Raw genomic sequence first — 114,173 nt, 5'->3', positions numbered from 1 at the left:
CTCTATTCCACACTGACGGCAACCTGCGTGCTGGTCGGCGCGGTGCTGATCATCGGCCTGGCGCAAGGGGCGGAGGGCGACATCGGTTCGTTCCTCGTCAGTCGCAAATTCCGCATGAAGAATTTCAGCCTGCTGCAAAGCTTCGTCACCGCATCGATCGGGCTTGGCTCGGCTATGGGTTCGCTGTTCATGAGCTTCACGCTGCGGCGGACCGAAAGCTACGATTCATTCCTCATGCTGGCGGCGGTGACCACGGTCATCGGCGCCGTGCTGATCTACCTCGCCGCCCGCGCTCCGACAGTGAGCGACGGCCCCATAGAGCCTGAACAAGGAGTGTTCGAATGACCCGTCCCGTCGTCGTCATCACCGGAGCCAGCGCCGGCATTGGCAAGTCCGCCGCGCGGATGCTGGTTGCCAAGGGCTGGCAAGTCATCGGCACCGGCCGCGATCCATCGCGCAGCGCGGCGGCAATTGCCGAGATCGAGGCAGCCGCGCAGGACGGCGGCAGCTTCACCATGCTGCGCGGCGATTTTGACTCCATGACGGACGTCATGCGCGTGGCGGACGAGGTAAAGGCGCTCACGCCCCGGCTAGACGTGCTGGTCAACAATGCTGGCGGCGTACGCGACCGCATCATCGAGGCGGCGGACGGCACCGAGGCGACCTTCGCTGCGAACCATCTCGCCCCGTTCCTGCTGACGCGCGAGCTGCTGCAGCTGCTGAAAGCAACTGCGGAGAGCCAGCCCGCCGGATCGGTGCGGGTCATTGCGGTCGGATCAAGCGCCCACCGCCGGCCAGACGGCCTCGACTGGGACGACCTGCAGAGCTTCGGTTCGGACACCAACATGGCCTATTGCCGCGCTAAGCTGGCCAACAACCTGTTCACCCGCGAACTTGCGCGGCGCTTGGCCGGCGACGGCATTGTCGCGCAGGCCATGCATCCCGGCGTCGTCGCGAGCAATTTCGCCAGCCACGGTGATGAGAGCATGCAAAAGCACATGGCCGCCGCGCCCACTGTCTCGCCCGACGAACCAGCCGAAACCATCGTCTGGCTGGCCACCGATCCCGAAGGCGGGCGCGAACCGGGGCGCTATTTCTACCAGAAGTCCGAGGAGACCCCCGCCCCCGCCGCGCTTGACGATGCCGCCGCCGCGCGGCTGTGGCAAGAAAGTGAAGCGATCCTCGCCAAGATCGGTATTTAGGCGCTCAGCCCACGCAGTTCGGCCACGATACGGAATTCATCCGCATTGTTGGCCGGAACGCCAAAGCCGGCGGCGGTATCGTTGATCGCGTCCCAGTGCGCCGCGACCGTTTCGGCATCCATCGGCGCGTCCTGCGCATAGCCATCGCACACGCCGACGAAAGTCTGGCCCAGCCGTCCGCCGAGCATCGAATAGATACCGTGGTTCGTCGTGCAGGCCTTGCTGGCAAGGTAGGACACCAGCCCGGTCGTGTAGCCCGGATCGAAATAGGGCCACATGGATCGCGACCACGGATTATTGCCCATCTTGGCGGCATCCATTTCCATCGTCATGCGGCTCATCGCATTGGGCATGACGGCATTGCACAGGATGCCGTGCGGCGCTCCGGCCAGTGCAAGGTTGAGCGTCAGCCCCATGACCCCGCCCTTCGCCGCGCCATAGGCCGCGAGCGCCGCATTGCCGAGCGTGCCGCCGGAACTGGTGGTGAAGACCAGACGGCCATAGCCCTGCGCCTTCATATGCGGCCAGGCAGCTTGTGCCACGTTCCATGATCCGCCGACATGGACCGCCAACAGAGCGTTGAGATCGTTCAGCGTCAGGTCTTCGAAATCGCCATAACGCATGGTCCCGGCGTTCGCGATCACGCCATCGATGCGGCCGAAAGAGTCGAGCGCACATTGAATGATCGCCTTGCCGCCCGCTTCGCTGGCCACGCTGTCATAATTGGCGACAGCGATGCCGCCAGCCGCGCGGATTTCATCGACAACTGCATCGGCATAACTTTTCTGTTCGTTGCCTTCAGACCCGTCGGTTGCCCCGCCAAGGTCATTGACCACGACCATGCCGCCGCGTCGCGCGATGTCGATGGCATAGGTCCGGCCAAGGCCCCCGCCCGCGCCGGTCACGACGACGACCTGACCTTCGTAGCTGATCGTCATGCGGCGGGCTCGGCATCCCAGACCAGGGGCAGGAATTCGACGCCGAAGGTGCGCCCGGTGTGATAGCGATAGTCCTCACCCTCGCGGATGCGGATGTTGCGGAACCGTTCGAGGAACAGTTCAACCACGATCCGCAGTTCGCGCTTGGCGAGGTGAATGCCAAGGCAATTGTGCGTGCCGGTGCCAAAGGCGATGTGCCGGGCCTTGCGGTCGATATCGACTACGTGCGGATCGGCGAACACCTCCGGATCGCGGTCGGCGAGCATCAGCGGCAAGTGGATCTCGTCCCCCGCCTTCATCTCCACCCCGTGGAACACGTGATCGCGCGCAAGGTTGCGGTGCGTAACGACCACCGAATAGGCGCGGGCGAATTCCTCGACCGCCGGGCCGATCAACTCGGGATCGGCGCGCAGCCGGTCCTGCAGGTCTGGATCCATCGCAAGATGCCGCAATATCCAGCCGAGGGTCGAATAGACCGTGTCCAGCCCTCCGACATAGAGCACGTAGAACATGCCCATCGATTCCAGATAGGTAAGCTCGCGGCCATCGACCTCACCGTGAACCATGGCATCGAGCAGCGGATTGCCGGCGGTCTCCAACTGCTTTTCGCGGTGTGCCTTGAGATAGGCATAGACAGACCGCGCCGCCTTCACCCGGTCCATCATGTCGGGCGCGCGCATGATGCCATCCTCCCATTCGATGAACTGGTCCAGCATCGAACGCGGCATGTCTAGCAGATCAAGGAAGACGTAAGACGGATAGGGAATCGCGAAGTCGGAGACGAATTCGCAGCCACCCTGCGCCGCGAAATGGTCGATCAGTTCGCTCGCCGATTTGCGCACTGCCACTTCCAGTTCGCGCAGCGCCTTGGGGGTGAAATGCGGATTGAGGATGCGGCGATAGCCGTGGTGCGCCGGCGGATCGATCTCGATAGGATTGAGGCGCACGTTTTCGCCCACAAGGTCAGCGATCATGCCGTGGCGTTCCGCGGTGAAGTTTTCGTAATCGATCATGACTTCGCTGATCAGGTCATGGCGGGTAACCACCCAGCCAGAGCGGCCATAGGCGACATTGGTGCACCAGCGGACTGGCGGTCCATCATGGAGGCGGCAGATGGCCGCCCAGGGATCATTGCCTTCAGAGGTGAACGCGTCAAAATCGGCGTTCCAGACAAGGCCCGGACGGACATGCGGCGGAATTGCAAGCTCAGCGGCTGTTGCCATGGTTCTCTCCCGGTTCAGTCCGTCGGCTCCCATACGGCTGAACTCTTGTTCGACAGGTCTGTGGCAAATTAAACATTCCGTCAAGCCGATCCGCTGCGACGGGATTGACGGGCGACGCTTCAGCGCGAAAGGGCAATCGGACGTACCTCTGGAGCCAAGCCATGATCGCCCCTGACCGCCCCCGCCGTTCCGCCCTCTACATGCCAGCTTCAAACGCACGCGCGATTGAAAAGGCACGGTCCTTGCCCGCCGACGTCATCATCCTTGACCTGGAAGATGCCGTTGCGCCCGAAGCCAAGGCGGAGGCCCGCGCGGCGGCGGTTGCGGCAGTCAAGGCGGGCGGCTTCGGCGCCCGCGAAGTGGCGATCCGGGCCAATGGACTCGACACCGAATGGGGCGCGGAAGACCTTGCCGCTATCGCCGCGAGCGGGGCCGATGCCGTGCTGGTGCCCAAGGTATCGTCACCGGCGGACATTGAAGCCTGCGAAAGTGCGCTGCGATCCGCCCCTGCCTCGATGCAGCTGTGGGCGATGATCGAAACATGCGCGGTGGTTGGCCAGCTTGATGCCGTCGCCGCCACCGCGCGATCGACGCGGCTGTCGCTGTGGATCATGGGGGTCAACGATCTCGCCAAGGAAATGCGCGCCAAGCTGACGGCGGAGCGGACGCCGTTCCTGCCCGCCCTCACCCTCGCGGTCTGCGCGGCGCGGGCGCATGGCATCGCGGTGCTTGACGGCGTGTGCAACGAGTTCCGCGACCTCGATGTGTTCCGCCGCGAAGCCGAACAGGGCCTGCTCTACGGCTTCGACGGCAAGAGCCTGATCCACCCCGACCAGATCGCCCCGTGCAACGAAGTGTTCTCACCCAGCGAAGCGGAACTGGCGCAGGCTGGCGCGATCATCGCCGCCTTTGCCCTCCCGGAAAATGCCGGCAAGGGCGCGATCCGGGTCGATGGCAAGATGGCCGAGCTACTTCACCTTGATCAGGCGAAGCGGCTCGTGGCCATAGCGGAACGTATCGCCGCGCTCAGCTGAAGCGGGCGAGCACGTGCGCCATGTCTGCCGTGGTGCGGATGCCCGGGGCGGCGGCGCAGACGGCGGGGATGGCATTGACGGCGCGGTGGGCGGTGAAGCCGGGCGTGACGCTCGGATAAGTCGCCTCGTCCACCGGGAATGTGATGTTCACTTCCATCGGTGTGCCGCCTTCGACCAGCACCTTCCAGCCGCTTTCGCGCAGGTTCCAATCGTGGTGCTCAATGTCGGTGGTGCAGTACCAGTTGGCGCGGAAGCGCAGGCGCGGCTTGCCGTCCTTGACGCCCTCGATGGTGATGCGCTGGGCACCGACGGTGCCAGCCTCAATCGTGCCGGCAGCGATCTGAACTGTGCTGTTCGCGCCTGAAAGCTCGCCAAAGGCGCGCCATTCGTCGATCTCCAACCCGATAGCCTTGGCCACCTGAGCAAGGCTGGCGGCGAAATCGTGCTTCACGTAATCGACCTTCCGCTGGTCGAACTGGCCGACCGAAACGCCGTAGCCCATGACGTTGAAAATCAAGTCGGGCGAATTGCGGCTGGTCATGTCGGCATATTCGTCAATCGTCACGCAATCGAGCTGGCGCGACATCGAGACGATCGGCAGCAGCATGGCCTCGGTAATGAAACCCGGACTGGAACCAGTCGAATAGATCGAGCTGTTGCCGGCGGCGCAGGCCTCCTCGATCCGCTCGCGGGTTTCGGGGGCCATGCTTGCTGGGTCGTGGAAATCACCGCGCGTGGTGACGACGTTCTTGCCCGAAGCGAGCAGCTGGCACAGCTCGGCAATGTCCGTGCCCTGCCGCATATAGAGCACGCAGTCCGCCGGGGTGGCGACCATGTCTGCCGCCGATTGGCTCGCGATCACGCCGGTATCCGGGCAAGTGCCCTCATAGCCAACATCGCGTTCTACCAGCCTTGCGGCATCGAGCCCGGCCTTGTCGGGATTGCTGACCCACAGGCCGGCCAGTTCCATGTCGGGATGTTCGACCACGGCCCGCATGGCGCGGGTGCCGACATTGCCGGTAGCCCACTGGATTACCCGGTATTTGCCTTCGCCGGCCATGTTAATTCTCCCGTTATGACATTGGACGCGGGCGGAAAGGTTCCGCCCGCGTCAGTTACTTCAACTTGTCAGAACTTGACGCCAACCTCGACGCCGTAGCTCGCCGGCTTTGACCAGTTCGCGCCGATGCCGAAGTTCGAATACTGCACCTGCGTCAGGTAGCGCTTGTTCGTGACGTTCTCACCATAGACCGCGAAAGTCAGGTGATCGCTGGGATCGGTCCACGCCGCCCGCAATGCCAAGGTGGCATAACCTTCCTGCGGGAACTGGATGCCCGACGGTCCAAAGAAGAACTTCGACGAATAATAGAGGTTCCCGCTAAGATCGAGCTTCCCGTCAGCCACCTGCGTCGAATAGCGCGCACCCACGGTAGCCGTGAATTCCGGCGTGCGCTGCATGGTGACGTTCTTCAACGTCGTCGGGATGACGAGGAAAGTGATCCCGTTGTTCAGCACCGCCGCATCAAGGCAGTTCGCGCCGCTGCCCGCCGGGAAGGCGCTGCAAGGGGTGTAGACCGGTGCATTGTTGAACTGCTTGTAGCGGGCATGGGTATAGGCCGCGCCGGCATTGAGCGTGAAGCTGTCGCTGACGCGGAAGCTGACCTGGCCATCAAGTCCGTAGATCTCGGAATTGGCGGCGTTGAGGATATTGGCCCGCCCGGCAAGGTAGGCCGAAACCTGCAGATTCTTGTAGTCGTAATAGTACGCCGAAAGGTCGACCGTGACACCGCGATCGGAATACTTGTAGCCCAGTTCGAAGGCGTTGATCTTTTCGGGAGCGACATCGTTGCACTTGTAGGCAGGGGCGTTCTGGCACGAACCGCCAGCATCGATGATCGCCGATTTGTAGCCCTGCGTGAACGAAGCATAGATGCTCGAAGTGCTGTTCGGCTTGTAGCGGAGCACCACGCGCGGGGTGAAGTGATTGCTCGAAATGTCACCCAGCGGCTGCTTGAAGGTCGGATCGAAGGGCGGCAGGTTGAAGGTGTTGAAATAGGCGCCGGTCACGCTGTCATGCGAGAAGCGACCGCCGGCGGTGAGGAACAGCTGCGGGCTGATCTCGTAGGTCATGTCAACAAAAGCAGCGAGCGTCTTGGTATTGGTGCCCGATCCGCCGATGCGGACGCGGGTAGGCTGGGCATTGTCCGAAAGGACCTGCCAGGTGTCCTTGTTGCCGAAAGCGAAGACACCGGCGGTCCACTGCAGGGCAGTGCCCGGCTTGGAAGTGAACAGCACTTCCTGACTCCAGGTCTTGTTTTCGATCGGCAGGCCGATTTCGAAGATCCCGGTGCCGTTGTAGCTGAGCGTCAGGCTCATATCCGACTTTTCGGTGCGGTACTGGGTGTAGCTGGCCATGTCGGCAAAACCGAGGTCAGCCTTGAGAGTCGCCTGAAAGATGTCGGTGTTGCTGCGGATATGCTGCTTATGGCGCGAAGCGATCTTGTCAGGATCGAAGGTAACGTCCGCCGGCGCGGCAAACCACGGCGCGCCGCTGCCGAACACAGGATCACGGTAAGTCGCGGTCAGTGCCGGGGTCGGATCGTCGGTTTCGGCGTGCTGATAACGCAGCAACAGCGAGGCACTGTCCGAGAAATTGATTTTCAGGCCGGTGCGGACCGACCAGTTCTCGTAATGCCCCTGACGGACTCCGTTGACCACGTTGGTCAGCCAGCCATCGCCGCGACTGTACATGCCCTCAACATCGAAGGCGACGCTCTCGGTCAGGCCGGTGGTGAAATAGGCCTGGCTCTTGAACTCGTCGAAGCGGCCATAGGATGCCTTGATCTGGCCGCCGGTTTCGGTGCTCGGATCAGCCGTGCGGACAAGGATCGCGCCGCCCGTGGTGTTGTGGCCAAACAGGGTCCCTTGAGGTCCCTTGAGCACTTCGACGCCTTGCACCTTCATCAGCTGGAAATTGGCAGCGAGCGGATTGGGCGAATAGAAATTGTCGACATAGATGCCGACATTGGCACCGCCGCCTGAAGTAGCGACCGGCGTGCCGACACCGCGGATCGTCGGCTGGAACCAGCCGCCCGCATTGTCGAAACGCAGTGCCGGGGTCAGCTTGCTGATGTCGGCAAGGTTCTGGACGTTTGCCGTCTCAAGCTGCGAAGCGTTGATCGCGGTGATGGTGATAGGCACGTCGACCGACTTTTCCGAGCGGCGCTGTGCGGTGACGACGATTTCGCCGTCGTCGGGACCGTCAATCTCATCGGCTGCTTGCGCGAATGCCGGTGCTGCTGCCGCAGCAATGCTGAGCGAGATAACCGAAGCAACCAGTTTGAATCGAAACGCCTTCATAGGTAGCCCTCCTCCATCTGCGATCCTTGTGTCGCAGTTCGGGAAGAGGACTAGGCAGCGCCGAGATTGGTTCAAGCCTTTTGCAGGCAAATCACTTCGCCCGCGCGATCATGGCCCCATGTAGTTGATCGTGCCCACCTTCGGGTCAGGTGAATCGGCCTGCCAGCGCACCGAGCCATAGGGCCGTTCCAGCCAGCGCCGCACCCGCGTGCCATGGCCTGAGCGGTTGAACGCGTCAGCCTCGGCCTGGGTGTCGCTGTCCGCCGTTGTATAGCGATCGCGCATGCGCAGATAGTCGCCCCAGGTCGGGCAATGATAACGTTCGAGCCAGATGTTCGGTGCGCCAATATCGCGCGAAATGGTCCAGTTGAACCCGCCGTTGCGCATCCGCACCTTCTGTACGCGCCGCATGACATCGTAGAAATTGCGCGCCAGTTCCGGATCGACATCGTACTCGATCTCCACGCAAAGCGGTCCCGATCGCATCGACAGGTCAAGCGATACCGCCACCTCGTTATCCAATCCGATGGTGTCCTGCCCCTCCCCGTCGCTGTGCGGCAGCGGCGAGATGAAACCGACGATGATCGTCAGCATCACGGCGAACCCCGACACGGCAAAGACCAGCGGCAACCCGTAATGCGCAACAGCTCCGCCCCACACCGCCGAACCGATAGCAATGCCGCCGGTAAGCGCCGACGAGAACAGCGACAGCGCCCGCGCCGTCACCCAGCGCGGCGCGGTCAGCTGCACGCCGACGTTGAGCATCGAGTAGGACATGATCGAAAAGCCGCCGGTGAAGAACATCGCCAACAGCACCACTGGTTCCGACTTGGTGAAGGCGATGACAACCATGAACGCGCCGGTGCCCAGCGCCATCAGGCGCACCGCGCGTTCGGTGCCGAGCGCCTTGCGCACCCGCGCAATCTGGAGCGCACCGAACACAGCGCCGACTCCGGCCGCGCCGAGCATCAGGCCATAAGTGCCGGCATTGCCCTGCAACTGGTTCTTGGCAATCAGCGGCGCCAGCGCGCTGAGCGGTGCGCTGGCGAAACCGAACAGGAAGGCTCGCGCCAAGACAGAGCGGATCTGCGGCGCGTGGAGCGCGTAGCGCGCGCCGGTGACGATTGCGCGGTCGAGCCGCTCGGGCGGCAGGCGAGATGGCACGTGCCGCCGCGTCCAGAACAGGAAGGCGATCCACAGCGGGACATAGGCCGCAGCATTGATCGCAAATGCCGCCTGCGCCCCCCAGGCCAGCACGATCAGACCGCCCAGCGCCGGACCGAAACTGCGCGCAAGGTTATAGCTGATCGTGCCGAGCGCGATGGCGGCCGGCAGATGCTCATTGGAAACCTGCTCGCCGATCGAGGCCTGCCACGACGGCGAATAGAGCGAAACGCCCGCGCCGATCAGCACGCAGAACGCCAGCAGCAGCCACGGAGTCGTCAGCCCGGCAAAGGCCAGCGCCGAAAGCGCCGCTCCGGACACGGCCGCAAAGGCCAGCCCGGTGAGCGCGATCTTGCGGCGGTCGAACATGTCGGCCAGCGCGCCGGCAGGCACGGCGACCAGCATCAGCGGCAGCATCAGTGCGGTCTGCACCAGCGCGACCATGCTGGGGTCGTTGCTCAGCTTGGTCATTTCCCATGCCGCGCCGACGCCGAGGATAAGCTGGCCGAAATTGGAAAACAGGCTGGAGGTCCAGATGCGCCGGAAGGTCTTTTCGCGCAGCGGCGCAAAGGTGCCACCCTGCGATGCGCCCCCATTCGCCGGGCCACTGGCCTGTCCGATGTCTGACACCTGCAATCACCCCTTTCCGGCACTTTCGGGCCGTGTGCATTTAGGCTGCCCGAGCCCTTGCCGCATGACAAGGCCATTGCCCGCAATCGCCGCCACGATGCAAGGCCCCTCTCCCCCGCCCTTTGCATTGCCAAATGGCGGCAGGGCGCACAAATGCGAGCCGAGACCTTCAAGCATCCGGAGCCCGACATGGCCGAAGCCTATATCATTGATGCCGTCCGCACCCCCCGCTCGATCGGCAAGATGGGCAAGGGCGCGCTTTCCGCCATGCACCCGGAACACCTTTCCGCAACCGTGCTCGCTGCGCTCAAAGAGCGTAACAACCTCAACACGGCTGACGTCGATGACGTCATCTGGGGCGTTTCGGCCGGCATCGGCCTGCAGGCCGGTGACATCGGCCGCAACGCTGCGCTCGACGCCGGATACGATGTCCGTGCCGGCGGCGTCACACTCAATCGCTTCTGCGGTTCGTCGATCACCTCGACCAACTTCGCCGCCGCCATGATCATGGCCGGCGCGCATGACCTTGTCGTCGCCGGCGGCATGGAAATGATGAGCTACGTCAACATGTACGGCATGAAGATGCGTGAAGCGGGGCTCAGCGGCGGCGGCATGGGCGCGGGCAATCCCCGCCTGCAGGCCAAGCACCCGCAATCGAACCAGGGCGTCTGCGCCGATGCCATCGCCGCGATGGAAGGCATCACCCGCGAAGAGCTCGAACAGTTTGGCTACGAAAGCCAGCAGCGCGCCGCCAAGGCATTGGCAGAGGGCCGCTTCGACAAGTCGACCATCGTGGTGAAGGACGATGAAGGCAACGTTATCCTCGATCACGAGGAATACCCCCGCCCCGAAACCACGCTTGAAGGCCTCGCCCAACTGAAGCCGGCGTTCGAGATGTTCCTCGACATGCCGTCGGTTAAGGACGGCAAGACCTTCCGCCAGCTGATCAACCAGGTCTATCCTGACATCGACATCAAGCCGATCCACCACGTTGGAATCTCGTCCGGCGTCGTCGATGGCGCGTCGGCGATCCTGCTCGCTTCGAAGGAATATGCCGAGGCAAATGGCCTCAAACCGCGCGCGCGCATCGTCGCCATGGCAGAGACCGGCGATTGCCCGACGCTGATGCTCAATGCACCAGTGCCGGCAGCCAAGAAGGTCCTCGCCAAGGCCGGCCTGACCAAGGACGATATCGATGTCTGGGAAGTCAACGAGGCCTTCGCCGTCGTCGTCGAAAAACTGATCCGCGACCTCGACCTTGATCGCGCCAAGGTCAACCCGAACGGCGGATCGATTGCGCTTGGCCATCCGATTGGCGGCACGGGCACGATCCTGATCGGCACTGCGCTCGACGAACTGGAGCGCACGGGTGGACGTTATGGCCTGATCACCATGTGCGCAGCGGGCGGCATGGCTCCGGCGATCATCATCGAACGGCTGGACTAACGGCCACACCGCGGGGACTCGCCATGCGTCCCCGCGCTGCTATGGTGCAGTCTGGGCTTCATGCTTGGGAGGATGACGCCATCGACGGACAAGGCAACCCGCGGCGAGAGATTGGCCGGCTGATCATTTTGATCGGCCGCATGTTGCGCCAGGATTTCGATCGCAGCGTAAGCGATTTCGGCGTCACGCGCTCGCAATGGGCGCTGATCGCGGTTGTCTCGCGCTTTCCTGGGACCACCCAGCGCAAGATCGCCGAGCTGCTCGAAATGTCCGAAGCATCAGCTGGCCGCCTGATCGACCGGCTTTGCGCCGATGGCTACCTGCGCCGGACCGAGGCCGACAACGACCGCCGCGCCCGCGCTGTCCACCTGACTGACAAGGCCACGCCGATGCTCGAAAAGCTCGGCGAATATGCCCGACAGAACGAAATCCGCGTGTTCCGCAATTTCTCCGACGAAGAACTCGCGGAATTTGACCGCCTGCTGGAAAAGCTGCGCCAGAATCTGGCGCACTGACCTCTCACTCGGAACCGGCGCATAGGAAAGGGCGGCACCTTGCAGCACCGCCCTCACATCTTCAGCAATGTATGCTGGCTTAGCGGCTCTTGAGCAGCTCGGCCTTGGTCAGCGTGGTGACAACCTTGCCATTGTCCTGCGACAGCGTGTCGGTCGGGACGGTGATCAGCTTGCCTTCAAGTATGACCTGCACGGCACCGGCCTGCGTCACGCGATAGATCGCGGCAATGCGGTTGCCCTTGGCGCTGTAAAGCGATTTGCCGGCGGTGATCGACTGGGTAGCTTCTTCAGCGTGAACGGCAACCGGCAGGACCGAAAAGCTGGCAAGCGTTGCTGCGAGGGCGAGCGGAAGGAACTTGTTCATGAAAAAGGGGACTCCGGGGAGGCTAGAGCAGAATCGCCAAACCTATTAACTAACCTTGGTTAGTAAGTTCTCGCGCGCGCGCAATCGCAAAAACTGCAAGAGCAGTTGCATAAACCACAATCGGCTGGAGAACTGGCGCTGATCAGCTATCGGCGCAGCGATCAGGCCATAAGGTTCGCGCTCAAATTCAGCGTTGATCGTCGCAGCGATGGGGCGCCGGTTGCGCCTTGCTGGTTGTGCGAGCAGGAACGCTGCAAGCGGGGAACCCGCAGGGACAAGAGTGGATAGGGTTAATCAGGCAATGACCAAGGTAATGGACGGGATCCGGGTTCTGGAAGTGGCGCAGTACACTTTCGTGCCTGCGGCAGGCGCAATCCTCGCGGATTGGGGCGCCGACGTCATCAAGATCGAGCATCCTGTCCGCGGCGATACGCAGCGCGGCTTCCTCAACATGGGCGGTGTCACGCTCGATCCGCAGCGCCACACGCTGTTCGAACATCCCAACCGTGGCAAGCGCTCGGTCGGCATCGATATCACCACACCCGAAGGCCGTGAGGTCCTGCTCGAACTTGCCAAGCAGTCGGACGTGTTCCTGACCAACTACTTGCCCCACCAGCGCAAGAAGTTCGGCTTCGACGTCGACGATATCAAGGCGGTGAACCCGAACATCATCTATGCACGCGGCAGTGCCTTCGGCGCCAAGGGCCCGGAGGCCGGCGTGGGCGGATTTGACGGCACGGCGTTCTGGTCGCGCAGCGGAATTGCCATGGCCATGACGCCTGATGAATTGCCCGGCCCGCTCGGCCAGGGCATCCCGGCATTCGGCGATTCGATCGGCGGCATGTTCATTGCCGGCGGCATTTCTGCAGCCCTGCTCCACCGCGAGCGCACCGGCGAAAGCCCGGTAATGGACGTCTCTTTGCTCAGCACTGCCATCTGGGCATCGGGCGCGATGATTGCGCAGGTTGCCGAAACCGGCGTCAGCTCGCGCAACCAGATGCCCGGCACCGGCGGCGCATCGCGCAATCCGTTCCAGGGCAATTACACGACGTCGGACGGCGGCACGATCAACATGTGCACGCTCTCCCCCACCGCGCACATCCGCAGCCTGTTCGAGCATGTCGGCCTGCCCGAACTGGCCGACGACCCGCGTTTTGCCGATGCCGTGTCCCTGTTCGAGAATGCCGGGGCTTGCTCGGACTACTTGGTCAAGGCCTTCGCTGGCCAGACTTTCGATTACTGGCGCCAGCATCTCAAATCCTACACCGGCCAGTGGGCACCGATCCAGACCTTCCAGGATCTGCTCTCGGACGAACAGGCACTCGCAAACGACATGATAATCGAGGTTGCGGCAGCCGACGGCAGCGACAAGCCGCTCAAGCTGGTGCGCGGTCCGGTGCAGTTCAACGGCGAAGCCACCGTCACCACCCGCTCACCCATCGCTTCCGAGCATACCGAGATTGTCCTCATGGAAATGGGCATCGATTGGGACAAGATCGAGGAATACAAGGCCAAGGGCGCGATTGCATAACCCGCTTCAACTTGGCGAAATGCGCTATTGCATAACGCTGCCACGAAGACTTCACCCACGGTAAAGTGATCGCCTTGCGCTTGGCCGCGCTCGCGGCGTAAGAGCCGGATGTACGTGCCGCATGGCGCACAGGATCGAGGATGTAAGGCATGAAACCCGGTACCCGTCTGAAAAGCGCTGCCTGCGACACCGAAGTGATGGTAATCCGCTGCGGCGAAGGCACGATCGAATGCGGCGGTACGCCGATGGGCGAAGCCAAGCCGGCAGACCCTGCGGAACTGAGCGCCGACCATGCGAACGGCACCCTGATGGGCAAGCGTTACGTTGATGAGGGCGGCAAGTTCGAACTGCTTTGCGTCAAGCCCGGCAAGGGTTCGCTTTCGGTCGACGGCACCCCGCTTGTCACCAAGGACGCGAAGCCGCTTCCGGCCTCGGACTGACAAGCCCGCAATCCCATGAACATTTCGCTGCTCCTCGAAATGGCCGCAGAGGCCGCGCCGGACCGCATAGCGCTCGTCTGCGACGGCAAGCGCTGGACCTATGGCGACTTGCTCGCCGCCGCGCGCGGGGCATTCGAACTGATCCAGGAATCGGGCGCGGAATATGTCGCGCTGCTTGATGAATCGAGCGAAGCCTCTGTCATCGCCCTGTTCGGTGCGGCGCTGGCCGGGGTGCCCTATTGCCCGCTCAATTACCGGCTGGCCGATGCCGATCTGGCCGCGCTGCTCGACCGCATCAGCCCTGCCCTCGTCGTCGGCGATGAAGAGCGTGTGACGCGCCTTCAGGCCGGATTCGAGCGTGACTGGGGCCACACAATCTACAGCCGTGAGGAGTTCAGCCTCAAGGCGCAAGAAACTGTGCCGGCCGACGATTCCCGCGAATACGACATGGGTGAAGGCGTGGCCGTGCAGCTGTTCACCAGCGGCACGACGGCAGCCCCCAAGGCCGCGATCCTGCGCCATTCAAACCTGCTGGGCTATATCCTGGGCACGGTGGAATTCGCCGCTGCGGACGAAAGCGATGCAGCGCTGGTTGTCGTGCCGCCATACCATATCGCCGGCATTTCCGCGCTGATGAGCTCGATCTACGCCAATCGCACGATCGTCATGCTCCCGGCATTTTCGCCCGAGGGCTGGCTGGCACTGGTCGAGAGCGAGAAGGTGACCAACGCCTTCGTCGTGCCGACCATGCTCGGTCGCATCATCGAGGCGTTTGAAAAGGCGCCCGAAACCGACGTCTCGTCGCTCCGCGCGATAGCCTATGGCGGCGGCAAGATGCCGGTCGAGGTGATCACCAAGGCGCTCGAACGCTTCCCCTCGGCGGGTTTCACCAATGCCTACGGCCTGACCGAAACCAGCTCGACCATTGCCCTCCTCGGCCCCGACGAACACCGCGCTGCCATCGCTTCCGACGATCCGAAGATCCGCGCGCGCCTGTCCTCGCTCGGGCAGCCGCTGCCCACGGTCGAGATCGAGATCCGCGACGAGGAGGGCCGCGTTCTCGGGCCGAACGAGCCCGGCGAAATCTATGTGCGCGGCGATCAGGTGTCGGGCGAATACAAGGGCAAGAGCGCGCTGGTCGAAGGCGGCTGGTTCCCCACCCGCGACGCTGGTTACATTGACGAGGACGGTTACCTGTTCCTCTCGGGCCGCGCCGATGATGTGATTGTGCGCGGCGGCGAGAACATGAGCCCCGGCGAGATCGAGGATGTCCTGCTGACTCACCCCGCCATCGCCGATGCCTGCGCCTGCGCGGTGCCGTCGGTGGAATGGGGTGAAGCCGTCGGCATCGCGCTGGTGCTGCGTCAAGGTGCCGAACAACCGGACGAAGCCGAACTCAAGGAACTGGTCCGCGCCCGACTGCGGTCAAGCCGCGTGCCCGAAAAGATCATTTTCGTGGCCGAGTTGCCCTACAACGAAATGGGCAAGCTGCTGCGCCGCGAAATCCGGGCAATCCTTGCCAGCTGATCCGTCCCAAGCCGGATCGCCCCCCTCCCCGGCCATTCCGCTTTCCCGCTGGGCCAGTCGCCAGCTTGCCGAACTGGCCGAGATCACTGGTTCGGCGGCGATAGCGCAGCTCGATGGCGCGACTCTGCTTGGCGAACGGGCGTCGAACGGCGGTTATTTCGTCCCTGGCCTGCGTTCGGCAGGGCTCGGCGGCAGCCGCCTGATGCCAACGCGCGACGGCGGCTGGTTTGCACTGACCTTGTTGCGGGACGAAGATCGCGCGTTGGTGCCGGCCATGCTCGGGATCGATTGTGCCGGGCCGATATGTGACGAGCACCTCGCCGCCGAAGTGTTGCGCTGGGACTGCGATGACTTGCTGGCCCGCGCGCGCGACCTGGGCCTGCCAGCTGCCTCAGCAGACGAAGCCCCCGCCAGCCCGCCGCATGTCCGCACCGCCATTGGCCCGACCCGCGAGCCGCCCAAAGGACGCGCGCCGCTGGTGGTCGATCTTTCCGCAATCTGGGCGGGCCCACTCGCTGGCCATCTGCTCTGGCTTGCTGGCGCCACAGTTGTGAAAGTCGAAAACCCCTCCCGCCCGGACCTGATCCGCCGCGACGATCCGGCGACGTTCGACCTGATCAATCAGGGCAAGGCCAGCGCGCTCGCAGACCTGACAGACGCCGCGCAGCGCGATGCAGTGATCGCACTGATCCGGCGGGCGGACATGGTCATCGAATCCTCACGGCTGCGCGCACTGGCGCACCTCGGTATCGATGCCGACCAGATCGTGCGCGAGACGCCGGGCCTGGTCTGGCTCAGCGTCACCGGCCACGGCGCGCGCGGCGATGCGGCGCATTGGGCCGGGGTTGGCAACGATTGCTCGGTCGCCGCTGGACTTAGCCGGGCGATGGTCGAAGCTGGCGGGGACATGGGCTATGTGGGCGACGCGCTCACCGATCCGTTGACCGGGATCATGGCGGCAAAACTGGGCTGGCAGTCGTGGCTGAACGGCGAAGCCTGCCGCACGGTGCTGTCGATGAGCGCCATCGGAGCCATGGCTTTGGCGGAAGAGCGGGCTATTGACCGTGCAGCAATCGACCGCGAATTGCTGGCATGGAGCAATGGACGCGGCCAACCCTTTCCCGCCGTTTCACGTCGCAGCATGCGCGAGCCGGTTCGGCCGCTCGGCAGCGATACCAGCCAGTGGTTGCGATGCTGATCCGGAACGCCGAAGTCTGGCTGGCGGGCCTTGCCGACCTGCGCACTGAAGGCGGCATCATCACGGCCATTGGCACCCTCTCGCCGCAACCCGGCGAAGTGGTGATCGACGCAGGCGGAGCAGCCGTGCTGCCGGGACTGCACGATCATCATATCCACCTCGCGGCAACGGCTGTACGGCGGCAATCCATCGTCTGCGGCCCGCCAGAAGTGCGAGATGCCAGTGACCTCGCCAAGAGACTTGGGGCAGCACCCGGCACCGGTTGGCTGCGCGGCATCCTTTATCACGAGAGCGTGGCGGGCCTGCCAAACGCGCGCGATCTCGACACGATCTGCTCGCATCGACCTCTGCGCATCCAGCACCGGTCAGGGCGGATGTGGCTGTTCAATTCTGCCGGACTCGCGCTCGTTCTGGCAAAAGCCGCGCCACCGCCCGGACTCGAGATGGAACACGGCAAACCGACAGGCCGCCTGTTCGACGAAGACACATGGCTGCGGAGCGTGTTGGGCGCAGCACCGCCGGCTTTTGACGCCGTTTCGCGCGAACTTGCCGCGTTCGGCGTGATCGGGGTGACTGACATGTCGCCGTCGAACGGCCCGGAAATGGCGGCACATTTTGCTGAGGAAGAGGCGACGGGGCGCTTGTTGCAAACCATGCGTCTCGCCGGCACGTTGGCTCTCGGCTCGGGCCCGGCCAAGCTGCACCTGCACGAAAACGCGCTGCCTGATTTCGACGAAACTGTGACCTTCGTTCGCGCCGCCCATGCTTCAGGCCGTCCAGTCGCCTCACATTGCACGACCGAGACCGAACTGGTCTTCACTCTCGCCGCCATTGCCGAAGCAGGCGCGCTACCGGGCGACCGCATCGAACACGCCGGCATCGCGCGCGACAGCCACATTGCCCAGATGGCCGAACTGGGCGTCGCCGTCTGCGGCCAACCGCATTTCATAGCCGAACGGGGCGACCAGTACCTGACCGATGTCGAACCAGACCTCGTCCCTCTGCTCTACCGGCAGGCGTCCTTCCTCAAGGCCGGTATTCCATTGGTGGCAGGCAGCGACGCGCCGTTCGGGTCGCTCGATCCGTGGCTGGCAATGCAATCAGCCATGACGCGGCGCACAGCGGAAGGGCATTGCATCGGGGCTAACGAAGCGCTGACGGCAGAAGAAGCCGTGGCGCTATATCTCGCCGATCCCGATGATCGGTCCCGCCAGAGGACGTTGGAAATCGGCGCCCCGGCTGACCTCTGCCTGCTGCACCAGCCTTGGCAGGAGGCTCGCAAGTCCCTGAAATCAGACCTTGTTCGCGCCACCTTCATCGGCGGCAAGCTCGTCCACCAAGCCCCAGGCGAGGGCTTCGCGGGCGTTCAGGCGCCGGCCTGACAGGATCAACTCGGCCGTCCTGTGCCGGCCAATCCGGCGGGTCAGGGAAACGCAGCCGCCAGCCCCGGGAAGCAGCCCCATCGCCAGTTCGGGCAGTTGAAACCATGCCCGCGGTCCGGCGATGATCCGACCAGCAAAGGCCGCCAATTCAAGCCCCGCCCCGACGCAGGCTCCCTGAACACGGACCTCCATCCGGTCGCCGCAACGCGCCGCCCAGTGGGCCGGCAGCGTTTGTTGGCGGATGGCATGCGCCTCTGCCGGATCGCGCGTTGTGCCGAATTCGGCCAAGTCTGCTCCCAGCGAAAACGAGCGCCCCGCCCCCGTGAGGACGATGCGCCGGATGGAAGTGTCGATCACAGCAAGTTGCAGCATCTCGCTGAGCCCATCGCGCATGGACACGTCGATGGCATTGCCTGCCTCAGGACGGTCGAGTTGCAGATGAAGCGTATCGTCAACGCGCTCGGCGCACACCTTGCCGGGCGCGGAGGCCTCCACTGGCGCTCGATTTTCGAGCCAGGATTGAAACTCGTCGCCCGCTTGAAGCACCCCGTAAGTGAGCGACTCCCTCTCCAGCCCATCGGCCAGCGACAACTTCGGCAGCTCACGTAACAGCCCGACGATCACCTGCGCTGCGTTCGGATTGGCCTGTACATGTGCGGCGATCCGATCCGCCGCCAGGCGATCGGCAACCACTACGTCGGCCCAATCGAGTGCCCCGGAACGCGATTCGCCGATAGCCACAATCGGGCATGCCGGAAGCCGCTCGCCCGAGTCGAACCCCGAGTCGAAGCAGTTTTCGACAATCAGACAGGTGCTGTCGGGCAAGAAAATACCTCTGGCGTGTAGCTATGGCGTAATGAAACCCGGATAGGCCTTAACCCCGTTATCCTAGCAGATTTCCATGGGTTTTCGCCCCGGCGATGCGGTCATCGCCATGGCGCGAGATTATAACGGGTGTTCAAAAAAACGAAGCATCCTCATTTTTCGTTGACAGCAGCCCTCCAAGATTCAATCATACGATTAAATAAACATGGGAGAGCAGAAGATGGCATCGACTTCGAACGCGTCCAATAAAGCCAAGATCGCCAAGCGCGTGATCGAGGTGCTCGATTATTTCGATGACGAAAACCGCGAGGCCACCGTGATGGACATCGTCCGCCGGTATAACCGCCCGCAGTCGAGCACGTCGGAATTGCTGTCGAGCCTCGTTGACCTCGGCCTGCTCTACAAGGACCCCTATTCGCGCTCCTACAGCCTCAGCCCCCGCGCTGCGCTGCTGGGCACCAACGGACAGTCGGGCATGGCCCGCGATGGCCGCATCGTCCGCCTGATCGACCGTCTTTCGGCCCAGACCGGCCTGGCGGTCGCGCTTTACGGCATGGTCGGGCTCAACGCGCAGATCGTGTCGTGGCGTTCGGGCACCCGTCAGGGCAACAGCAAGCAGCGCGCGATCCATGGCGGCGTGCAGGAATCGCTGCTGGAATCGGCGATCGGCTGGCTCATGCTCTCGACAATCCCCCAACCCCGCCGCGACGGCGCAGTGCGCCGCCTGATTGCCGAGGCAAGCGATGACCGCAAGGTTCCCTTCGCCGAGATGGCCGGCCGCATCCAGCGCTGCATCGATACGGGCGCGGGCGTTGGCGCTGCGGGCTTCGGCACTTCGGCAGACACCGTGGCCGTGCTCCTGCCCGACCAGCCTGGTGAACACCCGATGGCGATCGGCCTGGTCTTCGCACCTGACAGCCAGATCAACCCCGAAGCGCTGGTGACCTGCATCCGCGAAGCCATTTCCAGCTGCCTGCTGGGCGAAGAATCGGCCCCGGCTGTTCTCGAAGCGGTCGCCAACGCCGCCTGATCGCGGCGCTCAGGCTCTCTAATCTGCCAGTGGAAGGCGCGCGCCCGGCTTGCTGAAGTCGATGCGCTCGCCGATCCGCTGGCAGTTTTCATGGCGGCCCAGCTGGCTGGCAAAGCAGCTCCCCGGCAAGGCGCGGAACGGTGTGTCCGGCTCCCAAGGCATTTGCCGGCCATGCGCCGCCAGACTGGCCCATTGCAGCATACGCGCCTCGTGCCGCGCTTCATCCGAAAGGCTCGCGATCCACGGCCTGAGGCCGATCAGCGGCAGGCCTTTCGCAGGATGGGGCTCCAGCATCTGGTCATCCTGCAAGTGCCAGCGCAGCCGTTCCTGCCCATTACGCCGCAAAACCGCTGTCACGCGCCCGTCCGCAGGATCGGAAACCAGCATCTCATAAGGCGTCGGAGCCGCATCGCCGGCGTGCCGCAAGGCCAGTTCGGCAAGATCGAACAGGTGCGTGCAGTTGGCCTTTTTGTCGATATCGCGCGCGGATGGAGCGAGCGGCCGCCCGGCGAAATCGGCCTCCACCTTGGCCACAGCGCCCGGACACAGGTCCCACGGATGCCGTGCCATTTCCGCCTCGACCCGCGTGACGCTTTCGCCATCGTGATGAAGCGTCACGACCATGCGGTGAATGTCGTCCTCCAGCGCCGCCGTCACCGCGAACTGCGCTGGCGTGATCAGGAAACGGCGGCGGAATCCGGGCAGGTTGGCTTCGGGCATGGCCCCTGCCCTACCATTCATTTGCCCACACCTGCCATCGCGCCCGCGATTTGGCCGCAGGCCTGTTGCCAGCCCCGCCGCCATGCCATTTAGCTTCGCCAACGAAATCGACTTCATGAGGAACCTGAAAATGACCGACGTCCTGGGCTATGCCGGCAAGCGCGTAATCGTCACCGGCTGCTTCTCCGGCATGGGCGAGGCGACCGCCAAGCTCCTGATCGAACTCGGTGCCGAGGTTCACGGCTTTGACTACAAGCCCTGCGACCTGCCGCTGGCCAGCTTCACCCAGGTCGATCTGCGCGATCCCGCTTCGATTGAAGCGGGCGTCGCCGGCCTCGGCGGCGGGCGCATCGATGCGCTGTTCAGCTGCGCCGGCCTCCCTAACGGTTCGTTCGATCCGATGGACGTTATGAAGGTCAACTTCATCGGCCTGCGCCACCTGACCGAGCAGGTCCTGCCGTTGATGGGCGAAGGCAGCGCCATCGCCAACATCGCCTCGACCGGTGGTCTGGGCTGGAGCCGCAACATCCCGACCAACATGGAATTTGTCACCACCAAGGGCTGGCAGGCCGCCGTCGACTGGTGCACGGCCCATGCGGAGGACGCGGTGAAGGAAGGGTACGCCTTCTCGAAGGAGAACGTCATCGTCTGGACCCAGTTCATGGGCGCCCACCTGATCAAGAAGGGCATCCGCATCAACTGCACCCTGCCCTCGCCCACCCAGACGCCGATGATGGCGGATTTCCACAAGAATTCGGGCAAGGACGTGGTCGACGCCGCCGCCGAACCGCTCGGCCGTTACTCGACGCCGTATGAACAGGCTGCACCGCTGGTCTGGCTCAACAGCCCGTTTGCCACGATCGTCAACGGGGTTGTCCTGCCTGTCGACGGCGGGTTCATGGGCGGAATTCCCACCGGCCAGATCGACCTGTCGAAGATGATGCGCCGCGCCGCATCTTGAGATCGAGCACCCGGCGCGGGAATGCCCCCTGCCGGGTGCCAATAACTAAGCAAGCTTAGGAATTCTGCGGGTTCCATCGCCCCCGCGAACTTGACTGACAAGCACCTTCCAATAGACTGAACATGTGATCAGTCGGATGCGTGCTTGCTTGCCCACCGGGTTGCTGCATCTTCCCCTGACTACGATTTTGCCTCTGTGATTCCTGCGTGAGCAAAGATTCTAGAGGCGCAAATGCCACGGACAACCGTTCGGGCACACCATTGGGAGGGGTTTGAAATGCGTACCAGTCATGGCCTGAAATCTATCTTGCTCGCTGCAACGGCGCTCAGCTTCGCCGGCCCTGCGTTCGCGCAGGACGCCGATAAAGCCGAAGAGGCATCGGGCAACGATATCGTCGTTGTCGCGCAGCGCGTTGAAGAACGCCTTCAGGACGTTCCCGTCTCGGTGACCGTGCTCAATGAAAAGCTGCTGTCGAACAACAACATCACCTCGGCCAAGGACATTGCGACCTTCACCCCCAGCCTGGTGACCAACAACCGCTACGGCAACGACAACACCACCTGGACCATCCGCGGCTTCACGCAGGAACAGCGCACCACTTCGACTGTCGGCACCTACTTCGGCGATGTCGTTGCACCGCGCGGTTCGGGCGCAACGCAGGGCGGCGACGGGGCCGGCCCGGGCTATCTGTTCGACCTTTCGAGCGTTCAGGTGCTGAACGGCCCGCAGGGAACGCTTTTCGGTCGCAATTCCACCGGCGGCGCCGTGCTGCTGGTGCCAAAGCGCCCGACCTCTGAATTCGAAGGCTATGTCGAAGGCTCTATCGGCGATTACGACCTGCGCCGCGTCCAGGCCGTGGTCAACATTCCGGTCATGGATTCGCTGCGCATCCGCCTGGGTGTCGATCGCAACAAGCGTGACGGTTACCTGATCAATGCCGGCAAAATCGGCTTTGGTCCCTTTGGTGATGCTGGCGGCAGTGTCGATTATACCGCGCTTCGTTTTTCGGCAGTGGCTGACCTTTCGCCGGACGTCGAAAACTACACGATCGTCAACTATTCCAAGAGCAAGAGCACGGGCAACCCGCCGAAGATCCTCGACTGCTACAACCTCGTCGCTTGCCAGCAGAAGGTTTACGGCGACACGACAGGCTTCTGGACCGTGTTCAACACTCTTCCCGACGCTGGTTCGAAGACCGAAACGTGGCAGATCATCAACCAGACCAAGTGGCAGGTGAATGACAACCTGACACTGAAGAACATCTTCTCCTACGGCGAATACGTTGGCGATCTGAACATCGATCTGTTCGGCCAATATGCCCTTGTGCCGAGCACGCTGGCCTATGGTTCGGAAACCAATGCATCGCAGGTGAAGCCGTTCAACGTCACGCACAAGCTGCCCAACGAGCACACCAACTCGCAGAGCTCGCTGGTTGAGGAAATCCAGCTTCAGGGCCAGACGACCGATGGCGCGCTGACCTATCAGGCCGGCCTTTACCTTGAATCGAACAACCCGCTCGGCCTGTCGGGCATCCAGTCGACGACGTTCACGCCCTGCGTGGACATCAACACGATCAACTGCACCGGCTTCAGCGGCGGCGGCGCCAACTCGCTTGGACGCCTGTCGTATTCGACGACAATGAACTACTTCGATGGCCGTGCTGTCTATGCCCAGGCAAGCTACAACGCGTCCGAAAAGCTCAAGTTCACCGGCGGGTTCCGCTATACCTGGGATACGATGCGTTCGCAGTTCCAGGTCATCGACCTGCGCCTTGCCAACACGGTAAATGCATCCGCCGTGCGCACGTTCAACGCAAACGGATCGGTTGCAACGCCGGGTCCGATGATCATCAACGGCACGACCTATACAACCCCGCAAACCAACGTTGATTTCGCGGCCTGCACGAACTTCGTGACGTTTGGCTATCAGGGATCGGCAACCAACCCCTTCCAGCCCATCGCCAACCGTTTTGGCATGTGCAAACAGGACATCACTGCCAAGAGCTCGAAGCCGACCTGGCTGCTCGGCGTTGATTTCAAGCCGATGGAAGACGTGCTGGTCTATGCCAAGTGGTCGCGCGGCTATCGCCAGGCAGGCGTTGCCTCGTTTGCTGCCGACCAGCTGCAGAAGTACAATGCCGAAAAGGTCGATACGTACGAAGCCGGCCTGAAGGCCAGCTGGCGCGGCATGATCCCGGGTTTCTTCAACATCTCGGGCTTCTACAACAACTTCCGCGATCAACAGGTCCAGCTTGGTGTGCAGTGCATCCCGACTTCGCTCTGCTCGCAGACGACGATCATCCAGAACGTCGGCAAGTCGAAGTTGACCGGCTTTGAGGCGGAACTGGGGATCAAGCCCTTCACCGGCCTGCAACTGGGCGTAGCCTGGGCACACCTGCGTACCAGGATCATCGAAGTGAATGGTACGAAGGATCCCAAGGTCGCGATCTCGTCAATCAGCTCGCAGATTTCGGGGCTTGGCCTGCCGTTCAACGACATCCGTCCGCCACTGCCGGGCCAGGAACTGCCGAACTCGATCCCTGACAAGATCGTGGCGAACGGCAGCTACACCTTCCCGCTGCCGGAATCGGTCGGCAAGCTGACGGTTTCGGCAACCTGGGTCTGGCAATCGAGCTACAAGGCCGTGGCTGACAGCACCGCAGGATGCGTGTCCACGCAGACTGCAACGTCTACGCCGCTGACCTATTACAACAGCACAACGCCGGGCACCTTCGGCGCTTGCAGCTACACGCCTCTGCCATCGGCTGCGGATCTCAATCCGGCCACGCTGAGCTTCACCAGCGGTGTCTCGACCGTTGGCGGGGGCCGCATTCCCAAGCAGAACTATGGCAACATCAATGTGACCTGGGAAAACATCGGCGGCCTGCCGGTCGACCTCAGCGCCTATGTCACCAACGTCACGAACGAGAAGATCATCCTGCACCTCAACACGCAGGAAACTTCGGGCCTGCGTTCGGGCTTCATCGGCGAGCCACGCATGTACGGCTTCCGCGCCAAGGTGAAGTTCTGATCCGACGATAGCCGGTTTGGCGAATTGGAGGGCGGGCTGCGAGAGCGGCCCGCCCTTTTCTTTGGTTGCGGTTGCTTGACGACGTTGACCTACGATTGCCTTCGGCTCGGCAAGCTGCGGATAAGCGGATGCAAAGTATTCACCGCAAACCCGCCAAGCCTGAGTCTGTAGAAGGCCGCGCCCCCTCGCTGACCAAGCTGGATCAAACGTCAGCCAGCCTGTTGGCGGCAGTCGCGCACGGCCAGCACGAACAGGCGGGTCAGTGGCTCGACCACGTTGGTATTGCGCGGGCCGAATGCGCGTTCAATCATGGCCGGGGTAATCGTATCCGTGGCCACTGTTACCGCGCGTTCAAGTCCCGTCATCAGGACCGAGGCCATGTTGCCGGCCTCGGGACTGGGCTGCCCGCCGGGAAGCGCCATCTGCTTGCGGAGCAGGGCAATGGTCGGCTGTGCGGTACGGACGCGGGCCATCATCATGCGCTCGTCGTACTGATCGGCCATGTTGTTGCGCAGGTGGAGCACCCGGCTGTGCTTGGTCCAGAAATCAAAATAGGCCTGGACGAAGGACCGGCAGCGTTCCTCAAGGTCCGCGTTGGGCCAGTATTCGCCAAGCTCGCGGAAATAGCCGTCCGTCGCATCCTCCATCACCGGACGCAGGACAGCGAGGAGCAGTTCAGTGAGGTCAGTGAAGTAGAGGTAAAGCGACGTCATGCCGAGGTTCGCCTTGCGCGCCACGGCGCTGAGCGAGACCGGCACTTCGCTTCCTTCAGCAATCACTTCGGCAGCGGCAATCATGATGCGTTCGCGGGTCGCCTGCCCCTTGCGGCCAAGCTTTTGCCCGTTGAGGTTATGGCTGACGTCACCAACGCCGAGAGCGTCGGCCAGATAGCCGAAATCCCCGGCCGCTGCCTCAATCGACTTCAGTGCTGCCCCCATGCGTCACGTTTCCCGTCCAGATCAGCCAAAGCTGCCGATGGCGACCAGCTTGGGCTCGAGATATTCCTCGATCCCTTCAACGCCCCATTCGCGGCCGACGCCGCTAGCCTTCACGCCGCCGAAAGGCAAGTCGCCGGCAATGCACATGCCATTGTTGATCGAGAAGGTGCCAGTGTGAATACGGCGGGCAATCTTCAGGCCGCGCTCGACGTCGCCGGTGCAAACGCCGCCCGAAAGGCCATAGGCGCTGTCATTGGCGATGCGGATCGCGTCCTCGTCATCGTCGAAAGGAATGACCACGACGACCGGGCCGAAGATTTCTTCCTGAGCGATGCGCATGTCATTGGTGACATCGACGAAGCAGGTCGGCTCGATCAGGTAGCCGGGTCCCATGTCAGGTCGTGCCTTGCCGCCGGCGAGCAGCGTGGCTTCGGACTTGCCGACCTCAATCAGGCCGAGCACGCGCTCATACTGCTTGCGGTTGACCACAGGGCCCATGGTGTGAGCGGGATTTTCCTGCTCGCCCCAGTTGCCGTCAAAGTTGTCGTAGGTTGCCTTGAGGATCGCCTTGGCTTCTTCATAACGGCTGCGGTGGACCAGCAGGCGCGACTGCACGGCGCAGCCCTGCCCGGCGTGGTTGACCAGCATGCCCATGGCGACATCGCGTTCGAACAAGGGATCGTCTTCCAGCACGATACGCGCAGACTTGCCGCCAAGTTCAAGGAACACGCGTTTAAGGCTCTCGGCGCCCTGCTGCATGATCCGCTTGCCCACGGCAGTCGATCCGGTGAAGCTGATCAGATCAACGCGCTTGTCGGTTACCAGCATTTCGCCAGCGAGTGCTGGATCAGCGCCGAAGACAACGTTCATCACGCCCTTGGGAATGCCGGCTTCATTCGCCAGCTCGCCAAAGATTGCGCCCATGCTTGGCGTATCGGGTGCCGGCTTGAGGATCACGGTGCAGCCAGCGAGCAGGGCCGCGACGACCTTGCCGACATTGACATAAAGCGGCGCGTTCCACGGAGTGATCGCGCCGACAACGCCGATCGGTTCGTGATAGGACTTGCGGATGTTCTTGATGCCCCAGGTCTCACGCGTGCCGTAATCGCGCTCCCATTCGACGCGCGGGAACACATCGAGATAATCCTGCCAGCCGGCCAGCGCCATGGCGACCTGTTCGCGGTTCACCGATCCCCGCGCGCAACCACCTTCGTTGATCGCGATGTCGGCCAGGCGGTCGAAGTTCGCCTTGAACAGGTCGAGGTACTTCGTGCAAATTTCGAGGCGCTTCTGGCGGTTGGAATCATGCGACCAGTCGGTGGAATCGAATGCGCGTCGCGCTGCAACAATGGCGGCGTCGACGTCTTCAGCTGAAGCGTCAGCCGCCGTGTTGATCGGCGCGTCAGTCCACGGGCTGATGACATCAAAGGTCTTGCCGCCGGCGGCATCGCGCAGTTCGCCATCGATAAACAGGCGGGCGGGGGTGAGAGTCGTCATGAAATTGAGTCCTGTCTGTCGGAATGTCAGTTGCGCGGGCGGCCGGAGGTCCAGACCATCGGCATGTGAAGATCGGGCGGAAGATCCACGATCGTGCGGAATTGATCGGCAACCGAATTGTAATGCGAAATGCCGCGATCGCGCAGGTTGATGCCAACCTTGGCATTCTCCATCGCAAAGCGCATCGAAACGTCGGGGTCCCAGCTCGACCCGGTCTTCGTCTCGTCCATCATCTGCCCGCAGCGGGCGATGGTGACGCGGACGCCCTCTGCCTCAAGCTCGCGGATCCACATTTCGGAGATCAGTTCGAGCGCTGCCTTGGTCCCGGCATAAAGCCACAGCATCGGCATTTTGAGGGGCGCGGATTCGCTGGTCACGTTGATCACATGGCCACCGCCGCGCAGCAGCGGCATGGCGAAATGGGTTACATAGAGAGGCCCGGAAAGGTTGGTTTCAACCTGCGCCTGAATCTGGTCCGGGCGCACCTCGGCAACCGTAAACGGTTCATAGATGGCGGCGTTGTTGATCAGCACGTCGATCTTGTCGACGTGACGAGCGATCTCGGCAAAGGCGGCTTCGACCGATGCGGCATCGCGGACGTTGCATTCGATGGACAGGTGCCCCTCACCCAGTTCCGCAGCCACGGCATCAACCTTGGACTTGGTGCGGCCGAGCAGGATGATGCGATCCCCGTCCTTGGCAAAGCGGCGCGCGATGGCGCGGCCCAGGCCGTCTCCTGCACCAGTAATGGCGATAGTCTTGCCCACGTTCGGTTCGATCCTCTCAGCTATGGCAGTGGCTTCGCAATAAGCCCGATTGCAGACAAGGGCCTTGCGTATCGCGCGCGCGATTGTTCTGCCGTCAGAGAATCAAATCACATAAATTCAGCAACTTGGACTTATCGTCATGCCTTACGAGACAAGTTTGAACGCATTACCTGCATTGCTGTAATCAGTCCGTCTCGCTCAGGCTGCGACAAGCCCTCTTGCGCGGCATCAATCGTATCGAGTGCCAAGGGGCGCAACTGGACAAGCAGGCCCTGCGCCTTGTCAGTCAGGTGCAATCGCCAGGCCCGACGGTCAGCCGGGTCAGGCCGGCGCTCGACCAGCGCGGCGTCTTGCAAACGGTCAACCATTCGGCCGAGCGTGATCGGTTCGACTTCAAGCAGTTCGGCGAGTCCGCCCTGGTTGATGCCCTCGTTGACGGACAAGATCGAGATGACCTGCCACTGCGGCCGCGTCATGCCCAGCAACCGCGCCTTTTCATCGAAAGTGCGGCGCATCAACCGGGAGACCTGCGCCATCAGCATAGCTATGTTCTCGTCTTTGCCGAGATTTTCGGTTTTGCCGGGGTTTTCGTCCATGACTGGTCAATAATAGCAATGCTCATTATATTCCAGAACAATTCCGATCCGCTGTCAGAGGCAGGAACCCTGAGATGACCGAATCTGCCACAAAAAGTCCGCCACCCTTCGAGGTTTACCGCGCACGTGATGCCGGCGATTTTGAGGAGTCCGGCATGATGCACAGCGACGGCACGATCTCGCAGGAGGTCGGCGAGGCAAGCATGGCGTTGGTCGCCGAGGGCATGCTCGAGGGCAGCAAACTGCGCGTGCTCTATCGCCGTCCGGGCGGCTTCAGCCTGTCCTACGCCTGGTTCAAGAGCGGCTTTCCCTTGCCGTTGCACAGCCATTCGACGCCGTGCCTCTATTATGTCGTCGCCGGATCGCTGCGCATAGGGACGCAGGAATTGGGGCCGGGCGATGGCTTCTACATCGATCCGAACACGCCCTACATATACACACCGGGACCCGACGGCGTGGAAGTGCTGGAATTCCGTGACACCGACCGGTTTGACATAAAGATCCGTAGCCGCAACGTGAAGTGGTGGCACAAGGCGCTGGAAAAGCTGAAGACATCGAAGCTGTCGTGGCCAGGGCAGACAAAGGCACCATCGGGGCTAGAACTGCCCTAGGCGTCAAGCATCGTCAGGATCGAGGGCACCAGCTTCGGCAGGCTCTCGAACAGCCCGCCGCGACCGGCCATGCTGGCGTCGAGCCGCTCCAGCCATTCGCGGTCACCCCACGGCGGCTCGCTGAGGACCCCACCCGGGATCAGCGCCGCCACGGCTTCGCTGGTTTCACGCGGATGGTGGAGGTCAGACGCGCCGCCGCGCAGAACTGTGACCGGCAGGTTCAGAGCCACCAATTCGGCGCGGGTGACGCAGGGGATGGGAGCATCTGTCGGAAAATAGGCATCGGCCCAGCGGCGCATTGTCGCGACGAAAGCATCGCGGTCCTGAGCGAGGATACGGTCACGGTTTGCCGGCCAGCGGGTCAGCGGTTCTTGCCAGCCGGGAAGTTTCAGCACGGCCTCCATGCCATGTGTCGCCGCCGCCAAGGCAGCATCGGCGCAATAGAAGATCGGCAGCGTGGCAATGCCGATTGCGCCTCCGGAGAGCCACTGCACGTGAAGACCGCTCACGGCATCGGGATGATGGATAGCCGCAACAATCGCCTCGCGCGCGCCGCCTGACGCCGCGACGATCAGCGCCGGAGCCAGACCAGTTGCCCGCAGCAATCCGGCAAGCGCATCGGCGTTCTGGCGCGTTTCGCTTGTCCCGGTGAACAGCACCTCGCTCTCACCGCAGTTCGGGCGGTCATAGATGAGGACACGGCAATCGTTGTCCGCCAGCGTTTGCGCCAGTTCGCGCACTCCGGGGGTTTCCCGAGAAAAGCGCCCGCCCGGTGTGATAGCTACGGAGCGTGCACCATCGCCGATGATTTCATAGGCCAGCGAGGCGCCGTTAATATCCAGCCTTGGCATTCGTCGCGCGCCTTTTCGTGTCAGACCTTCGAAGCCAGCCTTTCGGTCGCCAGCTTGCGGAGTTCGGCGATCTTGATCTTGGAACTGCCCGTGGTTTCCAGCTCGTCCTCGGCAAAGAACAGTACGCGGCGCGGCACCTTGTAGCTGGCCAGCTTGGTCTTGGCATAGGTCTGCACGTCGCGCTCGCTCACATTTGCGCCGTCATGGGCGACGATGCAGGTGACAACCAGTTCGCCAAGCAGGTCATCCGGCACGCCGACGGTCTTTGCGACTTTCACGCCCGGGCAATCGCGCAAGTGGTCGTCGATCTCGATCGGGGAAACGTTGGCGCCGCCGGTCTTGATGATGTCGTTGAGACGGCCTTCCCACCACAGGCGGCCATCCCGGTCGATATAGCCGCCGTCACCGCAGCGCAGGAAGCCATCGTCATCGAGCGAGTCCGCAAGCGGCACACCGATATAGCCGAGCATGAGCGTCGGCCCCTTGACGGCTATCTCACCACGCTCGCCCAGAGGCATGACCGCGCTGGTCATCGGGTCGACGATCTTGATCGTTGCGCCTGCCGTCGGCACGCCGTGACTGCCCAAGGTGACTTCCTCGGGTGTGTTGGCCGGATAGGTCGAAATCAGCGTGAAGGTCTCTGTATTGCCGTAAGCGTGGAAGGGCTCCTTCCACACGCTCTTGACGCTGGGATGCTGCGCCAATGGCGTGTCGCGATCGATATAGGACAGGCTGGAGAGGTCGACGCTGGCGTAGTTCGGCGCCTCGATCAATTGCTGCCACTGGTGCGGCCAGGCAAGGACCATGGTCCCCTTCTCCGCCTCCATCAGCGCAAGGGCCTCGCTGGAATCGAACCAGCGTTGCAGCAGCAACGAGCCACCTGCGGACAGCGTGCCGCCCAGCGCCATGGCAAAATTGCCCGACCAGAAAAACCCGTTGGCCGACCATGTGCGCGGCGGTGTCGTCAGGTCATACCACTGCGCCCAGCGCCAGAGCTGCAGGCAAACGCCGCGGTGGGCCGAGAGGATACCCTTGACCTTGCCGGTAGAGCCTGACGAGAAGAACAGGACGCCCGGATCACTGGCGACGACCGCGTCGGCGCGGGCGTGGACGACCGAAGGATCGACCGACTTTCCGGTGCCGAGGAAGCTGGACCAACCCTCGATCCCGCCCAGCCCCGTATCGCTGTCGATCACCGCCGCATGGGTGAGGAAGGGCAGCTTTTCCGAGGCAAGGTCGCCCGGGGTCGCGCTCGCGATCGACGGTTCGATGTCGATCAGCATCTGCGCGAAGTCCTTCTTCAGGACATGGCGTTCGAGCAGAAGGACCGAACACCCGCTTTCCTTCAGCACCACTTCCAGTTCGGCAGTGGTGAAGAAGGTGGAGATGGTGGTGGCAACCCCGCCCGCAAGCGCGGTGCCGAAAGCAGAGGAAAGGAACTCCAGCCGGTTTGTGGCAAGGATGCCCACCCGCGTGCCGCGCCCTACCCCGCAGGCGACGAGCGAACGCGCGACTTCCATCGAGCGTTCGAGCAGGTCGTCATAGGTCCAGCGTTGCGCCTTGCCATCCAGATGGATGACCGCCGCTTCGCTGGGGCCAAACCGGCGGGCAATCTCGCGAACATAGCCGCCAAGGGTCAGCGAGCCGATGCCTTCCTCTTCGCCCAGAGGGATACCCTGGGATATTGAAAGCCCGGCTTCCAGATCGATGATTGCCCGCGGTGTCGCCACTTTGTCTGCCTCTCCGTTCAGCGGTTCACGTCAACCACGACGCGGCCGCGGACCTTGCCGTCGATCAGGTCGGCGGCGGCCTGGATGGCTTCGGCAAGGCCGATGGTCTGGCTACCGATCAGGGCCAGCAGGTCCTTGTCGAGATCGCGGGCGAGACGTTCCCATGCCGCCATGCGCGGGCCGATCGGGCAATTGACCGAGTCCACGCCGAGCAGCGCCACGCCGCGCAGGATGAACGGCATGACGGTGGTCGCCAGGTCTGATCCCTGCGCCAGTCCGCAAGCCGCAACCGCGCCGCGATACTTGGTCGCGGCGATGGCATTGGCCAGCGTATGGCTGCCGACTGAATCGACCACGCCGGCCCAGCGTTCGCGCTGGAACGGCTTGCCGGGGGCCGAGAGGTCTGCGCGATCGATAATCGAGGTCGCACCCAGCTTGGTCAGGTATTCAGCTTCTGAAGCCTTGCCCGACGATGCGACAACGGTGAAGCCAGCCTTGGCCAGCAGCGCCACGGCCACCGAGCCAACGCCGCCGGTCGCGCCGGTGATGAGGACTTCGCCCTGATCCGGCTTGACGCCGTGGTTGATCAGCGCGTCGACGCAGAGTGCAGCGGTGTAGCCAGCGGTCCCGACTGCCATCGCCTGTTCACCGGTGAACCCGGCAGGTAGCTTGATCAGCCAGTCACCCTTGAGGCGGGCCTTCTGCGACAGGCCGCCCCAGTGGCCTTCGCCAACGCCCCAGCCATTCAGGACAACAACGTCGCCGGCGGCAAAGCCCGGGTTGCTGCTTTCGCTGACGGTGCCGACAAGGTCGATGCCGGGGACCATCGGGAACTTGCGCACGACGGGGCCCCTGCCGGTGATCGCCAGGCCATCCTTGTAGTTCAGCGTCGAGTGCGACACATCGATGGTGACATCGCCTTCGGGCAGTGCCGCTTCATCGACCTGCTGCACGGAAACGGTCTGGCCTTCATCATTCTTGTCGATCACGATCGCGGAAAACATGGGAAGTGTCCTTGTGGTTCGCAGGCGCGGCGTCGCACCCGTTTGAAATGGATTGCCCGACTTCCAAGCTGCAATGCTAGGCCCGGCGCAATGCGGCGCAAGGCACTATCGCGGCGGCGATACGGGCTTTGCGACGAGACGCTCGGCAATGGCGGGAAAGCGGGCGTGCTGCATCGATCCGTACATCGACAGGCGCATGCACTCACGGGCGAAGCGGCGGGCGAGTTCGCCGCGTTCCGCACCGTCCTGCGCATGGGCTCCGGCCCAGACCGGCCACATGAACGATCCCGACAGGACGATAACCGAAAGCACCTCTGCATCGACCCCCGGCTGAGCAAGGTCCGTCGCGGCAAACCGGCCGATCGAGCCGACATATTCGCGCCAGAAGGGATCGGCGGCGGGGTCCGGAGAGGCGAGCACCTGCAACAGCCAGACGCGGCATAGCTCCGGGTTCGACATGGCAAAATTGGCCAGTCGGTCGGTCAGATCGGCAGGATCAACATCCTCGATCTGGCGTTCGCCTATGGTCGCAGGATCACCGAACACGGCGCGAAACAGCTTGTCGGAAACCCACTCCACCGTCGCGGCGATAAGGTTCTCACGCGTTTCGAAATGCTGGTAGGCTGTGCCCCGGTTGACCCCGGCGGCCTGGGCGACTTCGGACAGGCTGACCCCTTCAGGCCCAGCACGGGCGAGCAGCGCCGATGCGGCTTCAAGGATGGCCTCGCGCGTTGCCACCGGGTCACGCGGCCTTCGCGTCATCTTCACCACCTGCCCCGACATGCTTGGTCCCCATCGCTGATCAACAGCACTGTTGACTAATCACTGCCCCAAGCCGCGCGCTGATGCAAATCAAAGGAAGGAGGCTGTCCAAAGGAAAGCGGCCGGAGGTTTCCCCCCGGCCGCGATCTGTCTTAAACCTTGGTAGCGATCAGAACTTCTTGCTGAAGCCCATCTTGATCACGCGGCCGAGGGTGTAGTTCTGGTAAGTGATGATGTTGGCAGCGCTGCGCGGAGTGCGCTGCGGCTTGGCATCCATCAGGTTATCGATGCCAAGGCGAAGCGACGTGCCCGAGAGAATGCCGGCATCATCCCACTGGTAGCCGAAGTTGACGTTGATCGTGCTGAACGGCTGGATCGACTGACCGATCAGGCCCGACACGTTCGGCGAGGCATCACGGAACTTGCCCGAATAGTTCCAGGTGATCTTCGACGAGAAGCCGTTGATCTTGTATCCCGCAAAGGCACTGAAGGTCAGTTCAGGACCGCCATTGCCCTTTTCGTTCGTGGCAACACCGAAGTTGGCGACCGACTTGGTCGTCTTGGTGCCGACGATGCCGGTCGAAAGACGGCCATCACCGAAAGTCGCGTCATAATAGACGTGGAAGTCGAAGCCCTCGAGGGTTGCCGTGCCGATATTCGACGTACGACGATCAACGTAGAGCGCAATAGCCGTGTTTGGCTGCTGGGCTGCGAGCGAAGCACCGTTAGTCAGTTCCGACAGGAACGCAGCGTACTGTGCTGCAGTCGGTGCGTAGTTATAGAGCTCCGGATTGGTCAGGTAGGTATTCAGGTTCTGCGGATTGACCGCTCCAAGGATGTTCTTGAAGTCGATCGAGTAGAACTCGCCGCCCATGCGAAGACCATCGCTCGGGGTGATTTCAAGGCCGACAGCCCAGCTTTCCGAGGTCTGCGGCTTGATACCGGCCTTCACGCCTTCCGCAATCATCGCGCAGGTGCCCTGCCCGGTATCCTTCTTCGGGGTGTACGGATCGTAAGGACGCGACGACGAACCCACGCCCACGGCGTAGATGCCGCAAGCAAAACGGCCCACGGCGATACCCAGCCCGTCAACCGCAGTCGGCGCGTTGAACGAGGTGTTCCAGTGGCCGAAGACCTTCAGCCAGTCGGTCGGGCGCAGGGTTGCACCTAGGCTGGGGTTCGTGGTCGAACCGAAGTCGCTGTAGTGATCGTAGCGAACCGAACCGGCGAGATCGAGGAAGCTGGTGACAGGAAGGTTCACTTCGCCGAACAGCGACCATGAATCACGGCTGCTGCTCATCCAGGGCAAGCCACTGATCGAGCCGACGCGGCCAGCGGTCAGACGGCTTTGTGCCGCATTGCGCTGGTATTCCGCACCAACGGCGACCTTGGCATCGCCACCCGGCAGGGCGAACAGTGGACCGTCAGCAATCGTGCGGGCAACGAACAGTTCCTGCTTGGTTTCCTGAGCGTTCTCGTAATCGATCAGGTCCTTGATCACAGTGGCGCTGGCAGCGGCTGCGTTGAACGGATTGAGCTGGCCCGAGTTGATGTAGCTCTGGGCCAGAACCGTGTTGATACCCGGGAAGTACTGGGTGTTGGTCGAACGACCATAATGCGCGGTCGTGCGGACCTGCCAGTCCTGGCCAAGCTTGACGGTCAGTTCCGGCGTAACGCCCCAGGTTTCAAAACCAACGGTGTTCGGCGTGTTCACGTATGCCGCATTCGGTGCCAGCGAGAAGCCAGTGCCTTCGGCCACGGCGAACGTCTGGCCAACCGGAGTCGCTGCGGCGGCTGGGAACGCTGCCAGAAGCTGCGCGCCGGTCGTGATGCCGCTGCCGGCAGAGGTAACGCCGCGTGGGAAGATTCCGAGTTCAAGATCGCGCTTGGTGTAGTAGGCGGTCATGCGCAGCGAAACGGTGTCGCTGAACTCATTCACGAGCGAACCAAAGGCATTGTAGCGCTTCATACCGGCCAGATAGGTCGCCTGGCCGACGTTGTCGCAGGCGGTGCCTACGGCAAAGGTGCCCGCGCCCGGAGCGGCAGGGTTGTTGGTGAAACCGGCGCCGAAATTGTACCAGCGGGTCTGCGTGCCGACCGGGCTGTTGCACTGGGTGCCGGTGAAGCGGGGGACCATCGAGGCGCTGTAGATTTCACCAGTTGCCCAGGTCGTCTCGTTGTTAAGGACGAGATCACGTTCCGAGTAGCCACCCGAGATATAGGCATTGCCCGTCGACCAGCTCTTGCCGACCGTCAGCTGCGCGTCCCACTGGTCAAAGTTCTTGAGCGTGGTGCCGAAGCCGTAGTTGGCGTCGACCTTGATGCCGTCAAACTTGCGCATGGTGCGGAAGTTGATCACGCCGGCAACGGCGTCTGCGCCGTAGAGCGATGAACCGCCGTCGGTGGTGACTTCCACGCCAGCAATCACGGCTGCCGGAATGATGTCAACGTCAACCGATGACTGGTTCACACCGACCGGGGTGAAACGGAAGCCGTCCATGAGGACCAGCGTGGTGCCGCCCGAGCTTGCATTTGCACCCGGCAAGTTGCGCAGGTTCGGCTTGGTGATCGAAATGCCGGCGCCCACGCCGCGCGGATCGCCTTCGAAGCGGCCGTTGAAGGTGTTCGAGATCTGGGGCACGAGCGAAAGCAGTTCGTTCGTCGAGTTGGCAGCCTTGTCCACGATCGCAGTCGTATCGACGCTGATCGACTGGGTGCCGGTTGCCGCAACGCCGCGGATCAGTGTGCCGGTGACGATGATGGGATCTTCGCCCGCCTTTTCGTTGTCGGCATCCTGCGCGAAAGCAGGTGCGGAAAGCGACAGCAGGCTGACACTCGCAAACGCGAGTCCTCGAATAGACATCATGAATTCCCTCCCAATGGTTCGAACCGGCGACTGCTCCAAAGGCAGTTTTGACGCCTGTCCGGTGTCATTCTCTATTCGGAACGAAACGGTCTGACCAGTGGTCACCCATCGCAGGGGCGTTTGTTCACTCATGCACTAAGTGGGAAACGGCGCAATTCCGACACTTGTTGCCCGTATGCAACATTAGTCCGGACGCACTGCAATAGTTCAGTGGCGGAAAGTCATGTCCGGCGGCTCCCAGCAAAACGGCCGGAGGATCGCTCCCCCGGCCGCCTGATGCTTTACTGAGCCAAGATCAGCGCGAACCGAACGCCAGGCGCAGGTTGATGCCGAATTCGCGCGGCTCGGTCACGCCGATGCCGTAGTAGTTGCTGGTCGAAAGCGGGCCCGACGACGTCACCGGACCGCCCAGCGGGATGCCGCCGCGCAGAGTCGTCACCGCCGGGCCGTTGTTGCGGTTCAGCACGCGGAAGGTGTTGGTGATGTTCTTGCCATAGAGCGAGACTTCCCACTGACCGTCCGGCGCGCGAACGCCGGCATACATGTTGAGCAAGCCGTAGGACTTCACATCATCGAAGGCGTTGACCGGATCGTTGACCGAGTTGCCCTTCCAGGTGAACAGGCCGCGCAGGTAACCGTTCATGCTGTCGCTCAGCGGCACATTGTATTCACCCTGAACCGTGCCACTCCAGCTTGGCGCAAGGTTCGAATTGAAGGCAACCGTGCACTGATCGATGTTGTTGGCACCCACATCGGCTTCAAGCTGGGCCAGCGTCGGCGGGGCGCTGACGATATCGGGCGCGCCGTCGTTGTTCAGGTCAAGGCAGGGAATGGTCCCATCCTTGATCCGGCCCTTCGAGTAGGCAAGGATCGTGCTGAGCGAGATGTTGTCATTCGGACGGAACGCCAGTTCAGCTTCGAAGCCCTTCACATCCACCGGAACACCCGAGACGTAGTTGAACGGGGTTACCGTGCCGGCGGCCGAATTGGTGCGGTCGATGGCATAAACGCCCGAGGACGAGCGATAGGGGTAGTTCTGGAACTTTTGGTAATAGCCGGTCAGGTTGAACGTTACCCGGCGATCAAGCAGCGAAGTCTTGATGCCCGCTTCATACGATTCCGAGGTTTCCGGACCCGTTGCGAGGAAGCCCGCCTGCCGCGCCGAAACACCGCCGGTCGGACCGCCGATGGCGACGGTGCTCGGACGCCAGGACGTGCCGGTGCTGGCATAGACCATCACGTCGTCAGTGACGTTGTACTTCACCGCAGCCTGATACACCGTCTTCTTTTCGGTGAAGTTGCGGTTGAACAGCGGGTTGACCACACCGCTGACGGCAAGACCCGAATTGTCCTTGTAAGTGATCGAGCGGATGCCGCCCGACAGTTCGAGCCGATCACCAAGGTGCGCGGTGAGGTTGGCGAAGTAGGACTGCTCGCTGTTTTCGCCAAAGCGGGCGATCGGGGTCAGCACAACATTGACGAGGCGCGCAGGCGTGGAGAACGGCGGCGCAATGGCGATGCCGGTGACGCTCTTGAACAGCGTGTCGCTGTCACCCTTGGCCCACAACGCGCCAACCAAGTAGTCGAAGATGCCGCCGATGCGTTCCACGTTCTGGAGGCGGACTTCGTGGCTCGAATTGTGCGAGACGGTATCGGTCGGCTGGCCGAAATCGACCCCGCCCGAGCTATCCACCGCGAAGACCGAGCCGGTATCCGACGGTGCGAACGACGCCAGGTGCTGGCGCGAATAGCCGCCGACATAGGTCAGCGACTGGCCCGCAAGATTGAGCTTGGCCTGCCAGTCATAGGTCTGGAACAGCTGGTTGTTCGTCTGCGGGGTGCCGATCGCGCTCTGACGGTCCTTGGCGAAAATCGTCACCGGGCTGGCAGCGGACGAGGTGACCACCTGGTTGACCGATTCCTGCTGACCGAACTGGATCGTGTCGCGCTTCACCACCTGATAGGCGAAGTCGAGCATCAGCATGTCATCAAGCGGATTGGCACGGATGCTGGCGCGCAGGCCCTTGGTCTTGTCGCTTGGCATCTGGGTGTTGACGATGTCGCGCACGTCATTGCCGCGGCCTTCTGCGACGACGCCCGCAATGCGCACGCCCAGCTTGTCGGCGATGACCGGAATGTTCAGCGCGGCCTTGGTGTTGAAGCCGTGAAGATCATTGACGGTGATATCCGCATTGCCGCCAACTTCCGAAAGGTTCGGGCGGCGCGTGTAGACGGTGATTGAACCCGACGGTGCAGAGCGGCCCTTCAACGTGCCCTGCGGCCCGCGCAGGACTTCGATCTGGCCGACGTCGAACAGGGCGTTGAACAGCAGGCCGGCGGCAACGGGGACGTCGTTCTGGTAGAACTGGATCGTGCCGTTGTTGCCCGATACGTTCACGTCATAGTTCACGCCGCGTACCGTGGCGGTCACACCGATGCCGTTGGCGTTGGCGCCCATCGACAGGCCGGGAACGACCGAGGTGACGTCTTCGAACTTGCGCAGGTTCAGCTTGGCAATATCTTCCGAAGTCACGGCCTGGACGACCACGGGGACGTCCTGCGCGCTTTCGTCCTTGCGGCGAGCCTGAACGACGATTTCGTTGGCCGATACCGTTTCGTCCTCGGCCGGCGCTTCCTGCGCGAAAGCGGGCACGGAAAGGGACAGCAAGCTGACCCCGATAAACGAGGCAGCGCGAATTGCGGATTTCATGTCAGGCTTCTCCCAAAGCGTTGGAAGCCCGTAGTTAGGGGGTTCGGAGAGACCGTAAAAGACGCACACTATCGCCCTCGCGATTGCCCACCTAGCCCGACCGAAGGGATAAGAAATAGGTCCATAATTTCATGCATTTAGATGACCGACCGCACTAACCTTAGTTAGCGACTTTGCCGCGTTTTCAGGCAGGTGTGGCATAAAAATGACACCTGTTCAGTTTTGATTTGCCATGTTTCGCACAAGGCAAGGGAAAAGATTGTGCCGCTGTGCACAAACTCCCAATTCACCCACCGCGTGAAACCGGAATCAAGGCACCGGTAATCGCCCTCGCCTGATCGGAAGCAAGGAACAGGATCACATCGGCAATCGCTGCCGGCTGGACCCATGTCGAGGTATCGGCGTCGGGCATGTCGGCGCGGTTGGTTGGCGTATCGATGATACTCGGCAGGATGGCGTTGACGGTGATCCCCTGCCCCGTCACTTCCTCGGCCAAAGCTTCGGTCAGGCGGTGCACGCCGGACTTGGACGCGGCATAAGCGCCCATGCCCATGCCGGCCTTGATTGCCGCGCCAGCGCCGATATTGACCACGCGGCCCGAACCGGATTTGGCGAGATGAGCCAGCGCGAGCTTGGTGATCGTCGCATTGCTGATCAGGTTCATCGACTGCATCCGCGCCCAGGCGTCAATCGAGCCGCCTTCAAGCGTTTCCCAAGTGAAGCCGCCGGCCACGTTGACGAGCACATCGATGCCGCCGTGGGCAGCCACGACCTTGTCGATTGCGGCAGAAGTCGTAGCGGCGTCCGTCAGGTCGACGCCGCCGATGTCCAATGCTCCGGCGACCGGGCTATGCGGCGACGGCGCAAAATCGATGCGTGCCACCTTGTCACCCGCCGCCGCAAAAGCTGCTGCGACTGCCTGACCCAGAACCCCGAAACCACCGGTGACAATAACCGAACGCGCCATATTCAATCTCCCTCAGGCAGAGAGCGCGGCGACCTCTGCCAGCACGCGCTTCGCATGCTCCTTCCGGCAGATCAGCAGGTCGGGCATGTACACGTCCGACTGATTATAGACGAGCGGACTGCCGTCAATGCGCGAGCAATGCAGCCCGTGCGCCATCGCGACGGCGGCAGGCGCGCAGGAATCCCATTCGTACTGACCGCCCGAGTGCAGATAGATGTCCGCATCCCCCAGCACGATCGACATGGCCTTTGCCCCAGCAGACCCCATCGGCACGAGTTCCGCGCCAAGCTTCTCGGCGACTTCCGTGGCTTCGCGGGCAGGACGGGTGCGGCTGACGACCATGCGCAGTCTTTCCGGTGCGGGCGGGACGACCACGGGCGCGTCAGTGCGCAGCACTTTGCCCATGCCGGGCAGGCCGACCGCGCCGATGGAGGCCACGCCGTCGATGGCAAGGCCAACATGGACCGCCCAGTCAGTGCGTGCCTCGCCATATTCGCGGGTGCCATCGACCGGGTCGATGATCCAGACGCGCGAATGGGCGAGCCGTTCGAAGTTGTCCTTTTCCTCCTCGGACAGCAGCCCGTCATCGGGCCGCTGTTCACGGATCGCGTGGACAAGGAACTGGTTGGCGGTCTGGTCGCCCGCCTTGCCCAGTGCCTTGGGCGAGAACATTCCCGCCGCGCGCACTTCGATCAGCAGGCGTCCAGCCACTTCGGCCAGATGGACGGCAAGTTCGGCGTCGGTCATGCTCATCGCCCCTGCCCTTACTTCAACGGCATCAGCTGGCGGATGATGTGCGCGGCAGCTTCCTGCGGCGTCATTTCCACCGTGTTGACGCGGATTTCCGGGTTGACCGGCGCTTCATAGGGGCTGTCGATCCCGGTGAAGTTCTTGAGGTCACCGGCGCGGGCCTTCTTGTACAGGCCCTTGACGTCACGCGCTTCAGCCACGTCCAGCGGGGTGTCGACGAAAATCTCGATGAACTCGCCTTCAGGAAGCAGGCTACGCACCATTTCGCGTTCCGCGCGGAACGGCGAGATGAAGGCAGTGAGCACAATCAGTCCGGCATCAACCATCAACTTCGCCACTTCGCCAACGCGGCGGATATTTTCGATCCGGTCCGCTTCGGTAAAGCCCAGGTCCTTATTCAGCCCGTGGCGCACGTTGTCGCCATCGAGCAGGAAGGTATGGCGGTTCATCAGGTTGAGCGACTTCTCGACCTCGTTGGCGATGGTCGACTTGCCCGAGCCCGACAGGCCGGTGAACCACAGTACCTTGGGCGTCTGGTTCTTCAGCCGCGCATGTTCATTGCGGTCGATATCGGTCGCCTGCCAATGTACGTTCTGCGCGCGGCGCAGGCTGAACTGCAGCATGCCGGCGGCAACCGTGGCATTGGTGATCTTGTCAATCAGGATGAAGCCGCCCAGCGTCCGGTTATCGGCGTAAGGCTCGAACACGACCTGCTTGTCGGTCGAGATCTGGGCGACGCCAATGGCGTTGAGCTCCAGCGTCTTTACCGCGACGTGCTCCATCGTGTTGACGTTCACGGCATATTTCGGCTGCTGAACCGTGGCCGAGACCATCTGCGTACCCAGCTTGAGCCAATAGGCGCGGCCGACATGCAGGGGCTCGTCATTGAGCCAGACAATGGTGCTTTCGAACTGGTCGGCAGACTGCGGCGGCGTATCGGCGACCGAGATCACGTCTCCGCGCGAGCAGTCGATCTCATCAGCGAAGCAAACAGTCACCGACTGGCCGGCAACCGCCTCGTCCAGATCGCCATCAAGCGTGACGACGCGGGTGACGGTGCTGGTCTTGCCCGAAGGCAGGACGCGGATGGCGTCGCCCGGCTTGACCGAACCGGTAGCGATCAGGCCCGAGAAACCCCGGAAATCGAGGTTCGGACGGTTGACCCACTGCACCGGCATGCGGAACGGCTTGGCCTGGTCTTCCGAAGACAGGACTTCAACCGTCTCGAGATGCTCGATCAGGTTCGGACCCTTGTACCATGGCGTGTTTTCCGATGGGCCGATGATGTTGTCGCCCTTGAAGCCGGAAATCGGCATCGCGGTGAAGCTCTCGATGCCAATCGACTTGGCGAATTCGGCATAGTCCTTGACGATGCCATCGAACACGGCCTGATCATAATCGACCAGATCCATCTTGTTCACCGCCAGCACCAGGTTCTTGATGCCGATCAGGTGGCACAGGTACGAGTGACGGCGCGTCTGGACGAGCACGCCCTTGCGCGCATCGATCAGGATCACGGCCAGATCGGCGGTCGAAGCGCCGGTGATCATGTTACGGGTGTACTGCTCGTGCCCCGGGCAGTCGGCGACGATGAACTTGCGCTTTTCGGTGTTGAAGAAGCGGTAAGCGACGTCAATCGTGATGCCCTGCTCGCGTTCGGCGGCGAGGCCGTCGACCAGCAGCGCAAAGTCGATGTCCTGCCCCTGCGTGCCAACTTTCTTGGAATCGGCGGTCAGCGCATCGAGCTGGTCTTCGAAGATCATTTTCGAATCGTAGAGCAGGCGGCCGATCAGCGTCGACTTGCCGTCATCCACCGACCCGCAGGTGATGAAGCGCAGCATGGTCTTGTGCTGGTGCTGGTCGAGATAGGCGTCGATATCCTCGGCAATCAGGGCCTCGGTGACGTAAACCGGATCGTTGGTGGTATCGGTCATCAGAAGTACCCCTGCTGCTTCTTGACTTCCATGCCGGCGCCGCCAGCATCCTTGTCGATGGCGCGGCCCTGCCGCTCGGAGGTTGTGGTGAGGAGCGTTTCCTGAATCACGTCAGGCAGCGTCTTGGCCGTGCTCTCGACCGCGCCGGTCAGCGGGTAGCAACCGAGCGTGCGGAAGCGGACCGACTTCATCATCGGCACTTCGCCTTCACGCAGCGGGAAGCGGTCATCATCGACCATCACCAGCATGCCGTCGCGTTCCACCACCGGCCGTTCATCGGCGAAGTAGAGCGGCACGATGGGAATGTCGTTGAGGTGGATGTACTGCCACACGTCAAGCTCGGTCCAGTTCGAGATCGGGAAGACGCGGATCGATTCGCCCTTGTTCTTGCGGGCGTTGTAGAGGTTCCACAGTTCCGGGCGCTGGTTCTTCGGGTCCCAGCCGTGGCTGGCCGTGCGGAACGAGAAGATGCGCTCCTTGGCGCGGCTCTTTTCCTCGTCGCGGCGGGCACCGCCGAACGCGGCATCGAAGCCCCACTTGTCGAGCCCCTGCTTGAGCCCTTCCGTCTTCCACATATCGGTGTGCAGCGCGCCGTGATCGAACGGATTGATCCCGCGCTCGGCTGCCTCGGGGTTGTGATAGACGAGCAGTTCCATGCCCGAAATTTCGGCCATCTTGTCGCGCAGCTTGTACATTTCCTGGAACTTCCAGGTCGTGTCGACGTGGAGCAGCGGGAACGGCGGCGGCGAGGGATAGAACGCCTTGCGCGCGAGGTGCAGCATCACGGCGCTGTCCTTGCCCACGGAATAGAGCATCACCGGCTTTTCAGCCTCGGCAACGACTTCGCGGATGATGTGGATCGCTTCGGCCTCAAGCCGCTGCAGATGAGTCAGGGACTGGCGTGACAGGTCGCTCACAGGGTGCCTCTCCATAGCTTCGTTGCAAGGCCAATGGCGGTTATGTCTTGACCATAATACTCCCATATGGGAGCAAAGGTGATGGCTATCACTCCGACCGACGAAAGCAACCTGCTGTTGCCCCTGTTCGAGGGGATATTCGAGCAGCCGTTGTGGGAGACGTTCCTGCGCCGCCTTGCCCAGCGAACGGGGGCGCAACGCGTGCGGCTGACGGTGATCAATTCTGCCGCACCCGAACAGATGCCGCTGCGCCGGCGCGTGCTGGCGGACCGCCTCGCCCAGCGCGACGATCCCGGCGAGCCCGATCCGATCGATGCGCGCATTTACGCCTCGCTGCGCCCAAACCGGGTCTATGCCATTGATGAACTGCGCGAATTCGATAGCCAAGCGGATCATGTCGGCGATGCCCGGCTCATCCGCGTGGCGGGGCGCGGTGACCTCAATGCGTGGATCGTCCTGCTGCACGAGCGTGAGGCTTTTACTGCCGCCGATGCAGCCCTGCTCACCGCCCTCGCCCCGGCCGTCGCCACCGCGCTGTCGATTTTCGCCAAACTCGGCGGCATGCGGCTGCGACTTGAGGCGGCCGAAGGCACGCTGGCGCTGCTGGGGATCGAGCAGGAAATCCTTGATCGATCAGGCAAGGTTCTGGGCGAGGAAGCGCGAGCGGGCAATTTCATCCCCAGCCAGTCACCGACACTTGCCGATGCGTGCCTTGTACTGGCCGATGCAGACGCTGGCGAGCGCCGCCTGGTTTCCGTCGATGACCGGAACTTGCTGCTGCGGCCAGCGGGCAAGAGCCGGGCTGACCTGCCACACCCCGCCGCCGCCGTAGCAATGTCGCGGGCCCAGCGGCGCGAACCTGCGAAAATCGGCGCGCAGGTGCTGGCCCAGCAATATGGACTTTCGCCGAGAGAAGCCGCGCTGGCCGAGGCGATCAGCCGGGGCGTACCCTTGATCGAGGCGGGCCAGGCATTGCGCCTGACGGCGGAGACGACGAGGAACTATTCGAAGCGAATCTACGCCTCGACCGGCACCAGCGGGCAAGCCGACCTGGTTCGGCTGGTTCTGGAAGGACTTCCGCCCTTAGCCTAGCGCCTTCTCCGCTTCGGCAATCTCGGCCTTTAGCCACATCGTTTCGGACAGGTTCTGCCCGCCCCCGCGCGCCAGCAGCAACTGGCAGGCATGCTTCTTGACGACCAAGGCAGTCGGCTCGGCACCGTCCACGCCAAGCGCAACGTCTACCAAGTGCAGCGCCTCAAGCGGCTTGTCGGCATCTAGTAAAGCCTTGGCGCGTTCCGCCACCTTGTCCGCCCCGCCGGCAAGCTCGGCAATATCCGCGTAAACCGACGAAACCGGCGATCCGAACAGCGCGGTGGTGCCGTCCTCGTACTTGACCCAGTTGCCGTTTTCTTCCCAGACGGCGCGAACGGTCCACTTGGTCTGGCCGTGGAACTCGCCGATCTTCATTTCGGCTGGCAGGTGGATTTGCTGCATGGCCTGATAGACTGTGCCGCCGGCGTTCATCACCTTGATGGTCTCGGTCTCGATCCACTGCACGGCATCGTGCATCGCCTGAATGTCGGCACGGATCAGGTCTGCCCCGAAGATCGGTTCGCCATGCCCGGTGATAAGCAGTTCCGCCCCCAGATCGCGCACGATCTCGCAGGACTTGAGATAGGGACCGACAAGGCGAGGCTTGTCACCGCGTACGGTCGTCAGGTTGGGCATCGAACGCCAGACCGGGCCGAACAGGTTGCCGGTGAATACGATCTTTTCGTCCGGCAGCCAGACGATCACCGCGCACAGCGTTTCGCCGCCGGGAACCTTGATCACTTCGAAACGCTTGCCGCCGAGACTGAACGACAGCTGGCCTGCAACTTCCACGTCGGGCACGATACGCGGCGGCACCGGCGGCGGACCGTCACGCCGCGTCATCGAGGCCCACAGCTTGCCCGAGCGGCGGCCAAGGAACATCTTGAGGTCGTCGAAATACTGGTCAGTCTCGGTGAAGCCCTTGCCGGCGATCACCTCGGTATCCGCTTCCTTGAGCTCGGGCACGCCGCCGAAGTGATCGGCGTGCGCCTGAGTCAGGACGATAGCATTGAGCGGCCCCTGCCGGTGCGGGGCGAACAGGGCCCTGGTCTTCGCGCCATTGTTCAGAAAGCCGGTGTTGACCAGCACATCACCTTCGCTTGTAGTGACGAGGTAAGCGTTGGAAATGTCCTTCACCATGAAGATCGAAGGCGTGATTTCCACGGCTTCGGTCTGGCCCTCGCCGGCGGTAACCAGCGCGCCCAGAGGTGTCTGATTGTCGCTCATGCCTCGAACTCGATCATGACCTTGGCCGATTGCGGCGAGGCGGCGACTTTCAGCCCGTCTAGCACGTCATCGAACGGCAGGCGGTGGCTGATGAGCGAGGCCAGCTTGTCCTTGAGCCGAGGCATGGCAGCCAGCACTTCGGGCATTTCGGTGGGATAGCCGACCGCCGTGGTGATCGTCATTTCGCTGGTCAACATGCGCCCGGCGGGGAATTCGATCGGCTTCATGTAGGCGGCGGTGATGACCATGCGGCAGTGGAACTTGGCCATCATGATCACATCGGTCAGAATCGAGGGCGCGCCCGCCGCATCGATCCAGGCATCGGTGCCAACCCCGATGCGGCCATAGCTTGGCACTTCGCCGTGCAGCTTGACCAGCTCCGCGCGCACATCGCAGTTCGCCGGATCCAGCGCTGCCCGCGCGCCGAGCGCCAGCGCGCGTTCGCGGCGTTCAGGCGCCAGATCGAGCGCGACAACGTCAGTCACGCCGCGATCGACCAGCCACAGCACCATGCCGAGCCCGATCGGGCCGCAGCCGAACACAACGACCTTGTCGCCAGCCTTCACCTCGGCGCGGTTGACGCCGTGCATGGCGACCGCCAGCGGCTCGCACAGCGCGGCGATATCGTAAGGCACGCCTTCGGGGATCGGCAGCAGCTTTTCCATCGCCTCGGCATCCTTGAGCAGCAGCTCGGGCGTAAAGGCACCTTCCATGCCGCCAGAGCCGACAAACATGCCGTTGATCACCACGCGGTCGCCCAGCTTGTGGCCGGTCACTTCGCTGCCTACCTCGATGACTTCGGCGGAGGCCTCGTGTCCCAACGCTGTCTTGGTGCCGGGCATCGGGATGCCGCCCATCTTGATGTAGGACAGGTCGCTGCCGCAGATGCCGCAGGCCTTCATCCTGACGACCACGTCTTTGGGTCCGGGTGCGCCGCGCTCGACCTCGTCAAGGCGCACGTCGTTCACATCGTGGATGGTCAGCAGTTTCATCGTCATTCTCCCGTCCGCGCGCGATCAGCCGCGGATCATGTAGCCGCCGTCGACCTTGATGGTCTCGCCGGTAATGAAGGCGCTGGCGTCCGAGCAGAGGAACGCGCCGATGCCTTCGAAATCTTCAGGATAACCCACGCGCTTCATCGGCGTGATCGGGCCATACTGGCCGGTGAGGTATTGCACCGCCGGACCATCGGAGGGGCCCATCATCGGCGTGATGATCAGGCCCGGCGCAACCACGTTGGCGCGCACGTTGTACTGTCCCATTTCGGCGGCGAGGCAGCGGATAACCGCCGCGACTGCGCTCTTCGAACCGGCATATTCCATCTTGCCCGGCAGGCCCTGGAACAGCGACAGCGAACCACAGGCGACGAGGCTGCCACCCGGCTCACCCGCCTCGGCGCGTTCCTTCATCAGGCGCGCGCCTTCGCGCAAGGTGAAGAAAGCACCATGAAGCGCGGTGTTCTGGAATTCGAACCAGTGCTCGGTCGGCATGTCGAACACCGAATTGTAGCGCGGGCTGGCGCCCGAGTTGGCGAAAACGCAGTCCAGCCGGCCGAAATCCTTCATCAGTTGCTCATAGCCGGCCACGATGGCCGCCTCGCTCGAAACGTCGACAATATAGGTTTCCACCCGGCCTGCCCCGGCAGCAATCAGCTCTGCCTTGGCTGCAGCGTTCTTCTCAGCATTGCGCGCCCAGATGGCGATATCGCCGCCCTGCTTCGCAACGCCCATGGCAAAGCCAAGGCCGATGCCGCCGTTGCCGCCGGTTACCAGGGTCACCTTGCCAGTGCAGTCGAACAGGCCTTTGGCCATGGGTATATCCTCTCCGGTTTCGCGCTGCCGGACGGGCCGGCGCAGTCGTGTTTGTTGTGGGCGCGAGTTTCCGCTCCGCCGTGCTTGCAGGCAACGCCGCACAGTGTAGATATCGGGCCGCATGATGCAATTAGAGACACAATCATGACCGCACCGGGTCAAGCCGCCCCAGCGTCAGGTCAGCCCCGCGAGATCATCGACGCGGAGCTGACGGGCCGCGCGCTGGAGGCGCGGATCGTGCGTTATGACATTCCGGCACCGACCGGCGGCACGCTGCATGACGCGCATCGGTACCGCATCAACATGTGCCTCACCCCGCGCCCCCTGCAGGCTCGCGCCGGATACCCCGAACGCTGGGGCAAGCACCGGCTTGACCGGCTGGGAGATATCTTCCTGATTCCGCCGGGCGAAACGCTGCAGGTGCGGGGTGAAAGCGGCAAGCAATCCTCGCTGCTTTGCGCGATTGACCGCAGCGCGATCGACGCCGTGGTGGGCCGAAGCCTTGACTGGACCGACACCCTGCTTGGCGCGACGCTCGACATCACCAATGCCCGCATTCGCAACCTGCTGTTCCGCCTGACCGAGGAGGTCAGCCATCCCGGCTTCGCCAGTGATTCCATGGTCGAAGCGCTGACCGGTGAACTGGCGGTGGAGATCGCACGCTTCTGCCTTGAAGCTGAGGAAGCGACCCTGATCGGTGGCCTTGCATCGTGGCGGTTGCGGCTGATTGACGAGCGGATCACCGACAATACCGTGGCTCCCTCGCTCGTCGAACTGGCGCAGATCTGCAACCTGTCGGTCCGCCAGTTGACGCGCGGATTTCGCACCAGCCGCGCCTGCTCCATCGGCGATTATGTCGAGCGCAGACGCATGGAAACGGCGAAGCGCATGCTCGCATCAGGGGAAAGCGTGAAGGCCATCGCCTTTGCCATGGGCTACGCCAGCCCCTCAAGCTTCACATTCGCCTTCCGCCGCGCAGTGGGCACCAGCCCCAGCCAGTTCCGCCAGCGGCAATTGCGCGCGCTTGACGGGTAATGGCCTGATTTCGATTGTTTGACCGAATATAACGCAGCAGCGCCATTGCCCCTGCCCGCGCCAACCTTCCTTATTGCGCAACGAGACGCCCCGGCGGCGCTGCGACTTTTGGGAGAGTACAATGGCCGACCTGCTTCATGCAGACGCCCTGATCGACGAGGCCCGCGCGGCCACCGGCATTCAGGACTTTGACAGCGACACCTACCGCGAAGGCCTCGATGTCCTGATCGCGGACGTCAACGCCCATGCAGACAATTACAGCGAGGGCGGGTTTGCGCGGGTGCGCAACGATATCGGCCATTACCTGCGCGGCCGCCTGAAGGTTTCGGACTACCTGCGCCAGAACCCCGAACTGCTCGACCGGCCGATCGAACGCCCGGTCTTCGTCATGGGCGTACCGCGCACCGGCACTACGCTGATGAGCAACCTGCTCGCTGCCGATCCCGCGCGCCGTTCTCCGCTGACCTGGGAAATTGACGATCCGGTACCGCCGGTTTCGTCGCCCGCCATGCTGACACAGGACCCGCGGGCGGTTGGAAGGCTCGCGGCGGAAAAGGCGGCGCTGGCAGCCAATCCGGACATGGGCAAATACTATCGCGGATCAGCGGTTTATCCCAACGAATGCGTGTTCTTCATGGCGCACGACTTCAAGACGCTGATGATCGAATCCAAGGGCGTGCTGCCGGCCTACAAGGAGTTCATCTTCTCCTGCGACATGACCAGCGCGTATGAATACCACAAGAAGTTCCTGCAGGTCCTCCAGCACCACGCTGGCGGTGTGTGGAACGTGAAGAAGCCGAGCCACGCGCTGTGGCTGGAAACGATCTTCAAGGTCTATCCCGATGCCCGCGTGATCTGGACGCACCGCGATCCGTTCACCGCAACGGGATCGCTGATGAGCGTCATCTCGCTCAGCCACATGGGGCATCTCGGCAAGATCGACGCCGAATGGCTGGGCAAGGACTATCCCTGGCAGGCCGCCGAACACGCGGGCCGGATCATGGATTTCCGCGACAAGTTCGGCGAGGACAAGATCATTGACGTCCACTACGCCGACATGGTCTCGGACCCGGTGGGCACGACGAAAAAGGTCTATGCCGCGCTGGGCGATGAATGGACCAGCGCTGCCGAGGCCGGCGTACAGCAGTGGGTCAACGACAACCCGCAGGACAAGTTCGGCCGCCACGAATACAAGCTGGCGCAATACGGCGTCACCAAGGAGAGCCTCGAACCGCTCTTCGAACGTTACCTCTCACGCTATGACGTTGCCCGCGAGGGCTAAGGGAGAATTCAGATGCTGATCGGCACCCATTACCAGAACGGCTACGTCTGCGACGACATCGAAGCCGCCATCGCCGAGTTCAAGGCCCGCGGACTGACCAAGGACCCGATGATCATTCCGGTCGACCAGATGGTTGATACGCCGGAGGGTCCGAAGCGTCAGAAGAGCCGCATCACGATGTTCATGCATGGCGGCGTCCAGTACGAACTGATCGAAGTCGAGATCGACGAGACCGGTGCCTATGCCAATGCCAAGGACAATGGCGGCAAGATGCGTTTCCATCACATCTGCCTGCGCGTTCCCGACTACGATGCCTTCCGCAAGGCCGTCGACGAACAGGACCTACCGCTGGTGTTCGAGCGCAATTCCGGACCGGGCGCATTGAGCTTTGCCTACCTTGATGGGCGCAAAGCCTTTGGGCACTACCTGGAATACACTTGCATGCCCGATGCAGTGTGGGAGCAAATCAGCAAGATGTGATCCGCCTGCCGCACCGGCGATGGCTTTGGCGGGCGACTGTCCTTGCCCGGCCGGATCGGCAATTCCTCCGCCAACAGCAGGCGAGGATTCGAAAAAATGAAGGCAGGTTTCATTGGACTGGGCAGCATGGGCGCGCCGATTGCCAGGCGGCTGGCGCGCTGCGGATTTGAAGTCACCGGCTGCGACGTCTCGCCTGCTATGCTGGAGGCCTTCGACGAGCCAGGCTCCGCGCGCTGCGCCGATCCGCTCGAAACCGCGCGTTCCAGCGAACTTCTGGGCATTTGCGTACGCACCGACGCTCAGCTGGAAGCACTAGCCGATGGCGGAAAGCTCTATGAGGCATTGGGCCAAGGCGGCGTGGTGATCCTCCATTCGACCGTCGCGCCCGAACTTGCGGTGCGGCAGGCGGAACTGGCCGCACAGCACGGCGTCGGCTTCGTCGATGTCGGGGTTTCGGGCGGCGGACCGGCAGCAATCGAGGGCCAGCTTTCGCTGTTCATTGGCGCGAGCGACGCAGATGTTACCAAGGCAAAGCCTTGGCTCGAGGCAATCAGCAAGGCGATGGCGCACCTTGGCCCGGTCGGACGCGGGCAGCAGGCCAAGTTGCTCAACAACCTGATTTCCATCGCGAATTACGGCATGTCAGCGGCGATCATCGACATCGGTTGCGACATGGGCTTCGACCGTCAGCAGCTGGTCGACGCATTCATGGCGGGATCGGCGCAAAGCTTTGCCCTGCGCGTCGCCCCCGGTTTCATCGCTCCGGGCCGCGATCACATGGACCTGCACGACTTGCTCCGAAAAGACGTCGACCACGCCCGCGCCCTACCCACCAGCGAAGTCGCCGCGCGAGACGGATTGGTGGCCGCGAGCGAAGTCCTGCTGGCGCGCTTGCGCCGTGCAGCGGGAAAGACCGTTCGCAGCGGGCGCGAGACGGTCGAGGCCTATGTCGCCGCCGTTCGCGCGCGCGATCTGGATGGTTTCGTGACGCTCTTTGCCGATCGGGCGACCTATACCGTCCCGAACGGAAAAACGATGACCGGACCGGCAGAAATCCGGGAATTTCAGGCCATGGTGTTCAGCGCCGGCCAGCCCTCGCCCACGCCGCTCGAATGGTTTGTCGCGCCTGAGGGTGTGGCGGTGGAGATCGAGGCAAAGCTTCCAGACGGCTCGGTACGGCTTACAACGAACCACTACCGCTTTGACGGAGAAGGGAAGATCGTCAGCCTGCGCGTGTTTGCGCGGCAATAAGCGCTGTCAGACGGGTTCCTCCACCCGCCCATAAAGCGTCGTGCGCTGGCGAAGAGTGCGGCCCGCCGCCTTGGCGATTGCTTCCAGGCTATCGACCGTCAGTTCCTGGCCGTGGCTCGCCCCGGCAGCGCGGCTGATGCTTTCGTTCATCAGCACTCCGCCAAGATCGTTGCATCCCGCAGCCAGCATCGCCGCTGCGCCGTCTGCACCCAGCTTCACCCACGAACACTGGATAGAGGAAATCCGCGTGTGCAGCACGATGCGCGACACCGCATGCATCATCACCGCTTCGCGCCAGGTCGGCCCCTTGCGGCTCTGCCCGCGCCGGTACATCGGCGATTCCATGTGGACCAGCGGCAGCGGCACAAATTCGGTAAAGCCGCCCGTCTCGCCCTGAAGCCGCCGGATTGCCAGCAGGTGGCGCGCCCAGTGTATCGGCGTCTCAATATGGCCGAACATGATCGTCGACGTGGTTGGCAGGCCAACCTTGTGCGCAGCGCCGACGATATCTAGCCAGAGCTGCGTCGTCAGCTTGTCCGGACAGATCACCTGCCGCACTTCGTCGTCAAGGATTTCCGCCGCTGTTCCGGGCAGCGAGCCAAGGCCGGCGTCCTTGAGCATGGACAGGAAATCGCTGACCGTCATGCCCAGCGTCGTTGCGCCTTGATGCACTTCCAGCGGCGAAAATGCGTGGACGTGAAGGTCTGGACAAGCCTGCTTCACCGCGCGCAGAATGCCAGCATAGGTATCACCGGTATAGCGCGGGTGTATGCCGCCCTGCAGGCACACTTCGGTTGCCCCTTTGGCCACGGCTTCGCGCGCGCGATCAGCCACTTCGGCGGGATCCAGATCGTAAGGCTTGTCGCGGAAACCGGCTTTTGAACTGGTCTTGGAAAACGCGCAGAACGAGCACGTATAGGTGCAGATGTTGGTGTAGTTGATGTTGCGGTTGATGACATAGGTCACCTCATCGCCGCGGGTCTCTGCCCGCAATGCGTCCGCCGCCTCGACCACAGCCTGCGCTTGCGCGCCGCGTGCGGAAAACAGGGTAACGATTTCAGCTCCGGAGAGCTCGTGGCCGTCGGCTGCACGGTCCAGCAAGGCGTGAAGCTTCATCGACACCGGACCCGGCGTCACGCGGCCCAGCGGCGAATTCGGACCAGATGGCGCGGCCTCTGCCATACCGGGGCTCCAAGCCGAATCCCGGCCAAGCCACTCGCTGTCCGCCAGCCTGAGCACGGCTGGGCGGATTGCATCGTCAAGCCATCCCGGCTCCGCGATGTACCGGGGATAGACAGTCAGCCGCTCAACCAGTGGACGGCCAGCCGAGGCGCAGATTTGCTCAAGCCTTGCGATTTCCGGCCACGGTGCCTCCGGGTTCACATGGTCGCGCGTGACCGGCGAAATTCCGCCCCAATCGTCGATACCGGCATCGATCAGCCGGCCCAACCGCGCATCGTTGAGATTGGGCGGCGCCTGCACCGAAACGCTATCGTCCATGATGATCCGCGCCAACGCGAGCGCGCGAAGGAACTCCTCGTCCGAAACGCCCGGAATTCCAGCCATCTTCGTGCCGTCCTTGGCGCAGAAGTTCTGGATGATGACTTCCTGCAAGTGACCATGCCGGCGGTGGAGATCATTCAGCGCAACCAGCGCCTCAATGCGCTCTTCCTCGGTCTCGCCGATGCCGACGAGGATGCCGCTGGTGGTCGGCATATGCGCCCGCCCAGCTGCTTCGAGCGAGGCAAGCCGCACGGCCGGTACTTTGTCAGGTGAACCGAAGTGAGGGCCGCCCTTGTCACCCAGCCGGTCCGCCGTGGTTTCAAGCATAAGCCCGCAGCTTGCCGCAACCGGACGTAGCATTTCGTAATCTGCCTGGTTGAGCACGCCGGCATTTACATGCGGCAGCAGTCCGGTTTCGATCAACACTCGTTCGGCGCAGTACCGCACGTAATCGATCGTGCGGGCAAAGCCGCGCGCCTCAAGCCACTCGCGCGCAGCGGCATAGCGCCGTTCGGGGGCATCGCCGAGCGTGAACAAGGCTTCCTTGCATCCCGCCGCAGCTCCTTCTCTAGCAATTTCAATCACTTGCTCGACACTCAGGTAAGGTGTCGGGACTTGCGAAGGAGTAGTTGCGAATGTGCAGTAATGACAAACGTCGGCGCACAGACGGGTCAGCGGGATGAACACCTTGCGGCTGTAGGTCATCCGTGCCGGACCGCGACTGTCGCGGCTAGCGCGTGCTTCATCAAGAAGCGCCACGGTCGGCGTGGCAGCAAGCCGTGCCTTCAGGCCTGTGCCCATCGATCCTTGGCGAACGTCCACTTTACAACTCCACTCCGGCCGCGGCCAGGACGTCGCGGGCAAGCCGCTCCTGATCCGCCGCCGATCTCATCAGCGTTTCCGCCAAGGTGACCGCATGGCCGCCCTCGCGCAAGGCGGGGGCATCATCAGCGTCACCGCGATCTATGACGATGCTGTCGACCAACGCGCCGTAGTGTTGGGCAATGTCGATATTTCCTCGCCGAAGATCGCGTTCGGCCAGCAGTTTCGACAACGGACCCTTGAGCGCCCTTCCGCCAATCAGCGGCGATACGGCAATGCAGGGGACAGCCCGGTTCATCAACGCTTCGCGCACGCCATCGACGGCGAGAACCGGATCGACACTGAGGAAGGGGTTCGACGGGCAGATGACGATCGCGGCCAGATCTTCGCGCGCCAATGCCTCGGCAAGACCTGGCGATATCACAGCACCGGGAGTCCCGGCAAAGCGGATTTCCGAAACTGCCGGCCTGCACTGTTCGCTCACGAACCAGCGCTGGAAGTCAGTCCAGCCATTGCCGGTGTGGACCTGCGTTCGCACTGGATTGTCGCTCATCGGCACGATCTGCTGGGCAATGCCGAGCGAGGTAGCGAGATGCGCGGTGACTTGCGAAAGTGAACTACCCGCGCGGAGCCGCCATGTCCGGGCAATATGCGTAGCCAAGTCGCGGTCGCCGAGGTTGAACCAATCTTCCTCGCCCAGCCTGCGTAGCTGCTCCATCATGTGCCAGGACTCATTGGCCATGCCCCAGCCGCGCTGGCGGTCGTTCAAGCCGGCCATCGTATAGAGAACGGAATCGATATCCGGACAGATCGTCAGGCCAAGATGTTCGAAATCATCGCCGGTATTGACCGCGACGGTCAGCCGCCCCGGCGCAAGCACGTCAGCCAGTCCAGCGGCCAGCTTGGCCCCGCCAACCCCGCCCGACAGTGCAAGAACATGTCCGTTCATGGGAACATGTCGCCCGCCACCGGCCGCATGATGGTGGCGGCACCTTCACCATCCTCTTCAGTTATCCAACGGCCAGCGCCTCGAATTACCGCCACTGGCGTGCCTTCCGCCCCCTCACCCATCGCAAGCACTGAAAAAGCGGCCAGCGCATCGGCTATCGCCACAATAGTCGCCTGCAACGTCCGCCCGTACATGTCCGATTGCCCACGCCGATCATCTGTGTGAACCAACCCGGCACAGCCGATGGCAGTGCCCAGCGTGCCCTGCCGCCACGCGCGCCCAAGGCTGTCAGCGATGATCACCGCAGGCTTGCCGGGAAGCGCCGCGCGGATCGCGCGAGCTGAAGCATCTGGGTCTAGCGGCCAGAGCAGCACCCTGCCCCCATCGACGTTAGACGCATCGATACCGGAATTCGCCGTCACATGCCCGATGCGGTGGCGGGTAATGATCGCCTGCGGCGTCGCGCGCATCACCGACTGCGCTTCGTCGAGAACAAGCTGGGCGAGTGCCGGTTCACGCCCGGTCAAGGCCGCAAGCTCCAGTGCTTGAGGATCGGCATGGACAGTATCGAGGTCCACCGCCCGCCCTTCCGCCTTCGAAACGATCTTTTGCGCGACGACCACAACATCGTCAGCGCCGATTTCCAGCCCCGCCAGCCGGGCCGATGCGACAATCGCCCCGGCGACATCGTCACCAGCAGCGAATTGCGGCATTGCCGGGAGCAATTCCACGGACATAGTGGGCAGAGACGTAGTCACAATCAGCTGCTTTCACCTTACGATTTGCATCCCTGTGCTTGACGAGATGACCGCTATGCCCATTGGCTCAATTCGCCCAGAGTGGGAAGGAAAAGGATATTTGCATGGCTAGGATTGGCGTAATCGGCGGCACGGGCGCTTTGGGCAAGGCTATTGCCCGGAGGCTCGCCAAGGCAGGCCATGAAGTGACAATCGGCAGCCGTTTGGCGGAAAGCGCGCAGGAAGCGGCTGCCGAGATCGGCGCAGCCGGCGGCGCGGCAAACGAAGACGCTGCGCAGGGACAGGACGTTGTCATCGTGACTGTCCCCTATTCAGCCCACGGCAGCACTCTGGCGCAGATCAAGGACAAGGTTGGCGATGCCATCGTTGTCGATACCACCGTCCCGCTGGTGCCGCCCAAGGTGATGCGGGTGCAATTGCCGCAGGCGGGCAGCGCCGCCGTGGAAGCGCAGGGGCACTTGGGCGAAGGCGTTCGACTGGTCAGCGCCTTCCATTCAGTCGCGGCGCACAAGCTGGATCGTGACGGCAAGGTCGATTGCGACGTGCTGGTGTTCTCTGACGATGTCGAGGCGCGTAAGGTCGTGATTGGTCTGTGCGGTGACATGGAATTGCGCGGGCTGGCCGGCGGGGCGCTGGTCAATGCCGCAGCGGCTGAAGCGCTTACGTCAATCCTTATCTATCTGAACAAGAACTACGCTGCCGATGGCGCTGGCATCCGTTTTACTGGCCTGACGACGGCACCGGATCTGGCTTGAATACCTGGGTGGTTATCCCGGCCAAGACGCCTGCTGCGGCCAAGGGCCGGCTGGCGAGTGTCTTGTCCGCCGATGACCGCAACCGGCTTTCTGCGAGAATGCTGTGCACCGCGATTCATGCGGCCTGCGAGGCAGTCGGCGAGGACAGGGTGGCCATCGTCGGATCGGCTCCGGCTGACATCAACCGCGCGATTCTCGTTATTGCGGAGCCAGTAGGAGGGTTGAACGCGGCGCTTGAACACGCCCGGCTGGTCTTGGCAAGAAAGGGAGCTATGCGGATCATCTCACTCGCTGCCGACTTGCCTCAGGTCGTCTCTGCAGACGTTCTGGCCTTGGCCGACCTGCCGGCTTCCTGCGCAGGCATTGCGCCCGACAGGCATGGCACCGGAACCAATGCGCTCTCCTTGCCCCTGCCCGAAGCGCTGGACTTCCCCTATCACTATGGCCCGGGAAGTTGCGAGCGGCATCTTGCTGAAGCGGCCCACATCGGCCTCACCATGCGGCGGATCGAACGCGGCGCTTTGGCACGCGACGTCGATGAGCCCGCCGACCTTGACGATGCGCGCGCCTTGTTCCTGCGGCAGCATGGGTGACCCAAATGGAAAAGCCTCAGATAGATTTAAGCGGCAAGGCAGCCTTCGTCACCGGCGGCGGCGGCGGCATTGGCCGGGCATCAGCACTGGCGCTGGCTGCAGCGGGCGCTGATGTTGCCGTGATCGACATCGTGCCCGAACGCTGTGACGAAGTGGTTGGTCAAGTTCGAGCAATGGGCCGCAAGGCGCTCGGCATCACCGGCAATGTCATGGATGCGCAGATTGTCAGCGATGCCGTTTCGGCAGTGGCGGCGGAGTTCGGGCGGCTCGACATCCTCGTCAACAACGCCGGCGGTGTGACCTGGCGCGCCTTTTCCGATCTGGCGGAAAAGAACTGGCGGCGGCACATCGATCTCAACCTCGTTTCGAACCTTGCGGCAACGTCTGCGGCGATTCCCCACCTGATCGCGGCGGGCGGCGGAGCCATCGTCAACGTCACCTCGATCGAGGCCAGCCGCGCCGCGCCGGGTTATGCCGTCTATGCCGCGTGCAAGGCGGGCATCAACAATCTGACGCGAACGCTGGCGGTTGAATTATCGGAGCACGCCATCCGTGTGAACGCCATCGCGCCAGACTTCACCGTCACGCCGGGAACCATGGGCAATTTCACCGGCCCGGTCGATGAAGCCTCCTGGCCCGACATGGGCGGGGCGCGCGGAGAGATCCTCCGCCGACGCATCCCGGCAGGACGCGCCGGGATCGATCACGAATGCGGCAACCTTGTCGCATTCCTGGCCTCACCGCTCGCTTCCTACATCACGGGGACGATCATTCCCGTCGACGGCGGCACTTGGGCTAGCGGTGGCTGGATTCGTAACGATAGTGGCAAGTGGGTGCTGCCCCCGGAAATGCCGCAACAAGGCTAGATCAGCACCGGGAGAGATAGTTTCATGACATTCCCCGTCAGCATCAGCCTGCCCTTTGATCACATCCAGCATCCTGATGAATTCATCTCAATGGAGGCGGTCACCCAGATCTGCCAGGCGGCGGAAGCCGCGGGATTTTCAGCCGGCTGCGTCACCGATCATCCGGTCCCGGGAACGCGCTGGCTCGACAATGGCGGGCACTATGCTCAGGACCCGTTCGTCATGCTGTCGTTGATCGCGGCGGTGACGAAGACGCTGAAATTGCAGACCAACATCCTCGTCCTGCCCTATCGCAACCCCTTCATCACCGCGCGGGCCGTTTCCAGCCTTGACGTCTTTTCAAACGGTCGGGTCATCCTTGGCATGGGTGCCGGCTATCTGAAGGCGGAATACAAGGCGCTGGGGGTAGATTTCGATGCCCGCAACGACATCATGGACGAATATATCAAGGCCATGAAGCTGGCATGGACCGGAGAGGACTTCGAGTTCGAGGGCACCGGTTACTCCGCACCGGGCAACCGCATGCGCCCTGTGCCGGTCCAGTCCCCGCACCCGCCATTGCTCGTCGGTGGCAACAGTCGCCGGGCGATCCGCCGCGCGGTTGAGCTTGGCGATGCCTGGCATCCTTTTTTTGCCCCGGCAGCGGTGACCGCCACGGCGCGTACCGTCTCACTTGCCGAGGAAGAGGATATCGACGCGGCGCTCGCTTATCTCCACGCGCATTGCGAGAAGATCGGCCGCGAAACACCGCCCGAAATCATCCTGTCGAGCGTCTTCACCATCAAGCCCGGCTACGACCCGCAAGAAGCCATCGACATCATCAGCGGCTACCGGGACAAGGGCACGCACGGCGCAGGAGCCAGCGTCTTCGTCGACAGCCGCGCGCAGTGGTGTGATCTGGCCGCAGACTTTGGCGAACAGGTGCTTGCGAAGCTGGACTGAGCGTCAATCGGGGGATCACTGAATGGACCGGAAGCCGGCGACCGCACAGGAAGAATGGCGCCGCTACTGGCCGCTGGTCATCTCGGCGTTGCTGGGGATGAGCTTCTATTCGCTCTTTGCTTATTCGAACCAGATGTTCGTCCAGCCGCTTGAAAGGGAGTTTGGCTGGCCCCGCCGCGACATCGCCTTTGGCTATTCGATCTTCGCGATCATCGCTTTCCTGCTGGGGCCAATGGTCGGCGCGTTGATCGATCGCTTTGGCGCGCGCCGGATTGCCGTGCCGGGTCTCGCGCTGTCCGCGCTCGCTTTTGCCGCCCTCAGCCTCACAACAGGCGACGTGCGCACATGGTTCGGCCTGTGGCTGATGCTCGGATTAGTCGGCGTCGCGGTGAAATCGACAGTGTGGACGGTCGCGATCTCGAACGCGTTCACGAAGAACCGGGCGCTTGCCCTGTCGGTGATGCTTTCAGGGTCCGCCCTCGCCCAGCTTGGCGCGCCAATCCTTGGGCGCTGGCTGATACCCGAATATGGGTGGCGGCATACCTATCTTGTCTTCGGACTTGGCTGGGGCGGCGCGGCGCTGCTGTTGACATTTTTCCTGTTCCATGACGCCAAGCGGCCGGTTGCGACGGCGAGCCAACCCTTGGTCGAACTGCCGGGGTTCGGCTTCTGGCAGGCAGTGAAAAGCCGTCCAATGCTGCTGATCTTTACCGCAAACCTGCTCAATGCCCTGATGGGTTCGGGGATCACGTTCCAGCTCAAGCCGATCCTCTCCGACACATCTTTGGGCGAGAGCGGCGCGGCGCTGGTGGCAGCTACTGCGGGAATTACTGGCATCGTCGGCAAGATCGGCTCGGGCTGGCTGCTTGACCGCAGCGAGAGCAAGCTGATCCCGGCGCTGACGTTCGGCATCGGCGCTGTGGCGTTCTTCCTGATGCTCGACCTGTTCCAATCGAAGGCCGCAGTCATTGGAGGAGTGCTGATTTACGGACTTTATTCCGGTGCAGGATTGTCGGTCACCGCGTTTCTGGTTTCGCGTTATGTCGGCCTGAAGTCATTCGGCGCGGTTTACGGCCTGCTCGGGTCGATGCTGATGCTGGGAACCGCGCTCGGCCCGCCGATCGGTGCGGCCGTCTACGATGCGTTCCATACCTACCATCCGCTGCTCTGGGCGGTGATTCCCATTTGCCTGTTCGACGGTATGCTGATGCTGTTCCTTGGCAAGTACCCCGAGTTTTCAACGACCAAGTGACCGTGCGACAGAGTTGATACAAAGTTCGGATTGATCTGTTCAACTCTTGAACTATCATGCAGGTCATCAAGCCGGGAAACTCCGGTACGTGATGGGAGACGGATGTGAATGGCACGCGTTTAGCGGTCGGATTGGCCATCCTTGCCTTGGCGCAAGCGGTGTCTGCGCAACCCGCAGACCTGCCCATCGCCCCCGCCCGGACCGACCAGTTTCCGAACGGTGTCAAGGTCATCCGCGCGCAGGGCGGTCAGGTGTATGCGACCGAGGACGGCCACACGCTTTACGGCATGGACATGCGCACGCTGATCGCGTTCGGGCCTGATCCGGCGCTCTATTGCAGGGACGAATGCACCAGGGTGTGGGAACCGATGCTCGCCCCGCCTGGGAGCAAACCCAACATCGCCTTTCCGCGCGGCTTCGGCTCTCCGCCCCCACCAGCCGGTCAAGCGCCGCGCCCCGCCGCCGCCCCTGCCGCCAGCAATTCGGACCTAAATCCGGACGGTCTCTACAACACCCAGCGCGCACCCGACTGGACCGTGATCCAGGGTGCAAGCGGCCCGCAATGGGTCTACAAGAGCTGGCATCTCGTCTTCACGCGCAAAGGCGACAAACCGGGCTCGACCGCACATGACGGGGCTGACAACCTGACATGGAACACGCTGAAATTCGTGCCGCCGGTCCCTAAACTCACCGCCCCCCAATCCGTCGCCGCTGCCTTTCGCGATGGCGACTATATCCTCACACACAAGGATGGGCGCGCGCTGTTTACCGGCACTTGCCGCAAGGCCTGTGCCGACTGGTCGCCATTGACGGCTCCTGCTGCCGGTCGCGGCCTTGGCGAATGGACAGTGTCGCGTTCCGGTGACGCGCCGCAATGGCTCTATCGCGGCAAACCCGTTTACGTCGGTGCCGCGCTTGATACTCCTGCCCCGATCCCCGCCAAAGGAAAGGTCCTGCGCCCATGATGCCGAAGCGGATGCCCAAGCTGCTTGCTGCCGGAGCGATCGCACTCGGCGCGGGATCGATGGGGGCGGCGCCCCAGCCGTTCACCCCGCAAGCGATTGGCGATGCTGCGGCGCGCTCGCTCCCTGCCCCTCCGGCTGACGGCGTGATGGGCTTTGTGGTGAGCGATTTTGTCCAGCCCATCGTCGAGGGTAGGGATGCCTGCCCCGATGGTCCGGTTCCGAAGCTGCGTGAAGCCTATATCGCCAGCTTGCCTTCGGCCGAACGCGAACGCCTGACGCGCAAAGAAAACGAGGCGGAGCTCCTTCGCGCCTGGCAGATGACGGCATTCGGCAAGAACGGCACCAACATCTGCTCGCAGCCTGAATTGTTCGACCGCCCCACCTTCCGCACGGTGCAGAGCAAGGTCGCCTGGGGGCTCGACCTCGATGAAGGCAACAGCGACGACACCTGCGCGCATGACACGTTCACCACGCCCAACGGCCAGACCGGAATCGACAATCAGGAGTACCGCGCGCTCGGCTGCAAGCTGGAATGGCGCACCAAGGACGGCGTCGGCGGTGACAACCAGATCGGCATGAAGCAGTTCCACAACTCGGGCGAATGGACGCAGGTTATCCTGCTGCGCGGCGTTGACAGCCTTGAGAACGACCCGAGCGTCGAGGTGGTCTATGCCAACACCCCCGACCGCCCGATGATCGATGGCAAGGGCAATTACCTTCCCGGCATTACCTATTCGATCAGCACCAAGCCGCCGCGAGAACGCAACGTGCTGAAAGGTCGCATCGTCAATGGCGTTCTGTTAACCGACCCGGGCGACATCAAGCTGACCCAGACGTGGGGTCAGGGCGGTGCCCGCGACATTCGCGGCAATCGGGCGCGATGGGACTATCGCAAGGCCCGCCTGCGGCTCGAATTCCAGCCCGACGGCTCGCTCAAGGGCATGATGGCCGGCTATCGCCCGGTCGCCGATCCGATCATCAGCCCTGCGCTGGGCGGCGCGGGTTCCGCGCTGGTCGCCGGGATCGACTGCGCTGGCGAACTCGCCACGCTGCGAAAGTATGCGGACGGCCTCAAGGACCCGAAAACCGGCAAGTGCAACGGTATTTCGGCCACCCAGCGGATCAGCGCCGTGCCTGCCTACATCAATGATATCAATCAGAGGACGGCTTCGCGATGAGACGCCCCAAGACCCTGCTCGCCCTCGGCCTCGCAGCTTCCGCCCTTGCCGTCGGCGCGTGGACAGTATCCGCTGATGCCGGAGCACCGGAGAAGTCGACCTTGCTGGTGTCTGCTCCGTTATCGGCGGCAAACGGCCAGATCGTTGCCATGCGTCGCTTGTCGGAATCGCAATATCGCAGCGCCATTGCCGATATATTCGGCCCCGACATCACCGTGGCCGGCCGGTTCGAGCCGGTGGTTCGCCCAGTCGGAGACCTGATCGCCAGCGGATCGAGCGATGCGGCAATTTCGCCCGCAGGCCTCGAACAGTTCGATGCCATGGCCCGCGTGATCGCTGCCCAAGTGTTCAACGAAGCACACCGCCTCCAGTTCAGCGATTGCACGCCCGCCGACCCCGCCGCGGCCGACGCCGCCTGCGCCAGCCGCATCCTGACGTCGCTCGGGCGCTATATCTTCCGCCGCCCACTCACGGCCGAGGAACAGGCGTTTTACGTCAAGCTGGCAGGCAGTGGTGCTGGTCCCACCAAGTCGTTCTACAAGGGCGTCGAACTGGCTCTCGCCGCCATGCTGACCTCGCCCAGTTTCCTCTACATCATTGAAACGGCAGAGCCCGATCCCGCCCAGCCCGGTGAACTGCGGCTCGACAATTACAGCCGCGCCACCCGTCTCGCGATGACGCTGTGGAACACCACGCCGAATGACATGCTGCTTGATGCCGCTGCCGCCGGTGCGCTCACCGATCAAGCAAAGCTTGAAGCGATCGCCAATCGCATGACGCAGTCGCCGCGCATGGAAGCCGGTGTGCGCGCCTTCTTCGCCGACATGCTCAAGTTCGAGAAGTTCGACGAGATGGCCAAGGATCCGGTGATCTATCCTTATTTCAATCAGGACGTCCTCAAGGCCCTGCCCGAACAGATGCTGCGGACGATTTCCGATCACTTGCTGACGCGGAACGGCGATTACCGCGACCTGTTCACCACCCGCCGCACATTCATGACCCGCGCACTGGGCGGCGTCTATCAGGTGCGTGTGCCGGTCTCTGACGGCTGGGTTCCCTATGAATTCAGCCCCGCTGATGACCGTGCAGGTCTGCTGGGACAGGCCGGATTTCTCGCGCTCTATTCGCACTCGGGTCGCTCTTCGCCCACGCTGCGGGGCCGCGCGATCCGTGAACTGATGATGTGCCAGCCAGTCCCGAACCCGCCCGGCAACGTCAACTTCACCGCGGTGCAGGATACCGAGAACAAGGCCATGCCAACTGCGCGCATCCGCCTTTCGGCGCACAATTCCGACCCGGTCTGTGCGGCCTGTCACAAGATCACTGACCCGCCGGGCCTCAGCCTCGAAAAGTTCGATGGCATCGGCAAGTACCGCGCGGCAGAGAACGGCGCGCCGATCGACATCAACGGCGCTCTTGGCTCGGCAAAGTTCAGTGGCGGCGTCGGACTTGGCCAGGCGATGAACGCCAGCGGTGCGACCACCCAGTGCGTCGCTTCACGCGCGCTTGAGTACACCACCGGCCGCGTGGTTTCCGACGAGACGCTGGTGCAAGCGACCGAAAAGGCCTTTGCCGCCAAGGGCTACGGCATCCGCAGCCTGTTTTTCCAGGTGATGACCAGCCCGCAGAACTGGCGCGTGCCAAAATCCGCGCCGGTGGGTGCCACCCGCGTCAGCCTGAACCGCTAGAACACCGCCAGGGAGAAAACCGATGGCCTATGATCTCAATCGCCGCACCGCCCTTCGAGGTATGCTTGGCGGTGCCGCCGTCACAGTGGGCGTGCCCTTGCTCGACTGTTTTCTCGACGTCAACGGCAAGGCCATGGCGGCAACGGGTAATGCAATGCCGATCCGCTTCGGCACATGGTTCTGGGGTCTCGGCGTCAATCCCACCCGCTGGTTCCCGACCAAGGCCGGACGCAATTATGATCTGCCGCCCGAACTCGCCCCGATTGCACCGTTGCAGAACAAGATATCGGTGTTCGGCAACTTCAACGTGCCGCTCGACGGTGCCCCCAACCTGCCGCACGTCAGCGGCGGCGCGGCGGTCCGTACAGGCCGGGCGCTGACCGCAGAGCGCGGGCTTCCGGGCGAGAGCTTCGACGTGACCATCGGGGATCGGATCGGCAGCCGCTCACGCTTTGCCTCGCTCGACCTTTCGGCCACCGGAGATCCGCGCAACTCCCTGTCGGGACGCGGCGGCGGCAACCTCAATCCGTCCGAAATCTCTGCCTCAAACCTCTATTCCCGCATTTTCGGCACCGGGTTCAAGGACCCCAACAGCGCCAGCTTCACGCCCGATCCGCAAGTCATTGCGCGGCGCTCGGTGCTGTCAGGCGTAACCGAACAGCGCCAGTCGCTGGAACGCGCGGTCGGCGCGGCGGACAAGGCCAAGCTCGACCAGTACTTCACCTCGCTGCGCCAGCTCGAAAACCAGCTCGATGCCGAACTCACCAAGCCGGAACCGCTTCAGGCCTGCCTCGTCCCGCGTAAGGTGCCGGGCCTGCCGGTGAATGCCGAAATAGAGAACGTGATGATGAGCCACGAGCTCATGACGGACCTGCTCGTCATGGCGCTGGCCTGCGACCAAACGCGTGTGTTCAACATGATGTTCAACAACGGTGCCAGCTCGCTCACCCGTATCGGCTCGACCATTACGCACCACCAACTGACGCACGAGGAAGTGCTCGATCCCAAGCTGGGCTACCAGCCTGAGGCGACCTATTTCCTGACCAAGATCATGGAAGCCTGGCTTTACTTCGTCACCGCGCTCGACAAGGTGAAAGAAGGCGACGGCACCCTGCTCGATAACACGCTGGTCTTTGCCCACTCGGAAACGGCCTTCGCCAAGTTCCATACGATCGACTGCATGCCGATGATGATGGCGGGTACGGCCGGGGGCAAGATCAAGTCCGGGCTGTACGTTGACGGCGCGGGATCGCCCGTCAGCCGCGTCGGTCTGACGATGATGCAGGCGATGGGCGTGCCGATGGACCGCTGGGGCGCCAAGTCGATGGAGACGAACAAGACCATCGGCGAGATCATAGCGTGATCGGCGCACGAGCATTCCTGCTGGCAGCGGCGTTGATTTCCGCTCCGGCGCTTGCAGGCGACACGCCCGCCTCCGAGGCAGGCGCGGTGGCCGTCATGGGCCCGATGATCAACGTCGGCAGCCGTGATCGCTCGGTCGCATTCTACACCAAGGGCCTTAGCATGGTCGTCCAGATGGACATGGGCTCTGACAAGCGGCACGAAACCATGCTCGGCTTCGCGGCAGACCGCACGCGTCCGGGGATCATCCTGTTGTCAGACCTGACGGCCAAGGCTCCGGCCAGCTTCACCCACGGCAATGCGTTTGAACGCATCGTGCTGCGCGTCAAAAACATCGACGGCGTGGTGGCGCGGCTGAAATCGCTGGGGTATCAGGCCGGCAATGTCCGCGACGTCGCGATGGGTTACCGGATGGCCATGGCAACGGACCCCGACGGCTACAAGCTCGAGCTGGTCGAAAGCCCGCCGCACAAGGGGATGAAGTGATGGACAAGGCCCGCCGCCAGTTTTTGCAGATCGCCGCCATTGCTCCGATCGCCGCCGTCGCGCTGGGTCGGCTGGCCCCCGCGCGCGCTGATACCTGCGCCGATCCCGCAAACCTGCCTGCCGCGCAGAAAAGCCTGCGCAAGTCGCTGGAGTTCGTCGAGGTTTCGAAAGATCCCGCGGCACGCTGCGGCCTTTGCGCGTTCTATCAGGGCAAGGGTGACTGCGGGACCTGCCAGATTCTGACTTCGCAAGTCAGCCCGGCATCATTTTGCAGTTCCTTTGCGGCAAAGGCAGGCTAATCGCACCTGCTAATGACGATCAAGCACCCGAGCCCCGTCCGCGACGCCATTCTCAACCGGATTGGCGAACAGGTTTCGAATGTCGAGCCGCCGGCGGGTGCGCCGCTGACCTGGGATGATATCGGCCTGCTGTGTCACGGCCTTGTCTTCGCGCAGCGGCCGATCCTTGCCGCGACGAAGGACGTGACTGAACGCAATTCGCTGGGTCCACGCGGTGCCTGGCTGCTCAACCTGATCAGCGCCGGGGTGAATTTCCCGCACGAATTGTCCGAAGTCATGGGCATCGGCCGCAGCCTGATGTCAGCCGAGCTGACGCGGCTGACCGATGCCGAGCTGATCGTCAGCAAGCCGGGAGCTACCGACAAGCGCCGCACAGAACTCGCGCTGACGGACAAGGGCGAAGCCGAGCACAAGGTCATCCATGCTGAGATCGAGCGGATCCTGCGCGCAGGTCTGGCAAAATACGCGCCCGACGACGTCCGCATGTTCACCCGCATGTTGCGCGATATGCGCGAATCTGCACGGGGTTGAAGTCTGTCTCGATCTTTTACGACAGTACTGTTGTAAAAGTTGATCTGCTGCGATATATCCATCGAATAACGGTTTGATGGAGAGCGATGCGATGAACGTGGAAGCAGGCACTTTCGTCCAGGCCAAGGTTCCCGATCTCGGCAATGCGCCGATCCCGGCCAAGGCCTATTACGATCCCGAATGGTTCGAGCTGGAACGGCAGGCCGTATTCCTGCGCACATGGTTCCCTATCGGCCACGTCTGCGAAGTGCCGGACGCGGGCAATTTCATCCGCCGAGAGATCGAATTCGCCCGTGCGTCGCTGCTGATCGTGCGCGGCAAGGACGGGGTGGTCCGCGCCTTCCACAACGCCTGCACGCACCGCGGCACGCAGCTTACCGACGACACCTGCGGCAAGCAGGCCAAGTTTTCCTGCCGTTATCACATGTGGACCTTCGGCACCGACGGCGCACTGCTTTCTGCACCGGATTTCGAACGCTTCGGGCTCGACAAGAAGGACTGCGGACTGCGGCAAGTGGCCTGCGACGTTCACGGCGGCCAGATCTTCATCAACTTCGAGAAGGAACCGCGCCAGGGACTGCGCGAATGGCTCGGCCCGCTGGCCGAAGGCATGGAACAGGTGCCCTGCGCCTATGCCACGCATTTCTCGGAATATGTCTATGAAATCGATGCCAACTGGAAGCTGACTTACGACAACTTCCAGGAGAACTACCACCTGCGTTTCATCCACCCGAACACCGGCAAGGCGACGTTCAACCAGACGAACCCCTTCGGCTATCCAGTCGAGATGGAGCTCCACGATCCGCACCGCACGCAGACGATCTGGACCAATCCGGATTCCATCAACCTCGTCACCCCGACGCAGATGATCGGCTTCAAGGCCGGGGCAAAGGCCGTGGCGCGCGGCGATGTGCCGGAAAATCCCGCCAACCGCTCGTACTTCGCCGTGTTCCCCAGCTTCTTCATGCTGGGATCGAGCGGCAACAATTTCAGCCACACCGTCTACCCGATCGGCCCCGAGAAATCGCGCGGTGTGATCCGCCTCTACTGGATCAACGACGACAAGACCCCCGGCACGCGTTTTGCCCGCGAATTCGGCCTGGGGCTGACCCGCGACATCCATTCCGAAGACGTTTCGGTGATCGAAGCCGGCCAGCGCGGCCTGTCGAGCGGGGCGCTGGAACACGTGTACTTTCAGGAGCAGGAAGTGCTCTGCCGCCACCTGTTCATGATGGTTGACAAGGCCGTGCGCGAATACAAGGCCGAACAGGGACTGACCTGATCGGGAGGGCGCGCGCGATGGACCTTGGACTTGCCGGCAAGGTGGCAATCGTAACCGGCGGCACGGCCAACATTGGCCGTGCCATCGTGCTGGCGCTGGCGGCCGAAGGAGCCCGCGTGCTGTTCACCGGCCGCGATGCCGTTGCCGGCGCGAAAGTAGTTGATCTTGCGAAAGAAAATGGCGCTTACGAAGCCCATTTCCTCGCCGTCGACATGCTAGGAGAAGGTGCGGCCCAGCGCATTCTAGAGGCAGCCGAAGAGCTTGGCCCAATCGAAGTCCTGGTCAACAATGTCGGCGGTAATTCCACCAAGGGAATGTTCGTCGATAGCGATCCGGCATTGTGGCAGGGCGACTATGACATCAACATGCGCACCGTGCTGGCGATGTCGCACGCGGTGCTGCCGGGGATGATCGAGCTCAAGTCTGGCGCGATCGTCAACATTGGTTCGACGGCTGGGATTGTCGGCGATTACCAGCTTGCCGTCTATTCGGCGATGAAGGGCGCGGTCCACGCCTTTACGCAGGTACTTGCCAAAGAAGTTGGCCAGCACGGCATTCGCGTGAACTGCGTCGCCCCATACGGCACCATGTCCGCCGATCCTGCGGCTTACAGCGCCGGAAGCCGCTTCAACCCAGCCAACAATTTCTTCGTCGAAGCCTTTGGCGGTTCGAGCGACCATGACAAGTCAATGCGCGCGCGACAGCCCTTGCTTGGCCGTCCGGTCGGCAAGCCCGAGGAAATCGCCTCGCTGGTCGCATGGCTGGCATCCAGCCAAGCCAGCTGGGTGACAGGCCAAATCTGCCAGGTCGATGGCGGGGCGCTGTTGCGGTGAGCCTGGATACCAGCGCGATCCTTGCCGAAGCGCAGGACAAAGCCGGATTTGCTGACCGCGAACCGGCAATGGCACGCAATCTTGAAGTTCTCTGTGCCTCGCTAAATGACGATGCCAAGCTAAACACGGACGGCGAAGCCGCAGCACGGCGCGCGATTGTCACCCGGCAGGCGGACCGGATCGGCGGCCTGAAATGGTGTGCCGATCATCCTGAGATCCTTGATGAACCAATCGACGCCGTGTTCCTCTGCGGCCTTCCGCGATCGGGCACGACCTATTTCCAGTACCTGTTCGATCGTGATCGCCGGTTCCAGCTGGTGCGAACCTGGCAGAGCCTTGTCCCCCTTCCCCCGCCCGCTGTCGACGCGAAATCGGTTGAAGATCGCAAATTCTTCGCCCGCGAAATCCGCGCACGAACCCGTCCGGCCGAGCCGGAAAACTTTGCTGCACTGCATCTTTATGACGAGGACGGTTCGGACGAATGCCACGCCTTTCTTGAGCAAGGCGTAACGGCGGCGGGGTTCCACAACGTGTACGATGTGCCGACCTATTTCGACTGGCTGATCAGCGATTGCGATCCCATCCCGGCTTACGAGGTCCACAAGCGTCAGCTACAGTTGCTGCAATGGCGCGGCGAGCGGAAGCCCTGGGCGCTGAAGTACCCGAACCACGTGCTCTTCATGGATGCGATCTGCGCGGTGCACCCCGCCGCGCGCTTTGCGATCACGCACCGCGATCCGCTGCAAGTGCTTGCGTCGATTGCGAAAATGACGCTGACCTTGCGCAAGACGCGTTACGACACCGTCGATCCCGCGCGGGTCGGTGAGCAAATGCTGCACTTCATCGAGGCGCATATCGCGCGGATCATGGCGTTCGCTGATGGAGCCGAGGCGCACCGCGTGGTTCATGTTGATTACTACAAGCTCGTCGCCAATCCCGCCGAGGAAATGACCCGTGTCCACACGGCGCTGGGCATCGGATCGCCGCCCGATGTGATGGCCGAAATCGCCGGCTGGCAGCGCGAAAATCCCAAGAATGCGCGGGGGGCGAACGATTATGCCCTCGCCCAGTTCGGGCTCAGCGCCGATGCGGTGGAAGAGCGTTTTGCCGCCTATCGCCAGCGGTTTGCGATCCCGCGCGAAGCCGATGCCATCAAGGAGTTGTCCGAATGAACAGCGAAACCGCCCTCGCCCGCCTCGTTGCCAAGGATGAAATCCGCGACCTCGTACTGCTCTATTCGCGCGCCATCGACCGCAAGGATATCGAGCTGCTGCGAGACCTCTACACCGAGGATGCAACGGACTCGCATGGCGATAGCTTCGATGGTCCGCAAAAGGACTATTGCGACTTCATCGAGCGCTCGTTCCCCTACATGAATTATAGCGGCCATCACGCCTGCAATCACCTGATCGAAGTCGACGCGGAGGCCGGTACAGGTTGCGGCGAAGTTTATGCCCTCGCCTATCATTTGATCCCCGATGGACAGGGCGGACAACTCGAAGACCTGATGGCTGTCCGCTACATCGACAACTATCGTCGCTGTAACGATGGCCGGTGGCGGTTTGCCAAGCGGGTGGTAACCTACGATATGAAGATCCGCCGACCGCTGGCCGGACCGACTGTCGAATGGAGCGAACCGAACCTCGATCCGAGTTACGGCGAGCTGGCGATGCAGCTTTTCCAGCGCGGTGTTCGCAGCTAGAACTGGAACAAATCAGCGGACCCGTAGTTTACGCGCAAGAGCGTAGACCTTGCCCGCGCCGATGGAGAGCCGCATGAAGACTTACGGAAAATTGGCCGGAAAACTGGCCGTATTCGGCCTGGTCCTTGCCGCCGGATCGCCCATCGCCGCCAAGGCGCCGGCGCCGCTCACCCATTCGGTTGCCTCTGCGCCAGTCTTTACCGACAGCGGCCGCGATGCCGGCTATGCGGTGGTCATGGTCAAGCGCGACAAGGCGATGCTGCGCTTGTCGTTCACCGGCATCACACCGGGCGAGCATGGCCTGCATTTCCACACCACGGGCAGCTGCAAGGGCCCGAAGTTCACGAGTGCGGGCGGCCACCTCAATCCGGGCGGCCATCAGCACGGTACGAAAAATCCGGCCGGCAGCCATTTGGGCGACCTGCCCAACGTGATCGCGGATGCGAATGGCGTGGCCTTCGCCGACATCGCGTTGACCGGTTCGGCCAAGGCGCTGGTCAGCGCCATGATGGACATGGACGGCACGGCGATTGTTCTCCATGCCGGGCCGGATGACTACATGACCGACCCCGCCGGCAACAGCGGCGACCGGATTGCCTGCGGTGTTTTCAAACGTAACTGACTTCAGGTTCGGGGGGCGAATAGGTGCAGCAATTAACTGCGGTTGAGCTTGAACACGGCGGCGCCTTACTGACCGGACAAGCCGCATTTCCGAATGGTGACGGGCCGCATCCGGCGGTGCTTGTCATGCACAATGCGCTGGGCATCGGCGATCATGTACGCGGCGTTGCACGCAAGCTCGCGGAGCTTGGTTACGTCGCGGTTGCGTCCGACATGTATGGCGGCGGTGCGCCGGCAGGCGATCCCGTCGTCAATGGCGCGGCGTTCGAGCAGGTCATGAAAGACCCGGCGCTGCTCCGCGAGCGCGTGGTGGCGTGGTTCGACCGGGTTTCAGCGATGCCCGAAGTCGATGCCGGACGCGTCGCAGCCATCGGTTTCTGCTTTGGCGGAACCTGCGTGCTCGAACTGGCGCGCAGCGGCGCGGCTGCGCGGGCTGTGGTGAGCTATCACGGCATCCTGACGAGCCAACAGTCGATGCAACCGGGCGTGTTCTCAGGCGAAGTCGCGGCCTTCTGCGGCGCGCAGGATCCCTATGCTCCGCTGGCCCATATCGAGGGCCTGCGCACCGAGATGGAAGCCGCCGGCGCGCGCTATACCATTACGACCTTCGGCGAGGCCCAGCATGGCTTCACCGACCCCGCCGCCGATGGCATGGGGCGCGAAGGCATAGCCTACAACGCGATGGCGGACCGGCTTAGCTGGGCAGCGACAGTCGAACTGCTTGAGGCTGTGCTGAAGAGCTAGCGCGGTTGCCGGACCTGAAGCGGGCGCTGGTAACTGACATCGCTCTTGTCCCGCGCCACCGGCTTTTCGCCCGGCGGATAGGCCTCGCCCTGCCCCGCTCCCAGCGCGGACGGCATCAGGTCGTACTGCCCATCGACCACGCAAACGCGGTTCAAAATCCGCCATTCGCCGCCCCTGCGCTGGAAGTGATCGACGTAGCGCCCGGTCGCCATGAAGTGCGGAGGCTGAGCAGCGTGCGCGGTGAAGGTATAATAGGTCTCGGCAAAGGCTTCGTCGCCGGCCAGCTCGCAGGTGTGGGTCGCAAGGTTGTGCTGGCAGCTTTCGAACGAGAGCGAGACGGCGTGGGCATAGGCGAGGAAAGCCTGCGGCGTGCCGATGAAGTGATTGTGATCATCGATCGCCTCGGGCCAGTAACAGGTCAGCCCCATATCGGTATCGCAGCGGTCGAGTGAGCGAGCGTTGCGCTGCACCACCTGCCAGATGGCGTCGCGGTCGAGCAGGTCGCGAAGGCGGGCTTCCAGAGTGCTGTCCATCGCCGTCAATCCCTCAGAAAATCGAGCACCATGGGCGCGATCAGCGGCCAGCGCTCAAATCGGCCGCGCCGGTTGGCACTGTCGATCGGGAAGGTCGAGACGTAGTTCCACTCGTCATCGCCCCACGGCGGTTCGAACATCTGCGAATTGGGCAGCAGATCGTGAACCCATTCGGACGTAGCGCGGGTGTGCGCCATGTCGCTGCGGCCGGAACGGAACACCTGGATCGGCATAGACAGCCGCGCAAAATCATCGGGGGCCATTCCCGGTACCGGGCTCTCGTCCGAATAGCCGAAGGCCTTGCCCCAGCGCTGCATGGTATCGATGTAGTCCCACGGATCCTGCGCCAGCAACGTATCGCGCACGCCGGGATTGCGGGCGATCTGGTCAGCCCAGCTGGGCAGCTCGACAACTGCTTCCATGCCACCTTTTGACGCCGCCGCGATCTGGTCGCCGCAATAGAACCAGGCCAGCCCCGCCAGCCCGACCGGACCGCCACTGATCCACCATACGCTGATTTTACGCACATTCTCCGGCATCCGCGCCGCCGCCATCAGCGAAATGCGCGATCCTGCCGAACCTCCGACCAGCGTGATGTTCCGCAGCCCCAAGGCACCCACCAGCGCGACCAGCGCCTCGCAGTTCATCACCGACTCGCTCGGCGCGGTGAAGGCGATGTCGGACGCACCGCAGCCGGGACGGTCCCATAGCAGCACCCGGTAACCATGCTCGGCAAATATCTGCCCGAGTTCGGGAACGCCAGCCGTGTCGCGCGGGTAGCGGCCCCCCGGCGTCAGCACCAGCGGCAGGCCACCTTCCGGCCCGATCAATTCGTAATCGAGTTCTAGCCCGCCTGCCTTGATGCGCGCCATCAGACGGTCGTCTCGGAAAGGATTGCCCCGCCGGCAGCGTTGTTTTCGAACCGGCCAAGGCCGTAATCCCCCTTGATCGTCGTGCGCTGCATGCTGCGGTCGAGCGCCGGATCATGCCCGGTGACTGCATGGAGGACGCGGGTATTGTCCCAAACGACCATATCGCTGAGGCTCCACTTGTGCCAATAGCTGAGGTCGCGCGACAGGCGGTTGACCGTCTGGCAGACCTCTTCCAGCAGCGCGTCACCCTCGGTATTCTCCATGCCGACAATGCCTTCACACATCCACGGGCTGACGTGCAGGACCTTCTCGCCGGTATCGCGAGTCCAGACGGCGGGATGGAGCGCGCGCGGCATCCGGCGGGCCTCTTCCTCGAAGCCCGGCGGCACTGGCTTGGTTGACAGCACCGTGAAGTCATCGGGCTTGCCGAAGCGCATCGTCTCGTACTGCACGTTGAGCGTGTAGATGATCGTCTTGTCTTCGATCTGCGCGAGCAGGTCCTTGGGGAAGGCCTTGTACATCGCAATACCATCGCAAAAGCCGGTCAGCCCGCCCTCAGGCACGATCTGCGTCGCACGCAGGACGCCGGCATAGTTCAGCTCGTCGTTATAGGCATGGTCGAAATGCCACGGCAGCCAGTGTGAAAGCTGGGTGGAACCGATCGAAACCAGCCCCCCCGATCCGCCCGGGCTGTGGATCTTCACCACACCGGGATAGGCATCCGCATCGACCCGGCTGAGGTTCTTGACCGGGTGCTCCTTGAGCGGGCCGAACACGTTGCTCACCGCGACCTGCAGGGCATCGCTGGCTTCCATATCTTCGAACACGATCACGCCGTGCAGGACGAACAGGTCCTTCAATTGCGCGCGAATGCCGGCGTCTTCTGTCGCTGCAAGTGTCACTCCGCCAACGCGCCGGCCGAAGGGCAGGCCTTCCTTTAGCGGCGATACGGTTATCTGAGCCATCGTCATCCTCTCCAGCGGCCATCCGGGGCCGTCCTTGCTTGAGCGATTGTGTCCCTTTGTGAAAGAAACGGTCAAGTGGCATTGCTTGCCCGGACGCGCATAGCGCCCCGCTCTGGCGATGGAGTGGAACGCCCGGCGGCTGCGGCATTGCTTCACCGGGTGCGCGGTGCGAAAAAGGGCGGGTATTCGTATTGGAAGGAATCCGAACCATGGCTGACGCCGATCCCAACGAACTGGCGACCTCTGCCAAGAAGTACTGGTCTGCCGAGGGTTACACCGAAGGCGGCGTAATCCGCGAAGTCGATTACGCTACCCAGTCGGGCGGCCTTGATCCGATGTTTGCCGGCATCAAGATCGTCGATTGCGACACGCACATCACCGAAGCACCCGACCTGTTCACCAGCCGCGCTCCTGCCGCACTGAAGGACAAGGTGCCTTATGTGAAGCTGGACGCCGATGGCGTCGAACGCTGGTACGTGGGTGACCGCAATTTTGGTTCGATGGGCGGCAACGTGATCCGCAAGGACAACAACAAGCTGCTCGGCCGCCTCGCCTTCCCCAAGCTGGAACAGGCACATCCGGGAGGCCACATTGTCAAGGACCGCCTCGCCGCGATGGACGACATGGGCGTCTATGCCCAGATCGCCTTCCAGAACTCTGGCGTGACTCAGGCCGGTTCACTGATGACACTCGGCGATCCGGCGCTCGCGCTGGCCATCGTGCAGATCTACAACGATGCCACGCACGACATCCAGGAAGCCAGCGGCCAGCGCATCTTCAACATGATCCACTTGCCGTTCTGGGACAAGGCGGAGATGGAGAAGGAACTCAAGCGCTGCATCGACATGGGGCTCAAGGGAGTTGTCCTGCCCGATACGCCCGAGCGTGTCGGCGTACCCAGCTTCCTTGACGATTACTGGACCCCGGTGCTCGAAATGTGCGAGGCCACTGGCACTTCGCTCAACTTCCACCTCAATTCCTCGGTCGATCCCAATACCCTGACCTGGGACGGTTTCCAGTTCGAACAGACGCTGTCAGTCGTGGCGACGATGTTCTCTATCGGTAACGCCGCGACCATGGGCAACTGGATGGTTTCGGGCCGGCTTGATCGTCACCCCAAGCTGAAGATCGGCCTGATCGAAAGCGGCATGGGCTGGGTTCCCTTTGCCGTTGAAGCACTGGAGCACCAGTTCAATGAAATGCTGCCGCGTTTCTCGAAGCAGCTGACGCGCCGCCCGTGGCAGTACTTCCGCGATCACTTCATGTGCTCGTTCTGGTTTGAATCCGTCGGCCCTAAGCTGCTGCTGGAAACCGTTGGCTACGACAACGTCATGTTCGAAACGGATTTCCCGCACCCGACTTCGCTCTATCCGGGCGTGCAGGCGCATCTGAAGGATGTGTTTGCCGATCATGGCTATGACATCGCCAAGAAGGTGCTGCAGGACAATCCGAGCCGGTTCTACAACCTCGGGCTGTAAGCCTTCAGGCGCTTGCGATAAGAATGGGCGGTGGGAGCGATCCTGCCGCCTTTTTCTTTGGAGCGAATATGCGAACCCGCCTCAGCATCTGCCGCAAGAAGGCACGCTTTGCTTCTGAGGCCGAGGCGCTGGAGGTGGTATTTGCTGCCGATTACCCGCTGCGGCCCTATCGCTGCGACCGCTGCGATAAGTTCCACCTCACCAGCCGCACCAAGGGCAAGCGGATGCCGAAGCCTTTGGTCAGTACCGCGCCCGCTTAGCCGGCTTCTTGTTCGCGGGTTTGACCGGAGCCGGCGGTGGCGGCGGCGGTTGCGGGACCTGCGTGAACTGGCCCATGATCTTCAGCTTGAAGAACCCGCCCTTGGACCGCGACGATTGCAGGCCGTCCCAAATCTTCTGGGGCACATCCTCGAAGATCTCGGTGTGCCGATCCGGGAACCACAAGGTCAGCCGCAGAGTCTCGGCGTCGTATTCACCGCGCTTGATCGCTTCGGATTTGAACTTGGGCATGGTCCGGCTCTCCGGTTACAGATCAGACGCTGGCAACGACCGTGCCCTTGAACTCGGCGCCATACGGCTGGAACTTGCGGATCGGCGTGAATGCCTGCTCGTCAACCGCTGGTTTCTTGAGGCCCGTCAGCTTGAAAACGCCCATCTTGACCTGCTTGGCCGGTGCGCCGTTGCGGCTCAACACCACGCCATCGATGAAATAGGCATCGTGGTGGGTGTAGAGCACGTGCGGCGCGATGATCAGCAGATCGCCGTTGTAGGAAGCGCGCAGGCATTTGCGTTCTGCGATGGCTTGGGCGGCGATGTCTTGCGGATTCATACGCCGCCTTAGAAGAAAGGCGCGAAAAGTCCACCGCGCTTCAGGCGACCGCGCGGACCGGCTCCTCGCCATTCAGCGTGAAGCGGTGGAGTTGCCGGCCACTGTCCGCCGGAAATGGCAGCACGCGGTGCATCGTGCCGGTGTTGTCCCAGATCAGCAGGTCACCCATCTGCCAGGTGTGGCGATAGACATACTTGTCCTGGGTCGCATGGCGCATCAGGCCAGCCAGCAGGTCATGGCTCTCCGCCGGGTGCATGCCGACGATATGACTGCCCGAGGTCGACAGGACGAGGCTCTTGCGGCCAGACTTGTGGTGCCAGACCAGCGGGTGTTCGCGGTTGGGGTAGGAATGCCACAGCGCGAATTCCTCGACCGTGCAGTCAGGCTTTCCTGGGAACAGCGCGGCCTGCATCGTGTGCACGACCTTGAGCGTGTCGAGCCTTGACTTCTGCTCTTCCGGCAGGTCTTCATAGGCGGCATAATTGTTGGTGAATTCCGTCTGCCCGCCGGTTTTCGACAGCACCCGCGGCGTCAGCAGGGTGGCGAAGGGCGGCACCTCCTCGTAGGTCCCGTCCATGTGCCACAGCTGGCTGCCAAAGAAGAACTTGGCGTATTCCGGGTTCACCTTCTCATCGAAAGTGACCTTCATCAGCCCCTCCTCGCCCTCCTGCTTGACTGTGCCGAGCCGCAGGTCGCCGAGCGAGCGCGCCAGTGCCCGCTGGTCATCATCCGACAGGTTAGCCCCGCGCACGATGATGACGCCGCGCTGCACCAGCAGCTCGCGTATGTCGGCGCTGTTGCTGCCGCTCAGCAAGTCCTCACGGCTCAGGAACATCTCCGAGCCGGTGCGCGGGGTAAGCGGTGCAGACTTGATCGCCATGACATCCTCGCCATTCGTTGTTTTCTCGACTAGGCTGTATTGTCACCCAGCGCGTTTCAATAATCAAGTGCAGATGTAATCAAGAAGACTTATGGAAAATCCCAAGCCCGCCTCTTTCACCCGCCATCGCAGCCCCGGCCGCCCTACGCGCAAGCAGGCGGAGGCGCGCAACAACCTGTTGCTCGATACGTCGCTCGACCTGTTCCTGCAGCAAGGGTTTGAGCGCACGACGATCGAGGCGATCACCGCTGCGGTCGGCATGGCCAAGCGCACGGTCTATGCCCGGTACGGCGACAAGGAGACGCTGTTCCGCACCGCGCTCCAACGCGCAATCGACGAATGGATCGTCCCGATTGACCGCCTGCGTGAAGCGGAAGCTGAGAACTTCGAAGACAGCCTGCTGGCCATCGGCCGCATCCTCGTTGCCAATATTCTCAGCCGCGAAGGCATGCGGCTGATGCGGATTACCAATGCTGAATCGATCCGTATGCCAGAGATTGGCGAACACGCGCTGCGGCAGGGCACAGGCCCGACAGTCGCCTATCTGGCGGACATGTTCCAGCGGCGCTTGCCAGAACGGTTCAGCGATCCGATGGAAGCAGCGGACGTTGCCTATTCGTACTTGCAACTGGTTGCGGGCGGCCCGGCGAACATCGTCGCCTGGGGCGTGACTCTCACAGACGAACAAGTCGAGCGCCAGACGCGGACCAACGTTCGGCTGTTCCTCCACGGCGTCCTTCACTGACGCCAGACACTAACCGGCCCGCCGCGCAGTAGGGGGGCGCGACGGGCCGGAGTTCCTCCCCAGGAACCTGAATGTTACCGTCCGGCAGCGCTGCCGAGGCGGTGGAAGAGGTTCGAGAACTTCACCGATTCCGGCTTGTCCTCGATCACCTTGAGATAGTGCAGCACAGCTTCACGGATCAGTTTGAAGTCCTCGTTTGAAAGGACTGCGCGAGCGCGGGCGGGTTCGGCCATGGTAAAGTCTCCTTGTACAGACTTGCTTGAAATCAAGCTGCGAACTGATTCATCGTGTTGTGGGCTCCGCCGGCCTTGAGCGCGGCTTCTCCGGCGAAGTATTCCTTGTGGTCGTCACCAATGTCGCTGCCAGACATGTTCTGGTGCTTCACGCAGGCGATGCCCTGGCGGATTTCAGCGCGCTGGACGTTCTTGACGTAGCCCAGCATGCCCTGCTCGCCGAAGTACTCGCGGGCAAGGTTGTCGGTGCTGAGCGCGGCCGTGTGGTAGGTGGGCAGCGTTATCAGGTGGTGGAAAATGCCGGCCCGCGCCGCAGCATCGCGCTGGAAAGTGCGGATCTTCTCGTCGGCCTCGGCCGCCAGTTCGGTGGCATCGTAATCCACGCTCATCAGGCGGGCGCGGTCGAACGCTGAAACATCGCGGCCTACTTCGACCCACTTGTCGTAGACCTGCTGGCGGAAGTTGAGCGTCCAGTTGAAGCTGGGCGAGTTATTGTAGACCAGCTTGGCATTGGGAATGACCTCGCGGATACGGTCAACCATGCCGGCGATCTGTTCGATGTGCGGCTTCTCGGTTTCGATCCACAGCAGGTCGGCACCGTGCTGGAGCGAAGTGATGCAATCGAGGACGCAGCGATCCTCGCCGGTTCCGCTGCGGAACTGGAAGAGGTTCGAAGGCAAGCGCTTCGGGCGCATCAGCTTGCCGTCGCGGCTGATCAGCACGTCACCGTGGCCGAGCGTTGCAGGATCGACCTCCTCGCAATCAAGGAAGGCATTGTACTGATCGGCAATGTCGCCGGCTTCGCGGGTATAGGCGATCTGCTTGGTCAATCCGGCGCCGAGCGAGTCGGTGCGAGCCACGATCACACCGTCATCAACGCCCAGTTCCATGAAGGCGTAACGAACCGCCCGGATCTTCGCGAGGAAGTCCTCGTGCGGAACGGTAACCTTGCCGTCCTGGTGGCCGCACTGCTTTTCGTCCGAGACTTGGTTTTCGATCTGGATGCAGCAGGCGCCGGCCTCGATGAACTTCTTGGCGAGCAGGTAAGTCGCTTCGGCATTGCCAAATCCGGCGTCGATATCGGCGATGATCGGCACGACATGCGTTTCGTAATTGTCGATGGCGTGGCTGATGCGCTGCGCCTCAACCTCGTTGCCTTCGCTGCGCGCCTTGTCGAGCTCGCGGAACATCATGCCGAGTTCGCGGGCGTCGGCCTGCTTGAGGAAGGTATAAAGCTCGGCGATCAGGTCCGAAACGCTGGTCTTTTCGTGCATCGACTGGTCGGGTAGCGGGCCAAAGTCGCTGCGCAGCGCCGCGACCATCCAGCCCGACAGATAAAGGTAACGGCCCTTGGTCGTGCCGAAGTGCTTCTTGATCGAAATGAGCTTCTGCTGGCCGATGAACCCGTGCCAGCAGCCCAACGACTGCGTGTAAGCCGCAGGATCGGCATCATAAGCGTCCATATCGCGGCGCATGATCTTCGCCGTGTAGCGGGCAATGTCGAGCCCGGTGTGGAAGCGGTTCTGCAGACGCATCCGGGCGACCGATTCCGGCTCGATACCGTCCCAGGTCTGGCGGAAAGGCTCGATGGCCCCGGCGGCTTCGACGATGCTTTGCTGGTAGGTCACGGCGGTAGTCCCTCGCAGATTGGGTTTGTCTTCGAGGCCTTGGCTATGGAAAAATTGTGCAGTGCGGAATGCGATTCAGAGTCGGATTGTCAATCTTGACAACATATCCTTGTAAAGTTGTGCAGATATGACAGACTGCACAGATGAACGTGTCACGCCCCCTCTACCTCGGCCCGCGCCTGCGCCGCCTGCGCCGCGAACTCGGTCTCACGCAGCAAGTCATGGCCGATGATCTTGGTGTCTCGCCAAGCTATGTTGCGCTGCTGGAACGCAACCAGCGGCCATTAACCGCCGAGCTGCTGCTTAGGCTGGCAAAGACGTACCGACTGGAAGTGTCCGACCTCGCCGGTGAGGACGCCGAGGACTATGCCCAGCGGCTGACCGCCATCCTTCGCGATCCGCTCTTTGCTGACATTGATCTTCCCGCCCTTGAAGTTGCCGACCTTGCGACCAGTTCGCCCGGCGTGACCGAAGCGTTGCTGCGGCTCCATGGCGCCTATGCGCGCGAGCAACTCGCCCTTGCCGCCCTGCGCGAAAACGGCGGCGATGACGAAGCCAGCGACCCCGTTGGCGAAGTGCGCCGGTTCATCGCCGCGAACCGCAATTTCTTCCCAACCCTTGACGCCCGCGCCGAGGAACTGGCCGCAGAGATCGCGGAAGCCGGCGGCGCGCAGGACTGGCTCAAGGCGAAGGGCGTGCGCCTGCGCTTCGTTCCGCCGCACGTGCTGGTCGATGCGGTGCGGCGGTTTGACCGGCACAACCAGCAGGTGCTGATTGCCGACAACCTGCCCGGCCCGAGCCGCAAGTTCCAGGTGGCTCAGCACATCGCCTATACCTCCATGCGCGAGGACATTGCCGCCCTGCTTCGCCGCGAACAGTTCGCCAGCAAGACGGCGGAAGTGCTCACCCGGCGCGCGCTTGCGGGTTACGCGGCGGCGGCGCTGCGCATGCCCTATGATCGCTTTGCCCGCGCCGCGAGCGAGCGAGCCTATGATGTCGATGCCCTGTCCGGCCTGTTCGGCGCGAGCTTTGAACAGGTGGCGCACCGGTTGACCACGCTTCACCGTCCAGGCGCAGAAGGTGTGCCGTTCTTCTTCATTCGCGTCGATCCTGCAGGCAATGTGTCCAAGCGCATGGACGGTGCAGGCTTCCCATTTGCCGCGCACGGCGGGGGCTGCCCGCTGTGGAACCTGCATTCGGCATTCCGCCTGCCCGGCCAGATCCACACCCAATGGCTCGACCTGCCGGACGGCCAGCGCTTTTTCACGATCGCCCGCGCAGTCAGCACTGGCGGCACCCGCTGGGGCGAGCCACAAGTCCAGCACGCGGTCGCTCTCGCCTGCGCTGCCGAGCACGCGCCGGCCCTGGTCTATGCGCAGGGTATCGAGCCGGCGAAGGTCAAGGCTACGCCCATCGGTGTGACCTGCCGCATTTGTCCCCGCGCTCAGTGCACCGCTCGGGCCGCGCCGCCGATCGGGCGGGAAATCATGGTCGACGACCAGCGCCGCGCACCGGCACCTTACGTTTTCGCCGATGACTAGTCCTTGGGGCGCATCCCCTGCGCCATCGCTAGCAGCGCCTGCTGGCGCGGCATCGCGGTCATCCGCTCGAACAAGGCACGGTAATGGGGATTCGGGCAGAAGGTCGGCCCATTGATGAGGTTGTCGAGCGCCAGTGCCGCACATTCCCGCGCTGGCTGGACGTTCGTCATCTTCGCCGGATCGAACCCCTGCTTTGCCGCCGCCTCGCTTTCGGTCGCGCCGGGAGTGAGGGTCAGGACATCGACGCCGGTGCCTTGAAGTTCGCCCCACAGCCCCTCACCCAGCGCAACAACCAGCGCCTTGGTCGCGGCATAAGCGGCGGAGAACGGTCCGCCCATCAATCCCTCAACCGAGGATACCATCAGCAGCCCGCCCCTGCCCCGCGATTTCAAGCGCGGCAGGAAGCCATGCGCGATCTGCATCTGGGCGTGGCAATTGACCGTCAGCATTTCGGCCATCACCGCCGCGTCGATCTGTTCGAACCAGCCCTTCGCGCCGAAACCGGCATTACTGACGACGAGGCCGATGTCATGCTTGGCACAGGCCTCGGCCAATCGCGCAGGTGCGTCCAGATCGGCAAGGTCGCATTCCATGACCTGCACCGAAACGCCATGCTCCGCCTCGAGCCTTACCTTCAGGTCTTCGAGCCGATCGACCCGCCGCGCGGCGAGCACAAGGTCCATCCCCCGCGCCGCCAGTTCCTCGGCAAAACCGGTGCCGATGCCCGAACTGGCACCTGTGACGAGCGCCGTCGGCCCGTAGCGATCCTTGAAGTCTTCCATGGCCCGAAAGCTAAAGAAAACGGGCGGCGCAGGCTATAGAGCCAGCGCCGCCCGAGCGATCAGATTCAGGCCTGCTTAGCGCAGCGAGACAACATTGTCCGACACGCGCGGATCGCGGCGGTCACCGAGATACTGGCTGAACATCGGTTCGTCAGTGGTTTCGACAACCGCGCCCTGGCCGAATCCGTTGAACTTCGTGCGCATGGCAGCGCCGTAAGCACCGAGCATCCCAATCTCGATCCAGTCACCCGGCTGGACGTCCGACGGAAGCGCGAAGGGCCCTTCCATGTAGTCCATGTCGTCGCAGGTCGGGCCGAAGAAGGCGAAGTCATCCGAAGGCTCTTCCGCGCTGTCGCGCAGCAACTTCACCGGGAAACGCCAGCCGATGTGCGCTGCATCGAACAGCGCGCCATAGGCGCCTTCGTTGATGTACAGCTCGTCGCCGCGGCGTTTTTCCACCTTGACGATAAGCGAGTTGTATTCGGCGCACAGCGCACGGCCCGGCTCGCACCAAAGTTCCGACGAGTACGAGACCGGCAGCGATTCAAACGCGCGGTGAATCGAGGCGAAGTAATCCTCCAGCGGCGGAGGCTCCATGCCCGGGTAGATCGACGGGAAGCCGCCGCCGACATCGATGATGTCGACCGTGACCGCCGCATCGACGATGGCAACGCGAACGCGCTCCATCGCTTGGACATAGGCAAACGGCGTCATCGCCTGGCTGCCGACGTGGAAGCAGACGCCCAGCCAGTCAGCCACCTGACGCACGGCCTGCAGCAGCGAGGCGGCATCGACCAGATCGACCCCGAACTTCGCCGCAAGGCTCAGCTTGGCGTGCTCGGACGAGACGCGCAGACGCACGCAGAGACGCAGGTCGGCGGCAACGGTGCCGTCTTCGCGCGTCGTTGCGGCGACGATCTTTTCCAGCTCTTCATGCGTGTCGAGGCTGAAGGTCTTCACGCCGTGGTCGAAATAGGCCTCGCGGATGGCCGACGAGGTCTTGACCGGATGCATGAAGCACAGCTCTGCCTCAGGCAGCGTGGTGCGGGCCATGCGGACTTCGGCGATGGAGGCGACGTCGTAATGCGTGATGCCCGAATCCCACAGCACCTGCAGCAGTTCAGGCGAAGGGTTGGCTTTTACCGCATAGAGCGACTTGCCCGGAAACTTCTCGACAAAGAAGCGGGCAGCTCGCGCGGCGGCGTGCGGGCGATTGATGATTACGGGTTCGTCGGGCGAAAGGGCGCGAACTACAGCCGATGCGTCGTGGAAATGGTGCAACTCAAGGGACCCCCAATAGGCCTTTCGGCCGGATAACACAGAGACGACGCTGCCTTCCCGGTTATTGGAAGTCCCCTTGGGGCAGCGGGGGGTCGATATACGGGTGTGATTGTGAACTGCAAGTGAAAATGGCACCGTCATTTTCACAAAAATGTAACACACCAAAATCGTTGCAGATTTTTCCGCAAGCCATTGTCATATCACTGTAAAATCTCTGTTGTCGACTGCACTCCCCCGCATGCCTTACGGGGACTAGAACTCCACCTTCGGAGCCTGCGCGATCTGCTTTTCGGACTCGCCGATTCGCGGCATTTCCGCCGGTTGGAATCCCAGCGCCGAAGCGAACATGACGGCCGGAAACGACTCGCGGCCAGCATTGTAACGCGCGACCGCGGCATTGAGCGCCCGGCGCGCCGCTGCCAGCTTGTCCTCGACATCGGCAAGCTCGCCCTGCAGCGCCTGAAAGTTGCCACTCGCCTTGAGATCGGGATAGGCTTCGGCCAGCGCGAACAGCTTGCCCAGCGCCGCACCCAGTCCTGCTTCCGCTCCGGCATCGACACCGCCGCCAGCCTCGGCCCGGTTACGCGCCGCGATCACCGCGTCGAAGGTCTCCTTCTCGTGCGTAGCATAGCCCTTCACGGTTGAAACGAGGTTCGGGATCAAGTCATGCCGCTGACGCAATTGCGCATCGATATCCGCCAATCCCTGGTTCACCGTCTGGCGCATCCCGACAAGCCGGTTATAGATGCTGACGACAAACAGCATGAGCACGACGATAACAGCGATGATAATCAGTCCTGTAGTCACGGCAATTTCCCCTTCACCTCTGCGCAAGGGCTATCACAGCCGCGCCGCCGTGCAAGCCGGATGATCGCCCGATGATTGTGCGCCCCGATCCAGATGCCCTGATGGCGGGCGAACTGGGCCAATGGCTTTCGGGCAAGCAGGGCGACCGGGTGGCAGCGAAGGCGCGCGCGGCGAAGATCCAGAAATGGGGCATCATCGCGGCCTGCGCGGTGGCCGCATTGATTGTCCTGTTCAGCGGCGACATCGGCGCGGCCGCCCAATTCGGCTTCTTCGTCGGCGCGGGCGGCTTTGGCATCGCCGAATGGTCGAAGCGCGGCGTCACCCGCACGATCAAGGGCGGGATCAACGGCGCGATTGCCCGCGCGCTCGATATGACCTTCACGGTCGAGGTCACCCCCGGCGCCGAATATACCCTTGCCCGTGAATTCGACATGCTGCCCTCGTTCGATAGGGAGAGCTTCGAGGACCTTTGGTGCGGAAAGCTCGGAAGCCAGCAGTTCCAGCTCTATCAGGCCAAGCTTGAGGAAAAGCGCAGCTCGGGCAAATCGACCCACTACGTTACCGTGTTCAATGGCTCGCTGATCACCATCGATTTCGCCCGCCGCTTTCAGGGCGTCACCCTGATCGAGCGCGCTGGCCGCCGCCGCAGCTTTTTCGGCCTGCTGGGCGACAAGGACGAGATCACGCTTGGCGGCATGGCCCTGTCGCGCATCGATCTGGTCGACCCGCGCTTTCAGGACCTGTTCGCCGTCTGGTCGAACGATCCGGTCGAATCGCGCTACCTTGTCCATCCCGAATATGTCGAACGCCTGCTGGCGATCGAGACGGCCTTTTCGGGCGAGAAAATCCGCGCGCTGTTCCACGGCGGGCAGATGCTGATCCTCGTCGAGACCGGCGACCTGTTCGAGAGCGGTGGGCTGGAAGCGGACAAGGACCGGATGTTGCTGGAACAGACCATCGACCAGTTCGGCACACTGGCCGAACTTGCCGTGCAGTTGAACGAACGCCCGCGCTGATCGCGCTGAAGCGGCGGAAATCCTTATGGACTGGACACACTGGACACAGTCCAGAGGGCAAGTGTCACCATTCGGGCAGAATGTGTCACCTTGCAGGCGAAAGGTGTCACCTTTCGATCGAACCAGCGCGCGCGGCGAAGAAGGACAAACTGGAGCCATGTCCCGATTCTGGCGCGGAACGCCTGATGTAGGACAGCAATTTCCGCTTTTCAGCTCAGCCGGTCGCGGAAGGCGTCCCATTCGAATCGCTTCACGCATTCCAGCAGGTCATTGTCACTGTCCCACAGCCAGATCGAGGGCAGCGGGACGCCGTTGAAGGTCGTGGTCTTGACCATCGAATAGTGCGCCTGATCGAGGAACGCGAAGCGTGCGCCTGGCTCGCAGGGCACCGGCAGACGGTAATCGCCGATCACGTCGCCGGCGAGGCATGACGGTCCGCCAAGACGGACCGCCCCGCCCTGACCTTCATCGACGATTCCGTCGTCTTCCACCGGCTGTTCGCCCAGCATCGCCGGCCGATAGGGCGCCTCGATCACGTCGGGCATATGGCAGGTGGCGGAGATGTCGGTGATGGCCACCGGCATGCCGTTCATCTGCACGTCGAGCACTTCGCCCACGAGGATGCCAGCGTCGAGCGCCACGGCCTCGCCCGGCTCGATATAGACCTGCGCGCCGGTATCTTCGGCCATGTCGATGAGGAACTGGACCAGTTCGTCGCGCTGGTAATCGGCGCGGGTGATGTGGTGGCCGCCGCCGATATTGATCCACGAAAACTCGCCAAAGTGCGGTTCGAGGAAATCGAACACCTTGTCCCACGTGCGTGCCAGCGGCTCGAAATCCTGCTCGCACAGGGTGTGCATGTGCAGGCCGTTGACCATGGCCATGTGCTCTTCGGTCAACTGGTCGATCGGGAAGCCCAGCCGCGAGTGCGGCGCGCAGGGATCATAGCGCGGCACTTCCCCCTCGGCGTGCAGCGGATTGATCCGCAGGCCGATATCGAAGTGCTGCCCCTGCGCGCGGGCAACCTCGATAATTGGCTGGAAACGCTCGATCTGGGCGGGCGAATTGAAGATGACGTGATCGGACAGCCGCAGGATCTCCGGCAGGTCCTCAGCCTTGTAGGCGGCGCAATAGGTGGTGATTTCGCCGTCATAGAATTCGGAGGCCAGCCGCGCTTCCCACAGGCCGGAGGTGCAAACCCCGTCGAGGTATTCGCCAACGATCGGCGCGGTCGACCACATCGAAAAGGCCTTGAGCGCAGCCAGCACTTTCGCGCCGGAACGCTCGCCAACATCGGCAAGAATGCGCAGATTCTCGCGCAGTTTTGCGGCATCGACGACGAAAGCGGGACTATCGACGCGATTGAGATCGAAGCGGGAAAAGGCGCCCGGATCGCCGGCTCTGGTTTCCATTTCAATTACCCCTGAATACCAAGGCCGCACCGGCAATGATCAATGCAAAGCCGGCAAGTTGAGTCAGGCCCGGCTTCTGTCCAAACATCACCCATGCCACGACCACGAAGCCAAGCAGCGAGAACACTTCCTGCATCGTTTTCAACTGTGCCAGCGTATAGACCTGTGCGCCCATCCGATTGGCAGGAACCGCGAGGCAATATTCAAACAGGGCAATGCCCCAGCTGATGGCAATGGCCGCCCAAAGCGCCCGTGAAGGGGCCTTGAGGTGGCCATACCACGCGACATTCATGAACAGGTTCGAACCTGCCAACAGCAGCGGCGGCAGGAGGAAGGCAGGGTTCATCAAAAGTCGACCGGCCCCGGCAGTTCCTTCACCTGCCACGGCAGGCCATGCTTGTTCAGCATGTCCATGAACGGGTCGGGGTCCATCTGCTCCATGTTGAACACGCCCTCACCCTTCCATGCGCCGGTCAGCATCATGGCCGCCCCGATCATGGCGGGCACGCCGGTGGTGTAGGAGATCGCCTGATTGCCGGTTTCGGCATAGGCGTCCTCATGGTCGCAGATCTGGTAGATGTAGAACGTCTTCTCGCCCGACCCATCAAGCGCCTCGCCGGTAGCGATGTCGCCGATGTTGGTCTTGCCCTTGGTCGTGGCGCCAAGCGTTTCGGGCTTGGGCAGCACGGCGGCGAGGAACTGCAACGGGACGATCTGCTGGCCCTGATATTCAATCGGTTCAATGCCGATCATGCCGACGTTCTTCAGCACGGTCAGGTGGTTGATATAGGCATCGCCGAAGGTCATCCAGAAGCGCGCGCGTTCCAGTTCGGGGATGAACCGGGCGAGGCTTTCCAGCTCCTCGTGGTACATCATGTACATGTTCTTGGGACCGACCGCGTCGAAGTCGAAGGCGACCTTCTTGGAGAGTGGCGGAGTTTCGACGAACGCGCCGTTCTCCCAATGCCGGGCATTGGCGGTCACTTCGCGGATGTTGATTTCCGGGTTGAAGTTCGTTGCAAACGCCTGCCCGTGATCGCCGCCGTTGCAGTCGAGAATGTCGAGCTGGCGGATGGTCTTCAGCTTGTGCTTCTTGAGCCACATGGCGAAGACGCTGGTCACGCCGGGGTCAAAACCCGAGCCGAGCAGCGCCATTATGCCGCGCTCCTTGAAGCGGTCGTGCATGTCCCACTGCCACTTGTATTCGAACTTGGCGACGTCCTTGGGCTCGTAGTTCGCGGTGTCGAGGTAATCGACTCCGGCGTTCAGGCAGGCCTCCATGATCGTCAGGTCCTGATACGGCAGCGCCAGGTTGACGACGAGCTTCGGTCCGATCTGCTGGATCAGCGCGGTCAGCGCGGGCACGTCCTCGGCGTCGATCGCATAGGTCGCGACGTCAACTCCGCAGCGCGCCTTGACCGATTCGGCGATGGCATCGCACTTGGCCTTTGTGCGGCTGGCCAGGTGAATCTCGCTGAAAATGTCGGGGTTGAATGCCATCTTGTGCACGCAAACCGAGCTTACGCCGCCCGCACCAATCACCAGAACCTTGCTCAAGACCCATCTCCTCTTGGGGGAAGCGAAGGGGCGTCATATAGATCGCTTCCATGACTTCTCAAGAACAACGGAGGCCCACCGCAGAGGGCGTGGCCCGCGCGGCGGCCAAGGTGGCGGCAATCCTGCCCGAAACGCCGCTGCTCGAACTGAGCCTGCGCGGCGTGACCGTGTGGTGCAAGGCGGAGTGCCTGCAGCCGATCGGCGCGTTCAAGATCAGGGGCGCGTGGCACCGGCTCAGCGACTTGACGGATGAGGAAAGGCTGCGCGGCGTGGTCGGCGTATCCAGCGGCAATCATGCACAGGGCGTCGCCTGGGCTGCGCGGCGGCTGGGGATCAAGGCGGCGATTGTCATGCCGGTCGATGCCCCGGCAGTGAAACTCGCCAACACCCGCGCGTTGGGGGCGGAGGTGGTGCTTTACGACCGCCCGGGCGGCGAGGACCGCGATGCCGTGGCCGAAAAGCTGTGCAGGGAACGCGGCGCGACGCTCGTCCACGCCTTTGCCGATCCGTGGGTGATCGAGGGGCAAGGATCGGCCGGGCTGGAACTGGCCGCCCAGATGGAGGCGCGCGGGCTCGGCGCGCCAACGCGGATCATCACGCCCTGCGGCGGCGGCGGTCTGGCGGCGGGCCTTGCGCTGGCCTGCCCCGGCGCGGAGATCGTGCCGGTCGAGCCTGAGGGCTGGGACGATGTGCGGCTCAGCCTTGAAGCGGGCGAGATCCTGCCGGTGCCCGATCCCTCGTTCCCCACCGCTTGCGATGCCTTGCAGACCCCCAGCACTCGCCCGATCAACTTTGCCGTGCTCAAGGGGCGCGTGCCCTTCGGCCTCTGCGTGACCGCAGCCGAAGTCCGCGCGGCGCAGCGGCTGGCGTTCAGCGAGCTGCGGGTGGTCGTCGAACCCGGCGGCGCGGCGGCGCTGGCGGCGGCGCTGGCGGGCAAGATCAGCCTCGACGGACGCACGGCGATCATCCTGTCTGGCGGAAACACCGACGCCGCCACTTTTGCCGAGGTGCTGGCAGGCACAAACTGAGTTGCAATTGACAATCGATTAGCCGCGCCGCAGTCTCCTCGCCAAGGGGCCGATTGGGGAGAAATGTCGATGCAAGCGCAATTGCTCGCGCCAGCCACGGTGCTGGTGCTCTGGACTTTCGTCATGCTGTTCTGGATGGCCGGCACCCGCCTTCCCGCCATGAAACAGATGGGCGGCGGACTCGGCAAGGCCAAGCCGGGCGGACGCGGTCAGGACCTTGAAGGCAAGCTGCCCGACAGCATCAACTGGAAGTCGCACAACCATACGCATCTGATGGAGCAGCCAACGCTGTTCTACGCCACGGTCGCGATCATCGCGATCCTGGGGCCGGTTGAGCATGATGTGTGGTTCGCCTGGGCCTATGTGGTTCTCAGGATCGCCCATTCGATCTGGCAGGCAACCGTGAACCGCGTTCCGATCCGCTTCGCGCTGTTCCTGCTGTCATCGATCTGCCTGCTGGTACTGGCGCTCCATGCGGCGAAACTGGCCTTCATAGGTTCATAAGGGGGAGAAGTACGATGGTTCTCGAAAACATGGAAATCCTGAAACCCGTCGTCGTTCTGGCGGGCTGGACGATGGTCATGTGGCTGTGGATGTACGCCACCCGCCTGCCGGCGATGACCGCGGCAAAGGTCAACCCGGACGATCTGGTCAAAGGATCGCCGAAGAAGACACTTGACGACGTGCTGCCGCACTCCGTCCAGTGGAAAGCGCACAATTACAACCACCTGCACGAAGCGCCGACCGTGTTCTACGCGATTGCTCTGGTGCTGGCGATCATCGGACAGGGCTCCGGCCTCAACGCGACAATTGCCTGGGCCTATGTCGGCCTGCGGGTGATCCACTCGCTGGTGCAGGTAACGATCAACAAGGTCGTGCTGCGTTTCAGCCTGTTCGCGCTATCCAGCCTGTGCCTGATGGCGCTGGTCCTGCACGCCGCGATCGCCGTCTTTCACTGATCCTTGATGAAATAGCTGGCCAGTTCCACGTGGGTTGACCACCGGAACTGGCCGACCGGGCGCACTTCGGCGAGCCGGTAGCCAGCCTCGACCAGCAAGGCCGCATCGCGCGACCAGCTGGACGGGTTGCAGCTGATATAGACTATCCGCCCGACCGTACCGGCGGCAACCAGCCGCTCCACCTGCTCACGCGCCCCGGCGCGGGGCGGATCGAGCAGGACGGCATCGAACTTGGCCAGTTCGTCCGCGAGCAGCGGGTTGCGGAACAGGTCGCGGTGCATGGCAAACAGCGGCAATTGCGCCCGTTCGGCCGCCGATTTGCACGCCTGGTGCAGATCGCGCGCGCCTTCCACGGCCAGTACCCGCGATCCCTGTTTGGCCAGTGCAAAGGCAAAGGTCCCCAGTCCCGAAAACAGGTCCGCCACATTCACCGCGCCTGCCAGCCATTCGCAGGCCGCGCCAACCAGGGCCACTTCACCATCGAAGGTAGCCTGCAGGAAGGCGCCCGTCGGCAGGTGCAGCTGTACGCCGCCCAGCATCACGGTGACCGGCTCAGGCTCCCAGATCGCTTCGGGGCCATAGCCCTGATCGAGCACGATACGCGCAAGGCCGTTATCCTTGGCGAAATCGAGAATCAGCTCGGTCGCGGCCAGCCCTTCGGCCTTCAAACTCTTGATGCCCAGATCGACGCCCTGATCGGTCATGGCAAATTCAATGTCGGCAGCCATGCGGGCGTGCACATGCTTGCCCTGTTTGTCCCTGTTAGCCTTGCGACCTTTGCTCGATTCGTTCTGCTGCTGCCCCAGCCGGATCAGCAGCTTGCGCAGCGGCACCAGCAGTTCGACGAATTCGGGCTGAATGACATGGCATTCTATCACTTCAACCAGCCGGTGCGACTTGGCCTCTCGGAAGCCGATCACCACGCGCCCGGCCGAGCTTTCGGCGCGTAGCGAGGCACGGCGGCGGCTGCCGGGCGGCGAAAGATGCGGCGGGGCAAACACCTCGGCGCCCAGTTCCTGACTGGTCGAGGCATTGGCCACCCGCGTTTCGACAAAATGGGCGAGCGATTCTTCATCCAACTGCTGCAACTGGCAGCCGCCGCACTGGCCGAAGTGGCGGCATGGCGGCGTAACGTGATGCGGCCCGGGTTCGATCGAGCCGTCCGCCAGCAGCATGTCACCCGGCGCAACGCCCCATGCGAAGCGGCCAGACGCGGTTATACCGTCGCCCTTGGCGGCGATGCGCAGGATCTCTTCGGCGGCGGGCGGGGTTTCGGTCGGGCTCACAGGCAGGCCGCGTAGGCCGCGCCCACGGATTCGGCAAGTTTTCCCGCCGTGAATGCCGCTCCCGCCAGCCGCGCCGCTTCGCCGTGAAGCCATACGCCTTCGCAGGCGGCCTCGAACGGAGCGACCCCGCTGGCGAGCCTGCTGGCGATGGTTCCGGCGAGCACGTCCCCGGTTCCGGCGGTCGATAGCCACGAAGACGCGCGGCGCGAAAAGGCGATCCGTCCATCGGGCCCGGCGATCACGCTGTCCGGCCCCTTGGCGACGATGACCATTCCGCTGACCTGCGCCAGAGCAAGCGCGCGGGCTGGCTTGCTGCCTTCGCCGGTGCAGCTGAATGCAATTTCAAGCGCGGCAAGCTCGCCCTCATGCGGGGTCGCAATCAGGGGATGTGTGCGCCCGGACACGAAACTCGGAAACAACAGCATCAAGGCATCGGCATCGAGGGCGGCGGGCACCGGCTGGGCCAGCACCTCGACCAGGGCATCGCGCGCGGCGGCATGGCGGCCAAGGCCCTGACCGACCAGCAGCGCGGACCAGCGTTTGTCAGCTAGCGAAGCGGTGAGCGCGCGCGGGTCGGCGACAATATCCACGGGCACGCCAGCGGGCACAGCGCCGAGCAACTTCACATAGCCCGCACCTGCGCCTTGCGCCGCCCGCGCCGCCAGCAGCGCCGCACCGGGCATCGCGCCCGCGACTACTCCAAGAAGCCCGCGCCGGTACTTGTGGGCATCGGCCGCCGGAGCCCTCAGGCGCGGTTGCTGGATCAGAATCGCCGCTTCGTCCACGCGGGCCACTCCGATCCCGACGAGGCGCAGATGGCCCATGATGGCAGCGGCCGGCATCAGGAAATGCGCCGGCTTCCAAGCGCCAAGCGATAGGGTGAGATCGAACTGCGGCAGGCCTTGGTTGAGAATTGCCCCGGAATCGCTGTCCACGCCGGAGGGGACGTCGATGGCGATACGATTAGCGTGGGTCGCTGCCAGCCGCGCGACGACGGCCATCAAGTCGTCCGACAATGCCCGCGTCAGGCCGCTACCAAACAGGCAATCGACGAATATCTCGCCTTTTGGCACGGCATCCGGCGGCAGAACCTGCCCGCCAAACAGCGCGCGGGCATTGCGCGCCGCATCGGTCTTGGGTTCGGTTGCGGCGATTACGGCAACCGCGCCACCGCGCTCCCGGATCGCCTCGGCAATCACATAGCCATCACCGCCGTTGTTGCCGGGGCCGCAGAGCACGGTCACAGGCCGCCCGGCAGCGATCCGCCAAACCCATTCCGCCGCACCGCGCCCGGCGATCTGCATGAGCGCATCCACGCTCGACCCGGCAGCAATCAGTGCCTCTTCCGCCGCGCGCATCTGCGCGACGGTCAGGACCTGATCAGGAACCACTTGCCGCAGGCTCCGGCGCGGCGGGGAAGCGATAACGATCACCTTCGACCCGCACTTCGAGTTCGCCGCCGACGCGCTGGGTGGCAACTTCCTTGTCGCCATCGGCTGTGGCGATTCGGGTGCCTCCATCGATCAGCACGAAGCGCCGGAAGCCGCCGTCGGGGTGGCGGACGATCCAGACCTCGCCCACGTCATCGCGCGATATGTCGCGGGTGCAGGTAAGGCCAAACGTTTTTGCCCCGGCAAGCGCGCAAGCGACGGAGGTGTCCTCGGGCGCGGCAGCCACTTCGGACTGGGCGGCAGTAGATGAACCAGCCTGCGCCTCCCCGCCACCCGAGCAGGCAGCGAGCAGGATCAGGGGCGAAAGGCAGGCGGCGCGCATCATGCGCGCACCAATCATGCCCCGCGCGCGCGCGTCAACTGCGAAACGTCGCGAATGGCGCCGCGCGCTGCGCTGGTGGTCATCGCGGCATAGGCCTGAAGGGCCACCGAAACCTTGCGTTTGCGCACTTCGACCGGTTTCCAGCCCTTCGCATCTTGCTCGGCGCGGCGGGCAGCAAGTTCTTCATCACTGACCAACAGGTTGATCGTGCGGCCGGGAATGTCGATCTCGATCGTGTCACCATTGCGGACGAGGCCAATATCGCCGCCTTCCGCCGCTTCGGGTGAGCAATGGCCGATCGACAGGCCCGAAGTGCCGCCAGAAAAGCGTCCGTCGGTCACCAGCGCGCAGGCGGCGCCCAGCCCCTTCGACTTGAGGTAACTTGTCGGGTAGAGCATTTCCTGCATGCCAGGGCCGCCCTTGGGCCCTTCGTAGCGGATCACCACGACATCGCCGGCAACAACCTGTCCGGTGAGGATCGCGGCCACCGACGCGTCCTGGCTTTCATAGACCTTGGCCGGGCCGGTGAACTTGAGGATCGAATCGTCGACGCCGGCCGTCTTCACGATGCATCCTTCGAGCGCGATATTGCCCGAGAGAACGGCCAAACCGCCATCCTGTGAGAACGCATGCTCTGCGGATCGGATAACGCCGTTCTCGCGGTCGGCATCGAGCGACTCCCAGCGGCGTGACTGGCTGAACGCAGTCTGCGTCGGCACCCCGCCAGGTGCGGCAAGGAAGAACTGCTGCACCGCCGGATCGTTGGTCCGCTTGATATCCCACCGGTTCAACGCATCGGCGAGCGTAGGGCTATGCACGGTCGGCAAGTCGGTGTGGATTAGCCCCGCACGGTCCAGTTCGCCGAGGATCGCCATGATGCCGCCGGCGCGGTGAACGTCTTCCATGTGGACGTCGCTCTTGGCGGGAGCGACCTTCGACAGGCACGGCACACCGCGCGACAGCCGGTCGATATCTGCCATGGTGAAATCGATCCCGCCTTCATAGGCGGCGGCGAGCAGGTGGAGCACGGTGTTGGTCGATCCGCCCATCGCGATGTCGAGGCTCATGGCATTCTCGAACGCCTTGAAGCTGGCGATATTGCGCGGCAGGGCGCTTTCGTCGTCCTGCTCGTACCAACGGCGGCACAGCTCGACCGCGGTGCGGCCGGCCTGCAGGAACAGTTCCTTGCGGTCCGAATGGGTGGCGAGCTGCGAGCCGTTGCCGGGCAGCGACAGCCCCAGCGCTTCGGTCAGGCAGTTCATCGAATTGGCGGTGAACATGCCCGAGCATGACCCGCAGGTCGGGCAGGCCGAGCGTTCGATCTTCGCCACGTCCTCATCGCTGACGCTATCATCGGCAGCCGCGACCATCGCATCGACGAGGTCGAGCGCCTTGACCTTGCCGTCGAGGATAACCTTGCCCGCTTCCATCGGCCCGCCCGAGACGAAAACCACTGGAATGTTAATCCGCAGCGCCGCCATCAGCATGCCCGGCGTGATCTTGTCGCAGTTGGAGATGCAGACCATGGCATCGGCGCAGTGGGCGTTGACCATGTATTCGACCGAATCGGCGATCAGGTCGCGGCTGGGTAGCGAATAGAGCATGCCGTCATGCCCCATGGCGATGCCATCATCGACCGCGATGGTATTGAATTCCTTGGCAACACCGCCTGACGCCTCGATCTCGCGAGCCACCATCTGGCCCAGATCCTTGAGGTGGACGTGGCCCGGGACGAACTGGGTGAAGCTGTTCACCACGGCGATGATAGGCTTGCCGAAGTCCGAATCCTTCATCCCCGTCGCACGCCACAGCCCCCTTGCCCCGGCCATGTTGCGGCCGTGAGTGGATGTGCGTGAACGGTATGCGGGCATGGGTGCGACCTCTGGATTCTTTACTGACAAGCTTGAAAGCGAGGCGGTGGCCTAGCGCAGAGCGGAGTGACAGTCGAAAGTAATATTTGAGACGATTTCGGCGGAAATCAGCCGCCTAGCTCGATCGCCACGCGGTTCGCTATGCGCGATAGCCGTTCCGCCCAGAGCGCCTGTCCCGCCGCATCGGCGATCTGATCCTGCCGCACTTCAATACCCAGATAGGGCCGCCCGTCTGCCTCGGCATGGCGGTTCATCGTGTAGTTAAGCAGTTGGCCGGAATAGGGCTGCTGGTCGCCGACGGTCAGACCTTCGGCCTCAAGCATCGGGATCGCCAGCTGCGCGGCGCGGTCGTCCTGATTGTACAGCACGCCGACCTGCCATGGTCGGACTTCCTCGGGATGGGATGAAAGATGCGGCGTAAAGCTGTGTAATGACAGAATAAGCCCTTGCGGGTTTTCATCGAGCAACGCTGCCAACGCGCGGTGATAGGGGTGGAAGAACCGCTCCAGCCGGTCGAGATGCCCGGCATGGTCGATGGCATTGCCCGGGATCGCGTGGCCGTCGCTGGCAATGGGCACGACCCCCGGCGCGTGTTCTTCGCGGTTAACGTCGCAGACCAGCCGGCTGACCGTCGCCTGAAACGCCGCCACGCCGGGGCGCTGGGCCATCAGTTCACCAACTTCGCGCACGCCGATGTCGACGGCGATGTGCTGGTCTAGCAGGTCCGGTGCGATACCGAGGTCAATGCCGTCCGGAACATGGTTCGAGGCGTGGTCGGACACCACAAGGATGCCGCCAAACCGCGGCGTGCCGATGATGCGCCAGGGGGCGTCCTTCATCGCAGGTGCCCCGACAGCTGCCACCAGTCCGGATGGCTCAGTGCAATAGATTCGGCGGCTTGCGTCATGGCGTCATCGGAGTCGAACAGCGCGAAACAGGTCGCTCCTGAACCCGACATGCGGACGAGCCAGGCCGGGGTGGACCGCAGCGCGGTGAGGACTGCGGCAATGACCGGGCAGAGCGCGATCGCCGGGGATTCGAGGTCGTTGCGGCCATTCAGCGCCACTTCGCGCAGCTTGCCAATGGGCAAAGGCCCACGATCAACGCCGTCCCAGGCCTTGAAAACCGGCCCAGTCGCCAGCGGAACGCGCGGATTGACGAGCAGCACCGGTGTGCCTGCCAGATCGTTGGCGACCGGTTCCAGTTCAGTTCCCGTTCCGCGCCCGATGCAGGCCACCGAGGCTACGCAGGCCGGCACATCGGCACCAAGTTTTGCCGCGCGGGCGTGCCAGTCGTTGGGCAAGCCGTATTCACGTCCGACCAACCGGAACAGCGCCCCGGCATCTGCCGATCCACCGCCCAGCCCGGCGGCGACCGGCAGGTTCTTTTCCAGCGTTACTGCCCAGCCATCGGCGCGCGGCAAGGCGTTAAGCGCCTGCATCACGATGTTACCAAAAGGATCAGTAAGTTGGGAGGCAAACTGACCAACCATTCTGAATTGATCGCGAGATGAACGGCTGACCGAAACAGTGTCCCCAGCGTCGACAAAGGCGAACACCGTTTCCAGCTCGTGATAGCCATCCTCGCGCCGCTTGCGGGCATGCAGCGCGAGGTTGATCTTGGCGTAGGCGGTTTCGATCACCGGAGCGGATTACATATTCGGATAGTTCGGACCGCCGCCGCCCTCAGGCGCGACCCAGGTGATGTTGCCGTTGGGATCCTTGATGTCGCAGGTCTTGCAGTGGACGCAGTTCTGCGCGTTGATCTGGTACTTCGGCTTGCCAGCTTCATCGACCAGCCATTCGTAGACCCCCGCCGGGCAATAGCGGGTAGAAGGCCCGGCATAGACGCCCAGTTCGCTGGTTTTCTGCAGTTCCAGATCGGCCACCTTGAGGTGGCAGGGTTGCTCTTCCTCGTGGTTGGTGAACGAGAAGCTGACGCTGGTCAGGCGGTCGAAGGTGATGACGCCGTCGGGCTTGGGGTAAGCAATCGGCTTGTAGAGATCGGCGCGCTGCAGGGTCGAAGCATCGGTGTGATGCTTCATCGGCTTCACCAGCGGCATCTTGAGATAGCGCAGCCACATTTCGATGCCGGCGAGCACGGTGCCGAGCAGGTCTCCGCCGAACTTGGCGAGGATCGGTTCGGAATTCTGGACCAGTTCCAGCTCCTTGGCGATCCAGCTGGAACGCACCGCGGCCTCGTATTCGTCCAGTGCATCCTGCTCACGGCCAGCGGCCACGGCGGCGGCGATAGCTTCTGCCGCCAGCATCCCGCTCTTCATCGCGGTGTGGCTGCCCTTGATGCGCGGCACATTGACGAAACCGGCCGAGCAACCCGCCAGCACGCCGCCCGGGAAGGCGAGATGCGGCACGGCCTGCCACCCCCCCTCGTTGATCGCGCGGGCACCATAGGAAACGCGCTTGCCGCCTTCCAAAATCGCGCGGATTTCCGGGTGCTGCTTCCAGCGCTGGAACTCCTCGAACGGATAGACATAGGGGTTGGCGTAATCGAGCGTTACAACGAAGCCGAGCGCCACCTGGTTGTTCGCCTGATGGTACAGGAAGCCGCCGCCACCCGATCCGCTTTCCGAAAGCGGCCAGCCCTGTGTGTGCAGAACGCGGCCCGGAACGTGCTTGTCAGGGCTGATGTCCCAAAGTTCCTTGATGCCGATGCCGTACTTCTGCGGCTGGCAATCGCGCTCCAGTTCATACTTTTCTTTCAGGCGCTTGGTCAGGTGACCTCGCGCGCCTTCGCAAAAGATGGTATACTTGGCGAGCAGGTTCATACCCGCCATGAAATCGCCCTTGGGCTCGCCTTCGCGGTCAACGCCCATGTCGCCGGTCTGGACGCCGATAACCGCGCCCTTGTCGTCGTAAAGGATCTCCGCCGCCGGGAAGCCGGGGAACACTTCGACGCCCAGTTCCTCGGCCTTGCCTGCCAGCCAGCGGCACAGGTTGCCAAGGCTGCCGGTGTAATTGCCGTGGTTCGACATGTAGGGAGGCATGACGATGTGGGGGATCGGCATCTTGCCGGTCTTGGTCAGGGTCCAGTGCCAGTTGTCGGTCACCGGAGTTTCCGCCATCGGGCACCCATCATCGCGCCAGTCCGGCAGCAATTCATCAAGCGCCTTGGGATCGACGACCGCACCCGAAAGGATGTGCGCGCCAACTTCGCTGCCTTTTTCCAGGATGCAGACGGTAATGTCGGCGTTGACCTGTTTGAGGCGGATTGCCGCAGCCAGGCCGGCCGGCCCACCGCCAACAATCACCACGTCATAGGGCATCGATTCGCGTTCGATCATCGTCTTTTCCCGTATTCGTCCCGCAATCCGCGCGGCTCACGGCCTTGCGCCTTGATTGCTGCGCGCAGGCAGGTCAAGGGTCAAGGCGATGGTGGTGGGATCTCAACAGGCGCTCGCGGGCAATATCGCGGCTGCAATGGCGTGGTGGCGCGATGCCGGCGTCGATTGCGCGTTCGCAGATGAGGCGACCGCGTGGATCACCCTGCCTGATCCGGAACCCGCGCCCGGCGAAGATCGTCCGGCCTTGGTGGCGAAATTTGCCGCTCCGCCGCCCCCGCCCCGCCCGCGTATCGGCGGCGATCCGGCAGGCTGGCCGCAGGACCTCGATGCGTTCCGCCTGTGGTGGATGGAAGAGCCCTCGCTGGATAGCGGGCAAGTTGCGCGCCGGATCGCCCAGCGCGGCATGGTAGGCGCTCCGCTGTTGGTGCTGGTCGAACAGCCCGAGCAAGAGGACGGTGATCAGCTCCTTTCTGGCAAGCAGGGCAAACTACTCGCCGCAATGCTCGCCGCGATGGGGATTGATCGCGACAGTGTTTATCATGCGTCGGTGCTCGTCCGCCACACACCGCTCCCCGATATCCCGGCGCTGGCCGAGGCAGGGCTTGGCGAAGTAACCCGGCACCACGTCCATCTGGCCGCCCCGCAGCGCCTGATTGTCTTCGGCGCGAACATCCTGCCGCTGCTCGGCAACGATCCGGCGCAAAGCGCTCAAAGTTTACGCTCCTTTAACCATGAGGGGCGGACAATTCCCTTGCTCGCGGCGCATGGCCTCGATGCAATGGTGCGCCCGACCGCCAAGGCGGCGTTCTGGCGCAAGTGGCTGGAGTGGGGCCAGTCGGAAGAGATCGGGAAACAATCGGCGTGACACAGTTCAGGACGATACTGCTGGCAGGCGCAGGCACCGCAATGGTGGCGGGTATTTCCGCGCCGGCGCAGGCCAATTCCGCCGCGATCGAATATTTCCGGGGTCGCGCCGATCGCACTGCCGTGCCAAGCCTGCTGAGCGCTGATGAGCGCGCCTATTACACCGACCTGTTCGGCGCGATTGACAAGGCTGACTGGGTGAAGGTCCAGTCCATGCTGGCGCAGAAGCCCGATGGCCCGCTGCACCTGGTCGCCAAGTCCGAATATTTCCTCGACGCGCGCAGCCCGAAGATTGATCTGGCCGCGCTGGACGGCTGGCTGGCGCAAGGCACGCAGCTTCCCTCGGCCGAACAGATCGCCTCGCTTGCCGCCAAGCGCGGATCGCTGACGGTCCCTTCTCTGCCTGAGAGCCAGCGCTTCATCAGCCTGCAATCCAGCCCCAAGCGCCTGCGTCCGCGTGACACGAATGACGGGACGATGCCGGCATCGATATCCGCCGCGATCACCGCCAAGATCAAGGCCGACGACCCAGCCGCCGCGCGTCTGTTGCTCGACGGTATCGATGCGACGCTCAGCCCCAATGCCCGCGCGGAATGGCGCACCAAGATTGCCTGGTCGTTCTATATCGAGAATCAGGACGGCAACGCCTTCGCCCTTGCTCGCACCGCCGCCGATGGTGCCGGTCCGTGGGTGGCGGAAGGCCACTGGACCACCGGCCTTGCCGCTTGGCGCCTGGGCGACTGCCAGAGCGCGGTCGATGCCTTCACCAAGGCGGCTGACCTTGCCGAGAACAGCGAACTGAAAAGCGCCGCCTATTACTGGCAGAGCCGCGCCCATGTGCGCTGCCGCCAGCCTGAAAAGGCCAGCACGCCGCTGCGCATGGCCGCCGCGCGTGACGAGACTCTGTACGGAATGCTTGCCGCCGAATCGCTCGGCCTGAAGATCCCAGAAACCCATGCAGGCGCTGATTTCAGCCAGGCCGACTGGCAGAAACTGCGCGAAGTGCCCAACGTGCGCGCCGCCGTGGCGCTCGCCGAGATTGGCCGCGACGGGCTTGCCGACGAAGTCCTGCGCCACCAGGCGCGCATCGGTGAGCCTTCGCAGTATCAGCCGCTGACCCGCCTTGCGCGCGATCTTGGCCTGCCTTCCACCCAGCTGTGGATGGCGTTCAACGCACCGAACGGCGGCCAGCCTGAACGCGCAATCCGCTATCCGACGCCGAAGTGGACGCCCTCCACCGGCTGGCGCGTCGATCCCGCGCTGGTCTATGCCCACGCATTGCAGGAATCGGTGTTCCGCACCCGCGCCGTCAGCCCGGCGGGCGCCAAGGGCCTGATGCAGATCATGCCGGCGGCCGCAAAGGATCGCGGGCCAGAGCTTGGTATTGCGGGCTCGGCAGCGGACCTCGCCAAGCCGGAAGTCAACCTCGCCTTTGGGCAAGCGCATTTGCAGGCGCTCAAGAACGCGCCCGGCACGCAGGGCCTGCTGCCCAAGGTCATGGCTGCCTATAACGCCGGACCGCTACCAATCTCGCGCTGGAACAGCGAAATCCGCGATGGCGGCGATCCGCTGCTGTGGGTCGAATCGATCCCCTATTGGGAGACGCGCGGCTACGTGAACATCGTGATGCGCAATTACTGGATGTATGAGCGGCAGGCCGGCGGCCCTTCGGAGAGCCGCATGGCCCTGGCACAGGGGCTGTGGCCCACCTTCCCCGGTCTGACGGGCAGCGAAGGCATGCGCATGGCCGCCAACGGAACGCTCATTCGTGGCCGTTGACCCGTCGCGGCTGTTCAAGCCGATCAACATCGCCCTTCTCACCGTTTCGGACACGCGTACGCCCGAAACCGACACTTCCGGCGACATCCTTGCCGACAAGATCAAGTCCGCAGGGCACAACCTGGTGTTTCGCGCGATCGAGATCGACGATGCAGCGCGTGTCGTCAGCAGGCTCAATAACTGGCTGGATGACCGCGCGGTCGATTGCATCGTCACCACCGGCGGCACCGGCCTGACAGGGCGCGACGTGACGCCCGAGGCGCTCGAACGCGTCAAGGCATCGAGCGAAGGCAAGGACATTCCCGGCTTCGGCGAGCTGTTCCGCTGGATCAGCTATGGTACCATCGGCACCTCGACCATCCAGAGCCGCGCGATGGCTATCGTCGCGCGCGGCAAGTACATCTTCGCCCTGCCCGGTTCGAACGGCGCGGTGAAGGACGGCTGGGACGGCATCCTTGCCGAACAGCTCGACAGCCGGAACCGGCCCTGCAATTTCGTCGAACTGATGCCGAGGTTGAAGGAAGTCTAGGTTCGCAGCGAGCCCACGCGGCTTGCCAATTCGTTCCGTTTATGTTCTGATGCAGCGATGTCCCGCTTCGACATCACCCATGGCCGCGGTGCACAGTCAGCGCAGGTGCCGCAGCGCTTCGGCCTTGCCATGCGCGAGGCGGATGGTGACTGGCTTGATGCGCGAGTGGCAGTCGATGACGGTGCGCCGAAGCTGCGGACCACGGTGACCGAGGAAGCGGCGCGGTCAATCATCAGCCGCAATACTTCACCCGACATTCCCTTTGATCGCTCGATCAACGCTTATCGCGGCTGCGAGCATGGCTGCATCTATTGCTTTGCGCGGCCGACCCATGCCTATCATGACTTGTCGCCTGGGCTCGATTTCGAGACGAAGCTGTTCGCCAAGCCCAATGCGGCAGAGCTGCTGCGCGCGGAACTGGGGCGCAAGTCCTACCGCCCTGCCCCGATTGCCATGGGCACCAATACCGATCCCTACCAGCCGATCGAAGCGCGTTACGGCATCACCCGCCAGATTCTCGAAGTCTGCCTTGAAGCGCGCCATCCGGTGACGATCACTACCAAGAGCGACCGGGTGCTGCGCGACATCGACCTGCTGGGCGAGCTGGCAAAACTGAACCTTGTCGCGGTCGGCGTTTCGGTGACCAGCCTCGATCCGCGCCTTTCCACCCTGCTCGAACCCCGCGCATCAGCGCCGGGCAAGCGGCTGGCGGCGCTGGGCAAGCTGGTCGCAGCAGGCGTCCCGGCGCATGTTTCCATCGCGCCGGTCATCCCGTCGATCACTGACGAATTCATCGAGGGCATAATTGAGAGCGCGGCGGCCCTTGGTGTCACATCGGCCAGCTGGATCATGCTGCGCCTGCCGCACGAAGTGGCGCCGCTGTTCCGCGAATGGCTGGCGGCGCACTATCCGGACCGGGCGGGCAAGGTGATGGCCATTGTCCAGTCGGTGCGAAGCGGTAAGGATAACGACGCCAACTTCTTCAGCCGGATGAAGCCGCAAGGAGTCTGGGCCGACCTGTTCCGCACCCGCTTCCGGCTGGCCACCCGGCGTATGGGAATGAACGAAGCCCGGCTGGAGCTGGACAGCACGCAGTTTCGGCGGCCTGCGGTGGGTGGCCAGATGCAGCTATTCTAGGCCGGGCGGTAGCGCACCAGCCGGCTGTCCTGCACCGCCGCCGTCCGGTGATCGACAACCTCGGCCTTGTATTCCGGGTCGGTCACGAGCGCGAGGAAGGCACCGGCGGTGGGGAAGCCCATGACGAAGACCTTGTCCCATTCGAACTGCGCCGGACCGGTGATCACGCTCTCGAACGTGCCTTGCCATGCGATGCCCCCGCCGAGCCGCTCGATGAACGGGAGCAGGCGGGTGAAATATTCCTCGAACGCCCGCTCGCCGCTCCAGCCCAGACCAGCGCAGGGGTGGCCTTCGGAGTAGAGGGCGGCCCCCCGAAAGCGGATCATGTTGAGCAAGTGCACCGGTTCATCGCGCGCAAGCGACTTGAACAGGTCGAAGTTCTCGCGGTTGGGATTGACGTAGTCCATCGCCCGCTCAGGCTACGAGCCGCAGGTGCGCCGCGCCGCGCCGGGCGCTCAGCACGGGATTGCGCAGGCCGTCGATCATGGTCAGTCGGTCGACCAATTCGGAATCGAGCTGGAAATCGCCGCCCAGCCGCATTGTCGGATCTTTCGCCCCGCCTGTGCGCAGAACGGCGATCACTTCACCGTTAGCCTCGGCGGAGCGCGGCAGCAGCAACGCCAATTCGCTGATCGCCTCGATCCGGTCAATTTCCAGCCGCAGTTCCATCCGCGCCGCCTGCTTCGCTTCCGCCAGCGGCTGGGCGCTGCGCACGGTGATGCGCGGCGGCTCGTCCGGGCTGGGCGCATCGAGTTCGACCTGCAGCAGGATACAGGTGCCGTCGCGCGCCCATTCGAGGAAGCTCGGGACCAGAGATTCCTCGAAGCACGAGGCCGAGAACTGGCCTGATGAATCCGAGAAATCGGCCATGCAGAAGTCCTTGCCGCGCTTGGTCTTGCGCCGCTGCACGCCTTCGATCATCGCCGCCATCGTTGCGGGCAGTCGGCCGCCGCCCGGTACGCCGCTCTGCATCAGGCTGGCATAGGTCCGCGCTCCATTGGAATTGGCGATAGCGCGCCATTGTTCGACCGGGTGGGCGGCGAAGTAGAAGCCGAAATTCTCGCGCTCCTTGGCCATCTGTTCGGCCCGGCTCCACGGCGGCACGTCGGCAAGTCGCAGCGCCGGCGCGGCGTGATCATCCCCGCCGAATAGCGCCGCCTGCCCCGAATTGCGGCTGCGCTCGGCCTCGTCCGCCACGGCGAGCAGCATGTCGGCATTGGCCATGACCCGCGCGCGGTTGCTATCCAGCGCGTCGAACGCCCCCGAGGCAGCGAGCCCTTCCAGCTGGCGGCGATTCATCGAGCCGTAAGGCGCGCGCTTGAACAGATCCTCAAGGCTGGTGAAGGCTCCGTTCGCCTCCCGCTCGGCAACAATGGCGTCCATCGCCTTTTCGCCGACGTTGCGGATGCCGGCCATGCCATAGCGAACGGCAAGCCCCTCATCGGTCTGGTCGACCGAGAATTCGGCCTCTGAATGGTTGATGTCCGGCCCGGCGAGCGTCAGCCCCGCGCGGCGCATGTCATCGACATAGACCGCCAGCTTTTCCGATTGGTGCATGTCAAAGCACATCGATGCGGCATAGAATTCGTGCGGGTAATGCGTCTTCACCCAGGCGGTCTGATAGGCAAGCAGTGCATAGGCCGCGGCATGCGACTTGTTGAAGCCATAGCCGGCGAACTTGTCGATCAAGTCGAACAGTTCGTTCGCCTTGGTCTTGTCGATGCCCGACAGTTCCTTGCAACCATCGACAAAGCGCTGGCGCTGGGCGTCCATTTCCGCCTGAACCTTCTTGCCCATGGCGCGGCGCAGCAGGTCAGCGTCGCCAAGCGAATAGCCGGCAAGGATCTGCGCGGCCTGCATGACCTGTTCCTGATAGACGAAGATGCCGTAGGTTTCCGCGAGGATGCCTTCGAGCTTTTCGTGCGGATATTCGATCGCTTCCAGCCCGTTCTTGCGGCGGCCGAACAGCGGTATGTTGTCCATCGGCCCCGGGCGATAGAGCGAGACGAGCGCGATGATGTCGCCGAAATTGGTCGGCTTAACCGCCGCCAGCGTGCGGCGCATGCCTTCCGATTCAAGCTGGAACACGCCGACCGTGTCACCGCGCTGGAGCAGTTGGTAAACCTCGGCATCGTCCCATGACAGCAGGCCGAGATCGATCTCGATCCCGCGCCGCCGCATCAGCTGGATCGCTTTCTGCAGCACTGACAGCGTCTTCAGGCCAAGAAAATCGAACTTGATCAGGCCGGTGTCCTCGACATATTTCATGTCGAACTGGGTCACCGGCATGTCGCCGCGTGGATCGCGGTAGAGCGGCACCAGCTGGGCCAGCGGGCGGTCGCCGATCACCACACCGGCGGCATGGGTGGACGAGTTGCGCGGCAGGCCTTCGAGCTGCATGGCCAGATCGACGAGGCGCTTCACTTCCTCGTCATTTTCGTATTCGCGGCGGAATTCGGCGGCGCCGTTGAGCGCGCGCGGCAGGGTCCACGGGTCGGTCGGATGGTTGGGCACCATCTTGCACAGCCGGTCAACCTGACCATAGCTCATCTGCAGGATGCGCCCGGTATCACGCAGCACCGCGCGGGCTTTCATCTTGCCGAAGGTGATGATCTGGGCGACGTGATCGTGGCCGTACTTCTGCTGGACATAGCGGATCACTTCGCCACGCCGCGTTTCGCAAAAGTCGATATCGAAGTCCGGCATCGACACGCGTTCGGGATTGAGGAAGCGTTCGAACAGCAGGCCCAGTTTCAGTGGATCAAGGTCAGTGATGGTCAGCGCCCACGCGACCACCGAGCCGGCACCCGAACCACGCCCCGGGCCCACTGGAATGTCATTGTCCTTGGCCCATTTGATGAAGTCGGCAACGATCAGGAAGTAGCCGGCGAAACCCATGCCGTTGATGACATTCGTTTCGAAATCGAGCCGGTCGAAATAGGTCTGGCGATCGGCCGGATCCATCTCTCCATAGGGTTCAAGCCGCTTTTCGAGGCCCTTTCGCGCATCGGCGATCAGCATCGCCGCTTCGCCTTCCTTGTCACCGGCAAGGCTGGGCAGCAGCGGCTTGCGCTTGGGCGGCATGAAGGCGCAGCGTTTCGCGACGACGAGGGTGTTGGCCAGCGCTTCGGGCAAGTCGGCAAAGAGCTCGCGCATCATCGGCTCGCTCTTCACCCAGGCATCCTTGCTGGTGCGCGGGCGTTCGGCGGCGTCGATGTGGGTGGAGCTGGCGATGCACAGCAGTGCGTCGTGCGCAGCGGAGAAATTGGGCTCGGCGTAGTTGGCGGGATTGGTCGCGACGAGTGGCAGGTTCCGCGCATAGGCGAGATCGATCAGCGCCTCTTCGGACGCTTCCTCGATGGGATCGTTGCGGCGGGCGATTTCGATATAGAGCCGCCCCGGAAACAGCGCCTCCAGCCGTTCACACAGGTGGTCGGCCTCATCCTTGTGACCTTCTGCCAGCAGCCGGGCGAGTGCGCCCTCGCCAGCGCCGGACAGCGCGATCAGGCCGTTAGTGCGGCCGTCCAGATCGGCCATCAAGACGTGCGGATCACGTTCCAGAGGGCGATCGAGATGCGCTCGGCTGACAAGGTAGCACAGGTTGTTCCAGCCGTCCTCGTTCTGGGCGAGCAGCGCCAGCCAGTCGATAATCTTGCCATCCCCCCGGCACACGCCAAGGAACGCGCCGATCAGCGGCTGGATGCCGATATCCTTGCAGGCCGAAGCAAACTGCATCGCGCCGTAAAGCCCGTTGCGATCGCACATGGCGATGGCGGGAAAGCCGCGTTCCTTCGCCAGCTTGGCAATCGCCTTCGGATCGATCGCGCCGTCCAGCATGGTATAGCTGGAGAACACGCGCAGCGGGACGAAAGGAACGTAGGCCATTGGCGCACTATGGTCGGCAGGGCTGCAGGTTCAAGGTCAGATGTGCTGGCGTTGGGGAAAACGTTGAAGGTCGGGGTTATACCCACGCCGCCCGCCTGCCCCAAACCTCGTCATCCCCGCGAAGGCGGGGAACCATCGGCGCCAGTCTAACGCGCAAAGTACGCCTGCAAGCGCAAGGGCAGATGGATCCCCGCCTTCGCGGGGATGACGGGTAGAGTTGGGTGTGTGGATGATTGAGCAGAGCTAGAGAAGCGCCTCAATATCCGCTGCAATGCTCTTCGGCTTGTCCGTCGGACCATATCGCCGCACGACCTTGCCGTCGCGGCCGATGAGGAATTTGGTGAAGTTCCACTTGATCTTCTTGGTTCCAAACAGGCCCGGAGCCTCCTGCTTCAGCCAATGGTACAGCGGCGTCTCGCCATCGCCATTGACCTCAACCTTGCCCATCAGCGGGAAGCTGAGGCCGAAGTTGACCTTGCAGAACTGGTCGATCTCTTCCGCAGTGCCCGGTTCCTGCCCGCCAAACTGGTTGCAGGGAAAGGCGACGACTTCAAACCCGCGCTCCCCGTACTGCTTCCACAGCGCCTCCAGCCCGTCATACTGCGGGGTAAATCCGCATTTGCTGGCGGTGTTGACCACGAGCAGGACCTTGCCCAGCTTATCGGCCAGGCTGACTTCCTGACCATTCGGCAGGCGGGCGGAGAAATCGGCAATCGTCGTCATTCCAGCACCCCGTCATGCAGGCGGACCACGCGGTCCATCGCGTAGGCCATCCGTTCGTTGTGAGTCGCCACCACGGCGGCGCTGCCGTTATCGCGCACCAGCTTGATGAATTCGGCGAGCACCTTGTCCGCCGTGCCTTCATCAAGGTTGCCTGTCGGCTCATCCGCCAGCACCAGCGCCGGCTTGTTCGCCAGCGCCCGCGCCACGGCGACGCGTTGCTGCTCGCCGCCGGAAAGCTTGTTGGGCCGATGCTCCAGCCGCTCACCCAGCCCCAGAAGTCCGAGCAGTTCGCGAGCCCGCACATCGCAATCGGCGCGCGGGGTTCCGGCGATCATCTGCGGGATGATGACGTTTTCCAGCGCCGAGAAATCAGCCAGCAGGTGGTGGAACTGATAGACGAAGCCGATGTGATCACGCCGCACCGTCGTGCGTTCATCGCCATTAAGGGCGGAGGCATCTTGCCCGGCGATCAGAATGCGACCGCCAAATCCGCCTTCAAGCAGACCAATCGCCTGCAGCATGGTCGACTTGCCCGATCCGGAAGGCCCGAGCAGCGCCACGATCTCACCCGGATGCACCTCAAGGTCCACGCCTTTAAGCACGTCGATGCGGACATCACCTTGTTCAAAACTGCGGGTCAGCTTGTCCAGTTTGACGACGGGGTCACTCATAACGCAGCACCTGCACAGGATCGGTGCTCGCCGCGCGGTAGGCGGGGTAGAGCGTGGCGAGGAAACTCAGCCCGATGGCGAGCCCGGTGATGGCCATAACCTCGATCGGATCGGTCCGCGCCGGCAGTTCGGTGAGAAAGCGGATCTTCGGGTCCCACAGCGACTGGCCGGTGAGCAGTTCGATGCCGGTCACGATGGGTTGGCGGAAAATCAGGATGATGAAGCCCAGCGCCAGACCGGCCAACGTTCCCGCCGTGCCGACCACTGTGCCGGCGGTAACAAACGTCCGCAACATCGATTTGCGCGTCGCGCCCATGGTCCGCATGATGGCGATGTCGCGCGACTTGGTGTGGACCATCATCGCCAGCGAGGAGAGGATGTTGAACGCCGCGACCAGCACGATCAGTGACAGCGCGAAGAACATGGCAACGCGTTCAACCTGCAATGCCTCGAACAGGCCCGAATTGATCGTCTTCCAGTCAGAAACCACCGCCTGCCCTTCCAGCTTTGCGGCAATCGGCGCGAGCGTTTCTGCAGCGGTATCAGCGTCGTCGGTCTTCACCTCGATCATGCCGATGGAATCACCGGTGAGCAGCAGCGTCTGCGCGTCCGCCATCGGCATGACGACAAAGCGTTCGTCGTAGTCGTAAATGCCGATCTCGAAAATCGCGTCGACCCGGTAAGCGATTTCGCGCGGCACCGTGCCGAACGGGGTCGAGCGGCCCTGCGGATTGATGATGGTGATGGTATCGCCGACACGGGCGCCAAGGTTTTCCGCCAGCCGCGATCCAATCGCGACAGCACCGGATTCAGGCACTAGGCCGGACAAGTCGCCATCGACGACCTTCGGCTTGATCTTGGCAATGTCTTCAGGCGTGTTACCGCGCAACAGGATCGCTTCGACCCGGCCGTTGAACGTGGTCAGCAGCGGCTGTTCGATCAGCGGAGCGGCCTCGGTCACGCCGTCGGTGGCCTTGATCTGCTTGAGGATGTCCTGCCAGTTTTCCAGCCGCCCGCCATAGGCCTGGACGATGGCGTGCCCGTTGAGCCCGACGATCTTGTCGACCAGTTCGGCGCGAAAGCCGTTCATCACGCTCATCACCACGATCAGCAGCGCGACCGAGAGCATTACGACGATGACGCCGATCGAGGCGACCAGCGCGATCATCCGCTCGCCCTTGCCGGGTAGCATGTATCGCTTGGCGATCATCCATTCGAAGGGGGAAAGCAGCAAGAGGTCCAACTTCCTTTTCGCTGGCGGGCAGATTTTCGCAGCGCAACCGGCATTTAGGGCGCTCCCCCGCACAGGGCAATGGTGAAGCGTAAAGCCGTGCTTGCCTTTCCCGGGCAAGCGGGCCAAAGCGCGGGCCAGGCAAGGTCCGGTGCGAATCCCAATGAACCTAACTCATCCATTTTTCGACGCAGATGGCGACAAACTGCGCGAGGAATGCGGCATTTTCGGCGTTATTGGCGCCAAGGACGCAGCGTCCATCACGGCGCTGGGGCTCCACGCCCTGCAGCACCGCGGGCAGGAAGCCTGCGGTATTGTCAGCGTTGACGGTGCCGATTTCTATGCCCGCCGCGGTATCGGCCACGTGGCGCAGGTGTTCTCCGGCCCGCCGATCTTCGCCGAACTTCCCGGCACCATGGCATCGGGCCACGTGCGTTATTCCACCACCGGCGGACAAGGCCTGCGCAACGTGCAGCCGCTCCACGCCGATCTGGCGCGCGGGGCCTTTTCCATCGCGCACAATGGCAACATTTCCAACGCGATGGCGCTCAAGCGCGAGCTGGTGAACAAGGGTTCGATCTTCCAGTCGACCTCTGACACCGAGGTCATCATTCACCTCATCGCCACCAGCCGCTATCCCACCCTGCTCGACAAGTTTGTCGATGCCCTGCGAATGGTCGAAGGCGCCTATTCGCTAATCTGCACCACGCCCAAGCGTATGGTTGCCTGCCGCGATCCGCTGGGCATCCGCCCGCTGGTCATGGGCAAGATGGGCGATGCGACGATCTTCGCCAGCGAAACCGTGGCGCTTGATGTTGTCGGTGCCGATTTCGTCCGCGAAGTCGAACCCGGTGAAATCGTCGAAGTCCGCATCGATGGCCGGGTCACCAGCCATCGCCCGTTCGGCAATCATGCAGCGCGCCCCTGCATTTTCGAGCACGTCTATTTCAGCCGTCCGGATTCAGTAACGGGTGACCGTTCGATCTACGAAGTGCGCAAGCAGATCGGCGTCGAACTGGCCAAGGAAACCCCGGTCGAAGCAGATCTGGTAATCCCCGTGCCGGACAGCGGCGTGCCGGCCGCAATTGGCTATGCCCAGCAATCGGGCATTCCTTTTGAACTTGGCATCATCCGGTCGCACTATGTCGGGCGCACTTTCATTCAGCCTGAAGACGGCGCGCGCCATGCCGATGTAAAGCGCAAGCACAATGCCAATCGCGCGCTCGTTGCGGGCAAGCGCATCGTGCTGATCGACGATTCAATCGTGCGCGGCACCACCAGCCTGAAGATCGTTCAGATGATGCGCGATGCCGGCGCGGCCGAAGTCCACATGCGCGTCGCCAGCCCGCCAACCAACAATTCATGCTTCTACGGCGTTGATACGCCCGAACGCAGCAAGCTGCTCGCTGCGCGCATGGACATTCAGGGCATGGCGGAATTCATCCATGCCGATAGCCTCGCCTTCGTTTCAATTGATGGGCTCTATCGCGCAGTTGGCGAAGCCAAGCGCGATGCGGCAAAGCCTAGCTATTGCGATGCCTGCTTCACCGGCGATTATCCCACACGACTTACCGATCTGATTGAAAAGGAATCGCCCGACCAGCTTTCACTGGCGGTTGACGAACTGACATGAGCGATCTGCCATTTGCTGGCCAGCTTGCCCTCGTCACGGGATCGAGCCGGGGCATCGGTGCGGCCACTGCCGAAGCATTGGCCGCTGCCGGGGCGCACGTAATCCTCACCGGACGCGATACCAAGGCGCTTGAAGCGGTCGAGGAGCGCATTTTTGCCGCCGGCGGCCACGCCACCATCGCCCCTGTCGACCTTGCCGAACCTGACGGGATCGTCCGCCTTGCTGTCGCGCTGCAGGGCCGCTGGAAAGCGCTCGATATTCTCGTGCTCAACGCTGCCGTCCTGCCGCAGCTCATGGGTGTAACGCAGATCGAATCAGCCGGGTTCAACAAAGCGTTAACAACCAACGTCCTGGCCCAGCAGGCCCTGCTTGCCGCCTTCGATCCGATGTTGAAGGCCAGCAAGGATGCGCGGGTGATCGCGGTCACTTCCAGCGTGGCAACCAAGCCCCGCGCCTTCTGGGGCGCCTATGCCGCAAGCAAGGCCGCGTTCGAAACCCTGCTGCTTTGCTACGCCGAAGAAGTAAAGAATATCAGCAAGATACGGGTCGCCATTGTCGATCCGGGCGCGACCCGCACGGCGATGCGCGCCAAGGCCTATCCGGGCGAAGACCCGCAGACGGTCAAACTTCCCTCGGAAGTTGCTGAACAGGTTGTTGCGCTGCTTGGTAAACAATTTGCCACCGGCAGCCGCCAATCCGTTAACACTGCTTCATAAACTCCCCGCAACCGCAATCTGGGATAATGCTTGCAGCGGACGCAAAGGGTCGCGTGCGCTTGTTGTCCGGTTTCCCGCTTTCGGGAGGTCGGCCTGCCAACACCGGAGCACGGCAATGAGCACAGACTATCTCGCCCCAGATCGCTATCACATCGCGGCACAGGAAGATCGCTGCGCCCCGCGGACGCGCATCCAGATTCCCGGCAGCTTCCGCGCATCAGGCATGCGCAGCTTCACCACAGTCGTGCATGACTTGTCACTGGGCGGCTTCTGCTGCTCGGCGATCAACCGCCTGCACCCCGGATCGGTGTGCTGGCTGACCCTGCCCGGACTTGAAGCCCTGCCTGCTCAGGTGGTGTGGTGGGACAACAGCCTGGCCGGCTGCGCCTTTGAAAACCTGCTCAGCCCGATCGTCCACGACAATATCCTCGCCCGCTGGCGCGGCGATTCGGTTTACCGTCCCATCCTGTAGGCGTCCAAAGCCCGGTTGCGGGCGAAGGCGTGGTCCACGATCCGATCTGGATAACCAGAGGGTCGCACCGTGGGATCGTGGATCACGTCATCCCGGAGCTTTGCCAGTTCCGGCACCCATTCGCGGATGTAGCCGGCGGCATCGAACTTCGGGCTCTGCGTCAGCGGCGCCATGATCCGCACAAACATGTTGGCATCGACCCCACTTCCGGCTGACCACTGCCAGTTCACCGAGTTCTGTGCATAGTCGGCATCGACCAGCGTATCCCAGAACCACTCCTCGCCGCGCTTCCAGTCGATCAACAGATGCTTGATCAAGAAGCTGGCGGCGATCATCCGCACCCGGTTGTGCATCCAGCCCGTAGCCCAAAGCTGGCGCATGCCGGCATCGACGATGGGATAGCCGGTGCGGCCCTGCTGCCATGCCTTGAGATCAGCCTCTGCTTCCGGGCCGCTCCGCCAAGGGAAGCTGTCAAACTCCGCCTTGTACGATTTCGCGCCGTAATCGGGGAATTGCTGAATCACATTGGTCGCATAGTCGCGCCAGCCGATCTCGCCAAGGAAGGTGCTGGTGCTGCCTTCATGTTGGGCGACGGCATGCCAGATCGTGGCGGGCGATATTTCCCCGAAATGCAGGTGCGGTGACAGGCGTGATGTACCCTCGACCGAAGGCAGGTTGCGCTGGTCGGCGTAGCGGGAGACCTGATCGGTGAATTCCACCAGTCGCTCGGCCGCGCCGGCCTCGCCGGGAGTCCATTCTTCGCAGAAGCCCTCAGCCCAGTCGGGTTTGGTCGGCAGCAGGCCCCAATCGGCAAGATCGTCCGATTTCGGCCAGCTTTCCGGAGCCGGCAGCTTGCCCGGCGCAGGAAGTGGCTCGGGCGGCGGCAAGGTTTCGCTCAGCGCCCGCCAGAACGGCGTGAAAATCTTGTAGGGCGTCCCGCCGCCGGTCAGCACCGAACCCGGCGGGGCAAGGTAATTACCGTGATGCAGATGCAGGTCGATCACCTTCGCCACCGCCCGCTCGGCATTGCGCCACCACGGTTCGTAGTGGTGCAGGCCGTGGACTTCGCGCGCGCCGGTCTCACCCGCCAGTTCCGCCAGCACATCCGCACTCACCCCGCGCCGCAGGACGAGCCGCGAGCCCAGCTTGCGCAGGTCCGCATCAAGGCTGGCGAGCGAGTGGAGCAGCCACCAGCGCGAAGCCCCGCCCATCGCGCGATGCTTGGGCGTTTCGTCGTCCAGCATATAGACCGGGATGACCGGCGCGCCGCTCTCCGCCGCAACATGAAACGCGGCCTGATCGGCAAGCCGCAAGTCGCGGCGCAGCCAAACGATTACCGGCGCGGTCATGGCTTGGGCTTTCGCAAGGTCACCGTGAACTGGCCAGAAGCGGGCGAGCCAAGGAAGCGCTGGTCGCGCAGGATGATGTGATCTTCGTGGAGTTCCGCGACAGGCATCCGGCTCCAGAACAGGAACGCTTTGGCGGCGGGATCATTCTTCGACCATTCGGCGATGCGGGGGTCGGACATCCCTATATCGAAATTGGCAATAGGCGAGGAACTGCGCGGCGTGTTGTCGGAGAAGTGAACCATATCTTGCTTCGGCGGCGGCAAATGGATGTAGACTTTGTCTCGGTCCAAAGTCAGCGCACTGAAGACACCGTACTCACCGCGTCCATACCTCTCGCTGCTCCGCCACAGTATCTCCCTGCGCCAAAATGCAACGGGCTTCGCATTCGCTACGATTACTTTTGGCACGATGGTGGGATCGGATTTGGACAAGATTTCCTGAGCGGAATTTGCTGCGGTGATCGAAATCAGAAAGTTCAAGGCGACGTACACGGCGGTAGCACAGAGGGCGACAATTGCGGGTTGGTAAGGATTCCAAGCGTCCACCCGCTCTCGCTTCAGCGAGTACCACAATCCCCCCCCCAGTATCGCCCATATCCACGGATCGATGATGAACAGCGTATCGCCGTAGAACCACTGGCTCGAAAACGGTTCTAGCAAGCGGATGCCGTAATTGTTG

The 114,173-nt window shown here is 62.9% G+C and carries 107 protein-coding genes and 1 pseudogene (1 of these 108 running past the window's edge); 52 read left to right on the top strand and 56 right to left on the bottom strand.

From position 1 onward, the window contains the following. Together RMO89_RS06715 and RMO89_RS06710 are read left to right on the top strand one after the other, a co-directional pair. A protein-coding gene (locus tag RMO89_RS06715; RefSeq protein ID WP_310532006.1) for an MFS transporter crosses the window boundary here: on the top strand, positions 1-345 show its 3' portion. The gene continues 894 nt to the left of window position 1, outside the view; only the last 345 of its 1,239 coding nucleotides appear in the window; the start codon falls outside the window, past its left edge; the stop codon is at positions 343-345. Continuing rightward, positions 342-1,202 (top strand): SDR family NAD(P)-dependent oxidoreductase, encoded by an 861-nt coding sequence (locus RMO89_RS06710; protein ID WP_310532004.1) that lies wholly within the window; start codon positions 342-344, stop codon positions 1,200-1,202. The genes RMO89_RS06715 and RMO89_RS06710 overlap by 4 nt, the downstream gene beginning before the upstream one ends. On the opposite strand, the gene RMO89_RS06705 is transcribed toward RMO89_RS06710, so the two are convergent. Then, positions 1,199-2,140 (bottom strand): SDR family NAD(P)-dependent oxidoreductase, encoded by a 942-nt coding sequence (locus RMO89_RS06705; protein ID WP_310532003.1) that lies wholly within the window; start codon positions 2,138-2,140, stop codon positions 1,199-1,201. The two genes, RMO89_RS06710 and RMO89_RS06705, sit on opposite strands and share 4 nt — an antisense overlap. Next, a complete protein-coding gene (locus RMO89_RS06700) occupies positions 2,137-3,363 on the bottom strand; it encodes a cytochrome P450 (protein WP_310532002.1) in 1,227 nt (408 codons plus the stop codon). Before RMO89_RS06700 ends, RMO89_RS06705 begins: the two co-directional genes overlap by 4 nt. A 161-nt stretch (positions 3,364-3,524) precedes the next feature. Here RMO89_RS06700 and RMO89_RS06695 point away from each other — a divergent pair, with 161 nt between their 5' ends. Continuing rightward, complete coding sequence (locus RMO89_RS06695) at positions 3,525-4,397, top strand: CoA ester lyase (RefSeq protein WP_310532001.1); 873 nt, start codon at positions 3,525-3,527, stop codon at positions 4,395-4,397. On the opposite strand, the gene RMO89_RS06690 is transcribed toward RMO89_RS06695, so the two are convergent. The 3 genes from RMO89_RS06690 to RMO89_RS06680 form a co-directional block, all read right to left on the bottom strand. Then, positions 4,390-5,457, bottom strand: coding sequence for a dihydrodipicolinate reductase (locus RMO89_RS06690; RefSeq protein ID WP_310531999.1), 1,068 nt, complete (start codon positions 5,455-5,457; stop codon positions 4,390-4,392). The two genes, RMO89_RS06695 and RMO89_RS06690, sit on opposite strands and share 8 nt — an antisense overlap. A 68-nt stretch (positions 5,458-5,525) precedes the next feature. Continuing rightward, entirely contained in the window at positions 5,526-7,757 is a 2,232-nt protein-coding gene (locus RMO89_RS06685) for a TonB-dependent receptor (protein WP_310531998.1), read from the bottom strand. A gap of 108 nt (positions 7,758-7,865) precedes the next feature. After that, the gene (locus tag RMO89_RS06680; protein WP_310531997.1) at positions 7,866-9,551 is read right to left on the bottom strand and encodes an MFS transporter; all 1,686 of its coding nucleotides are present in this window, start codon (positions 9,549-9,551) and stop codon (positions 7,866-7,868) included. 189 nt (positions 9,552-9,740) lie between these two features. Between RMO89_RS06680 and RMO89_RS06675 the strand changes: the two genes are divergently transcribed. Both RMO89_RS06675 and RMO89_RS06670 read left to right on the top strand, forming a co-directional pair. Further along, positions 9,741-10,997, top strand: a complete 1,257-nt coding sequence (locus RMO89_RS06675; RefSeq protein ID WP_310532043.1) for an acetyl-CoA C-acetyltransferase — start codon at positions 9,741-9,743, stop codon at positions 10,995-10,997. A 23-nt stretch (positions 10,998-11,020) separates the two neighbouring features. Next, the gene (locus RMO89_RS06670; protein ID WP_310531996.1) at positions 11,021-11,512 is read left to right on the top strand and encodes a MarR family transcriptional regulator; all 492 of its coding nucleotides are present in this window, start codon (positions 11,021-11,023) and stop codon (positions 11,510-11,512) included. Positions 11,513-11,591: 79 nt separating this feature from the next. Here RMO89_RS06670 and RMO89_RS06665 read toward each other — a convergent pair whose 3' ends face one another. Then, positions 11,592-11,876 (bottom strand): hypothetical protein, encoded by a 285-nt coding sequence (locus RMO89_RS06665; protein ID WP_310531995.1) that lies wholly within the window; start codon positions 11,874-11,876, stop codon positions 11,592-11,594. Positions 11,877-12,177: 301 nt separating this feature from the next. On the opposite strand from RMO89_RS06665, the gene RMO89_RS06660 reads away from it, so the two are divergent. From RMO89_RS06660 to RMO89_RS06640, 5 genes are all read left to right on the top strand, one after another. Then, positions 12,178-13,407: a CoA transferase gene (locus RMO89_RS06660; RefSeq protein ID WP_310531994.1), complete on the top strand. Its 1,230-nt coding sequence runs from the start codon at positions 12,178-12,180 to the stop codon at positions 13,405-13,407. 149 nt (positions 13,408-13,556) lie between these two features. After that, positions 13,557-13,847 carry a hypothetical protein gene (locus RMO89_RS06655; RefSeq protein ID WP_310531993.1) on the top strand — a complete coding sequence of 97 codons (291 nt, stop codon included), beginning with the start codon at positions 13,557-13,559 and terminating at the stop codon, positions 13,845-13,847. Positions 13,848-13,862: 15 nt separating this feature from the next. Next, on the top strand, positions 13,863-15,374 hold the full coding sequence (locus RMO89_RS06650; protein WP_310531991.1) for a class I adenylate-forming enzyme family protein: 1,512 nt from the start codon (positions 13,863-13,865) through the stop codon (positions 15,372-15,374). Continuing rightward, a complete protein-coding gene (locus RMO89_RS06645) occupies positions 15,364-16,572 on the top strand; it encodes a CoA transferase (RefSeq protein ID WP_310531990.1) in 1,209 nt (402 codons plus the stop codon). The genes RMO89_RS06650 and RMO89_RS06645 overlap by 11 nt, the downstream gene beginning before the upstream one ends. Further along, the gene (locus RMO89_RS06640; protein WP_310531988.1) at positions 16,566-17,954 is read left to right on the top strand and encodes an amidohydrolase family protein; all 1,389 of its coding nucleotides are present in this window, start codon (positions 16,566-16,568) and stop codon (positions 17,952-17,954) included. The genes RMO89_RS06645 and RMO89_RS06640 overlap by 7 nt, the downstream gene beginning before the upstream one ends. Here the strand turns inward: RMO89_RS06640 and RMO89_RS06635 are convergent. Continuing rightward, a complete protein-coding gene (locus RMO89_RS06635; protein ID WP_310531987.1) occupies positions 17,865-18,779 on the bottom strand; it encodes an enoyl-CoA hydratase/isomerase family protein in 915 nt (304 codons plus the stop codon). The genes RMO89_RS06640 and RMO89_RS06635 overlap by 90 nt on opposite strands. Positions 18,780-18,999: 220 nt before the next feature. Here RMO89_RS06635 and RMO89_RS06630 point away from each other — a divergent pair, with 220 nt between their 5' ends. Continuing rightward, a complete protein-coding gene (locus RMO89_RS06630; RefSeq protein ID WP_310531986.1) occupies positions 19,000-19,809 on the top strand; it encodes a helix-turn-helix domain-containing protein in 810 nt (269 codons plus the stop codon). 18 nt (positions 19,810-19,827) lie between these two features. Here RMO89_RS06630 and RMO89_RS06625 read toward each other — a convergent pair whose 3' ends face one another. Next, positions 19,828-20,550 (bottom strand): hypothetical protein, encoded by a 723-nt coding sequence (locus RMO89_RS06625; RefSeq protein WP_310531985.1) that lies wholly within the window; start codon positions 20,548-20,550, stop codon positions 19,828-19,830. Between the two features lie 109 nt (positions 20,551-20,659). On the opposite strand from RMO89_RS06625, the gene RMO89_RS06620 reads away from it, so the two are divergent. Together RMO89_RS06620 and RMO89_RS06615 are read left to right on the top strand one after the other, a co-directional pair. Then, on the top strand, positions 20,660-21,490 hold the full coding sequence (locus RMO89_RS06620) for a coniferyl-alcohol dehydrogenase (RefSeq protein ID WP_310531984.1): 831 nt from the start codon (positions 20,660-20,662) through the stop codon (positions 21,488-21,490). 276 nt (positions 21,491-21,766) lie between these two features. Then, a complete protein-coding gene (locus RMO89_RS06615) occupies positions 21,767-24,520 on the top strand; it encodes a TonB-dependent receptor domain-containing protein (protein ID WP_310531983.1) in 2,754 nt (917 codons plus the stop codon). Between the two features lie 209 nt (positions 24,521-24,729). Here RMO89_RS06615 and RMO89_RS06610 read toward each other — a convergent pair whose 3' ends face one another. From RMO89_RS06610 to RMO89_RS06595, 4 genes are all read right to left on the bottom strand, one after another. After that, a complete protein-coding gene (locus RMO89_RS06610) occupies positions 24,730-25,458 on the bottom strand; it encodes a TetR/AcrR family transcriptional regulator (protein WP_310531982.1) in 729 nt (242 codons plus the stop codon). 21 nt (positions 25,459-25,479) lie between these two features. Continuing rightward, the gene (locus tag RMO89_RS06605; protein WP_310531981.1) at positions 25,480-26,955 is read right to left on the bottom strand and encodes an aldehyde dehydrogenase family protein; all 1,476 of its coding nucleotides are present in this window, start codon (positions 26,953-26,955) and stop codon (positions 25,480-25,482) included. A gap of 26 nt (positions 26,956-26,981) precedes the next feature. Beyond that, positions 26,982-27,722 (bottom strand): SDR family oxidoreductase, encoded by a 741-nt coding sequence (locus tag RMO89_RS06600; protein WP_310531979.1) that lies wholly within the window; start codon positions 27,720-27,722, stop codon positions 26,982-26,984. Between the two features lie 137 nt (positions 27,723-27,859). Continuing rightward, on the bottom strand, positions 27,860-28,318 hold the full coding sequence (locus tag RMO89_RS06595; RefSeq protein WP_310531978.1) for a MarR family transcriptional regulator: 459 nt from the start codon (positions 28,316-28,318) through the stop codon (positions 27,860-27,862). A gap of 74 nt (positions 28,319-28,392) precedes the next feature. Here RMO89_RS06595 and RMO89_RS06590 point away from each other — a divergent pair, with 74 nt between their 5' ends. Then, positions 28,393-28,929: a cupin domain-containing protein gene (locus RMO89_RS06590; RefSeq protein WP_310531977.1), complete on the top strand. Its 537-nt coding sequence runs from the start codon at positions 28,393-28,395 to the stop codon at positions 28,927-28,929. Here RMO89_RS06590 and RMO89_RS06585 read toward each other — a convergent pair. From RMO89_RS06585 to cysD, 10 genes are all read right to left on the bottom strand, one after another. Further along, positions 28,926-29,780 carry an alpha/beta hydrolase gene (locus tag RMO89_RS06585; RefSeq protein WP_310531976.1) on the bottom strand — a complete coding sequence of 285 codons (855 nt, stop codon included), beginning with the start codon at positions 29,778-29,780 and terminating at the stop codon, positions 28,926-28,928. The two genes, RMO89_RS06590 and RMO89_RS06585, sit on opposite strands and share 4 nt — an antisense overlap. Positions 29,781-29,800: 20 nt before the next feature. Beyond that, positions 29,801-31,510, bottom strand: coding sequence for a class I adenylate-forming enzyme family protein (locus RMO89_RS06580; protein ID WP_310531975.1), 1,710 nt, complete (start codon positions 31,508-31,510; stop codon positions 29,801-29,803). A 17-nt stretch (positions 31,511-31,527) separates the two neighbouring features. Next, positions 31,528-32,514, bottom strand: coding sequence for an MDR family oxidoreductase (locus RMO89_RS06575; RefSeq protein WP_310531974.1), 987 nt, complete (start codon positions 32,512-32,514; stop codon positions 31,528-31,530). A gap of 105 nt (positions 32,515-32,619) precedes the next feature. Continuing rightward, positions 32,620-33,276 (bottom strand): TetR/AcrR family transcriptional regulator, encoded by a 657-nt coding sequence (locus tag RMO89_RS06570; RefSeq protein WP_310531973.1) that lies wholly within the window; start codon positions 33,274-33,276, stop codon positions 32,620-32,622. Positions 33,277-33,445: 169 nt separating this feature from the next. Further along, on the bottom strand, positions 33,446-36,139 hold the full coding sequence (locus RMO89_RS06565; RefSeq protein WP_310531972.1) for a TonB-dependent receptor domain-containing protein: 2,694 nt from the start codon (positions 36,137-36,139) through the stop codon (positions 33,446-33,448). A 298-nt stretch (positions 36,140-36,437) separates the two neighbouring features. Further along, positions 36,438-38,852 (bottom strand): TonB-dependent receptor domain-containing protein, encoded by a 2,415-nt coding sequence (locus RMO89_RS06560; protein WP_310531971.1) that lies wholly within the window; start codon positions 38,850-38,852, stop codon positions 36,438-36,440. 286 nt (positions 38,853-39,138) lie between these two features. Further along, complete coding sequence (locus RMO89_RS06555; RefSeq protein WP_310531970.1) at positions 39,139-39,819, bottom strand: SDR family NAD(P)-dependent oxidoreductase; 681 nt, start codon at positions 39,817-39,819, stop codon at positions 39,139-39,141. A 12-nt stretch (positions 39,820-39,831) separates the two neighbouring features. Beyond that, positions 39,832-40,572 carry a 3'(2'),5'-bisphosphate nucleotidase CysQ gene (locus tag RMO89_RS06550; RefSeq protein ID WP_310531969.1) on the bottom strand — a complete coding sequence of 247 codons (741 nt, stop codon included), beginning with the start codon at positions 40,570-40,572 and terminating at the stop codon, positions 39,832-39,834. A gap of 11 nt (positions 40,573-40,583) precedes the next feature. Next, positions 40,584-42,503: a sulfate adenylyltransferase subunit CysN gene (gene cysN, locus RMO89_RS06545; protein ID WP_310531968.1), complete on the bottom strand. Its 1,920-nt coding sequence runs from the start codon at positions 42,501-42,503 to the stop codon at positions 40,584-40,586. Continuing rightward, entirely contained in the window at positions 42,503-43,411 is a 909-nt protein-coding gene (cysD, locus tag RMO89_RS06540; RefSeq protein ID WP_409035521.1) for a sulfate adenylyltransferase subunit CysD, read from the bottom strand. The genes cysN and cysD overlap by 1 nt, the downstream gene beginning before the upstream one ends. A gap of 90 nt (positions 43,412-43,501) precedes the next feature. Here cysD and RMO89_RS06535 point away from each other — a divergent pair, with 90 nt between their 5' ends. After that, on the top strand, positions 43,502-44,512 hold the full coding sequence (locus RMO89_RS06535) for a LuxR family transcriptional regulator (protein WP_310531966.1): 1,011 nt from the start codon (positions 43,502-43,504) through the stop codon (positions 44,510-44,512). On the opposite strand, the gene RMO89_RS06530 is transcribed toward RMO89_RS06535, so the two are convergent. Genes RMO89_RS06530 through RMO89_RS06520 form a run of 3 tightly spaced genes read right to left on the bottom strand, consistent with a single transcriptional unit; the run spans position 44,504 to position 47,550 of the window. Then, complete coding sequence (locus tag RMO89_RS06530; RefSeq protein WP_310531964.1) at positions 44,504-45,739, bottom strand: MBL fold metallo-hydrolase; 1,236 nt, start codon at positions 45,737-45,739, stop codon at positions 44,504-44,506. The two genes, RMO89_RS06535 and RMO89_RS06530, sit on opposite strands and share 9 nt — an antisense overlap. Then, on the bottom strand, positions 45,736-46,731 hold the full coding sequence (locus RMO89_RS06525) for an alcohol dehydrogenase catalytic domain-containing protein (RefSeq protein WP_310531962.1): 996 nt from the start codon (positions 46,729-46,731) through the stop codon (positions 45,736-45,738). Before RMO89_RS06525 ends, RMO89_RS06530 begins: the two co-directional genes overlap by 4 nt. A gap of 24 nt (positions 46,732-46,755) precedes the next feature. Continuing rightward, positions 46,756-47,550, bottom strand: a complete 795-nt coding sequence (locus tag RMO89_RS06520) for an SDR family oxidoreductase (protein ID WP_310531960.1) — start codon at positions 47,548-47,550, stop codon at positions 46,756-46,758. Between the two features lie 144 nt (positions 47,551-47,694). Between RMO89_RS06520 and RMO89_RS06515 the strand changes: the two genes are divergently transcribed. The 4 genes from RMO89_RS06515 (at position 47,695) to RMO89_RS06500 (ending at position 51,598) form a co-directional block, all read left to right on the top strand. After that, a complete protein-coding gene (locus tag RMO89_RS06515; protein ID WP_310531959.1) occupies positions 47,695-48,585 on the top strand; it encodes a helix-turn-helix transcriptional regulator in 891 nt (296 codons plus the stop codon). Between the two features lie 121 nt (positions 48,586-48,706). Further along, positions 48,707-49,867, top strand: a complete 1,161-nt coding sequence (locus tag RMO89_RS06510; protein WP_310531958.1) for a sulfotransferase — start codon at positions 48,707-48,709, stop codon at positions 49,865-49,867. A 12-nt stretch (positions 49,868-49,879) separates the two neighbouring features. Continuing rightward, positions 49,880-50,347 carry a VOC family protein gene (locus RMO89_RS06505; RefSeq protein WP_310531957.1) on the top strand — a complete coding sequence of 156 codons (468 nt, stop codon included), beginning with the start codon at positions 49,880-49,882 and terminating at the stop codon, positions 50,345-50,347. A 96-nt stretch (positions 50,348-50,443) separates the two neighbouring features. Then, complete coding sequence (locus RMO89_RS06500; protein ID WP_310531956.1) at positions 50,444-51,598, top strand: NAD(P)-binding domain-containing protein; 1,155 nt, start codon at positions 50,444-50,446, stop codon at positions 51,596-51,598. A 6-nt stretch (positions 51,599-51,604) separates the two neighbouring features. On the opposite strand, the gene cofH is transcribed toward RMO89_RS06500, so the two are convergent. From cofH to cofE, 3 genes are read right to left on the bottom strand one after another with little or no spacing between them, the layout of a single operon-like run. Continuing rightward, entirely contained in the window at positions 51,605-53,902 is a 2,298-nt protein-coding gene (cofH, locus tag RMO89_RS06495; RefSeq protein WP_409035520.1) for a 5-amino-6-(D-ribitylamino)uracil--L-tyrosine 4-hydroxyphenyl transferase CofH, read from the bottom strand. 22 nt (positions 53,903-53,924) lie between these two features. Continuing rightward, positions 53,925-54,872 carry a 2-phospho-L-lactate transferase gene (cofD, locus tag RMO89_RS06490; RefSeq protein WP_310531953.1) on the bottom strand — a complete coding sequence of 316 codons (948 nt, stop codon included), beginning with the start codon at positions 54,870-54,872 and terminating at the stop codon, positions 53,925-53,927. Then, positions 54,869-55,609 (bottom strand): coenzyme F420-0:L-glutamate ligase, encoded by a 741-nt coding sequence (gene cofE, locus RMO89_RS06485; protein ID WP_310531952.1) that lies wholly within the window; start codon positions 55,607-55,609, stop codon positions 54,869-54,871. The genes cofD and cofE overlap by 4 nt, the downstream gene beginning before the upstream one ends. Positions 55,610-55,734: 125 nt before the next feature. Between cofE and npdG the strand changes: the two genes are divergently transcribed. The 18 genes from npdG (at position 55,735) to RMO89_RS06395 (ending at position 71,729) form a co-directional block, all read left to right on the top strand. Further along, positions 55,735-56,385, top strand: a complete 651-nt coding sequence (gene npdG / locus RMO89_RS06480; protein WP_310531950.1) for an NADPH-dependent F420 reductase — start codon at positions 55,735-55,737, stop codon at positions 56,383-56,385. Further along, entirely contained in the window at positions 56,382-56,978 is a 597-nt protein-coding gene (gene cofC, locus RMO89_RS06475) for a 2-phospho-L-lactate guanylyltransferase (protein WP_310531949.1), read from the top strand. The genes npdG and cofC overlap by 4 nt, the downstream gene beginning before the upstream one ends. A 5-nt stretch (positions 56,979-56,983) precedes the next feature. After that, positions 56,984-57,844 carry an SDR family oxidoreductase gene (locus RMO89_RS06470; RefSeq protein WP_310531947.1) on the top strand — a complete coding sequence of 287 codons (861 nt, stop codon included), beginning with the start codon at positions 56,984-56,986 and terminating at the stop codon, positions 57,842-57,844. A gap of 24 nt (positions 57,845-57,868) precedes the next feature. Next, complete coding sequence (locus RMO89_RS06465; RefSeq protein ID WP_310531946.1) at positions 57,869-58,786, top strand: TIGR03619 family F420-dependent LLM class oxidoreductase; 918 nt, start codon at positions 57,869-57,871, stop codon at positions 58,784-58,786. A gap of 22 nt (positions 58,787-58,808) precedes the next feature. Further along, complete coding sequence (locus tag RMO89_RS06460) at positions 58,809-60,038, top strand: MFS transporter (protein ID WP_310531944.1); 1,230 nt, start codon at positions 58,809-58,811, stop codon at positions 60,036-60,038. Positions 60,039-60,196: 158 nt separating this feature from the next. Then, complete coding sequence (locus tag RMO89_RS06455; RefSeq protein WP_310531943.1) at positions 60,197-61,003, top strand: hypothetical protein; 807 nt, start codon at positions 60,197-60,199, stop codon at positions 61,001-61,003. Further along, complete coding sequence (locus RMO89_RS06450; RefSeq protein WP_310531942.1) at positions 61,000-62,181, top strand: hypothetical protein; 1,182 nt, start codon at positions 61,000-61,002, stop codon at positions 62,179-62,181. The genes RMO89_RS06455 and RMO89_RS06450 overlap by 4 nt, the downstream gene beginning before the upstream one ends. Beyond that, complete coding sequence (locus tag RMO89_RS06445) at positions 62,178-63,869, top strand: DUF1588 domain-containing protein (protein WP_310531940.1); 1,692 nt, start codon at positions 62,178-62,180, stop codon at positions 63,867-63,869. The genes RMO89_RS06450 and RMO89_RS06445 overlap by 4 nt, the downstream gene beginning before the upstream one ends. A 22-nt stretch (positions 63,870-63,891) precedes the next feature. Beyond that, on the top strand, positions 63,892-65,232 hold the full coding sequence (locus RMO89_RS06440) for a DUF1552 domain-containing protein (protein ID WP_310531939.1): 1,341 nt from the start codon (positions 63,892-63,894) through the stop codon (positions 65,230-65,232). Further along, positions 65,229-65,717: a VOC family protein gene (locus tag RMO89_RS06435; protein WP_310531938.1), complete on the top strand. Its 489-nt coding sequence runs from the start codon at positions 65,229-65,231 to the stop codon at positions 65,715-65,717. Before RMO89_RS06440 ends, RMO89_RS06435 begins: the two co-directional genes overlap by 4 nt. Further along, positions 65,717-66,016 (top strand): hypothetical protein, encoded by a 300-nt coding sequence (locus tag RMO89_RS06430; protein WP_310531937.1) that lies wholly within the window; start codon positions 65,717-65,719, stop codon positions 66,014-66,016. The genes RMO89_RS06435 and RMO89_RS06430 overlap by 1 nt, the downstream gene beginning before the upstream one ends. A gap of 12 nt (positions 66,017-66,028) precedes the next feature. Next, the gene (locus tag RMO89_RS06425) at positions 66,029-66,547 is read left to right on the top strand and encodes a MarR family winged helix-turn-helix transcriptional regulator (protein WP_310531935.1); all 519 of its coding nucleotides are present in this window, start codon (positions 66,029-66,031) and stop codon (positions 66,545-66,547) included. Between the two features lie 91 nt (positions 66,548-66,638). Continuing rightward, positions 66,639-67,829 (top strand): aromatic ring-hydroxylating dioxygenase subunit alpha, encoded by a 1,191-nt coding sequence (locus tag RMO89_RS06420; RefSeq protein ID WP_310531934.1) that lies wholly within the window; start codon positions 66,639-66,641, stop codon positions 67,827-67,829. 17 nt (positions 67,830-67,846) lie between these two features. Beyond that, positions 67,847-68,662, top strand: a complete 816-nt coding sequence (locus tag RMO89_RS06415; RefSeq protein WP_310531933.1) for an SDR family NAD(P)-dependent oxidoreductase — start codon at positions 67,847-67,849, stop codon at positions 68,660-68,662. Beyond that, positions 68,659-69,834, top strand: coding sequence for a sulfotransferase (locus RMO89_RS06410; protein ID WP_310531932.1), 1,176 nt, complete (start codon positions 68,659-68,661; stop codon positions 69,832-69,834). Before RMO89_RS06415 ends, RMO89_RS06410 begins: the two co-directional genes overlap by 4 nt. Next, the gene (locus RMO89_RS06405; RefSeq protein WP_310531931.1) at positions 69,831-70,364 is read left to right on the top strand and encodes a nuclear transport factor 2 family protein; all 534 of its coding nucleotides are present in this window, start codon (positions 69,831-69,833) and stop codon (positions 70,362-70,364) included. The genes RMO89_RS06410 and RMO89_RS06405 overlap by 4 nt, the downstream gene beginning before the upstream one ends. A gap of 73 nt (positions 70,365-70,437) precedes the next feature. Then, on the top strand, positions 70,438-70,986 hold the full coding sequence (locus RMO89_RS06400; RefSeq protein ID WP_310531930.1) for a superoxide dismutase family protein: 549 nt from the start codon (positions 70,438-70,440) through the stop codon (positions 70,984-70,986). 23 nt (positions 70,987-71,009) lie between these two features. Next, positions 71,010-71,729, top strand: coding sequence for a dienelactone hydrolase family protein (locus RMO89_RS06395; protein WP_310531929.1), 720 nt, complete (start codon positions 71,010-71,012; stop codon positions 71,727-71,729). Here RMO89_RS06395 and RMO89_RS06390 read toward each other — a convergent pair. From RMO89_RS06390 to RMO89_RS06380, 3 genes are read right to left on the bottom strand one after another with little or no spacing between them, the layout of a single operon-like run. After that, positions 71,726-72,262, bottom strand: a complete 537-nt coding sequence (locus RMO89_RS06390; RefSeq protein WP_310531928.1) for a nuclear transport factor 2 family protein — start codon at positions 72,260-72,262, stop codon at positions 71,726-71,728. The genes RMO89_RS06395 and RMO89_RS06390 overlap by 4 nt on opposite strands. Positions 72,263-72,267: 5 nt before the next feature. Further along, positions 72,268-73,134 (bottom strand): alpha/beta hydrolase, encoded by an 867-nt coding sequence (locus tag RMO89_RS06385; RefSeq protein WP_310531927.1) that lies wholly within the window; start codon positions 73,132-73,134, stop codon positions 72,268-72,270. Continuing rightward, complete coding sequence (locus RMO89_RS06380; RefSeq protein WP_310531926.1) at positions 73,134-74,099, bottom strand: TauD/TfdA family dioxygenase; 966 nt, start codon at positions 74,097-74,099, stop codon at positions 73,134-73,136. Before RMO89_RS06380 ends, RMO89_RS06385 begins: the two co-directional genes overlap by 1 nt. Before the next feature lie 209 nt (positions 74,100-74,308). On the opposite strand from RMO89_RS06380, the gene RMO89_RS06375 reads away from it, so the two are divergent. Together RMO89_RS06375 and RMO89_RS06370 are read left to right on the top strand one after the other, a co-directional pair. Beyond that, positions 74,309-75,577, top strand: a complete 1,269-nt coding sequence (locus RMO89_RS06375) for an amidohydrolase family protein (protein WP_310531925.1) — start codon at positions 74,309-74,311, stop codon at positions 75,575-75,577. A gap of 68 nt (positions 75,578-75,645) precedes the next feature. Beyond that, the gene (locus RMO89_RS06370) at positions 75,646-75,837 is read left to right on the top strand and encodes a hypothetical protein (protein ID WP_310531924.1); all 192 of its coding nucleotides are present in this window, start codon (positions 75,646-75,648) and stop codon (positions 75,835-75,837) included. On the opposite strand, the gene RMO89_RS06365 is transcribed toward RMO89_RS06370, so the two are convergent. The 3 genes from RMO89_RS06365 to RMO89_RS06355 are packed head-to-tail and all read right to left on the bottom strand — an operon-like array spanning position 75,818 to position 77,286. Next, on the bottom strand, positions 75,818-76,087 hold the full coding sequence (locus tag RMO89_RS06365) for a KTSC domain-containing protein (RefSeq protein ID WP_310531922.1): 270 nt from the start codon (positions 76,085-76,087) through the stop codon (positions 75,818-75,820). The two genes, RMO89_RS06370 and RMO89_RS06365, sit on opposite strands and share 20 nt — an antisense overlap. Before the next feature lie 22 nt (positions 76,088-76,109). Continuing rightward, on the bottom strand, positions 76,110-76,406 hold the full coding sequence (locus RMO89_RS06360; protein ID WP_310531921.1) for a hypothetical protein: 297 nt from the start codon (positions 76,404-76,406) through the stop codon (positions 76,110-76,112). A 40-nt stretch (positions 76,407-76,446) separates the two neighbouring features. After that, the gene (locus tag RMO89_RS06355) at positions 76,447-77,286 is read right to left on the bottom strand and encodes a TauD/TfdA family dioxygenase (protein ID WP_310531920.1); all 840 of its coding nucleotides are present in this window, start codon (positions 77,284-77,286) and stop codon (positions 76,447-76,449) included. Between the two features lie 91 nt (positions 77,287-77,377). On the opposite strand from RMO89_RS06355, the gene RMO89_RS06350 reads away from it, so the two are divergent. Next, entirely contained in the window at positions 77,378-78,031 is a 654-nt protein-coding gene (locus RMO89_RS06350) for a TetR/AcrR family transcriptional regulator (RefSeq protein WP_310531919.1), read from the top strand. A 74-nt stretch (positions 78,032-78,105) separates the two neighbouring features. Here RMO89_RS06350 and RMO89_RS06345 read toward each other — a convergent pair whose 3' ends face one another. Both RMO89_RS06345 and RMO89_RS06340 read right to left on the bottom strand, forming a co-directional pair. After that, positions 78,106-78,264, bottom strand: coding sequence for a hypothetical protein (locus RMO89_RS06345; protein WP_310531918.1), 159 nt, complete (start codon positions 78,262-78,264; stop codon positions 78,106-78,108). A 32-nt stretch (positions 78,265-78,296) separates the two neighbouring features. Further along, entirely contained in the window at positions 78,297-79,892 is a 1,596-nt protein-coding gene (locus RMO89_RS06340; protein ID WP_310531917.1) for an isocitrate lyase, read from the bottom strand. 143 nt (positions 79,893-80,035) lie between these two features. Between RMO89_RS06340 and RMO89_RS06335 the strand changes: the two genes are divergently transcribed. Next, positions 80,036-81,433: a short-chain fatty acyl-CoA regulator family protein gene (locus tag RMO89_RS06335; protein WP_310531916.1), complete on the top strand. Its 1,398-nt coding sequence runs from the start codon at positions 80,036-80,038 to the stop codon at positions 81,431-81,433. On the opposite strand, the gene RMO89_RS06330 is transcribed toward RMO89_RS06335, so the two are convergent. The 3 genes from RMO89_RS06330 to RMO89_RS06320 all read right to left on the bottom strand — a co-directional run bounded on the left by RMO89_RS06330 (position 81,430) and on the right by RMO89_RS06320 (position 84,303). Continuing rightward, positions 81,430-82,215 (bottom strand): SDR family NAD(P)-dependent oxidoreductase, encoded by a 786-nt coding sequence (locus RMO89_RS06330; protein ID WP_310531915.1) that lies wholly within the window; start codon positions 82,213-82,215, stop codon positions 81,430-81,432. The two genes, RMO89_RS06335 and RMO89_RS06330, sit on opposite strands and share 4 nt — an antisense overlap. 75 nt (positions 82,216-82,290) lie before the next feature. Further along, positions 82,291-83,496: a type III PLP-dependent enzyme gene (locus RMO89_RS06325; protein ID WP_310531914.1), complete on the bottom strand. Its 1,206-nt coding sequence runs from the start codon at positions 83,494-83,496 to the stop codon at positions 82,291-82,293. A 252-nt stretch (positions 83,497-83,748) separates the two neighbouring features. Further along, positions 83,749-84,303: a LemA family protein gene (locus RMO89_RS06320; protein WP_310531913.1), complete on the bottom strand. Its 555-nt coding sequence runs from the start codon at positions 84,301-84,303 to the stop codon at positions 83,749-83,751. 71 nt (positions 84,304-84,374) lie between these two features. Here RMO89_RS06320 and RMO89_RS06315 point away from each other — a divergent pair, with 71 nt between their 5' ends. Beyond that, positions 84,375-85,319: a DUF3137 domain-containing protein gene (locus RMO89_RS06315; protein WP_310531912.1), complete on the top strand. Its 945-nt coding sequence runs from the start codon at positions 84,375-84,377 to the stop codon at positions 85,317-85,319. Positions 85,320-85,528: 209 nt separating this feature from the next. Here RMO89_RS06315 and RMO89_RS06310 read toward each other — a convergent pair whose 3' ends face one another. From RMO89_RS06310 to RMO89_RS06300, 3 genes are read right to left on the bottom strand one after another with little or no spacing between them, the layout of a single operon-like run. Further along, on the bottom strand, positions 85,529-86,731 hold the full coding sequence (locus tag RMO89_RS06310) for a carboxynorspermidine decarboxylase (RefSeq protein WP_310531910.1): 1,203 nt from the start codon (positions 86,729-86,731) through the stop codon (positions 85,529-85,531). Between the two features lies 1 nt (position 86,732). Then, positions 86,733-87,077, bottom strand: coding sequence for a DMT family protein (locus tag RMO89_RS06305; protein WP_310531909.1), 345 nt, complete (start codon positions 87,075-87,077; stop codon positions 86,733-86,735). After that, a complete protein-coding gene (locus RMO89_RS06300; protein ID WP_310531907.1) occupies positions 87,077-88,288 on the bottom strand; it encodes a saccharopine dehydrogenase family protein in 1,212 nt (403 codons plus the stop codon). The genes RMO89_RS06305 and RMO89_RS06300 overlap by 1 nt, the downstream gene beginning before the upstream one ends. Positions 88,289-88,338: 50 nt before the next feature. On the opposite strand from RMO89_RS06300, the gene RMO89_RS06295 reads away from it, so the two are divergent. The 3 genes from RMO89_RS06295 (at position 88,339) to RMO89_RS06285 (ending at position 90,275) form a co-directional block, all read left to right on the top strand. Next, the gene (locus RMO89_RS06295) at positions 88,339-89,316 is read left to right on the top strand and encodes a pyridoxal-phosphate dependent enzyme (RefSeq protein ID WP_310531906.1); all 978 of its coding nucleotides are present in this window, start codon (positions 88,339-88,341) and stop codon (positions 89,314-89,316) included. A 69-nt stretch (positions 89,317-89,385) separates the two neighbouring features. After that, entirely contained in the window at positions 89,386-89,820 is a 435-nt protein-coding gene (locus RMO89_RS06290) for an MAPEG family protein (RefSeq protein ID WP_310532042.1), read from the top strand. 14 nt (positions 89,821-89,834) lie between these two features. Then, entirely contained in the window at positions 89,835-90,275 is a 441-nt protein-coding gene (locus tag RMO89_RS06285; RefSeq protein WP_310531905.1) for an MAPEG family protein, read from the top strand. On the opposite strand, the gene RMO89_RS06280 is transcribed toward RMO89_RS06285, so the two are convergent. From RMO89_RS06280 to RMO89_RS06250, 7 genes are all read right to left on the bottom strand, one after another. After that, a complete protein-coding gene (locus tag RMO89_RS06280) occupies positions 90,269-91,561 on the bottom strand; it encodes a class I SAM-dependent RNA methyltransferase (RefSeq protein ID WP_310531904.1) in 1,293 nt (430 codons plus the stop codon). The two genes, RMO89_RS06285 and RMO89_RS06280, sit on opposite strands and share 7 nt — an antisense overlap. Next, the gene (locus RMO89_RS06275) at positions 91,558-92,952 is read right to left on the bottom strand and encodes an NAD(P)H-hydrate epimerase (RefSeq protein ID WP_310531902.1); all 1,395 of its coding nucleotides are present in this window, start codon (positions 92,950-92,952) and stop codon (positions 91,558-91,560) included. Before RMO89_RS06275 ends, RMO89_RS06280 begins: the two co-directional genes overlap by 4 nt. Further along, positions 92,942-93,337, bottom strand: coding sequence for a hypothetical protein (locus RMO89_RS06270; protein ID WP_310531900.1), 396 nt, complete (start codon positions 93,335-93,337; stop codon positions 92,942-92,944). The genes RMO89_RS06275 and RMO89_RS06270 overlap by 11 nt, the downstream gene beginning before the upstream one ends. Before the next feature lie 11 nt (positions 93,338-93,348). Beyond that, positions 93,349-95,205 carry a dihydroxy-acid dehydratase gene (gene ilvD / locus RMO89_RS06265; RefSeq protein ID WP_310531898.1) on the bottom strand — a complete coding sequence of 619 codons (1,857 nt, stop codon included), beginning with the start codon at positions 95,203-95,205 and terminating at the stop codon, positions 93,349-93,351. Positions 95,206-95,312: 107 nt separating this feature from the next. Beyond that, positions 95,313-96,044 (bottom strand): N-formylglutamate amidohydrolase, encoded by a 732-nt coding sequence (locus tag RMO89_RS06260; protein ID WP_310531896.1) that lies wholly within the window; start codon positions 96,042-96,044, stop codon positions 95,313-95,315. After that, positions 96,041-96,847: a 4-(cytidine 5'-diphospho)-2-C-methyl-D-erythritol kinase gene (locus RMO89_RS06255; protein ID WP_310531894.1), complete on the bottom strand. Its 807-nt coding sequence runs from the start codon at positions 96,845-96,847 to the stop codon at positions 96,041-96,043. The genes RMO89_RS06260 and RMO89_RS06255 overlap by 4 nt, the downstream gene beginning before the upstream one ends. A 9-nt stretch (positions 96,848-96,856) precedes the next feature. Next, a complete protein-coding gene (locus RMO89_RS06250) occupies positions 96,857-98,506 on the bottom strand; it encodes an electron transfer flavoprotein-ubiquinone oxidoreductase (protein WP_310531893.1) in 1,650 nt (549 codons plus the stop codon). An 88-nt stretch (positions 98,507-98,594) separates the two neighbouring features. Here RMO89_RS06250 and RMO89_RS06245 point away from each other — a divergent pair, with 88 nt between their 5' ends. Genes RMO89_RS06245 through RMO89_RS06230 form a run of 4 tightly spaced genes read left to right on the top strand, consistent with a single transcriptional unit; the run spans position 98,595 to position 102,815 of the window. Continuing rightward, on the top strand, positions 98,595-99,371 hold the full coding sequence (locus RMO89_RS06245) for a hypothetical protein (protein ID WP_409035519.1): 777 nt from the start codon (positions 98,595-98,597) through the stop codon (positions 99,369-99,371). A gap of 41 nt (positions 99,372-99,412) precedes the next feature. Beyond that, on the top strand, positions 99,413-101,149 hold the full coding sequence (locus RMO89_RS06240) for a lytic transglycosylase domain-containing protein (RefSeq protein ID WP_310532041.1): 1,737 nt from the start codon (positions 99,413-99,415) through the stop codon (positions 101,147-101,149). Next, the gene (locus tag RMO89_RS06235) at positions 101,139-101,678 is read left to right on the top strand and encodes a molybdenum cofactor synthesis domain-containing protein (protein WP_310531891.1); all 540 of its coding nucleotides are present in this window, start codon (positions 101,139-101,141) and stop codon (positions 101,676-101,678) included. The genes RMO89_RS06240 and RMO89_RS06235 overlap by 11 nt, the downstream gene beginning before the upstream one ends. A 57-nt stretch (positions 101,679-101,735) precedes the next feature. Then, entirely contained in the window at positions 101,736-102,815 is a 1,080-nt protein-coding gene (locus RMO89_RS06230) for a PA0069 family radical SAM protein (protein ID WP_310531890.1), read from the top strand. On the opposite strand, the gene RMO89_RS06225 is transcribed toward RMO89_RS06230, so the two are convergent. From RMO89_RS06225 to RMO89_RS06205, 5 genes are all read right to left on the bottom strand, one after another. After that, positions 102,812-103,222, bottom strand: coding sequence for a DUF1330 domain-containing protein (locus RMO89_RS06225; RefSeq protein WP_310531889.1), 411 nt, complete (start codon positions 103,220-103,222; stop codon positions 102,812-102,814). The genes RMO89_RS06230 and RMO89_RS06225 overlap by 4 nt on opposite strands. A gap of 7 nt (positions 103,223-103,229) precedes the next feature. Next, positions 103,230-106,700, bottom strand: coding sequence for a DNA polymerase III subunit alpha (gene dnaE, locus RMO89_RS06220; protein ID WP_310531888.1), 3,471 nt, complete (start codon positions 106,698-106,700; stop codon positions 103,230-103,232). 243 nt (positions 106,701-106,943) lie between these two features. Further along, positions 106,944-107,423 (bottom strand): glutathione peroxidase, encoded by a 480-nt coding sequence (locus RMO89_RS06215; RefSeq protein WP_310531887.1) that lies wholly within the window; start codon positions 107,421-107,423, stop codon positions 106,944-106,946. Next, positions 107,420-108,094: an ABC transporter ATP-binding protein gene (locus tag RMO89_RS06210; RefSeq protein WP_310531886.1), complete on the bottom strand. Its 675-nt coding sequence runs from the start codon at positions 108,092-108,094 to the stop codon at positions 107,420-107,422. Before RMO89_RS06210 ends, RMO89_RS06215 begins: the two co-directional genes overlap by 4 nt. Continuing rightward, complete coding sequence (locus RMO89_RS06205) at positions 108,087-109,328, bottom strand: lipoprotein-releasing ABC transporter permease subunit (RefSeq protein ID WP_310531884.1); 1,242 nt, start codon at positions 109,326-109,328, stop codon at positions 108,087-108,089. The genes RMO89_RS06210 and RMO89_RS06205 overlap by 8 nt, the downstream gene beginning before the upstream one ends. Positions 109,329-109,488: 160 nt before the next feature. Between RMO89_RS06205 and purF the strand changes: the two genes are divergently transcribed. The 3 genes from purF to RMO89_RS06190 all read left to right on the top strand — a co-directional run bounded on the left by purF (position 109,489) and on the right by RMO89_RS06190 (position 112,146). Then, positions 109,489-110,958 (top strand): amidophosphoribosyltransferase, encoded by a 1,470-nt coding sequence (gene purF, locus RMO89_RS06200; protein WP_310531883.1) that lies wholly within the window; start codon positions 109,489-109,491, stop codon positions 110,956-110,958. Then, positions 110,955-111,674, top strand: a complete 720-nt coding sequence (locus RMO89_RS06195; RefSeq protein WP_310531882.1) for an SDR family NAD(P)-dependent oxidoreductase — start codon at positions 110,955-110,957, stop codon at positions 111,672-111,674. The genes purF and RMO89_RS06195 overlap by 4 nt, the downstream gene beginning before the upstream one ends. Before the next feature lie 115 nt (positions 111,675-111,789). After that, positions 111,790-112,146 carry a PilZ domain-containing protein gene (locus RMO89_RS06190; RefSeq protein ID WP_310531880.1) on the top strand — a complete coding sequence of 119 codons (357 nt, stop codon included), beginning with the start codon at positions 111,790-111,792 and terminating at the stop codon, positions 112,144-112,146. Here RMO89_RS06190 and RMO89_RS06185 read toward each other — a convergent pair. Continuing rightward, the gene (locus tag RMO89_RS06185) at positions 112,128-113,495 is read right to left on the bottom strand and encodes a deoxyribodipyrimidine photo-lyase (RefSeq protein WP_310531879.1); all 1,368 of its coding nucleotides are present in this window, start codon (positions 113,493-113,495) and stop codon (positions 112,128-112,130) included. The genes RMO89_RS06190 and RMO89_RS06185 overlap by 19 nt on opposite strands. Then, positions 113,492-114,173, bottom strand: a pseudogene (locus tag RMO89_RS06180) (hypothetical protein); the annotation flags it as partial. The gene RMO89_RS06185 and the pseudogene RMO89_RS06180, both read right to left, overlap by 4 nt.

This window comes from Novosphingobium sp. (assembly GCF_031424035.1).
Lineage (GTDB): Bacteria > Pseudomonadota > Alphaproteobacteria > Sphingomonadales > Sphingomonadaceae > Novosphingobium.
This window is presented reverse-complemented; position numbering and strand designations above follow the sequence as displayed.

Bases quoted from the DNA above. Each gene is read 5' to 3' on its own strand.
- RMO89_RS06710 (WP_310532004.1), top strand. From the start codon at position 342: ATGACCCGTCCCGTCGTCGTCATCACCGGAGCCAGCGCCGGCATTGGC.
- RMO89_RS06705 (WP_310532003.1), bottom strand. From the start codon at position 2,140: ATGACGATCAGCTACGAAGGTCAGGTCGTCGTCGTGACCGGCGCGGGC.
- RMO89_RS06700 (WP_310532002.1), bottom strand. From the start codon at position 3,363: ATGGCAACAGCCGCTGAGCTTGCAATTCCGCCGCATGTCCGTCCGGGC.
- RMO89_RS06695 (WP_310532001.1), top strand. From the start codon at position 3,525: ATGATCGCCCCTGACCGCCCCCGCCGTTCCGCCCTCTACATGCCAGCT.
- RMO89_RS06690 (WP_310531999.1), bottom strand. From the start codon at position 5,457: ATGGCCGGCGAAGGCAAATACCGGGTAATCCAGTGGGCTACCGGCAAT.
- RMO89_RS06685 (WP_310531998.1), bottom strand. From the start codon at position 7,757: ATGAAGGCGTTTCGATTCAAACTGGTTGCTTCGGTTATCTCGCTCAGC.
- RMO89_RS06675 (WP_310532043.1), top strand. From the start codon at position 9,741: ATGGCCGAAGCCTATATCATTGATGCCGTCCGCACCCCCCGCTCGATC.
- RMO89_RS06670 (WP_310531996.1), top strand. From the start codon at position 11,021: ATGCGTCCCCGCGCTGCTATGGTGCAGTCTGGGCTTCATGCTTGGGAG.
- RMO89_RS06665 (WP_310531995.1), bottom strand. From the start codon at position 11,876: ATGAACAAGTTCCTTCCGCTCGCCCTCGCAGCAACGCTTGCCAGCTTT.
- RMO89_RS06660 (WP_310531994.1), top strand. From the start codon at position 12,178: ATGACCAAGGTAATGGACGGGATCCGGGTTCTGGAAGTGGCGCAGTAC.
- RMO89_RS06655 (WP_310531993.1), top strand. From the start codon at position 13,557: ATGAAACCCGGTACCCGTCTGAAAAGCGCTGCCTGCGACACCGAAGTG.
- RMO89_RS06650 (WP_310531991.1), top strand. From the start codon at position 13,863: ATGAACATTTCGCTGCTCCTCGAAATGGCCGCAGAGGCCGCGCCGGAC.
- RMO89_RS06640 (WP_310531988.1), top strand. From the start codon at position 16,566: ATGCTGATCCGGAACGCCGAAGTCTGGCTGGCGGGCCTTGCCGACCTG.
- RMO89_RS06630 (WP_310531986.1), top strand. From the start codon at position 19,000: ATGGCATCGACTTCGAACGCGTCCAATAAAGCCAAGATCGCCAAGCGC.
- RMO89_RS06625 (WP_310531985.1), bottom strand. From the start codon at position 20,550: ATGAATGGTAGGGCAGGGGCCATGCCCGAAGCCAACCTGCCCGGATTC.
- RMO89_RS06620 (WP_310531984.1), top strand. From the start codon at position 20,660: ATGACCGACGTCCTGGGCTATGCCGGCAAGCGCGTAATCGTCACCGGC.
- RMO89_RS06615 (WP_310531983.1), top strand. From the start codon at position 21,767: ATGCGTACCAGTCATGGCCTGAAATCTATCTTGCTCGCTGCAACGGCG.
- RMO89_RS06610 (WP_310531982.1), bottom strand. From the start codon at position 25,458: ATGGGGGCAGCACTGAAGTCGATTGAGGCAGCGGCCGGGGATTTCGGC.
- RMO89_RS06605 (WP_310531981.1), bottom strand. From the start codon at position 26,955: ATGACGACTCTCACCCCCGCCCGCCTGTTTATCGATGGCGAACTGCGC.
- RMO89_RS06595 (WP_310531978.1), bottom strand. From the start codon at position 28,318: ATGGACGAAAACCCCGGCAAAACCGAAAATCTCGGCAAAGACGAGAAC.
- RMO89_RS06590 (WP_310531977.1), top strand. From the start codon at position 28,393: ATGACCGAATCTGCCACAAAAAGTCCGCCACCCTTCGAGGTTTACCGC.
- RMO89_RS06585 (WP_310531976.1), bottom strand. From the start codon at position 29,780: ATGCCAAGGCTGGATATTAACGGCGCCTCGCTGGCCTATGAAATCATC.
- RMO89_RS06575 (WP_310531974.1), bottom strand. From the start codon at position 32,514: ATGTTTTCCGCGATCGTGATCGACAAGAATGATGAAGGCCAGACCGTT.
- RMO89_RS06570 (WP_310531973.1), bottom strand. From the start codon at position 33,276: ATGACGCGAAGGCCGCGTGACCCGGTGGCAACGCGCGAGGCCATCCTT.
- RMO89_RS06565 (WP_310531972.1), bottom strand. From the start codon at position 36,139: ATGTCTATTCGAGGACTCGCGTTTGCGAGTGTCAGCCTGCTGTCGCTT.
- RMO89_RS06560 (WP_310531971.1), bottom strand. From the start codon at position 38,852: ATGAAATCCGCAATTCGCGCTGCCTCGTTTATCGGGGTCAGCTTGCTG.
- RMO89_RS06555 (WP_310531970.1), bottom strand. From the start codon at position 39,819: ATGGCGCGTTCGGTTATTGTCACCGGTGGTTTCGGGGTTCTGGGTCAG.
- RMO89_RS06550 (WP_310531969.1), bottom strand. From the start codon at position 40,572: ATGAGCATGACCGACGCCGAACTTGCCGTCCATCTGGCCGAAGTGGCT.
- cysN (WP_310531968.1), bottom strand. From the start codon at position 42,503: ATGACCGATACCACCAACGATCCGGTTTACGTCACCGAGGCCCTGATT.
- RMO89_RS06535 (WP_310531966.1), top strand. From the start codon at position 43,502: ATGGCTATCACTCCGACCGACGAAAGCAACCTGCTGTTGCCCCTGTTC.
- RMO89_RS06530 (WP_310531964.1), bottom strand. From the start codon at position 45,739: ATGAGCGACAATCAGACACCTCTGGGCGCGCTGGTTACCGCCGGCGAG.
- RMO89_RS06525 (WP_310531962.1), bottom strand. From the start codon at position 46,731: ATGAAACTGCTGACCATCCACGATGTGAACGACGTGCGCCTTGACGAG.
- RMO89_RS06520 (WP_310531960.1), bottom strand. From the start codon at position 47,550: ATGGCCAAAGGCCTGTTCGACTGCACTGGCAAGGTGACCCTGGTAACC.
- RMO89_RS06515 (WP_310531959.1), top strand. From the start codon at position 47,695: ATGACCGCACCGGGTCAAGCCGCCCCAGCGTCAGGTCAGCCCCGCGAG.
- RMO89_RS06510 (WP_310531958.1), top strand. From the start codon at position 48,707: ATGGCCGACCTGCTTCATGCAGACGCCCTGATCGACGAGGCCCGCGCG.
- RMO89_RS06505 (WP_310531957.1), top strand. From the start codon at position 49,880: ATGCTGATCGGCACCCATTACCAGAACGGCTACGTCTGCGACGACATC.
- RMO89_RS06500 (WP_310531956.1), top strand. From the start codon at position 50,444: ATGAAGGCAGGTTTCATTGGACTGGGCAGCATGGGCGCGCCGATTGCC.
- cofH (WP_409035520.1), bottom strand. From the start codon at position 53,902: ATGGGCACAGGCCTGAAGGCACGGCTTGCTGCCACGCCGACCGTGGCG.
- cofD (WP_310531953.1), bottom strand. From the start codon at position 54,872: ATGAACGGACATGTTCTTGCACTGTCGGGCGGGGTTGGCGGGGCCAAG.
- cofE (WP_310531952.1), bottom strand. From the start codon at position 55,609: ATGTCCGTGGAATTGCTCCCGGCAATGCCGCAATTCGCTGCTGGTGAC.
- npdG (WP_310531950.1), top strand. From the start codon at position 55,735: ATGGCTAGGATTGGCGTAATCGGCGGCACGGGCGCTTTGGGCAAGGCT.
- RMO89_RS06470 (WP_310531947.1), top strand. From the start codon at position 56,984: ATGGAAAAGCCTCAGATAGATTTAAGCGGCAAGGCAGCCTTCGTCACC.
- RMO89_RS06465 (WP_310531946.1), top strand. From the start codon at position 57,869: ATGACATTCCCCGTCAGCATCAGCCTGCCCTTTGATCACATCCAGCAT.
- RMO89_RS06460 (WP_310531944.1), top strand. From the start codon at position 58,809: ATGGACCGGAAGCCGGCGACCGCACAGGAAGAATGGCGCCGCTACTGG.
- RMO89_RS06450 (WP_310531942.1), top strand. From the start codon at position 61,000: ATGATGCCGAAGCGGATGCCCAAGCTGCTTGCTGCCGGAGCGATCGCA.
- RMO89_RS06445 (WP_310531940.1), top strand. From the start codon at position 62,178: ATGAGACGCCCCAAGACCCTGCTCGCCCTCGGCCTCGCAGCTTCCGCC.
- RMO89_RS06440 (WP_310531939.1), top strand. From the start codon at position 63,892: ATGGCCTATGATCTCAATCGCCGCACCGCCCTTCGAGGTATGCTTGGC.
- RMO89_RS06430 (WP_310531937.1), top strand. From the start codon at position 65,717: ATGGACAAGGCCCGCCGCCAGTTTTTGCAGATCGCCGCCATTGCTCCG.
- RMO89_RS06425 (WP_310531935.1), top strand. From the start codon at position 66,029: ATGACGATCAAGCACCCGAGCCCCGTCCGCGACGCCATTCTCAACCGG.
- RMO89_RS06420 (WP_310531934.1), top strand. From the start codon at position 66,639: ATGAACGTGGAAGCAGGCACTTTCGTCCAGGCCAAGGTTCCCGATCTC.
- RMO89_RS06415 (WP_310531933.1), top strand. From the start codon at position 67,847: ATGGACCTTGGACTTGCCGGCAAGGTGGCAATCGTAACCGGCGGCACG.
- RMO89_RS06405 (WP_310531931.1), top strand. From the start codon at position 69,831: ATGAACAGCGAAACCGCCCTCGCCCGCCTCGTTGCCAAGGATGAAATC.
- RMO89_RS06400 (WP_310531930.1), top strand. From the start codon at position 70,438: ATGAAGACTTACGGAAAATTGGCCGGAAAACTGGCCGTATTCGGCCTG.
- RMO89_RS06390 (WP_310531928.1), bottom strand. From the start codon at position 72,262: ATGGACAGCACTCTGGAAGCCCGCCTTCGCGACCTGCTCGACCGCGAC.
- RMO89_RS06385 (WP_310531927.1), bottom strand. From the start codon at position 73,134: ATGGCGCGCATCAAGGCAGGCGGGCTAGAACTCGATTACGAATTGATC.
- RMO89_RS06380 (WP_310531926.1), bottom strand. From the start codon at position 74,099: ATGGCTCAGATAACCGTATCGCCGCTAAAGGAAGGCCTGCCCTTCGGC.
- RMO89_RS06375 (WP_310531925.1), top strand. From the start codon at position 74,309: ATGGCTGACGCCGATCCCAACGAACTGGCGACCTCTGCCAAGAAGTAC.
- RMO89_RS06370 (WP_310531924.1), top strand. From the start codon at position 75,646: ATGCGAACCCGCCTCAGCATCTGCCGCAAGAAGGCACGCTTTGCTTCT.
- RMO89_RS06365 (WP_310531922.1), bottom strand. From the start codon at position 76,087: ATGCCCAAGTTCAAATCCGAAGCGATCAAGCGCGGTGAATACGACGCC.
- RMO89_RS06360 (WP_310531921.1), bottom strand. From the start codon at position 76,406: ATGAATCCGCAAGACATCGCCGCCCAAGCCATCGCAGAACGCAAATGC.
- RMO89_RS06355 (WP_310531920.1), bottom strand. From the start codon at position 77,286: ATGGCGATCAAGTCTGCACCGCTTACCCCGCGCACCGGCTCGGAGATG.
- RMO89_RS06350 (WP_310531919.1), top strand. From the start codon at position 77,378: ATGGAAAATCCCAAGCCCGCCTCTTTCACCCGCCATCGCAGCCCCGGC.
- RMO89_RS06345 (WP_310531918.1), bottom strand. From the start codon at position 78,264: ATGGCCGAACCCGCCCGCGCTCGCGCAGTCCTTTCAAACGAGGACTTC.
- RMO89_RS06335 (WP_310531916.1), top strand. From the start codon at position 80,036: ATGAACGTGTCACGCCCCCTCTACCTCGGCCCGCGCCTGCGCCGCCTG.
- RMO89_RS06330 (WP_310531915.1), bottom strand. From the start codon at position 82,215: ATGGAAGACTTCAAGGATCGCTACGGGCCGACGGCGCTCGTCACAGGT.
- RMO89_RS06315 (WP_310531912.1), top strand. From the start codon at position 84,375: ATGATTGTGCGCCCCGATCCAGATGCCCTGATGGCGGGCGAACTGGGC.
- RMO89_RS06310 (WP_310531910.1), bottom strand. From the start codon at position 86,731: ATGGAAACCAGAGCCGGCGATCCGGGCGCCTTTTCCCGCTTCGATCTC.
- RMO89_RS06305 (WP_310531909.1), bottom strand. From the start codon at position 87,077: ATGAACCCTGCCTTCCTCCTGCCGCCGCTGCTGTTGGCAGGTTCGAAC.
- RMO89_RS06295 (WP_310531906.1), top strand. From the start codon at position 88,339: ATGACTTCTCAAGAACAACGGAGGCCCACCGCAGAGGGCGTGGCCCGC.
- RMO89_RS06290 (WP_310532042.1), top strand. From the start codon at position 89,386: ATGCAAGCGCAATTGCTCGCGCCAGCCACGGTGCTGGTGCTCTGGACT.
- RMO89_RS06285 (WP_310531905.1), top strand. From the start codon at position 89,835: ATGGTTCTCGAAAACATGGAAATCCTGAAACCCGTCGTCGTTCTGGCG.
- RMO89_RS06270 (WP_310531900.1), bottom strand. From the start codon at position 93,337: ATGATGCGCGCCGCCTGCCTTTCGCCCCTGATCCTGCTCGCTGCCTGC.
- ilvD (WP_310531898.1), bottom strand. From the start codon at position 95,205: ATGCCCGCATACCGTTCACGCACATCCACTCACGGCCGCAACATGGCC.
- RMO89_RS06260 (WP_310531896.1), bottom strand. From the start codon at position 96,044: ATGAAGGACGCCCCCTGGCGCATCATCGGCACGCCGCGGTTTGGCGGC.
- RMO89_RS06250 (WP_310531893.1), bottom strand. From the start codon at position 98,506: ATGATCGAACGCGAATCGATGCCCTATGACGTGGTGATTGTTGGCGGT.
- RMO89_RS06245 (WP_409035519.1), top strand. From the start codon at position 98,595: ATGGTGGTGGGATCTCAACAGGCGCTCGCGGGCAATATCGCGGCTGCA.
- RMO89_RS06240 (WP_310532041.1), top strand. From the start codon at position 99,413: ATGGTGGCGGGTATTTCCGCGCCGGCGCAGGCCAATTCCGCCGCGATC.
- RMO89_RS06230 (WP_310531890.1), top strand. From the start codon at position 101,736: ATGTCCCGCTTCGACATCACCCATGGCCGCGGTGCACAGTCAGCGCAG.
- RMO89_RS06225 (WP_310531889.1), bottom strand. From the start codon at position 103,222: ATGGACTACGTCAATCCCAACCGCGAGAACTTCGACCTGTTCAAGTCG.
- dnaE (WP_310531888.1), bottom strand. From the start codon at position 106,700: ATGGCCTACGTTCCTTTCGTCCCGCTGCGCGTGTTCTCCAGCTATACC.
- RMO89_RS06215 (WP_310531887.1), bottom strand. From the start codon at position 107,423: ATGACGACGATTGCCGATTTCTCCGCCCGCCTGCCGAATGGTCAGGAA.
- RMO89_RS06210 (WP_310531886.1), bottom strand. From the start codon at position 108,094: ATGAGTGACCCCGTCGTCAAACTGGACAAGCTGACCCGCAGTTTTGAA.
- purF (WP_310531883.1), top strand. From the start codon at position 109,489: ATGAACCTAACTCATCCATTTTTCGACGCAGATGGCGACAAACTGCGC.
- RMO89_RS06195 (WP_310531882.1), top strand. From the start codon at position 110,955: ATGAGCGATCTGCCATTTGCTGGCCAGCTTGCCCTCGTCACGGGATCG.
- RMO89_RS06190 (WP_310531880.1), top strand. From the start codon at position 111,790: ATGAGCACAGACTATCTCGCCCCAGATCGCTATCACATCGCGGCACAG.
- RMO89_RS06185 (WP_310531879.1), bottom strand. From the start codon at position 113,495: ATGACCGCGCCGGTAATCGTTTGGCTGCGCCGCGACTTGCGGCTTGCC.